99 protein-coding genes and 1 tRNA gene (2 of these 100 cut by a window edge) are annotated in these 114,923 nt (G+C 66.6%); 54 read left to right on the top strand and 46 right to left on the bottom strand.

Annotated features, from left to right (window positions below; genetic code table 11):
* The 10 genes from ACQR0U_RS04080 to ACQR0U_RS04035 all read right to left on the bottom strand — a co-directional run.
* Positions 1-206, bottom strand: partial view of an HlyD family type I secretion periplasmic adaptor subunit gene (locus ACQR0U_RS04080; RefSeq protein ID WP_315713718.1) — the 5' end (the start) only. Its footprint begins 1,135 nt before the window's first position; only the first 206 of its 1,341 coding nucleotides appear in the window; its start codon is at positions 204-206; its stop codon lies off the left edge, out of view.
* Entirely contained in the window at positions 203-1,945 is a 1,743-nt protein-coding gene (locus ACQR0U_RS04075; RefSeq protein WP_316172701.1) for a type I secretion system permease/ATPase, read from the bottom strand. The genes ACQR0U_RS04080 and ACQR0U_RS04075 overlap by 4 nt, the downstream gene beginning before the upstream one ends.
* A gap of 194 nt (positions 1,946-2,139) precedes the next feature.
* Entirely contained in the window at positions 2,140-2,409 is a 270-nt protein-coding gene (locus tag ACQR0U_RS04070; RefSeq protein ID WP_315713716.1) for a GlsB/YeaQ/YmgE family stress response membrane protein, read from the bottom strand.
* A 124-nt stretch (positions 2,410-2,533) separates the two neighbouring features.
* Positions 2,534-3,517 carry an ABC transporter ATP-binding protein gene (locus ACQR0U_RS04065; RefSeq protein WP_315825920.1) on the bottom strand — a complete coding sequence of 328 codons (984 nt, stop codon included), beginning with the start codon at positions 3,515-3,517 and terminating at the stop codon, positions 2,534-2,536.
* Positions 3,518-3,770: 253 nt separating this feature from the next.
* Positions 3,771-5,183, bottom strand: coding sequence for an amidase (locus ACQR0U_RS04060; RefSeq protein ID WP_434842647.1), 1,413 nt, complete (start codon positions 5,181-5,183; stop codon positions 3,771-3,773).
* Positions 5,180-5,377: a hypothetical protein gene (locus tag ACQR0U_RS04055; RefSeq protein ID WP_009026147.1), complete on the bottom strand. Its 198-nt coding sequence runs from the start codon at positions 5,375-5,377 to the stop codon at positions 5,180-5,182. Before ACQR0U_RS04055 ends, ACQR0U_RS04060 begins: the two co-directional genes overlap by 4 nt.
* Before the next feature lie 28 nt (positions 5,378-5,405).
* Complete coding sequence (locus tag ACQR0U_RS04050) at positions 5,406-6,455, bottom strand: ABC transporter ATP-binding protein (protein ID WP_434842646.1); 1,050 nt, start codon at positions 6,453-6,455, stop codon at positions 5,406-5,408.
* A gap of 5 nt (positions 6,456-6,460) precedes the next feature.
* Positions 6,461-7,363: an ABC transporter permease gene (locus ACQR0U_RS04045; protein WP_434842645.1), complete on the bottom strand. Its 903-nt coding sequence runs from the start codon at positions 7,361-7,363 to the stop codon at positions 6,461-6,463.
* A 2-nt stretch (positions 7,364-7,365) separates the two neighbouring features.
* Positions 7,366-8,319, bottom strand: a complete 954-nt coding sequence (locus ACQR0U_RS04040) for an ABC transporter permease (RefSeq protein ID WP_315713711.1) — start codon at positions 8,317-8,319, stop codon at positions 7,366-7,368.
* A gap of 230 nt (positions 8,320-8,549) precedes the next feature.
* Complete coding sequence (locus ACQR0U_RS04035; protein WP_409977920.1) at positions 8,550-10,196, bottom strand: ABC transporter substrate-binding protein; 1,647 nt, start codon at positions 10,194-10,196, stop codon at positions 8,550-8,552.
* 218 nt (positions 10,197-10,414) lie between these two features.
* Here ACQR0U_RS04035 and ACQR0U_RS04030 point away from each other — a divergent pair, with 218 nt between their 5' ends.
* Complete coding sequence (locus tag ACQR0U_RS04030) at positions 10,415-12,010, top strand: ABC transporter substrate-binding protein (protein ID WP_315713710.1); 1,596 nt, start codon at positions 10,415-10,417, stop codon at positions 12,008-12,010.
* 85 nt (positions 12,011-12,095) lie between these two features.
* On the opposite strand, the gene ACQR0U_RS04025 is transcribed toward ACQR0U_RS04030, so the two are convergent.
* The 3 genes from ACQR0U_RS04025 to ACQR0U_RS04015 form a co-directional block, all read right to left on the bottom strand.
* Complete coding sequence (locus ACQR0U_RS04025) at positions 12,096-13,127, bottom strand: hypothetical protein (RefSeq protein WP_316172706.1); 1,032 nt, start codon at positions 13,125-13,127, stop codon at positions 12,096-12,098.
* Positions 13,128-13,646: 519 nt separating this feature from the next.
* Positions 13,647-15,872, bottom strand: a complete 2,226-nt coding sequence (locus tag ACQR0U_RS04020; protein WP_434842644.1) for a CHASE2 domain-containing protein — start codon at positions 15,870-15,872, stop codon at positions 13,647-13,649.
* A 108-nt stretch (positions 15,873-15,980) separates the two neighbouring features.
* Positions 15,981-22,280: an Npun_F0296 family exosortase-dependent surface protein gene (locus ACQR0U_RS04015; protein ID WP_434872085.1), complete on the bottom strand. Its 6,300-nt coding sequence runs from the start codon at positions 22,278-22,280 to the stop codon at positions 15,981-15,983.
* Between the two features lie 606 nt (positions 22,281-22,886).
* On the opposite strand from ACQR0U_RS04015, the gene ACQR0U_RS04010 reads away from it, so the two are divergent.
* The 3 genes from ACQR0U_RS04010 (at position 22,887) to ACQR0U_RS04000 (ending at position 26,117) form a co-directional block, all read left to right on the top strand.
* Positions 22,887-23,648: a transglutaminase-like cysteine peptidase gene (locus tag ACQR0U_RS04010; RefSeq protein WP_434872084.1), complete on the top strand. Its 762-nt coding sequence runs from the start codon at positions 22,887-22,889 to the stop codon at positions 23,646-23,648.
* Between the two features lie 196 nt (positions 23,649-23,844).
* Positions 23,845-24,594, top strand: coding sequence for an ABC transporter ATP-binding protein (locus tag ACQR0U_RS04005; RefSeq protein ID WP_315825910.1), 750 nt, complete (start codon positions 23,845-23,847; stop codon positions 24,592-24,594).
* Positions 24,591-26,117 (top strand): permease, encoded by a 1,527-nt coding sequence (locus tag ACQR0U_RS04000; RefSeq protein ID WP_315825909.1) that lies wholly within the window; start codon positions 24,591-24,593, stop codon positions 26,115-26,117. The genes ACQR0U_RS04005 and ACQR0U_RS04000 overlap by 4 nt, the downstream gene beginning before the upstream one ends.
* A 5-nt stretch (positions 26,118-26,122) precedes the next feature.
* Here the strand turns inward: ACQR0U_RS04000 and ACQR0U_RS03995 are convergent, their stop codons facing one another.
* Positions 26,123-27,028 carry an alpha/beta fold hydrolase gene (locus ACQR0U_RS03995; protein WP_315825908.1) on the bottom strand — a complete coding sequence of 302 codons (906 nt, stop codon included), beginning with the start codon at positions 27,026-27,028 and terminating at the stop codon, positions 26,123-26,125.
* 110 nt (positions 27,029-27,138) lie between these two features.
* On the opposite strand from ACQR0U_RS03995, the gene ACQR0U_RS03990 reads away from it, so the two are divergent.
* Positions 27,139-27,957 carry an MBL fold metallo-hydrolase gene (locus ACQR0U_RS03990; protein ID WP_315825907.1) on the top strand — a complete coding sequence of 273 codons (819 nt, stop codon included), beginning with the start codon at positions 27,139-27,141 and terminating at the stop codon, positions 27,955-27,957.
* Here ACQR0U_RS03990 and ACQR0U_RS03985 read toward each other — a convergent pair.
* A complete protein-coding gene (locus ACQR0U_RS03985; RefSeq protein ID WP_316172711.1) occupies positions 27,954-28,406 on the bottom strand; it encodes a cupin domain-containing protein in 453 nt (150 codons plus the stop codon). The two genes, ACQR0U_RS03990 and ACQR0U_RS03985, sit on opposite strands and share 4 nt — an antisense overlap.
* A gap of 327 nt (positions 28,407-28,733) precedes the next feature.
* Here ACQR0U_RS03985 and ACQR0U_RS03980 point away from each other — a divergent pair, with 327 nt between their 5' ends.
* On the top strand, positions 28,734-29,198 hold the full coding sequence (locus ACQR0U_RS03980) for a DUF4399 domain-containing protein (protein ID WP_315754975.1): 465 nt from the start codon (positions 28,734-28,736) through the stop codon (positions 29,196-29,198).
* Between the two features lie 87 nt (positions 29,199-29,285).
* On the opposite strand, the gene ACQR0U_RS03975 is transcribed toward ACQR0U_RS03980, so the two are convergent.
* On the bottom strand, positions 29,286-30,542 hold the full coding sequence (locus tag ACQR0U_RS03975) for an aminopeptidase (protein WP_315825905.1): 1,257 nt from the start codon (positions 30,540-30,542) through the stop codon (positions 29,286-29,288).
* Between the two features lie 1,082 nt (positions 30,543-31,624).
* The gene (locus ACQR0U_RS03970) at positions 31,625-32,020 is read right to left on the bottom strand and encodes a GFA family protein (protein ID WP_316172713.1); all 396 of its coding nucleotides are present in this window, start codon (positions 32,018-32,020) and stop codon (positions 31,625-31,627) included.
* 346 nt (positions 32,021-32,366) lie between these two features.
* Here ACQR0U_RS03970 and ACQR0U_RS03965 point away from each other — a divergent pair, with 346 nt between their 5' ends.
* Complete coding sequence (locus ACQR0U_RS03965) at positions 32,367-32,933, top strand: hypothetical protein (protein ID WP_315825903.1); 567 nt, start codon at positions 32,367-32,369, stop codon at positions 32,931-32,933.
* A 59-nt stretch (positions 32,934-32,992) separates the two neighbouring features.
* Here ACQR0U_RS03965 and ACQR0U_RS03960 read toward each other — a convergent pair whose 3' ends face one another.
* From ACQR0U_RS03960 to ACQR0U_RS03940, 5 genes are read right to left on the bottom strand one after another with little or no spacing between them, the layout of a single operon-like run.
* Positions 32,993-36,166 (bottom strand): efflux RND transporter permease subunit, encoded by a 3,174-nt coding sequence (locus ACQR0U_RS03960; RefSeq protein WP_434842642.1) that lies wholly within the window; start codon positions 36,164-36,166, stop codon positions 32,993-32,995.
* The gene (gene ihpB / locus ACQR0U_RS03955; RefSeq protein ID WP_315713695.1) at positions 36,159-37,142 is read right to left on the bottom strand and encodes a divalent metal ion exporter adaptor subunit IhpB; all 984 of its coding nucleotides are present in this window, start codon (positions 37,140-37,142) and stop codon (positions 36,159-36,161) included. Before ihpB ends, ACQR0U_RS03960 begins: the two co-directional genes overlap by 8 nt.
* The gene (gene ihpA, locus ACQR0U_RS03950) at positions 37,139-38,407 is read right to left on the bottom strand and encodes a divalent metal ion exporter subunit IhpA (RefSeq protein WP_434842641.1); all 1,269 of its coding nucleotides are present in this window, start codon (positions 38,405-38,407) and stop codon (positions 37,139-37,141) included. The genes ihpB and ihpA overlap by 4 nt, the downstream gene beginning before the upstream one ends.
* 58 nt (positions 38,408-38,465) lie before the next feature.
* Complete coding sequence (locus tag ACQR0U_RS03945) at positions 38,466-38,885, bottom strand: hypothetical protein (RefSeq protein WP_315713694.1); 420 nt, start codon at positions 38,883-38,885, stop codon at positions 38,466-38,468.
* Positions 38,886-38,906: 21 nt separating this feature from the next.
* Positions 38,907-39,518: a LysE family transporter gene (locus ACQR0U_RS03940; RefSeq protein WP_315713693.1), complete on the bottom strand. Its 612-nt coding sequence runs from the start codon at positions 39,516-39,518 to the stop codon at positions 38,907-38,909.
* Between the two features lie 258 nt (positions 39,519-39,776).
* Here ACQR0U_RS03940 and ACQR0U_RS03935 point away from each other — a divergent pair, with 258 nt between their 5' ends.
* The 8 genes from ACQR0U_RS03935 to ACQR0U_RS03900 all read left to right on the top strand — a co-directional run bounded on the left by ACQR0U_RS03935 (position 39,777) and on the right by ACQR0U_RS03900 (position 46,967).
* Positions 39,777-41,252: an amidase gene (locus ACQR0U_RS03935; RefSeq protein ID WP_434842640.1), complete on the top strand. Its 1,476-nt coding sequence runs from the start codon at positions 39,777-39,779 to the stop codon at positions 41,250-41,252.
* 205 nt (positions 41,253-41,457) lie between these two features.
* A complete protein-coding gene (locus ACQR0U_RS03930) occupies positions 41,458-41,637 on the top strand; it encodes a DUF2256 domain-containing protein (RefSeq protein WP_315713691.1) in 180 nt (59 codons plus the stop codon).
* Between the two features lie 4 nt (positions 41,638-41,641).
* Entirely contained in the window at positions 41,642-42,094 is a 453-nt protein-coding gene (locus ACQR0U_RS03925) for a DUF3429 domain-containing protein (RefSeq protein ID WP_315825897.1), read from the top strand.
* Between the two features lie 65 nt (positions 42,095-42,159).
* Positions 42,160-42,909, top strand: a complete 750-nt coding sequence (locus tag ACQR0U_RS03920) for an aspartate/glutamate racemase family protein (protein WP_434842639.1) — start codon at positions 42,160-42,162, stop codon at positions 42,907-42,909.
* 214 nt (positions 42,910-43,123) lie between these two features.
* Positions 43,124-44,209 (top strand): ABC transporter ATP-binding protein, encoded by a 1,086-nt coding sequence (locus tag ACQR0U_RS03915; protein WP_434842638.1) that lies wholly within the window; start codon positions 43,124-43,126, stop codon positions 44,207-44,209.
* Between the two features lie 25 nt (positions 44,210-44,234).
* The gene (locus ACQR0U_RS03910; protein WP_006615317.1) at positions 44,235-45,281 is read left to right on the top strand and encodes an ABC transporter substrate-binding protein; all 1,047 of its coding nucleotides are present in this window, start codon (positions 44,235-44,237) and stop codon (positions 45,279-45,281) included.
* Between the two features lie 4 nt (positions 45,282-45,285).
* Positions 45,286-46,155 (top strand): ABC transporter permease, encoded by an 870-nt coding sequence (locus ACQR0U_RS03905; protein WP_315713686.1) that lies wholly within the window; start codon positions 45,286-45,288, stop codon positions 46,153-46,155.
* Positions 46,152-46,967, top strand: a complete 816-nt coding sequence (locus tag ACQR0U_RS03900; protein ID WP_315713685.1) for an ABC transporter permease — start codon at positions 46,152-46,154, stop codon at positions 46,965-46,967. The genes ACQR0U_RS03905 and ACQR0U_RS03900 overlap by 4 nt, the downstream gene beginning before the upstream one ends.
* Before the next feature lie 194 nt (positions 46,968-47,161).
* Here the strand turns inward: ACQR0U_RS03900 and uraH (ACQR0U_RS03895) are convergent, their stop codons facing one another.
* Entirely contained in the window at positions 47,162-47,503 is a 342-nt protein-coding gene (gene uraH, locus ACQR0U_RS03895) for a hydroxyisourate hydrolase (RefSeq protein WP_315713684.1), read from the bottom strand.
* Positions 47,504-47,532: 29 nt separating this feature from the next.
* Here uraH (ACQR0U_RS03895) and ACQR0U_RS03890 point away from each other — a divergent pair, with 29 nt between their 5' ends.
* On the top strand, positions 47,533-48,726 hold the full coding sequence (locus tag ACQR0U_RS03890; protein WP_316227074.1) for an MFS transporter: 1,194 nt from the start codon (positions 47,533-47,535) through the stop codon (positions 48,724-48,726).
* Positions 48,713-50,065: an amidase gene (locus ACQR0U_RS03885; protein WP_434842637.1), complete on the top strand. Its 1,353-nt coding sequence runs from the start codon at positions 48,713-48,715 to the stop codon at positions 50,063-50,065. Before ACQR0U_RS03890 ends, ACQR0U_RS03885 begins: the two co-directional genes overlap by 14 nt.
* On the opposite strand, the gene puuE is transcribed toward ACQR0U_RS03885, so the two are convergent.
* From puuE to ACQR0U_RS03870, 3 genes are all read right to left on the bottom strand, one after another.
* Positions 50,056-51,483, bottom strand: a complete 1,428-nt coding sequence (puuE, locus tag ACQR0U_RS03880; protein WP_434842636.1) for an allantoinase PuuE — start codon at positions 51,481-51,483, stop codon at positions 50,056-50,058. The genes ACQR0U_RS03885 and puuE overlap by 10 nt on opposite strands.
* Before the next feature lie 5 nt (positions 51,484-51,488).
* Entirely contained in the window at positions 51,489-51,845 is a 357-nt protein-coding gene (gene uraH, locus ACQR0U_RS03875; protein WP_434842635.1) for a hydroxyisourate hydrolase, read from the bottom strand.
* Between the two features lie 81 nt (positions 51,846-51,926).
* Positions 51,927-52,832: a LysR family transcriptional regulator gene (locus ACQR0U_RS03870; protein WP_315752165.1), complete on the bottom strand. Its 906-nt coding sequence runs from the start codon at positions 52,830-52,832 to the stop codon at positions 51,927-51,929.
* Between the two features lie 131 nt (positions 52,833-52,963).
* On the opposite strand from ACQR0U_RS03870, the gene ACQR0U_RS03865 reads away from it, so the two are divergent.
* From ACQR0U_RS03865 to ACQR0U_RS03855, 3 genes are all read left to right on the top strand, one after another.
* Positions 52,964-53,902, top strand: coding sequence for a ring-cleaving dioxygenase (locus ACQR0U_RS03865; RefSeq protein ID WP_316167301.1), 939 nt, complete (start codon positions 52,964-52,966; stop codon positions 53,900-53,902).
* The gene (locus ACQR0U_RS03860) at positions 53,899-54,531 is read left to right on the top strand and encodes an alpha/beta hydrolase (RefSeq protein ID WP_316172721.1); all 633 of its coding nucleotides are present in this window, start codon (positions 53,899-53,901) and stop codon (positions 54,529-54,531) included. The genes ACQR0U_RS03865 and ACQR0U_RS03860 overlap by 4 nt, the downstream gene beginning before the upstream one ends.
* Positions 54,532-54,643: 112 nt before the next feature.
* Positions 54,644-55,849 carry an amidohydrolase family protein gene (locus tag ACQR0U_RS03855; RefSeq protein WP_434842634.1) on the top strand — a complete coding sequence of 402 codons (1,206 nt, stop codon included), beginning with the start codon at positions 54,644-54,646 and terminating at the stop codon, positions 55,847-55,849.
* A 7-nt stretch (positions 55,850-55,856) separates the two neighbouring features.
* Here ACQR0U_RS03855 and ACQR0U_RS03850 read toward each other — a convergent pair whose 3' ends face one another.
* From ACQR0U_RS03850 to ACQR0U_RS03835, 4 genes are all read right to left on the bottom strand, one after another.
* Positions 55,857-57,089 carry a carboxylate-amine ligase gene (locus tag ACQR0U_RS03850; RefSeq protein ID WP_434842633.1) on the bottom strand — a complete coding sequence of 411 codons (1,233 nt, stop codon included), beginning with the start codon at positions 57,087-57,089 and terminating at the stop codon, positions 55,857-55,859.
* A 20-nt stretch (positions 57,090-57,109) separates the two neighbouring features.
* Positions 57,110-58,882 (bottom strand): N-acetylglutaminylglutamine amidotransferase, encoded by a 1,773-nt coding sequence (locus tag ACQR0U_RS03845; RefSeq protein ID WP_434842632.1) that lies wholly within the window; start codon positions 58,880-58,882, stop codon positions 57,110-57,112.
* A 26-nt stretch (positions 58,883-58,908) separates the two neighbouring features.
* Positions 58,909-59,736: a class II glutamine amidotransferase gene (locus ACQR0U_RS03840; protein ID WP_316169580.1), complete on the bottom strand. Its 828-nt coding sequence runs from the start codon at positions 59,734-59,736 to the stop codon at positions 58,909-58,911.
* Positions 59,737-60,095: 359 nt separating this feature from the next.
* Positions 60,096-60,977: a LysR family transcriptional regulator gene (locus tag ACQR0U_RS03835; RefSeq protein ID WP_315752172.1), complete on the bottom strand. Its 882-nt coding sequence runs from the start codon at positions 60,975-60,977 to the stop codon at positions 60,096-60,098.
* A gap of 110 nt (positions 60,978-61,087) precedes the next feature.
* Here ACQR0U_RS03835 and ACQR0U_RS03830 point away from each other — a divergent pair, with 110 nt between their 5' ends.
* Together ACQR0U_RS03830 and ACQR0U_RS03825 are read left to right on the top strand one after the other, a co-directional pair.
* The gene (locus ACQR0U_RS03830) at positions 61,088-61,507 is read left to right on the top strand and encodes a CidA/LrgA family protein (RefSeq protein WP_316183746.1); all 420 of its coding nucleotides are present in this window, start codon (positions 61,088-61,090) and stop codon (positions 61,505-61,507) included.
* On the top strand, positions 61,482-62,192 hold the full coding sequence (locus tag ACQR0U_RS03825; RefSeq protein WP_315825887.1) for an LrgB family protein: 711 nt from the start codon (positions 61,482-61,484) through the stop codon (positions 62,190-62,192). The genes ACQR0U_RS03830 and ACQR0U_RS03825 overlap by 26 nt, the downstream gene beginning before the upstream one ends.
* A gap of 5 nt (positions 62,193-62,197) precedes the next feature.
* Here the strand turns inward: ACQR0U_RS03825 and ACQR0U_RS03820 are convergent, their stop codons facing one another.
* The 4 genes from ACQR0U_RS03820 to ACQR0U_RS03805 all read right to left on the bottom strand — a co-directional run bounded on the left by ACQR0U_RS03820 (position 62,198) and on the right by ACQR0U_RS03805 (position 65,321).
* Positions 62,198-63,028: a type 1 glutamine amidotransferase gene (locus ACQR0U_RS03820; RefSeq protein ID WP_434842631.1), complete on the bottom strand. Its 831-nt coding sequence runs from the start codon at positions 63,026-63,028 to the stop codon at positions 62,198-62,200.
* 23 nt (positions 63,029-63,051) lie between these two features.
* Positions 63,052-63,882 (bottom strand): hypothetical protein, encoded by an 831-nt coding sequence (locus tag ACQR0U_RS03815; RefSeq protein WP_316227079.1) that lies wholly within the window; start codon positions 63,880-63,882, stop codon positions 63,052-63,054.
* A gap of 132 nt (positions 63,883-64,014) precedes the next feature.
* Positions 64,015-64,479 (bottom strand): hypothetical protein, encoded by a 465-nt coding sequence (locus tag ACQR0U_RS03810; RefSeq protein ID WP_315752176.1) that lies wholly within the window; start codon positions 64,477-64,479, stop codon positions 64,015-64,017.
* A 149-nt stretch (positions 64,480-64,628) separates the two neighbouring features.
* Positions 64,629-65,321, bottom strand: coding sequence for an HAD family hydrolase (locus tag ACQR0U_RS03805; RefSeq protein WP_434842630.1), 693 nt, complete (start codon positions 65,319-65,321; stop codon positions 64,629-64,631).
* Between the two features lie 106 nt (positions 65,322-65,427).
* Between ACQR0U_RS03805 and ACQR0U_RS03800 the strand changes: the two genes are divergently transcribed.
* The 5 genes from ACQR0U_RS03800 to ACQR0U_RS03780 all read left to right on the top strand — a co-directional run bounded on the left by ACQR0U_RS03800 (position 65,428) and on the right by ACQR0U_RS03780 (position 73,276).
* A complete protein-coding gene (locus ACQR0U_RS03800; RefSeq protein ID WP_316169583.1) occupies positions 65,428-66,114 on the top strand; it encodes a hypothetical protein in 687 nt (228 codons plus the stop codon).
* Positions 66,115-66,246: 132 nt separating this feature from the next.
* Positions 66,247-68,271: a YgiQ family radical SAM protein gene (locus tag ACQR0U_RS03795; protein WP_434842629.1), complete on the top strand. Its 2,025-nt coding sequence runs from the start codon at positions 66,247-66,249 to the stop codon at positions 68,269-68,271.
* A 1,039-nt stretch (positions 68,272-69,310) separates the two neighbouring features.
* Positions 69,311-71,380, top strand: coding sequence for an acyltransferase family protein (locus ACQR0U_RS03790; protein ID WP_434842628.1), 2,070 nt, complete (start codon positions 69,311-69,313; stop codon positions 71,378-71,380).
* Between the two features lie 454 nt (positions 71,381-71,834).
* Positions 71,835-73,022: a TCR/Tet family MFS transporter gene (locus ACQR0U_RS03785; RefSeq protein WP_434842627.1), complete on the top strand. Its 1,188-nt coding sequence runs from the start codon at positions 71,835-71,837 to the stop codon at positions 73,020-73,022.
* Between the two features lie 38 nt (positions 73,023-73,060).
* Positions 73,061-73,276 carry a hypothetical protein gene (locus ACQR0U_RS03780; protein WP_315769653.1) on the top strand — a complete coding sequence of 72 codons (216 nt, stop codon included), beginning with the start codon at positions 73,061-73,063 and terminating at the stop codon, positions 73,274-73,276.
* Positions 73,277-73,522: 246 nt separating this feature from the next.
* On the opposite strand, the gene ACQR0U_RS03775 is transcribed toward ACQR0U_RS03780, so the two are convergent.
* Complete coding sequence (locus tag ACQR0U_RS03775; protein WP_316186635.1) at positions 73,523-73,963, bottom strand: hypothetical protein; 441 nt, start codon at positions 73,961-73,963, stop codon at positions 73,523-73,525.
* A 365-nt stretch (positions 73,964-74,328) separates the two neighbouring features.
* On the opposite strand from ACQR0U_RS03775, the gene ACQR0U_RS03770 reads away from it, so the two are divergent.
* Entirely contained in the window at positions 74,329-74,505 is a 177-nt protein-coding gene (locus tag ACQR0U_RS03770) for a hypothetical protein (RefSeq protein WP_434842626.1), read from the top strand.
* Positions 74,506-74,721: 216 nt separating this feature from the next.
* Here ACQR0U_RS03770 and ACQR0U_RS03765 read toward each other — a convergent pair whose 3' ends face one another.
* Positions 74,722-75,960, bottom strand: coding sequence for an NF038122 family metalloprotease (locus ACQR0U_RS03765; protein ID WP_434842625.1), 1,239 nt, complete (start codon positions 75,958-75,960; stop codon positions 74,722-74,724).
* A gap of 252 nt (positions 75,961-76,212) precedes the next feature.
* On the opposite strand from ACQR0U_RS03765, the gene ACQR0U_RS03760 reads away from it, so the two are divergent.
* Together ACQR0U_RS03760 and ACQR0U_RS03755 are read left to right on the top strand one after the other, a co-directional pair.
* Positions 76,213-77,163: an aldo/keto reductase gene (locus ACQR0U_RS03760; protein WP_315715410.1), complete on the top strand. Its 951-nt coding sequence runs from the start codon at positions 76,213-76,215 to the stop codon at positions 77,161-77,163.
* Between the two features lie 340 nt (positions 77,164-77,503).
* Positions 77,504-78,616: a TAXI family TRAP transporter solute-binding subunit gene (locus ACQR0U_RS03755; RefSeq protein ID WP_434842709.1), complete on the top strand. Its 1,113-nt coding sequence runs from the start codon at positions 77,504-77,506 to the stop codon at positions 78,614-78,616.
* A gap of 30 nt (positions 78,617-78,646) precedes the next feature.
* On the opposite strand, the gene ACQR0U_RS03750 is transcribed toward ACQR0U_RS03755, so the two are convergent.
* Positions 78,647-80,095, bottom strand: a complete 1,449-nt coding sequence (locus tag ACQR0U_RS03750; RefSeq protein ID WP_434842624.1) for a sensor histidine kinase — start codon at positions 80,093-80,095, stop codon at positions 78,647-78,649.
* Positions 80,092-80,763: a response regulator transcription factor gene (locus ACQR0U_RS03745; protein ID WP_315715407.1), complete on the bottom strand. Its 672-nt coding sequence runs from the start codon at positions 80,761-80,763 to the stop codon at positions 80,092-80,094. Before ACQR0U_RS03745 ends, ACQR0U_RS03750 begins: the two co-directional genes overlap by 4 nt.
* Before the next feature lie 414 nt (positions 80,764-81,177).
* Between ACQR0U_RS03745 and ACQR0U_RS03740 the strand changes: the two genes are divergently transcribed.
* Entirely contained in the window at positions 81,178-82,734 is a 1,557-nt protein-coding gene (locus ACQR0U_RS03740; RefSeq protein ID WP_434842623.1) for a glycosyltransferase family 39 protein, read from the top strand.
* Positions 82,735-82,836: 102 nt separating this feature from the next.
* On the opposite strand, the gene ACQR0U_RS03735 is transcribed toward ACQR0U_RS03740, so the two are convergent.
* Positions 82,837-83,160 (bottom strand): hypothetical protein, encoded by a 324-nt coding sequence (locus ACQR0U_RS03735; RefSeq protein ID WP_315715405.1) that lies wholly within the window; start codon positions 83,158-83,160, stop codon positions 82,837-82,839.
* Positions 83,161-84,046: 886 nt separating this feature from the next.
* On the opposite strand from ACQR0U_RS03735, the gene ACQR0U_RS03730 reads away from it, so the two are divergent.
* The 10 genes from ACQR0U_RS03730 (at position 84,047) to draG (ending at position 95,921) form a co-directional block, all read left to right on the top strand.
* Positions 84,047-85,477: an SWIM zinc finger family protein gene (locus ACQR0U_RS03730; protein ID WP_434842622.1), complete on the top strand. Its 1,431-nt coding sequence runs from the start codon at positions 84,047-84,049 to the stop codon at positions 85,475-85,477.
* 2 nt (positions 85,478-85,479) lie between these two features.
* Entirely contained in the window at positions 85,480-86,874 is a 1,395-nt protein-coding gene (locus ACQR0U_RS03725) for a DUF5691 domain-containing protein (RefSeq protein WP_434842621.1), read from the top strand.
* A 29-nt stretch (positions 86,875-86,903) separates the two neighbouring features.
* Positions 86,904-88,007, top strand: a complete 1,104-nt coding sequence (locus ACQR0U_RS03720) for an ATP-binding protein (RefSeq protein ID WP_434842620.1) — start codon at positions 86,904-86,906, stop codon at positions 88,005-88,007.
* A gap of 1 nt (position 88,008) precedes the next feature.
* Positions 88,009-90,387, top strand: a complete 2,379-nt coding sequence (locus tag ACQR0U_RS03715) for a DUF5682 family protein (protein ID WP_316169589.1) — start codon at positions 88,009-88,011, stop codon at positions 90,385-90,387.
* Positions 90,384-91,574: a vWA domain-containing protein gene (locus ACQR0U_RS03710; protein ID WP_315715399.1), complete on the top strand. Its 1,191-nt coding sequence runs from the start codon at positions 90,384-90,386 to the stop codon at positions 91,572-91,574. The genes ACQR0U_RS03715 and ACQR0U_RS03710 overlap by 4 nt, the downstream gene beginning before the upstream one ends.
* Positions 91,575-92,657: a M48 family metalloprotease gene (locus ACQR0U_RS03705; RefSeq protein ID WP_434841775.1), complete on the top strand. Its 1,083-nt coding sequence runs from the start codon at positions 91,575-91,577 to the stop codon at positions 92,655-92,657. It begins immediately after the preceding gene.
* 93 nt (positions 92,658-92,750) lie between these two features.
* Positions 92,751-93,305, top strand: coding sequence for a glycine-rich domain-containing protein (locus ACQR0U_RS03700; protein WP_315752198.1), 555 nt, complete (start codon positions 92,751-92,753; stop codon positions 93,303-93,305).
* A 2-nt stretch (positions 93,306-93,307) separates the two neighbouring features.
* Positions 93,308-94,129 carry a TIGR04222 domain-containing membrane protein gene (locus ACQR0U_RS03695; RefSeq protein WP_316169591.1) on the top strand — a complete coding sequence of 274 codons (822 nt, stop codon included), beginning with the start codon at positions 93,308-93,310 and terminating at the stop codon, positions 94,127-94,129.
* Positions 94,130-94,193: 64 nt separating this feature from the next.
* Positions 94,194-95,018 (top strand): NAD(+)--dinitrogen-reductase ADP-D-ribosyltransferase, encoded by an 825-nt coding sequence (locus ACQR0U_RS03690; protein ID WP_316172746.1) that lies wholly within the window; start codon positions 94,194-94,196, stop codon positions 95,016-95,018.
* A gap of 12 nt (positions 95,019-95,030) precedes the next feature.
* Positions 95,031-95,921 (top strand): ADP-ribosyl-[dinitrogen reductase] hydrolase, encoded by an 891-nt coding sequence (gene draG / locus ACQR0U_RS03685; RefSeq protein ID WP_316201549.1) that lies wholly within the window; start codon positions 95,031-95,033, stop codon positions 95,919-95,921.
* An 87-nt stretch (positions 95,922-96,008) separates the two neighbouring features.
* On the opposite strand, the gene hisC is transcribed toward draG, so the two are convergent.
* The 3 genes from hisC to ACQR0U_RS03670 all read right to left on the bottom strand — a co-directional run bounded on the left by hisC (position 96,009) and on the right by ACQR0U_RS03670 (position 98,993).
* Positions 96,009-97,076, bottom strand: a complete 1,068-nt coding sequence (gene hisC, locus ACQR0U_RS03680; protein ID WP_316172748.1) for a histidinol-phosphate transaminase — start codon at positions 97,074-97,076, stop codon at positions 96,009-96,011.
* Between the two features lie 93 nt (positions 97,077-97,169).
* Positions 97,170-97,246 (bottom strand) — tRNA-Arg (locus ACQR0U_RS03675).
* A gap of 271 nt (positions 97,247-97,517) precedes the next feature.
* Positions 97,518-98,993 (bottom strand): sensor histidine kinase, encoded by a 1,476-nt coding sequence (locus ACQR0U_RS03670; protein ID WP_315715364.1) that lies wholly within the window; start codon positions 98,991-98,993, stop codon positions 97,518-97,520.
* Positions 98,994-99,506: 513 nt separating this feature from the next.
* On the opposite strand from ACQR0U_RS03670, the gene rpmH reads away from it, so the two are divergent.
* From rpmH to dapE, 11 genes are all read left to right on the top strand, one after another.
* Entirely contained in the window at positions 99,507-99,641 is a 135-nt protein-coding gene (rpmH, locus tag ACQR0U_RS03665) for a 50S ribosomal protein L34 (protein WP_006609582.1), read from the top strand.
* Positions 99,642-99,672: 31 nt separating this feature from the next.
* Complete coding sequence (gene rnpA, locus ACQR0U_RS03660) at positions 99,673-100,083, top strand: ribonuclease P protein component (protein ID WP_315715363.1); 411 nt, start codon at positions 99,673-99,675, stop codon at positions 100,081-100,083.
* 22 nt (positions 100,084-100,105) lie between these two features.
* The gene (gene yidC / locus ACQR0U_RS03655) at positions 100,106-101,971 is read left to right on the top strand and encodes a membrane protein insertase YidC (protein ID WP_315715362.1); all 1,866 of its coding nucleotides are present in this window, start codon (positions 100,106-100,108) and stop codon (positions 101,969-101,971) included.
* 145 nt (positions 101,972-102,116) lie between these two features.
* A complete protein-coding gene (yihA, locus tag ACQR0U_RS03650) occupies positions 102,117-102,776 on the top strand; it encodes a ribosome biogenesis GTP-binding protein YihA/YsxC (RefSeq protein ID WP_315715361.1) in 660 nt (219 codons plus the stop codon).
* Positions 102,773-103,144, top strand: coding sequence for a DUF423 domain-containing protein (locus tag ACQR0U_RS03645; RefSeq protein WP_434842614.1), 372 nt, complete (start codon positions 102,773-102,775; stop codon positions 103,142-103,144). Before yihA ends, ACQR0U_RS03645 begins: the two co-directional genes overlap by 4 nt.
* Before the next feature lie 75 nt (positions 103,145-103,219).
* Positions 103,220-104,116 (top strand): acetylglutamate kinase, encoded by an 897-nt coding sequence (argB, locus tag ACQR0U_RS03640; protein WP_012047096.1) that lies wholly within the window; start codon positions 103,220-103,222, stop codon positions 104,114-104,116.
* A 110-nt stretch (positions 104,117-104,226) separates the two neighbouring features.
* Positions 104,227-105,291, top strand: a complete 1,065-nt coding sequence (locus tag ACQR0U_RS03635) for a DUF1036 domain-containing protein (RefSeq protein ID WP_434842613.1) — start codon at positions 104,227-104,229, stop codon at positions 105,289-105,291.
* A gap of 220 nt (positions 105,292-105,511) precedes the next feature.
* Positions 105,512-106,204, top strand: coding sequence for a pyrimidine 5'-nucleotidase (locus ACQR0U_RS03630; protein WP_316193320.1), 693 nt, complete (start codon positions 105,512-105,514; stop codon positions 106,202-106,204).
* 215 nt (positions 106,205-106,419) lie between these two features.
* The gene (gene dapD / locus ACQR0U_RS03625; protein WP_015669883.1) at positions 106,420-107,265 is read left to right on the top strand and encodes a 2,3,4,5-tetrahydropyridine-2,6-dicarboxylate N-succinyltransferase; all 846 of its coding nucleotides are present in this window, start codon (positions 106,420-106,422) and stop codon (positions 107,263-107,265) included.
* 68 nt (positions 107,266-107,333) lie between these two features.
* Positions 107,334-107,984 carry a DUF805 domain-containing protein gene (locus tag ACQR0U_RS03620; protein WP_434842612.1) on the top strand — a complete coding sequence of 217 codons (651 nt, stop codon included), beginning with the start codon at positions 107,334-107,336 and terminating at the stop codon, positions 107,982-107,984.
* 17 nt (positions 107,985-108,001) lie between these two features.
* Positions 108,002-109,156, top strand: coding sequence for a succinyl-diaminopimelate desuccinylase (gene dapE / locus ACQR0U_RS03615; RefSeq protein ID WP_315825868.1), 1,155 nt, complete (start codon positions 108,002-108,004; stop codon positions 109,154-109,156).
* 83 nt (positions 109,157-109,239) lie between these two features.
* Here dapE and truA read toward each other — a convergent pair whose 3' ends face one another.
* From truA to def, 3 genes are all read right to left on the bottom strand, one after another.
* Positions 109,240-109,977: a tRNA pseudouridine(38-40) synthase TruA gene (gene truA / locus ACQR0U_RS03610; RefSeq protein WP_315752208.1), complete on the bottom strand. Its 738-nt coding sequence runs from the start codon at positions 109,975-109,977 to the stop codon at positions 109,240-109,242.
* A 120-nt stretch (positions 109,978-110,097) separates the two neighbouring features.
* Positions 110,098-111,033: a methionyl-tRNA formyltransferase gene (gene fmt / locus ACQR0U_RS03605; RefSeq protein WP_434872083.1), complete on the bottom strand. Its 936-nt coding sequence runs from the start codon at positions 111,031-111,033 to the stop codon at positions 110,098-110,100.
* 141 nt (positions 111,034-111,174) lie between these two features.
* Positions 111,175-111,702, bottom strand: a complete 528-nt coding sequence (gene def / locus ACQR0U_RS03600) for a peptide deformylase (RefSeq protein WP_315715353.1) — start codon at positions 111,700-111,702, stop codon at positions 111,175-111,177.
* A 169-nt stretch (positions 111,703-111,871) separates the two neighbouring features.
* Between def and ACQR0U_RS03595 the strand changes: the two genes are divergently transcribed.
* Together ACQR0U_RS03595 and ACQR0U_RS03590 are read left to right on the top strand one after the other, a co-directional pair.
* Positions 111,872-113,107, top strand: a complete 1,236-nt coding sequence (locus ACQR0U_RS03595; RefSeq protein ID WP_434872082.1) for a DNA recombination protein RmuC — start codon at positions 111,872-111,874, stop codon at positions 113,105-113,107.
* Between the two features lie 117 nt (positions 113,108-113,224).
* Complete coding sequence (locus ACQR0U_RS03590; protein WP_316167268.1) at positions 113,225-114,610, top strand: AmpG family muropeptide MFS transporter; 1,386 nt, start codon at positions 113,225-113,227, stop codon at positions 114,608-114,610.
* Between the two features lie 159 nt (positions 114,611-114,769).
* Here ACQR0U_RS03590 and ACQR0U_RS03585 read toward each other — a convergent pair whose 3' ends face one another.
* A protein-coding gene (locus ACQR0U_RS03585; RefSeq protein ID WP_315715350.1) for a hypothetical protein crosses the window boundary here: on the bottom strand, positions 114,770-114,923 show its 3' end. Its footprint extends 272 nt past the window's final position; the window shows 154 of its 426 coding nt (coding positions 273-426); the start codon falls outside the window, past its right edge; it ends in the stop codon at positions 114,770-114,772.

Here is a 114,923-nt window from a genome sequence, read left to right as displayed (position 1 = left end):
ACCTTCTTGACGTTGGATTCGACCACGATCTGGCCGGGCGCGATCAACGCGCCGGAAATCTGCTGCGTCGCGGCCCAGCCGCCAAGCCCGCCGGCGACCGCAACGACGACGCCCATGCCGATCAGCAGGTGGCGGCGGATCGACTCGCGCACGCTCTCCGTCTTGCGGCCGCCAGGAAGTGGACCGGCAACGACCTGACTGCTCATGGCTTTGCCACTCCGGCTTCCGAGACGATCTTGATCGGCGACGGCGCACGCGGCTGCAGCACCTGCGCCAGCACCGTCTCCTTCGGACCGAACGCCTGGGCGCGGCCGTCCTTCATGACCAGCACCTGGTCGACCGCCTCGATGCCGATCGGCCGGTGCGCGACGACGACCACGATCGCGCCGCGCGCCCGCGCTGAGCGCACCGCGCGTGACAGCGCCTCGTCGCCTTCGGTATCGAGATTGGAGTTGGGCTCGTCGAGCACGATCAGGAACGGATTGCCATAGAGCGCGCGCGCCAGCGCCACGCGCTGCGCCTGGCCTGCCGACAGCGCGGCCCCCTGCTCGCCGATCTCTGTGTCATAGCCGTCGCGCATCTTGATGATCATGTCGTGCACGCCGGCTTCCTTGGCGGCGGCGATGATGCCGTCGGCGGAGGCCTGCGGATCGAAACGGCAGATGTTCTGCGCGACGGAGCCTGCGAACAATTCGACATCCTGCGGCAGATAGCCGATGTGACGGCCGAGCTCGTCCGTCGACCATTGGTCGAGCGCCGCACCATCGAGCCGGACATGGCCGCGCACCGGACGCCAGACACCGACCAGCGCCCGCACCAGCGATGACTTGCCCGACGCGCTCGGACCGATGATGCCGAGGCCATTGCCGGCCGACAACGCGAAGCTCACGTCCTGCACGATCGCCTTCTGGTCCCCCGGCGCGACGATCGAGATGGCCTCGACCGAGAGCTTGCCGACCGGCGGCTGCAGCAGGGTCGGCGCCGGTCGCTGCGGCATCGTCTGCAACAGATGGCTGAGACGGCGCCAGCTCTGGCGCGCGGCAACGAAGCTCTTCCAATGTGCGATCGCGAGATCGACGGGCGCCAGCGCCCGCGCGCTCAGGATCGAGCCGGCGATGATGATGCCCGCGGTCGCCTCCTGATGGATCACGAGATAGGCGCCGACCGCGAGCACCGCGGACTGCAGCATCATGCGCAGCACCTTGGCGATGGCGCCGAGGCCGCCGGCGACGTCGCTGGCGCGCTGGTTGCCGGCGAGATATTTTTCGTTGGTCTCGCTCCAGCGCGACAGCATGCGCCCGGTCATGCCCATCGCGACCAGGACCTCGGCGTTGCGGCGACTTGAGGTGGCGAGATCGTTGCGGCGGGCGGCGAGCCCCATCGCCTCCTTGGCCGGCGTGCGGGTGAGGAATTCGGTGATCAGCGTCAGGGCGACGAGGATGATGGCGCCGGCCAGCGCGGTAACGCCGAGCATCACGTGAAAAGCGAAGCAGATCGCCAGATACAGCGGTAGCCACGGCAGATCGAAGAACGCGCCCGGCCCCTGGCTGCCGAGGAAGCTCCTGATGTTATCGAGGTCGCGCAGCGGCTGCAGGCCCTCGTTGCGGCCGCCGGCGGACAGCGGCAGCCGCACCACGGTGTCGAACACCCGCGCGTTCAGGCTCTCGTCCAGCGCGGTGCCGATCCGGCCGAGAATGCGGCTGCGGATCATGTCGAGCGCGCCCTGGGCGGCGTAAAGCCCCGCGGCGATGATGATCAGGCCGATCAGCGTCGGCACGGACCGGCTCGGCAGCACCCGATCGTAGACTTCGAGCATGAAGATCGAGCCGGTGAGATACAGCAGGTTGATGATGCAGCTCATCACCCCGACGCCGATGAAGGCGCTACGGCAACCGCGCAAGGCATCGCTGAGCTCGGATTGCCTCACGTGAGGTGCAGCCGCCATCACCACCATCTCTTCAATTGATCAAATGAGCTACGTGGCCGCCGACCAAAAGCACAAACTGGCGGCAAACAAGGCGAAATATACTGATTCCCGCGGTGAGCGTCCAACGATGCTCACTTTAGCGTAAATTAGCTATGTGCTGGGGTATGTCGCGTGGCGCGGTGCAAACGTTCAGCCACGCCGGATCGCAAGTCCTAGAGCCGCCCGCCGGTCCGCACCAGCCGCACCACCAGCAGGAGAATGATGGCGCCGAGCGCGGAATAGACGATTTCCGACACGAGGCCGGTGCCGATCCGGACGCCAAGCCGCGGGAAGATCAGGCTTGCGACCAAGGCGCCGAGCACGCCGATCACGATGTCGCCGACCAGCCCGAAGCCGGTGCCGCGGACGATCTTGCCGGCCAGCCAGCCTGCAACCAGGCCAACGAACAGAATGACCAGGATACCTTCGTTCGATACGTGCATGGCGTGTCCTCATCCAGCGCGGACGATCGGTCCCACGCGTGGCAGCACCTTAGCGAGGCCGTTGCGACGCTTCGACACGCGATGGACGGTTTCGGCCGGTGAGGAGCGCGTTTCGGGCGAACCGTTACGTTGCCGCCACACTTGCCGGCGCCTCGGCCAGGACGCAGCGCGCCAGCCGCTGTGGTCCGAGCGCAATGTTCGGCGGCATCGCCTCCGAGCAGCGCGGCTGCGCCAGGCCGCAGCGCGGTGCGAACGAGCAGCTCCGCGGCGCCCGGTCGAGCGAGGGTGGCGTGCCCGGAATGGTCTGCAGCCGCTCGCCGCGCCTGGCACCATGGATCGTCGAAGCCAGCAGGCCGCGCGCATAGGGGTGCACGGGTTGGCGCACGATCTCGCGCAAGCTGCCCTGCTCCACGATCTCTCCGGCATACATCACGGCGAGGCGGTCGCAGATCTCGATCGCGACGCCGATGTCGTGGGTGACGAAGATGACGGACATGCCGAACTCGCGCTGCAGTTCGCGCAACAGCAGCAGGATCTGGATCTGGACGGTGGCGTCGAGTGCGGTGGTCGGCTCGTCGGCCAGCAGCACTTTCGGCCGGCACGCCAGCGCCAGCGCGATCATCGCGCGCTGGCGCATGCCGCCGGACATCTCGTGCGGATAGGACTCCAGGCGACGCTTCGCCGAGGGAATCCTGACGACGTCGAGCATCTCCAGCGCCCGCGCCTGTGCTTCCGCAAAACTCCTGCCCTCGTGCCGCATCACGGTCTCGGCGATCTGCCGGCCGATGGTGTAGACCGGATCGAGCGCCAGCCCCGGCTCCTGGAAGATCATCGACACGGAGCGGCCGCGAAACCGCGACAGCTCCTCGTCGTTCATCGCCAGCACGTCGCGGCCCAGCACCTTGACACTGCCGGAGATCTGCGTCCGCTTGTTCGGCAACAGCCGCATCAGCGCCCGCATGGTCACGCTTTTGCCCGAGCCGGACTCGCCGAGCAGGCCGAGCACCTCGCCATCGCCGAGCGACAGGCTGACATCGTTCACCGCATGCACGGTGCGCTCGCCGGTGAAGCGGATGGTGAGATTGTCGATCTCGACGAGGTTGGTCATGGGAGGCTATCTCACCTTGCCGTCAGGAACACCGTGGCCAGTTGCGAAGTGAGCTGCGCCCCTCCCCTGGAGGGGGAGGGTCGGCTCGCATGAAGCGCAGCGGAATGCGAGACGGGGTGGGGTGACAGCCCCTCCATGGACTCGCTTCCAAGGGGAGAGACCGTCACCCCACCCCGATTGCGCATGAGATGCGCAATCGACCCTCCCCCTCCAGGGGAGGGTGAGACCATCGAGCGGGATACACAGGTCTCCCTCATGGCAGCGTCGGCACCCTGGCGTGGAAATCAGTCGCGCGCTGGAAGGCGGCGCCGATGGTCAGAATCGTAGCCTCATCGAAGGAGCGGCCGATCAGTTGCATGCCGACAGGAAGCCCCGTCGACGTGAAGCCGGTCGGGATCGCCAGCGATGGCAGGCCGAGATAGTTGACCGGCCGCGTGAAGCGGGTGATGCGCTGGATCACGGCTTCCGCGCCCGGCGCGCCGCCGACATCGCTCTCGGCGATCGAGGGCGTCACCAGCGGCGACACCGGCGCGATCACGGCATCGACGCCAGAGGTGGCCGCGACATGCGCCGCCAGCGCCGCACCGCGCCAACGCAGCGCTTCGAGATAGGCGACGCCGGAGACGGCCAGAGCGTTCTGCAGCCGCATCAGCACCTGCGGGCCATAGTCCTGCGGACGCTCGATCATCCAGCGCTTGTGGAAGGCGGCCGCCTCGACCGCTAGCACGAGCTGGCAGGCTGCGGTGAGCTGGCGCTGATCCGGCAGCTCGACCTGAACCACATCGGCGCCCTCGGTCTTCAGCACCGCGATCGCCGCATCGAGACAGCGCGCAACCTCAGGATCGAGGTCGTCGACATAGAACGCCTTGGGCACGCCGATCCTGAGACCCTTGATCGAGGCCTGGGTGGCGGCGACATAGTCCGGCACGGGCGCCGCGCTGGCGGTGGGATCCTCGGGATCGGGACCAGCCATCAGCCCAAGGATCAGCGCACAATCCTCCGCGGTCTGCGCCAGCGGCCCGACCGTGTCGAGCGACTGCGACAGCGGCATCGCACCGGCGCGGCTGACGCGGCCCCAGGTCACCTTCAGGCCGGTGACGCCGCAGAAATTCGCGGGCATGCGGATCGAGCCGCCGGTATCGGAGCCGAGTGCCGCGAAGGTCAGGCGCGCGCCGACCGCCGAGCCGGAGCCGGACGACGAGCCACCGGTGACGTAGCCGAGCTTCCAGGGATTGTGCACCGGACCGTAATGCGCGTTGTGTCCCGTCGGGCCATAGGCGAATTCGGCCATCTGCAGGGTGCCGAGCCGGATCGAACCGGCATCCTTCAGCCGCTGCAGCGCGGTCGAGGTCGTCGTTGCGACGAAGTCGCGCCGAATCAGCGAGCCGCAGGTCGAGATGTGGCCGGCCTCGTAATACATGTCCTTGTGCGCAAGCGGAACGCCGTGCAGCGGGCCCTTGGGGCCGTCCTTGGCGAGCGCTGCATCGGCTTCGGCGGCGGCCTTCAGCGCCGGCTCGGATTCGATCGCCATGAAGGCGTTCAGCTTCGGCTGCCACTGCGCGATGCGATGCAGGCAGGAGCGCGTCACCTCGACCGAAGAGAGCTTCCTGTCCGCAATCGCCTTCGCGACGTCGGTCAGGGTCATCAAGGCAGGTTCGGTGCTCATCGGCCCACCTTCAGCGTCTGCGCCAGGACGTAGCTCGCCGGCTCCAGGTCGAATGGGAGTGTACCGGCAACCGCGGCGAAGTTGTCGAAGGCCGGTCCGATCGAGTCGGCGATGCGGGTGGCAACCTCCTTGTCGACCGGCAGGCCGGAGGCCTCCGCGATGGCACTGACTTGCTGGGGCGTGGGTCTGGTCATTCCGCTTCTCACTGCTGGTGTCTGCCCGTCAGGCGGCCGGCGCCCGGCTGTGTCCCGAGCCTGGGATCGCCATGTGGCAGGCGGCCTGATGGCCCATTGTATCCAGCTCCGTCAATCTTGGCGCGACATTCGCGCATGGCGCCTCGGCAAATGGACAGCGGGTGTGGAAGCGGCAGCCGGCGGGCGGATCGATCGGGTTGGGTGGATCCCCAGACAGCGGCGGCTCCTCCGTGCGCCTGTCGGGATCGGAGGACGGCATCGCCGCCAGCAGCGCCCGTGTATAGGGATGCGCCGGCCTGGCCCAGACCTCCTCGACCGGACCGAGCTCGACGACCTCGCCGAGATACATCACCAGCACGCGGTCGGAGATGTAGTTGATGACGTTGAGGTCGTGGCTGATGAATAGATACGTCAGGCCGAACTCGCGCTTCAGGTCCATCAGCAGGTTCAGCACCTGCGCCTCGACCGACTTGTCGAGTGCCGACACCGCCTCGTCGAGGATCACCAGCCGCGGCGACAGCGCGAGCGCGCGGGCGATGTTGACGCGCTGGCGCTGGCCACCGGAGATCTCGTGCGGATAACGGTTGGCGAAGGTTTCGGGCCTCAGGCCGACCTTGCCGAGCAGCTCGCGCGCCAGCGCACGCGCCGCAGTGTCGGTCATGCCGTGCACCTTCGGCCCGAATGCAATCGACTCCTCGATCGTCAGCCGCGGATTGAGCGAGGCATAGGAGTCCTGGAACACCATCTGCATGCCGCGCCTGAGCTCGCGCAACGACATCTCGTGGCCGACCTGCCGGCCGTCGAAGATGATCTCGCCGGCATCGCGGTCCATCAGATGCATCAGGAGCCGCGCCGTGGTGGACTTGCCGCAGCCGGACTCGCCGACGATGCCGACCGTCTCGCCCTTGCCGATGACGAACGAGACGTCGTCGACGGCGCGCACCGTCTTGCGCACACCGAACAGGCCGCCACGGACCGGGAAGTGTTTCGTCAGGCCATCGACCCGCAGCAGCGGCTGCGCCTTGCCGCCGAGGTCCTCGATCGGCTGCAGTCCGGTGACTTCCGATGCTTCATTCATGCCTCTCAGCTCCGGATGTCCATCGCGCTACGCAGGCCGTCGCTGAGCAGGTTGAAGCAGATGGAGACAGCGAAGATCATCACGCCCGGCAGCGCCGCCACCCAGGGATTGACGTAGATCGCCGTACGCAAGGTGTTCAGCATCAAGCCCCATTCCGGCTCCGGCGGCTTGGTGCCGAGACCAAGGAACGAAAGACCGGCCGCGAGGATCATCGATACCGAGATCAGGCCGGTGGCGTAGACGAAGATCGGCCCCAGCACGTTGCCGAGCATGTGCGCGCGCATGATCGTGAACGCGTTCGCGCCCGAGGCGCGCGCGGCCTCGACGAAATCGCGATTGCGCACACCCGTGGTGACGCTCTCGGCGACGCGGGTGATCTGCGGCACGAACACGATGGTCAGCGACACGATGGAGTTGGTGATCCCGGCGCCGAGCGCGCCCGAGATCGCGATCGCCAGCAGCACCGAGGGGAAGGCGTAGAACACGTCGATGGTGCGCATGATCGCGGTGTTGACCCAGCCGCCGACATAGCCGGCGACGAGGCCGAGCATCGTGCCGATGCCGAAGGCGAGAATGACCGGCGAGATGCCGATCAGCAGCGACAGCCGGCCGCCATAGATCAGCCGCGCCAGCATGTCGCGTCCCAGCTCGTCGGTGCCGAGCGGATAGTTCGGCGTGCCGATGTGGCGCAGGCGCCGAATCATCGAGCCCTGATAGGGATCTGCGAGATGCAGATAGGGCGCGAGCAGCGCGGAGAGAAAGATCAGCAGCAGGATCGCGACGCAGACCATGCTGAGCTTGTCGCGGACGATCCGGCGACCGACGGTCGCCCAATAGCCGCGTGCGTTCGCGATCGGCGCGGCCTGCGGCGAGGCGTCGTTGAGGGCGCCGGGGGTACTGACGCTCATCGTTAGCCTCGCTTGATGCGCGGATCGATCGCGGCCTGCGCGATGTCGACCACGAGATTGAGGATGACGAAGAACATCGCCAGCACCAGGATCGTGCCCTGCAAGAGCGGCAGGTCACGCTGGAAGATCGCCGAGTTCAACAGCAGACCCGAGCCGGGCCACGAGAACACAGTCTCGATCAGGATCGATCCGCCCAGCATGTAGCCGAGCTGCAGGCCCATGACCGCCAGGGCGGTCGGCGCGGCATTCTTCAGCACGTGGCGGAACACCTGGGTTTCGCGCAGGCCCTTCGCGCGCAGCGCCTCGACGAAATCCTGGCTGAGGATGTCGCCGGTCAGCGCGCGCACGGTGCGCGTGATGATGCCCATCGGAATCACCGAGGTGGTGATCGCGGGCAGGACCAGGAAGCGGATATGGGCCCAGTCCCACGACCATGCGCCCGAGCCGGACGGACCGGCGCCAACCGCAGGCAGCCAGTTCAGCTCGACCGAGAAGATGATGACGAGCACCATGCCGAGCCAATAGTGCGGCAGCGATACGCCGGCGATCGCAATGGACGTCGCCACCTTGTCGATCCAGCTGTCGCGGAAATAGCCGGCGACGAGGCCGAAGAACAGGCCGAGCGAGAATCCGATGATGGCGGCTGCGATCGCCAGGGTCACGGTGTTGGAGACTGCGCGCAGCACCTCGGCGAGCACGGGACGGCCGGTGGCGATCGAGCTGCCGAGATCACCATTGACGGCGCGCCACAACCACAGCCCGAACTGCACCGGCAGCGGCTTGTCGAAGCCATAGGCCACGCGCAGCTGCTGTGCCAGCTCCTGCGACGCGTCGGCCGGCAGCACCGCAACGAGCGGATCACCCGGCGTGATGTGAACGAGCATGAAGCAGACGAGCGCGACGCCGATGATGATCGGGATCGCATAGACCATCCGCCTGGCAGCATAAGAGAGCACGAGTCACCTTCATAAGCCTCTCCTCATCGGCGGAGAGTCGCGAGATACAAGCGGCACCAAGAAAGCTCCCCTCCCCCTTGCGGGGAGGGGTGGGGGGTGGGGGTCCACACAAAAACTGCCGCCGGAGTACCCCCCTCCCCACCCCTCCCCCACAAGGGGGGAGGGAGCGCAGCGGGGCAAGCGGCGAGATCAGCCTGCGAACGTGGACAAATACTCCACCACGCGAACGGCTACTCCACCGAGATCGGCGAGAAGTCGATGAACCAGCTCTTCGGCTGCACCACGCCCTTCACCTTCGGGCTCATCGCGCGCGGGCCGACGTCGTGCGCCACGTAGAGGAACGCCGCGTCATCGACCGACGCCGCATGCAGCTCCGCCAGCGCCTTGTCGCGCTCGGCCGGATCGAAAGTCTGGCGCGCCTTCTTCACCAGCTCATCGAACTTCGGGTTGTTGATGAAACCCCAGTTGTTGGAGACCGGCGGCGCCATCGAGGACTGCAGGAAGCGCACCAGCGCAAAGAAGGGGTCCATCGCCGCGTAGGTGACGTTGGTGGCGTTGGCGCCGTTGGCGGACGGATCCTTGGCGCCGCGACGCCAGTTGGTGAACAGCGTGTTCCACTCGATGACGTCGAGCTTGACGTCGAAATAGCACTCGGCCAGTGCCTGCTGCAGATATTCGTTCATCGGCAGCGGCTGCATCTGGCCCGAGCCCGACGCCGACGTCTGCGTCTTGACCTCGAGCTTCTTGTTCGGGCCGTAGCCGGCCTCCTGCATCAGCTTCTGCGCGGCCGCCTTGTCGTACTTGATCTCGAAGGTGACGTTGCCGCGCCAGGGATGGCCCTTCTCGAAGGTTCCGGTCGCCGGCACCATCAGTCCGGCAAGCAGGCCGTCGCGCAGGCCCTCGCGATCGATGCAGAGGTTGGCAGCCTTGCGAACGCGGATGTCGTTCCACGGCGAGCCTTCGACGCGCGAGAACTGCCAGGGCCAGACATGCGGCTGCTCGTTGGCGTAGAGCTTGAAGCCGCGCTGCTTGATCTCCGGCAGCGCATCCGGCGCCGGCGCCTCGACCCAGTCGACCTGTCCGGACAGCAGCGCCGCGGTGCGCGCGTTCGCCTCGGGCATCGGCAGCAGGATCATCTTGTCGGCCTTGGGCACACGCGCCTTGTCCCAATAGGCATCGTTCTTGACCAGCTCCAGCCGCTCGCGCGGCGTGAACTTCGCCATCTTCCACGGACCGGTGCCCGAGGCATCCTTGGCGAAGGCGGCCCAGGCGGCTTGCGACTTCGCCTTGTCGTCGGCGCCGGTCGCGGACTCATAGAGTTTCTGCCACTTCGTCGGGCTCGCCATGAACAGATTGGTGAGGTTGATCGGCAGGAAGCTGTCCGGCTCCTTCGTCGTCAGTTCGACGGTGAGATCGTCGATCTTGCGCGCCGATGCCAGCGTCGGCATGCGCGAGGCGGTGACGCCGACCTGGCTCGGATCGAACTGCGGCGCGTCCTGCTTCAGCACCTTCTCGACGTTCCACACCACGGCGTCGGCATTGAACGGCGCGCCGTCATGGAAGGTGACGCCGGGACGCAGCTTGAACGTCCACTTGGTCTTGTCGGCATCGTCGACCTTCCACTCGGTGGCGAGGCCGGGAATGACGACGCTCGGCTTGTCCGCCGACGACAGGTCCCACATCGTCAGCGCGTCGTACATCGTGAGGCCGGTGAAGCGGTTGCCCTCGAAGCCCTGATCGGGCTGGCCGAGCGTGCGCGGAATGTCTGCGGCAGTCATGCCGATGCGCAATACGGTTTCCGCGCCCGCCTGCGCCGGCAGCACGAGGATGGCAGCGCTGGTCATCATGGCGGCCGCAACGGCCACGCGCGTCGTCATTGAGGTCGCAATACGCAAAAGCACGATCAAGGTCTCCGATCCGCTGGCTAAATTCTGGGCAGCATTATGCAACGCCTATGCCAGCGGTGCTCCCGATCTCGTGCCTGCGACGCGAGGTCACAACCGTTTGTGCTCGAACGATCCGGTCAGAGGCTTGGCACCCCGATTGCAGGTCTTGCGCGTCGAATTTGATCCGGTTTCAACGGAGCTTCATCTTCATGCGTATCCGATTCTCATTACTCGCCACTGCGCTCGCGCTCAGTCTTTCCGCGGTCGCGGCGCGGGCCGAAACGGTTCTGCGCTACGGCATCTCGATGGCGGACATTCCGCTGACGACGGGCCAGCCCGATCGCGGCGCCGGCGCCTATCAGTTTACCGGCTACACGATCTATGATCCGCTGGTGGCCTGGGACATGAGCATCGCCGACAGACCGGGCAAGCTCATTCCCGGCCTCGCCACCGAATGGAAGATCGACGAGGCCGACAAGACCAAATGGCGCTTCACCCTGCGCAAGGGGGTCAAGTTCCACGATGGCAGCGACTTCAATGCCGATGCGGTGATCTGGAATCTGGACAAGGTGCTCAACGATAAGGCACCGCAGTTCGACAAGCGGCAGAGCGCGCAGGTCAAAACACGCCTTCCCTCAGTCGCGAGCTACGCCAAGATCGACGACTCCACGATCGAGATCACCACCAAGACGGTCGACTCCTTCTTCCCCTATCAGATGCTGTGGTTCCTGATTTCGAGCCCGGCGCAGTACGAGAAGCTCGGCAAGGATTGGGACAAGTTCGCCAGTCAGCCCTCCGGCACGGGACCATTCAAGCTGACCAGACTGGTGCCGCGCGAGCTCGCGGAGCTCACCAAGAATTCCGAATATTGGAACAAGGACCGGCTGCCGAAGACGGACAAGCTCGTGCTCGTGCCGATGCCGGAAGCGCTGACCCGCACCAACGCGCTGCTCGCCGGCCAGGTCGATCTGATCGAGACGCCGGCGCCGGACGCCGTGCCGCAGCTCAAGGCGGCCGGCATGAAGCTCGTCGACAACGTCACACCGCATGTCTGGAACTATCATCTCAGCGTGCTGCCGGGCTCGCCCTGGACCGACATCCGCCTGCGCAAGGCGCTCAATCTCGCGATCAATCGCGACGAAGTGGTCGGGCTGATGAACGGCCTCGCCAAGCCCGCCAAGGGCCAGGTCGACCCGTCGAGCCCGTGGTTCGGCAAGCCGAGCTTCGAGCTGAAATACGATCTCGCCACCGCCAAGAAGCTGGTCGAGGAAGCCGGCTATTCGCCAGCCAAGCCGCTGAAGACGACCTTCATCATCGCGCAGGGCGGCACCGGCCAGATGCTGTCGCTGCCGATGAACGAATATCTGCAGCAGAGCTTCAAGGAGATCGGCATCGACATCGACTTCAAGGTCGTCGAGTTGGAGACGCTGTACACGCATTGGCGCAAGGGCGCCGCCGACGAGATGAACGCCGGCATCACCGCCAACAACATCGCCTATGTCACATCGGACCCGCTCTACGCGATCGTCCGCTTCTTCGCCTCCGACCAGATCGCGCCCGTTGGCGTCAACTGGGGCGGCTACAAGAATCCCAAGGTCGATGCGCTGATTGCTGAAGCCAAGCAGACGTTCGATCCGGCCAAGCAGGACGAGTTGATCGCGCAGGCGCATGCGGCTGTGGTCGACGATGCGGTGCTGGTCTGGGTCGTGCACGACACCAACCCGCACGCGCTATCGCCGAAGGTCAAGAAGTTCGTGCAGGCGCAACACTGGTTCCAGGACCTGACGACGATCGGGGCGGAATAACTGACCGGGCCGGCTGCCGTCGCGCTCGCAAAGAAAGAAGCCCGGCGTTTTGCCGGGCTTCCTCTTCAGCACGATAGCCAGTATTTCATTTCCCGAAGGCGCCCGAGTCAAACTTGTAGGAGGCCTGGAGAAAGCCGCCGTACCGCTCGTAGCTGAAGGTCGTGGGCGACCCCGGGACTCCAGGAAATTGGGTGGTCCCACTGGTCGTCCGGGCGTACCAATAGCGGCCACCGACGCCGACGCTGAAATTTCTCGTCACGTCGTATGACACAATGCCCTCGAGCTGGTAGCCCCAGCCATTTCCAGATTGCGGAAGCGGATTGATGTCGGGCCGCAGCCAGTGATTGTCGAATCCGCTCAGCCGGACATAGGGCAGAACGGCGCCATCGAGGGTGACGTTCCAGTTCTGGGCGAGCTTGAAGACACCGTTCAACCCCACGCGGAGCGAATCCCAGTTCTCGGTCTTGCTGAGCACCAGCACGCCCCCCGCAACAGGATCGAGACCACAGATAAACGGATTGGTCGCGACCTGGGTACATCCGTATGCGTTCACGGTTTCGTAGAAATGATTGTAGCCGACGAAGCCGCCGACCTTGAACGCCGTCCCCCTCCAGAAATTGTAGCCGGCGTCGATCGTGCCGTACCAAAGCCTGCCGCTGTTCACGCTGCTGTCCGTATTCGAGTACGGAATGACGGCCGGCGGGAAGTCTTCGTCGTTGAGCCTGCCGCTGAAGATGTTGCCACCGCCCGCAAAGCCCTTGGCGAAGAAACCCAGACTGTGATCGGCCCTGGCGAACCCCTCGCCGGCATGGCTGTTGAGATTCTTGTAGGTCAGCAGAGAATTGGTTTGGCCAGCGACGAAAGGATCGCCCAACGTGTAGCGGGTGCGGCCCGAACTGTAGAAATAGCGGGCGCCGACCTCGAACTCCCACAGCGAGACCGGCGGAGGCGGCGCCTTGACCGGGAGATCCGCGGCCGACACCGCGCCGGCCCCGAGCACACAAGCCACAGCAGCAATGAGGCTGCCCGCAACTGGTAGAGTGAAACGCTTGATCGCACCCCGTGCCGGCCTGCCCTGCGTCAAACCGGCCGCACTCCCGTCCTCAGAAGACTGCATCGATGCCCCCCATCTGCAGCACTTTCTATCTTGAGTAGAAACATGCTACAAGCACGCGCAGTTTCGTGCAATCGGCGTCACATGACACAAGTTGCTTCTTATCCCGCTGTTGCAACCTCGCAACAAACGCGATGCGCTCGACGCCTGCTCGATTGCGCTATCCTTGTACCCGTCCCGCAGACTGGAGCGCGCTATCGTTCGGTCAAGCTCGTCATCCTGTCGCTCGCATTCATCGGCAAGCTCGCGGCGGTGGACGCCCAGACATCATCCAATGGGCCTGGAACCCCCTTCATCCCATCGTCATCGAAGCACGATGCGGGCAAGCTGCCGCGTGCCAAGCGAAGCCTCCCGCCACGGCACTCCACCCGCCCCGTCCCCGGCACGGAAGAGCGCAGCAAGCGTTGCCCGCCCTATTCGGCTTATGTGGTCTGCAAATGATGAGCATACTCATCGCGCGGGCACCGGACCTTGCCAACGAGGCCGCCGCGACATGATGCGACCTCGGGAACGGAGCACCGGCTACTTCGTCAGCAGTGCGTACGCCCCGTTCCAATCCTCGGGCGGCGGATTGACCTGGTAGTTGCGGATGCGTGCGTCGTAGAGATCATAAAGCTTGGCCAAGTCTTGTCCCTGGTCGCTCTTGCGGCCGCGCTCGATCGCGGCCAGCGCCCCTTCCCAATCGCGGCTGCGATAGCTCGCCAGCATCTCGATGGTGAGGTTGCGGAGCAACTGGAAGCGCTCGGAAAACATCACGTCCTCGCGGCCGGCGATGGCGTAGATCACCTCCGGCTCGGTCTTACCCTTGACCATGATGAAGTCGAGCTCGAGAATCGCGAGCCGGTCCTTCACGGCCATCGCAGTCGCCGAGCCGACGATGATCGGAAAGCCGTACTCCTTGGTCTGGCCCTCCAGGCGCGACGCGAGGTTGACGCTGTCGCCAAGCGCCGAATAGTTGAACTTCAGGTCGGAGCCCATGTTGCCGACCACGCCGATGCCGGTGTTGAGGCCGATGCCGACCTTGAGCGGAATGTAGACGTGGCCGCCATGCTCGGCCTCCTGCTCGCGTTCGCCGTTCACCTGATCGATCCGCTCGAGCATGTCGAGCGCCGCCTCGCAGGCATTGATCTGATGATCCTTGTCGGCGAGCGGCGCGTTCCAGAACGCCATGATGGCGTCGCCCATGTATTTGTCGACATAGCCCTTGCGGGCGATGATGGCGTTGGTCAGCGGCGTGAGGAAGCGGTTCATCAGCTGCGTCAAGCCCTGCGGATCGTGCTTGTAGCTCTCCGAGATCGTGGTGAAGCCGCGCACGTCCGAGAACATCACCGTGATCTCGCGCTCCTCGCCGCCCAGCGTCGGCGGCGATTGGGCAAGCTGCTCGACCAGCACCGGCGACAGATATTGCCCGAACACCGAGCGCATCTGCCGGCGCTGATTCTGCTCGCGGACGAAATTGGCGAAGATCAGCGTCAGATAGATCGCCGTCGTCGACAGCATCGGATAGGTGAAGTCGATCAGGAGCCGGTGCTGGGTGTAGAAGTACCAAGACAGGCCAAGCAGCGCGCTCGCGAACACCGCTCCCACGATCACCAGCGTAATGGCGCCGAGCTGCGGAGCGAAGACGATGACGAGCAGCCCTAGCAGGAGCGCGCCAAAGAACTCGACCACGACGCCCCAATAAGGCCGCGCCAGGATCGACCCGGTGAGCACCGACTCCAGCACCTGGGCGTGCACCTCGACGCCCGGCATCGCCGAATAGACAGGTGTTGTCTTGATGTCATTCAGGCCAATCGCGGATGGCCCGATCAGGATCAGCTTCCTCGCGATCTTCTCCGGTGGTACGCGGCCCTCGAGCACGTCGATGGCGGAGACATAGATGGATGGGTCATGATTGGCGTAATGGACCCAGATCTTGCCGTTGCCGTCAGTCGGAATGTGAACGCTGCCCAGCCCGATGCTGGTGATACCGCCTGGATCGGCCTTGACCAGAACAGTGCCGGACCCGGTCAGGACCCGCAGCATTTCGAAGCTCAGCGCCAGCATCTTGATGTCCTGGGCTCGCATGACCATGGGCACCCGGCGGACGATGCCGTCACGCTCCGGCTCGATCGTGAACAGGCCCCGGCCGGCCGCCGCATGCTCGATCAGCGGCACGTTGCGCAACAGCCCCGGGAACGGCTCCATGAAGGGGATGGGCTCCCCTACCATCGCAAATCCGGTCTCCGGCAGCGTCTTGTCGGGTTCGGCCCGCACGTCGCGGCTCGCCGTCTCGCCGAGGACGACGCGCGACCGGCGCAGGGAATCGGCGAGCACCTGATCGTTCGACGGCAGCGCCCTCAGCTTTTCGCGCGTCGCTTCGTCGAGGCTGGGAAAGGTCTCAGCTGCAATCGCGGGATTCAGCCGGTCCGGCTCGGCGAACACGACGTCGAAGGCGATGACAAGCGCGCCGAGCTGCGTCAGTTTGTCGACGATCTCGGCGATCCGCGTCCGCGGCCATGGCCACTGACCGAGCTTGGGGTCGGCGACACTCTTCTCGTCGATGTCGACGATGGTGACCGGGCGCATCGTCTTGACCCGGGGGCTGAACGCCTGGAAGTTGTCGAAGGCGCGGAGGCGTAGCTCCTGCATCGGCGCGGGATCGGCAGCGCGCAGCGCCGCGAAGGCGACCAGCAGCACCAGGCACATCAGGCGCGCAAAGCCGAACTTGCGTGCGAACCATCGAGGAACTGCTCTCAATCGCTTCATGCAGCATCCGATATCACGCCGAGGCGAGCGATCCGAGGCGTCTGATCGTCTCCAAAGAGCGCTCGGCTTGGCAACGCCGGCGCCCGCATCGCAGACGGACGTGCGGGCTCAGACGAGGTGGAAACCGTCGTGATGCGCCTTGAATTGATCCAACGTCACCCCCTTGAGCGTGAGCGTATCATGCACCGCATCGGTGATGACGGTGTCGTGGCCGCCATTGGCCGACTGCGCGGCAGCGACCACCGCTTCGACGCTGGCAAACAGCGAACGATCGAGCTCGACGATGTCCTTGTTGAGATCGAAATCGCCGATCGTGGCGCTGCCGAAATGCGGGTTGAAGACGAAGGTGTCGTTGCCGTCCTTGCCGAAGATCGTCACGCCGCCGCCGACATTGACGAAATTGTCGTTCTGGTCCGTGCCGTTGATCGTCGATGCGCCGTTGCCGGCCAACGTGACGGTCAGCGCCTTGGTCGCAGTTCCGCCTCGGCCGTCGCTGACGTCCGCCTGATAGGTCACGGTCAGCGTGTCACCGGGATTGAGAAAATCCAGGTTCACATCGGCCGGATGATATGTCCAGTGCAGCACCTCGGAGTCGCCATCGGATATCGCGCTGTCGAAGGTGATCGCGTGGGCGTCGGCCAGCGCCTGGACATGGGCGTTCGAAGGCAGGCTCGGCAAGCCATTGTATTTGATCACGCCGTTCTGGACCACCGAAGCGGTCAGCGTGTCGCCGACATCCCTGTCGAGCACCGTCAAGGTGCCGGACATGCCGCTCGTCAATTTCACCGGCTGATCGGCGATGAAGCCGGCCGAAACATTGTCGAGCTCGAACGCATTCTGGCTGCTGGCGAGCACCACCTTGTTGAACGGCGACAGGCCGAGAAACTCGACATAGCCGTTCGAGGCCAGCGACGCCTGCCCGCCATTGGCGAGCAGCGGCGCGACGTCGCTGCCCGTGTAGGACGCCACCAGCTTGTTGCCGTTGTAGAAGGAGATGCTGTTGTAGCTGTCGACCGAGCCCCAATACAGCCCGAAGCTGTTCTTGACGCTGTCGAAGGTGATGGTCTCCTGCGCGTGGCTGCCGACGCTGAGATAGTTGGTCTTGTCGGCGCCGTCGGCCATGTAGGGCGCCGCCGACACCGGGGAGGAGCCGTGCACGATTCCCGCATTGCCGCTGGCCGTGAAGGTTGCGTGCAGCGCCTCGCTGTAGAAGCTGCCGTGACCGCGCCCGTTGTCGGAGATCGAGCCCTCCGACACGCGATCGAACGTCTCGGTCGGCATGCCCTCGGCATTGGTCTTGGCGGTGCTCGCCAGCACGGTCGCCCGCTCGGCCAGGACGACGGTCTGCACGGTCGGATTGGTCTCGCCGGCAATGACGGGCGCGTCCTCGGCGCCATTGACCGTGATGGTCACGGGCACGTTCTGAACGCCGCCGTGGCCGTCGGCGATCTCGATTGTGTAGGTCAGCGTCACGTGCTGGCCGGCTCCGAGATAGTCGAACGCCTTGTCCTGGGCGGAGAAGGTCCAGGGTTGCGATGCGGTAGCGCCTCCCACGGAATCGGTGAGAGCTCCGAGCGACAGCCAGCTCTTGAGCAGCGATGTGTCCGAGGGAAGACCGCTGTGGGCGCCATCGACTTCGACGTTGATCACCTTGACCGCATGCGTGTCGGCGACGTCGGCATCGGTGAAGGTGATCGTGCCGTGCGCGGTGTCGAGATCGCTCGATTCCGACTTGCCGGAGTGCTCGGCGATTACAACGGCCTGCGCCACCGACTTGACCACCGGCAGGTCGTTTGTCCCGGTGATGGTGACGACGATGGTCGAGGCCGCGGTGCCGCCGCGATGGTCGTCGAGCGTCACGGTCGTGGTCACCGTGACGGTCTGGTCGTCGCCGAGGAAATCCAGCGAGCCATCGGCGATGGCATAGGTCCAATCGACAGAGCCGTTGTTGGTGTTGTCGCTTTGAACCAGATGCAGCGCCTGCGCGAGCGCAGAGACCTGGTCCGGCGTCAGTTGACCGGACAGATCGGTGTTGTCGGCCGCGGTCCACTTCACCGTCTGCGCATTGGTGAGGATGGCAGCCGTCGGGCGGTCCGTCAGATCGACATCGGTGAAGTGAATGGTGCCGCCGACGCTGCGCGGATCTGACGATCCGGTCGTGCTGGGCGTCTCAGTGATGGCGCCGGCCTGGTCGGGATCGGCGACCACCGGCACGTCATCCTTCGCCATGAGCGTGATCAGCGTTCCGCCATGGCCATCATCGCTCCCGGCAAAATGCGCATCGCTATAGTTGCCGACGAGCGTCAGATCGATGCGGTGGCCCTGGCCGTCAATGACGCTGAGCACGCCCGCTTCCGAATCGTAGGTCGCCGTCGTCGCCGCGCTCCACTTGATCGTCTGCAGGTCGATCTTGTCGCCGACGCCGAGGCCGGCGAGTTTGGCGGAGAAGCTGGCGTCGTCGATGACGATCTCGCTGCTTCCCTTGCTGCTGAAGTCGATCGTCTGTTCGATATGGCCGTCGATCTTCAGGATGGAGTCGGCATCGACCTTGATCTGGCCGGAGCCTTGGACATCGCCAGTGATCTCGAACGTACCGCCCGTGATCTCGATCGTGCCGTCGTTGTAGATCGTTCCACTGAGGCCGCTCGTGCCGCTCGCCGTGATCGTGCCATGGACATGCAGCTCACCATCGCCGCTCACCTTGGTGTCGGCGAGATCGAGGTAGGCGCCGAGATCGACGGTGAAGACGTGGAGATTCTCGACGTCTACCCCGCTCAGCGTCACGTGACCGGCGATCTCCAGCGTGCCCGCGATCTGGATCTTCAAGGTGCCGCCGGTGAGCGTCGTGCTCCCGTCGAGCACCAGCGTCGACGGGACCGGCGTCTCACCATCCTCATCGATGATGATCTGACCGTCCGTGTTATCGATGGTGACATTGTCGAACGTGGTCGCCGCCGCAGTCTCGACATGCACGATGCCGTGGTTGACGAGATCGCCGCCGGTGATCGTGCTGCTCTCGATCACTAGCAGCGCGCCGTCGTCCACCTGGACTGTGCCGGAATTGTCGACGGTGACACCGGCCAGGGTCGCGGTCTCGTCTGCAGCAACCTCGAGCGTCGAGCCGTCGCCGATCGTGATGTCGACATCGGTCAACGACGCGCCGCCCTGAACGGTCAGGATCGCCGTCATTTCCGCAAGCGGACCGGTCTCGCCGATCAGCAGCTCTCCGCCAGCGACGGCGCTGCCGTCGATCGTGCTGTCGCCGTCGACGGAGATCGTCCCATCGCTGGTGATAGCGCCGCCGGCGATGCTCGTGCCGCTCAGAGAGAGAGCACCAGCCAGCGCAATGGTGATCGCGGCGGCGTTCGCATTCGTGATCGTCTCGTCCTCGAACGCATTGCCGCTGCCGGACACGGCGATCGTGTCGAAATTGTCGAGCGTCCCGCCGATCAGCGCGGCGTGGCCGATCAGGGCCACCGCTCCGCCGGACTCGTTGATCAGCGTGCCGCCGCTGACGCGCGCCTGTGACAGGGTCAGCGTTCCGGCGTCTTCGACCGTGATCGTACCGTCGGTATTGTCGATGCTGGTGTCGTTGGCGAGCGCAAGCGCGCCACCCGCCTTGATGTCGATCAGGCCGACGTTCGTGACGATCTCGTTCGAGATGGCATTTCCGGCGCCAGACACATCGACCGCGCCGAAATTGGTCAGCTGGCCATTGCTGATGTCGGCTCCGCCTTTCAGGACGAGCAGACCGTTGGCCTGCGGCGGCGTTTGCCCGTCGTTCTCCAGCGTGCCAAAATTCTGAACGATCGGCATTCCCTGGATCAGGATGGTGCCGCCATCGATGCTGCCACCCTCCAGGGTCAGCGTCGCGCCCAGGTCGACCTGGATGAGGCCGGAGCTGTCCTCATCGGCGTTCGCAACGTCACCATGCACGGTCAGCGTACCGCCGGACAGCTCGATCGTTCCGGTGTTGAAGATGCCGGCGTTCGCCCCGAACACGCCGCCGCCAGCCAGCAGCACCGTGCCGGCATTGTGAAACTCGCTTTGCTCGAGGATCTGCGCGGAGCCGCCGACGGTGATCGTCGCACCCGAGAAGTTGTAGATGAGCGAGTCGGCCTTGGCCGTCAGCGCGCCGCTGATCGTCAGCGTGCCGTTATTGTCGAGCTCCGGAACGGCGCCGCCGCCGAAATCATTCAGCGTGACCGATTTGGCGTAGGCGTAGGCGTTGTCGTCGACCGTCACCGGAAAGGCCGGCGTCAGGCCGTGCAGCTGATCGGTGATGATGATGACGTCATCATCGGCGGTCGGAGCCAGACCGGTTGCCCAGTTCGCGCCGTCGCTCCACAGATGAACCTGCCCCCCGCTGCTCTCGCCAGGCTGCGTCGTGGCGATCCAGACCACCGCCGGATCGTCGGTGCCGGTGATCGTCACCGTGACCGTCTGCGTCGATGTCGCGCCTTGCGAGTCCGTCACGGTCACGGTGTAGGTGAGCGTCAGCGTCTGGCCTGCGGGAATGAAATCCGCGACATAGACCGGCAGGTTGGCGAAGCTCCAATTGATCTTGCCGGTGCCGCTTCCGGTGCTGTCGGAGGCCAGAGACGCAGTCAGGGCCTGTTCGAACAGCGCGAACGGGGCCGGCGGAATGCTGCCGCCGCCCTCCAAAACCGCGCTGGTCAGCTTCGCCGAGACGGTATGGCTGTCCGTGAGATCAACGTCCGTGAAGGTCAGCGTGCCTGAGGTCGGATCGTCCGATGTCAGCGGGCCGCCGGGCACGCTGGTGCCGCCCTCGAACGCGATGGTCTGGACGCTCGCGACGATCTCGGGCTTGTCGTTGGTCCCCGTCACGGTGATCGTGATCGGGACCAGAGCGAATTCGTTGGACGGCGCAAAGTTGTTGTCGACGCGGACGATGTAAGTCAGCGTCAGCGTTTCACCTGCCGCCAAAAAATCGAAATACTTGTCGGGAACGCTGTAGGTCAGCGTCGCCGTGCCGAAATTCTTGTTGTTCGGATCGGGCGTGACCGTGATCTTCACCGCGGTCGCCAGGACGTCCTGCAATTGTAGGGCATTCAACGAGGCCGTGACGTCGGCCTGCTGCGCGCTCTTATAGGCGTAGGAACTGAAACTGACGGACACCGTCGGCCGGTCGATGCCATTGACGTCGACGAAATTGACGCGACTGAGCACGGCGTCGAGATCGGCGCCGTTCCCGGTCTGACCGGCGCGCTCCATAATTCCGAAAGCCGTCGTCAGCCGGCCGCCGGTATCGAGAATCCTGACTTCCGGCGGACCCGGGATGTGCGACAGCTGCTCGCCGGTCTGGCCAGTCCCGGTCGTCGCGCCGGTGTCGTCGACCACGCGGATGATCGGCGTCGCGCTGGTGCCATTGGGCAAGGTCAGCGGCGTCAGCGTCTGCGGCACCCCGATGTCGGTGAAATGGGTCGTCGACTTCGGATTGCTGTTGTCGGTGAACTTCAGCGTGAAGACGTCATTGATGAGCTTCTGGATGTCCGGCGTGAGCGGGACAGCGCTCTGATTCACGATTCCGTTGCTGATCTGGATCTGCTGTCCGGCCTGATTCACCACAGCGATCGGCTGCAGCGTCGTCTTGTCGAACAGAACGTAGGAGCCGGTGTGGCCATCGGGCTCGACCAGCACCTGGAACTTGGCATCGGGCAGACTGCCCTGCCCCGGCACCGTGAAGTCGATCTCGACCAGCACGGCCGTGCCGCGAATGCCCATGGTCGCCACGGGCGTGTCGACCTTCATGTCGCCATGCTTGGCGGTCTCGCCGGCCACGAACGAGATCGTGCCGGCGACGAGGCTGATCAGCGAGGAATTGTTCGACCCGTTGGGGTCGTACACCATTTCATTCAGCACCATCCGCGCATTCGACGACAGGCCGAACACGGTGCCGTCGATGAAGGTGATGCCGAGCGTCGAATCCGAGCCGGACTGGACGACGTCGCCCTTCTCGACGTTGTCGCCGTTGTGAAGGAGGATCGAAACGCCGTTGCGGATGACCGTCGCGGTGCCCTGCAGCTTGGTCACATGGCCGATGACCTTGCTCACGCTCGCGGCCGCCCCGGCCTGGCTGACCTGCACCGCGCCGGAGAGCGCGTTGACGAGGTCGCCGTTTAGATGCGCGCCGTCCGGCGAGGCCAGCGGCGCGCGTTTCTCGCCCTTGAAATAGTCCGGCAGCACCATCTCGCGTCCGTCGGACGACAGGATCAGGTCGAGACCAGACCGCTTGAAATCGGCATTGAACAGAAAATGCGCGTCCGGAACGACGATCGCGTCGGTCGGCGCATGGGCATGCGGCGTCTCCAGCCGCACGTGACCGTGCGAAGAGGCGCCCCGGCCTTCGGAGAAAAGCGCGGCGTCAAAATTGCCAGCGTAATTCAAGGGGCCACCGACTATGGTTAATGAATACATAAGAATGAGTGTTCAAGGCGTGCATATCACTGGCAAGTGTCTGGCGGAACCACCTTCAGCTTGTGCTTCAGGTGGCCAAAAACGGCGGCTTCCGCGGGATCGCTACGATGTTGTCGAGTTTCTGCCCTCTTTAAAGCTGACCCCGGCCGAGACCTGCCAAGTCAAAATTCACGTCGCTTCAGAAAATCAAAGTAATTCCAAGTATTCATAGGCCATCCAATACCTTTGCCGACATCAACATCCGCACCGGCTTACCCCTGACAACGGATTTCAAGTGGAGGACTGCGGGTGGGAGAACAAGAATCGACGAATTGCATCAATTTGGCAGGAGCTGCGGATGGGTTCGAAGCACAACTTCACCGCGAACCCTCCAGACCTTCGCGACCATCGTTCAGCTTTCGCTAGGATTTGTCGCATCGGAGCAACACAACGTTCAGCGTAAATCCTGCGATTTGGTCGCCGGATTGCCGGTTTTAAGCAGAGGCCAAGCCTTCGCACCCATGCTGACCCCCAACAAGCATCCGGTTCCGTCAGGCGCTGCGTCGCGCCGGCCGAGATCCGGGCACGGGGCGTCACATGAATTTTCTCGCGCTGATGCGCGCATCGCTGGCGGTCGCGGCCGCCAGCGCCGCCATATGGATCGGCAGCCCAGCGGGCGCCGGTCCTGTCGCGCAGCCATTGGGGTTCGCAACCGCCATCGAGGATACGGCCGAGCCATTCGGCCTGCCGCGGGTCGGCCTGGAAGCAGGCCCGTTGCGCGACAAATGGTTGGCGCTCGCGCGCAAGCTCGAAGACGAGCGCGTGCAGCTTGCGCTGTGCGATGGCGACCGCGAGCGCTGCGTCTCCCCTGCCGCCCTCAGCCTGCTGGCGATCATCGATCAGGGCCGTCTCCGGGCGGGACGGGCAAGGCTCGGCGAGATCAATCGGGCGGTCAATCTGGCCATCCGGCCGGCCAGTGATCTCGCTCAATATGGCCAGGTGGACGTGTGGGCCCCCCCTCTCGCTACCTTCGAACGCCGTGCCGGCGATTGTGAGGACTACGCGATCGCCAAGCTCGTCGCGCTTCGGATGGCCGGCGTTGCCATCGACGATCTGCGGATCGTGATCCTGCACGATGTCGTCCGGGACGAGGATCACGCCGTCGCGGCGGCGCGCCTCGACGGGCATTGGCTGATGCTCGACAATCAGCGCATGGCGATGATCCAGGACAGCGATGCGCGGCAGGTGCGGCCGTTGTTCGTGATCGACGAGACCGGCATCTCCCGGTATCAGGCTTTGCCCCTGATGGCGGAGGTCCGGGCGCTGTCGCCTGAGGGGACGGCTTCCGTGAACTATTGACGATCGCGCATCGTTGCCGCGTGCCCACAACTTGAGACGTGGCCGGGAGTTCACGGGACGAGGACGGAAGGAATGCGGCCAGTGCGCCGACGGAACCGGCCGGCACCGAAGGACACGATGCGGCGGCTCGTTCACCGCGCCGCAACGAGTTGCATCCACATTGCAGACGCGAACCGAACGAGGCGATAGTGCCGTCATGACCCCAGGCAGCCCCGCCCTCGCCGTGCGAGGACTGACGAAATGTTTCGAGCGGCCGGCGGTCGATGCGCTCGACCTCGTGGTGCGCTCGGGTGAATTCTATGCACTGGTCGGCCCGAACGGCGCCGGCAAGACGACGACGCTGCGCATGGTCGCGGGCCTGCTGCGGCCGGATGCCGGGCGGATCGAGATCTTCGGCATCGATGCACTGCGCGACCCGATCGCCGCCAAGCAGGTGATGGCCTGGGTCTCCGACGAGCCCATGATCTACGACAAGCTCACGCCGCTCGAATATCTCGAGTTCGTCGCCGGACTGTGGGGCATCGATCCGGCGGCCTCGAGTAACGCGGCAACCGAACTTCTGGTCTCGCTCGGGCTGGAGCCGCATCTGCACGAGCGCTGCGAAGGCTTTTCCAAGGGCATGCGCCAGAAGGTCGCGCTCGCCGGCGCGCTGATCCACGACCCGCGGCTGATCATCCTGGACGAGCCGCTGACGGGCCTGGACGCGGTGTCGGCGCGGCACGTCAAGGGCCTGCTCGCCGAGCGCGTCCGCCGCGGCGGCACGGTGATCATGACCACGCACATTCTCGAAGTCGCCGAGCGCATGGCCGACCGGATCGGCGTGATCGCCGCCGGGCGCGTCGTCGCCGAAGGCACTCTGGCCGAGCTGCGCCAGCAGAACGGACGCACCGACACCAGCCTGGAGGAGTTGTTCATCGCACTGGTCGACGTCGAGTCCGCGGCATGACGCGGGCGGCGACGCTCGCCTGGTTCGCCCGTCACGAGCTCCGGCTCGCCTGGCGGGAATGGCTCGGCATGATCACGGCCGGCAGGCGCCGCCGCACGCGGGCCGCCATCATCGGTCTCGTGCTGTTCGGCGCCCTCATGCATCTGCCGGCCTGGGTCGTGGTCGGTCGCTACGCCGATCTCGAGCTGCCGCTCGACAAGACCGCGCTGATCGTCATCACCGCGACCATCATGCTGTCCTGGGCGCTGATGCTGTCGCAGGCGATCGAATCCGTCACACGCGTGTTCTACGCCCGTGCCGACCTCGATCTCATCATGTCGTCGCCGGTGCGGCTGGCCGAGATCTTCTCCGTCCGGATCGCGGCGATCGCGCTCTCCGTGACCAGCATGGCGCTGCTGCTCGCGACCCCCTTCGTCGACGTGCTGCTGATCGAGGGTGGCACGCGCTGGCTCGCGGCGTTCGTCGTGGTCGCGGCCGTCGGCCTGTCGGCGGCCGCGGTCGCCATTGCCATCACGATCGTCCTGTTCCGCCTCATTGGTCCGGCGCGAACGCGGCTGGTCGCCCAGATCCTGGCGGCCGTGATCGGCGCCGGCTTCGTCATCGTGCTGCAGATCGCGGCGATCGTGTCCTATGGCACGCTGTCGCGCTTCGCCATCCTCACCTCGGATGCCGCGGCCGCCATCGCGCCCGATCCCGACAGTCTTGTTTGGCTGCCGGCTCGAGCGGCGCTCGGCGACGGCCAGGCGCTGCTGATTCTGCTGGCAGCCGGACTGTTGTTGCTCGGCGTCGTCATGATGGTGTTCTCGCCGCGCTTCGCCGACACCGCGATCAGCGCCGCGGCCCAGGGCATCTCCAGCCGCGCCGGCGCACGCCTCAGGTCGTTTCGGGGCGGCTCGCGGCAGCAGTCGCTGCGGCGCAAGGAGTTCATGCTGCTGCGGCGCGATCCCTGGCTGATCTCGCAGACGCTGATGCAATTGCTCTATCTGGTGCCTCCGGCGCTGCTGCTGTGGCGCAGCTACTCCGACAGCTCGCAGGCGGTGTTCCTGATCACGCCGGTCGTCGTGATGGCGGCGGGCCAGCTCGCGGGCGGCCTCGCCTGGCTCACCATCTCCGGCGAGGACGCGCCCGAGCTGGTGGCGACGGCGCCGCTGCCGGCGACGCGCATCGTGCGCGCCAAGGTCGAGGTCGTGCTGATCACGATCGCGATGATCTTCGCTCCGCTCGTGCTTGCGCTCGGTTGGGTCGCACCGGCGCAGGCGGTGGTCACGGCCGTTGCCGTTCTGGTCGCGACCGTCTCCTCGACGGCCATCCAGCTCTGGTTCCGGATCCAGGCGCGTCGCAGCCAGTTTCGCCGCCGCCAGACCTCGTCGCGGCTGGCGACCTTTGCCGAGGCGTTCTCCTCGATCGGCTGGGCGGCGACCGCGGCGCTGGCGCTCGCGCTGCCCGAGGCCGCCATCGTCTGCGGCCTGATGACCGCGGGCCTGTTGCTCGCGGCCTGGAAGCTGAGCCCGGCGCGGACCTGAAGCGTTCAGCGCAGCAGCTCCGTCACGGCGGCGGCGAACGCCGCCGGCTCTTCCTGCGGCAAATTGTGGCCGGCCCGCGCGATCACGCGATGGCCGATCCGGTTGCTGAACTTCGCAGCATGCGCCTGGCCGTCCGTTGCCGGGATCACGCCGTCGGCGTCGCCATCGAGCGTGATCGTGGGCACGATGATGACGGGCAGGGTCGCCAATCGCCGCTCCAGCTCCTGATAGCGCGGATCCCCATCGGCCAGCCCGTAGCGATGCCGATAGCTGTGGATCACGACATCGACGTGATCGGGATTGTCGAACGCCTCCGCCGCGCGCGCGAAGGTCGCATCGTCGAAGCGCCAGTGCGGCGACCATTGCCGCCACAGCAGCCGTGCGATTTCGGCGCGGTGGGCGGCGAGCCCGGCGCGGCCGCGCTCGGTCTGGAAGTACCACTGATACCAGAACGCGAACTCGCGCGGCACCGGCGCCGGCTCCAATGCCCGCGCGATGTCCTGGATCAGATAGCCGTTCACGGAGACCAGGCCCGCGCAGCGCTCGGGCCACAGCGCCGCGCCGACGCAGGCGGCCCTGCCACCCCAATCATAGCCGGCGAACACGGCGCGCGGGATCGCCAGCGCATCCATCAGCGCGACCAGATCGGCGCCGACCGCGGCCTGCTGGCCCGAGCGCGGCGTCGATGCGTCGCGGAAACGGGTGGGTCCATAGCCGCGCAGATAGGGCACGATGACGCGGCAGCCCTGCGCGGCGAGACGCGGCGCGACCTCGACATAGGAGTGGATATCGTAGGGATAGCCGTGCAGCAGGATGACGACGGGGCCATCGGCCGGACCGCTCTCGACATAGGCAATGCGGAGCACGCCTGCGTCGATCTCCCGCAACGGCTGCAACACCCGATCCGTCATGCCATCTCTCCACGTCGTCGCGCCGCGCTCTCGAGCCGGGCGTTGCGCCGAGGATAGTTCTGATCCGGATTCCCCGCTACACTCACACGCGCTGTCGAAGGGGAACTGCCATGCTGCGCTCGCTGGTCTCGCTGCTTGCCGTGCTTGTCGCGTTCGCATCGCCCGCTCTGGCGCAATCGGGGCCGCGCACCAGCGAGTGCCTGGCGATGGCCGGCAACCAACCGCGCGCGATGCCGGTCAGCCTGCGCCGGACGGCGGCTGCCGGCAACGAGGTGACGATCACCTATGCCGGCCACTCGACCTACTTCATCGACACGCCGATGGGCATCCGCATCGCGACCGACTACAGCGGCGCCTATCAGGTCGGACGGCTGCCCGACGTGATCACCATGAACCGCGCGCATTCGACGCACTACACGCTGGCCCCCGATCCGCGCATCCCGCATGTGCTGCGCGGCTGGGGCGACGACGGCAAGCCGGCCCAGATCTTCGAGCGAATCGGCGACGTGCTGATCCGCAACATCACCACCGACATCCGCCGCTATTTCGGAGATTCCATCGGCGTCGACATGATCAAGGACGGCAACTCGATCTTCATCTTCGAGGTCGCCGGCCTGTGCATCGGCCATCTCGGCCACCTGCACGTCAAGCTCGACGAGACTCATTTCGCCGCAATCGGCCGGCTCGACGTGGTGATGGTGCCGATCGACGGCACCTACACGATGTCGCTCGACGGCATCTCGGAGATCACCAAGCGTCTGCGCGCCTCGGTGGTGCTGCCGATGCACCGCTTCGCGACTCCGCTCGACGAGTTCATGCGCAAGATCGGCCAGCAGTTCGAGATCGACCGCCGCGCCGAGCGCACCTTGAAGATGTCGCGCGAGCTGCTGCCACAGGTCCCGACCGTGATCATCCTCGACGGCGTCTAGGCGCCCGCAAGGCTGGTGCCGCGGCGGCCTTCCGGCGTCAGGAACATGCGCTTGAGCTTGTTGATGATCCGCACCGCGAGGCCGAGCACGTAGGGCTGCGTCTTCAGGCAGAAAGCGAGCTTCTTGACGTGGCCTTCGACATGCCACTTGGCATGTGCGCCATCGCGGAAGAAGATCACGTCGCCCGGCCCGTAGCGTTTCGCCGGCATGCCCTCGCTCTCCAGCGTGATCGCGCCTTCGAGGATCAGGATGGTCTCGTCGAAATCGTAGTACCAGTTGAACTTGCCCTCGGTGCAATGCCAGACGATGGTCGAGCCCAGCCCGTCGCTGCTGCGCGCGATGGTGCAGGAGGTCGCGGTCGGATTGCCCTCGATGATCCAGGACGGCTCGATCGGAGCGGGCGCCAGGTCGACGGCGAGATTGGCGGTTTCGATCAAGGACGGAGACATCTTGGACCTCAAATGCATGGGACTGAAATGACCGGGCGAACGCCGGCATGAGCCTGCGACCGTAGCCGATTGCACCTAATGGCTGCTTTCCGCGATCGTTAAGATTTGAACAGACCACCGCGACCAGCCGTCGCATCACAAACACGCAAGCGCTATAAACTTCACGCGAACGCCGCAATTTGTTCGCGGCCTCGCCAAACCTGCTGATCTACTGTTTGCTCGCACTGCAAGATGCGGACAGGCGCCCCTCCGGTCGCCCTGCCCATCCTGCGCCGTGCCGTCACCTTTAAAGATTTGCCGCCTTCGCAGAGATAAGGATTTCCCAGGATGCGCCGACTGAGCCTCGCACTCGCCCTCACGCTGTCCGCCGCCGCCCTTGCAACCAGCAGTCTCGTCATGGCGGGCGAAACGCCCGCCCCCGAAAACGCCAAGGCCTACTTCATCAACCTGAAGGACGGCGACACCGTCTCCTCGCCGGTCCTGATCCGCTTCGGCCTGTCCGGCATGGGCGTCGCGCCATCCGGCACCGAGGCTCCCAACACCGGGCACCACCACCTGCTGATCGACGCGCCCGCGCTCGAGGGCGACGCACTCAACGAGGCGATCCCGGTCGATGCCGGCCACGTGCATTTCGGCAAGGGCCAGACTGAAGCCTCGGTCAACCTCACGCCGGGCAAGCACACCTTGCAGCTCGTGCTCGGCGACTGGAGCCACATCCCCCACAACAAGCCGGTGATGTCGGAGCGGATCACGATCGACGTGCAGGCCACCACCGGCAGCGCCAAGCAGTAGGCAGGTTCGATCGACGACGACACCGCCGCGAGCATTGCTCGCGGCTCGCTTCGGGCCGGTGCACGCGTGGCGCCGGCCCGTCATGCGTCAGGCCCACTCGCCCTTGCGGAACACCGGGACGCGGCGACCATCTTCATGGAGGCCGTCGATGTCGGTGTCGGCCGCGCCGATCATCCAGTCGATGTGGATCAGGCTCTGGTTGCCGCCCTGGGCTGCGATCTGCTGCGGCGACAGCGACGTGCCGTTGACGAAGCATTTGGAGTAGCACTGGCCGAGCGCGATGTGCGAGGCCGCGTTCTCGTCGAACAGCGTGTTGTAGAACAACAGGCCGCTCTTGGAGATCGGCGAGGAGTGCGGCACCAGCGCGACTTCGCCGAGCCGGCGCGCGCCCTCGTCGGTGTCGAGCACTTTGTTAAGCACCTCCTCGCCCTTCGAAGCCCTGGCCTCGACGATGCGACCCTCCTCGAATCTGACCTGGATGTTGTCGATCAGCGTGCCCTGATAGGACAGCGGCTTGGAACTGACGACGTGACCCGACACACGGCGGCAATGCGGCGTCGTGAACACTTCCTCGGTCGGAATGTTGGCGTTGCAGGTGATGCCGTTCTTGGCAGTCGAGGCGCCGCCCTCCCATTCATGGCCGTCGGCAAGACCGATCGTCAGGTCCATGCCGGGTCCGGTGTAATGCAGCGCGCTGAAACGCTGGCCGTTGAGCCACTCGGTGCGCTCGCGCAGCACCGCGTTGTGGCGCTCCCAGGCAGACACGGCATCCTCGCGGTCGACACGCGACGCTGCGAAGATCGCGTCCGCGAGCTTCGCCACCGCGACCTCCTCCGGCACGTCCGGGAAAACCAGCTTGGCCCAGGACGGACTCGGATAGGCAATGATGTTCCAGTTGGTCTCGAAATTGGTGATCTTTTCCAGCGCCGGCTGATAGGCCTTGGAGTTGGCCTTGCTGGCGCGCGCCACCTTGGCCGGATCCTGGCCGGACAGCAGCATCGGATTGTCGCCGACGATGGCGAGCCGCGCGGTGTTCTCCGAGAACGCCTTGGCCATGCCCTGATAGAGCCAGTCGGCGGCGCGATCGAAGCTGTTGTCACGGCCAAAACGGTAGCGCGCCAGCGTCAGTTCCTCGTCGGAGAAGAACGAGGTCACGATCCCAGCGCCGGCCTTATAGGCGTGTTCGGCGACCTTGCGCACCAGCGGCAGCGCCATCGAGGGCGCGGTCAGCAGCAGATCCTGACCCGGCTGCAATTGCAGGCCCACCTTCACCGCCACCTCGGCCAGGCGGTCGAGCTTCACGGGATCGATGGCGGTATCGAAGCTGCTGAAATGTGCGGTCATCAGGGGATCCAGTTCCGTTTCTTTGCGGTGTTGAAGAGATAGGCCAATCGATGGGGCGGTCAATGGTGAAGGGGAGACGGCTCCTGCATCGCCTCTCCGCCCTCGTCGCCGTGCAGGGCATGGCCCGGACAACTGCCGTGAAGGTGTTCGGAGACATAGCCGACACCTCGGAACGGGCCCTATGGATCCGCATCAGTCGCTCTCCAAAGCTAAGCCGCGAGCTCGGTGCCCACCCTCCCCTGGAGGGGGAGGGTCGCCTCGCGGTGAGCGAAGCGAAACGTGAGGCGGGGTGGGGTGATCTCTCCACGTGCACAAGCGCTCGCGGAGAGATCACCCCACCCCGCTCGCCCGCTTCGCGTGCGACCGACCCTCCCCCTCCAGGGGAGGGTGGGCACCGAGCCATTGGCGCCGTCGTGATCAACAATTTTGAGGCATATGGGATGTGCATATGGGGATGTGCGTCTGTAGCCTCGCGGCGCCCAGGCGTCCGAGTGATACAGTGGTCTCACCCTCTTCAAACGAGAGGGTGCAGGGAAGGCCGGACCTCGACTGAGGCCCGTGGCCCGCCTGCTCAAAAAATGCAGGCGGCAGGTACCACAGGTCCAGCCGGATGATCCGGCCCTCCCTGCGCGATGGCGCTACGGCTGCTTCGCGTTCTCCCCGGTGCGCCGGGCTTTTGGGTCACCGTCACCCACGCGGCGCCATTGGCGCCAGCGCAGGCTTGATACTGGCATCGGAGTATCAGGACCACGCGACTTGACCGTGCGAGCCGATGTTGTTCGTCCGCGCGAATGACCACGCTGCAAACCGGCCCGCCCATCACATCCCACCTCCACGCTTCGTGACGACCGCGCAGCGCCCCTCGTCGATGAGGCGGGACAGCGACACACAATCATGATTTTCCGAAATTGCCAAGCAGGATATTTTTCCTGCCGGGACTGGACAGCCCAAATCAGCCTGGACTTGCTCGTGAAATCGGATTCCGGACGCAGCGGCGATCGGGCGGATATGAAGCCTCGACAGGCTTGTCCGATCTCGGCGTGAGGGGCATGAGTCGCCCGACGAGCGGCATTCTGATTGCGTCAGTCCTCGACGCGCAGCCCGTCACCATCGACGTACCAGTCGGCACGTGACGCCCAATGCACATGGCGATCGGGAACGGCGCCGAGCGGCTCGTCGAAACTCCCGGCGGGAATGATCGCCTCGCGGCCGCTGCGCGTCAGATGCGGCATCGGGCTGCCGCAAGTGCTGCAGAAGGCGGTGGCGAAGCTGCGCGCCTGCGGCAGGTCGAACCGTGTGACGTTCGCCTTGCCCCGCATCCACCGCAGCGCCGACGCCTTGACGATGACCTCACAGGAGTGCGCCGTGCCGCTGGCCTTGCGACAGCGCGAGCAATGGCAATTGAGGAAGTTGTCGAACGGCCCATCGACCTCGAAGCCGACCCGGCCGCAGAGGCAACTGCCGCGGAACGTGGTCATGACGATCTCCTGTCGTGGTCTGGAACGGAATGCCCAAGAGCGCCGCACGCGTGGAGGATGTTATTTATCCTCATTGCATCTTTGTGGCTATTAGGACGACTGAAGGCCGGCCGCGGTCGCCGCGCTGTTAGTAGGTAGTCTGATCTTCCCAAGGCGGAACATTCATCTGTTGTGAGTCATTCTCGACGTCGAGAGTCAATCACTTCGAATGATTTGGAACCAGTCCGAGCGGGCAGCGCCGTCCCGCATTTGCATGGCTCAGGGGTGATTCGGTCACTTTGAGGACATGTTTGGACGTTGATTGGCGCGCGGCAGGGGGATTTCACAGTGTACAGGAGTCCTCCGAATGTACCGCGTTGTAATTGTCGTCGCCGCATTGCTGGCTCTCTCCGTTCAAGCCGAGGCGCGTCCTCGTCACCATCATCATCACTACTCGTACCGTCACCATCACTCCTTCATGAACGCCATGGCCTCGATCCCCGGCGAGGGCCGCGTTGTCGGTGGCCGGCCGTCGGGATGCCCGCATGCCTTCTGCGGCTGCGAAGCGTCGCTCTACACGTTCGGCCGGGTCATTCCCGAGTTGAATCTCGCATCCAACTGGCGTCGCTTTCCACGCGCGGCTCCCGCACCGGGCATGGCGGCGGTCCGCTCCGGCCACGTCATGATCCTGCAGCAGCAGGTCGCCGGCAATGTCTGGTATGTGCATGACGGCAATTCCGGCGGTCACGTCACCCGCGAGCATCCGCGGTCGATCGCCGGCTACGCGATCGTGAACCCGAACGGCGGTTCCACGATGTTCGGCGCAGCGGCTCGTGTCACGCGCGAGGCCCGTGCGCCGAGATATCAGCGGTTCGCCCGCAATGCACGCTCCGACGGCTGGATGGCCAGCGCGGCGCCGATGGCCTTCAACTAGGTCCCGACGCCGTCGCGGGCGGGCGGCATGCAGCTATCAAGTCGGGAACTGCATGCCGCTTATGCCGACGCGGACCGCGCCTCGCGTCTGAACAGCACGTAGAGCGCCGGCAGCACCAGCAGCGTCAGCATCGTCGACGAGATGATGCCGCCGATGACGACGGTGGCGAGCGGGCGCTGGACCTCGGCGCCGGCGCCGGTCGCGATCGCCATCGGCACGAAGCCGAGCGAGGCGACCAGCGCCGTCATCAGCACCGGCCGCAATCGCGCCAGCGCGCCCTCCTCCACCGCGGCCCGCACCGAGCGTCCCTCCCGGCGTAGCCGTTCGATGAAAGCGATGATGACCAGGCCGTTGAGCACGGCGACGCCTGACAGCGCGATGAAGCCGACGCCGGCCGAGATCGACAGCGGCAGGCCGCGCAGCAGCAGCGCCGCGATGCCGCCGGTCAGCGCCAATGGCACGCCGGAGAACACCAGCGCGGCATCGGCGAACGAACCCATGCTCATGAACAGCAGCAGGAACACCAGCGCGAGCGCGATCGGCACCACGATCGTGAGACGCTTGGTCGCCGACACCAATTGCTCGAACTGTCCGCCCCAGCCGATCCAATAGCCTGGCGGCAGCTTGACCTTCTCCGCGACGGCGGCCTGCGCCTCGGTCACGAACGAGCCGAGGTCGCGGGCGCGAACATTGGCTGACACGACGATCCGCCGCTTGCCGTTCTCGCGGCTGACCTGGTTCGGCCCCGGCGCCGAAGCCACGGCCGCGACCGACGACAGCGGCACGTAGCGCGGCTGTGCGGCCGAGGAGAAGGCGGTGCGCAGCGGCGCGGCATTCGCCTCCTCACCCGCCGGCAGTGGAATCGGGATCGCGCGGATCGCATCGAGATTGCCGCGCAGACGCTCGGGCAGGCGGACGACGATGTCGAAGCGGCGGTCGCCGTCGAACAGCTTTCCGGCCGCCTTGCCGCCGATCGCGATTTCGACCACGCTCTGCACCTCGGCAACGCTGAGGCCGTAGCGCGACAGCGCCTGGCGGTCGATCCTGACCGTCAGGATCGGCAGCCCCGCGACCTGCTCGGTCTTGACGTCGGTCGCGCCATTGACGCCACGGATCGCGGCTTCGACCTGGCGCGCCGCGCCCTGCAGGATGTCGAGATCGTCGCCGAAGATCTTGATACCGACGTCGCTGCGCACGCCGGAGATCAGCTCGTTGAAGCGCAACTGGATCGGCTGCGAGATCTCGTAGTTGCTGCCGGGGATCTCGTCGGCCGCCGCCTCGATCTCGGCGACGAGCTGCGCCTTCGGCTTCGCCGGGTCGGGCCACGCCTGGCGCGGCTTCAGCATGATGTAGCCGTCACCCTGCGACGGCGCCATCGGATCGGTCGCGACCTCGGCCGTGCCGATGCGGGTGAACACGTCCTTCACCTCCGGGATGCGTCGCAGCCGCGCGTCCAGCGCCTTCTGCAGGTCGACCGAGAGGGTGAGGCTCGTTCCGGGGATGCGCAGGGCCGCGAGCGCGACGTCGCCCTCGTCAAGGCTCGGAATAAACTCGCCGCCCATGCGCGTCGCGGCAACGCCGCTCGCCGCGACGATCACCACGGCCAGGGCTGCGACCATCAGGCGGTGCGCGATCACGCCGCGCAGCAGCGGCGCGTAGACCCGCCGCGCGCCGCGCATGATGAGGTTCTCCTGCTCGGATACCTTGCCGGTGACGAAGATCGCGACCGCTGCCGGCACGAAGGTGATCGAGAACAGCACGGCGGCACCGAGCGCCATCAGCACCGTCAGCGCCATCGGCGTGAACATCTTGCCCTCGACGCCGGTCAGCGTCAGCACCGGAAGATAGACCACGGCGATGATGCCGGTGCCGAACAGGCTCGGCCCGATCACCTCGCGCGCGCCGCTGACGATGGTCTGCAGCCGCTCGGCGGTCGTGAGCAGTCCGCCCTTGCGATGCTGCGCCTGGGCCAGCAGCCGCAGGCAGTTCTCGACGATGATGACGGCTCCGTCGACGATGATGCCGAAATCGATCGCGCCGAGGCTCATCAGGTTGGCGCTCACCCTGCTCTCGACCATGCCGGTGATGGTCATCGCCATCGACAGCGGGATGATGCAGGCTGTGACCAGTGCGGCCCGGATGTTGCCGAGCAGGAGGAACAGCACCACGACGACCAGCGCGGCGCCTTCGAGCAGGTTCTTCTCCACGGTGCGGATCGTCGCTTCGACCAGATGGGTGCGGTCATAGAGCGTGCGCGTGACCACGCCCTCGGGCAGCGACTTCGCGATGTCGTCGAGCCGGGCGGCGACGCGGCGCGCAACGGCGCGACTGTTCTCGCCGATCAGGAGCATCGCCGTGCCCAGGATTGTCTCCTCGCCGTTGAGCGTCGCCGCCCCCGTGCGCAGGTCGCGTCCTTCGGTCACCTCGGCGACGTCTCCGATGCGCACCGGCGTGCCGCCGCGGGCGCCGATCACGATGTCCTTCAACTCCGCGGCGCTGCCGACCTGGCCGGGCGCGCGCACCAGATATTGCTCGCCATTGCGCTCGATATAGCCGGCGCCGACATTGGCATTGTTGGACGCCAGCGCCGCGATCACGTCACGGAAACTGATGCGATAGGCCATCAGACGGCCGGGATCGGGCAGCACGTGGAATTGGCGCTCGAAGCCGCCGATCGTGTTCACCTCGATCACGCCCGGCACGCCGCGCAGTTGCGGTCGGATGATCCAGTCCTGGATGGTGCGCAGATCGGTCGGCGAGTAGTCGGTGCCATCAGGCGTCTTGGCGCCGGGCTTGGCTTCGACCGCATACATGAAGATCTCGCCGAGCCCGGTCGAGAGCGGTCCCATCGCGACCTCGACGCCCGGGGGCAGCTGATCCTTGATCTGCTGGATGCGCTCGTTGACGAGCTGGCGCGCGAAATAGATGTCGGTGCCGTCCTGGAACACGACGGTGACCTGGCTCAACCCATATCGCGACAGCGAGCGCGTGTAGTCCAGCTTCGGCAGGCCGCCCATCGCGGTCTCGACCGGGAAGGTGATGCGCTGTTCGGTCTCGAGCGGTGAGTAGCCGGGCGCCTTGGTGTTGATCTGCACCTGCACGTTGGTGATATCGGGCACGGCGTCGATCGGCAGCCGGGTGAAATTCCAGGCGCCGAATCCGGCGGCGGCGAGCGCAACGATCAGCACCAGCCAGCGCTGGCGCACGGCAAATCCGAGGACCGCGTCAATCATGCTCGGCCTCCCCCTTGCCCATCTCCGCCTTCACCACAAAGCTGTTCTCGGCAACGTAGTGTTCGCCGGCGGCGAGGCCATCGCGGATTTCGACATAGGTCGGGTCGGACTCGCCAGTGACCACGGGGCGCGCCTCGATCTTGTCGCCCTCCTCGCGCACGAACACGACGGTCTTGTTCTCCAGGGTCTGGATCGCGCTCGCGCGGACCGCCACGGCGACGCTGCGCTTGGCGAGAACCAGCCGCGCGGTGACGAACAGGCCCGGGCGCAGCCGGCCGTCGGGATTGGCCAGCACGACGCGGGCAAGCGCGGTCTGCGTCTCGCTGGCGCCGACGGGGGCGATGTAGGACACGTGGCCGCGGATCGCGCCGCGTCCGTCATCTGGATCGATCAGCACCTCGTCGTCGAGCCGGACGCGCCGGAGATCCTGGCGATAAATCGACAGGTCGACCCAGATCGTGGAGAGATCCGCGACCACGAAGGCCGGCTTCTGCTCGGAGGCGTATTCGCCGAGCGAGATCTGGCGGTCGATGATGGTGCCGCCGATCGGCGCCTTGAGATCATACGAGGTCAGGCTCTGATTGCTCTCGATCGCGGCGAGCAGTTCGTCCTTGGCGACGGTGTCGCCGATGCGCTTTTTGATGGCACGGACGATGCCCGGAAAGCGCGGCGTCACCTGCACCAGCGCTTCCTGATTGGCGCGCAGCACGCCGTTGAACGCCAGCGTATCGGACAAGGTCGCAGGGCCGGCTTCGGCGAGCGCGACGCCGGCCGCGGCGAGCTTCACGTCGCTGATGCGGATGCGGTCGGCGCCATGCTCGTCCTGCTCGACATGGTCCTTCGGTGCCTTCTCGGCATGATCGGCATGGCCGACGGTTGCCTGGGCCTGCGGCTCCGCCTCGACCAGCAGGCGCGATGCGCCGGCGCCGGCGGCGGCCGCCAGGATGACAATGAGGATGACGGTGGATGGTCTCATCGCGCAGTCTCCCGTGCCAGGGTGAAGGGACGGCCGACCAGGCCTTCGATCGTCGCCACGGCGACATGGATGTTCTGCAGCGCCTCCTGCTCGCGCAGCCGCGCCTGCGCCACGCTCGCCTGTGCGTCCAGCACCTCGAGCAACGAGAAGCGGCCGGCGCTGTAGCCCTGCGCGATCTCGTCGGCGGCCTCCTGCGCCTTCGGAATTGCGATCTCGCGCAGCACGGACAATTCCCGCAGCGAGCCCTGCAGCGAGTCGTAGGCGCGACCGGCGATCACCAGCAGCGCGTTGCGGTTGGCCTTGCGCTCGGCTTCGGTCTTGGCGAGGCTTTCCTGCGCCGAGAGGATGTTGCCCTGGTTCTGGTCGAACACCGGGATCGGCACGGAGACGCCGAGCCTGACGGCGTCGTCCTGCGTGTCGTTGAAATGCCGCCAGCCGGCACCGATGCGGACGTCGGGGTACCGCTTCAGCCGCGCCAGCAGCAGCTCGGCATTGCGCTGCGCGTAGACCGCGGTCCAGCGGACGAGCTGCGGATTGGCATCGATCGCCGCGATCACGGTCTGGAACGCCGGCGGCTGGCCGGTCGCATCGAACCGGCCGGTGACGGCCGAGAGCTTCGCCGAGCTGTCGCCGATCAGCACGGCGAGCTCGCGGCGTGCGCTCGAAAGCGTCGCCTTGACGCGCTCGCGATCGGCGCGCACCAGCGCCGAGGCGACCTCGGCGCGGCCGGTCTCCGCCGGCGACGACGCGCCCGCCTCGACGCGACGGCGCAGCAGCGGCGTCAGGCGATCGAGCGCTGCGACGTGATCGTCGAGGATCTGGATGCGCCGCTGCGTGGCGAGCACCGTCACGAAGGCGATCGCGGTCTCCGACAAAATCTCCAGCCGCACCGCCTGGCGCTGGATCTCGGCGGCGCGCACGCCGGCCTGGCCGGCGGCGATGCGGGCGTCGCGCTTGCCGAACCATTCGAACGCCTGGCTGATCTGCAAGGTCGTCTCGGCCGATCGCGTGCCGCGATATTGACCCGAGCCGAATGAATTGTCCTGCTCGTAGGACAGCTCGGGATTGAGCAGCGCGCCGGCCTGGAGCCGCTGGCCGGAGGCGATGCCGATGTCACGGTCGGCGGCGGATAGCCGTGGATTGGCGGCGAGGGCGCGCGACAGCGCCGCGCGGAGGGTCAGCGTCTGCGCCGCGGAGGCGTGCACGGACAGAGCGAGCAGGGCTGCGGCGCCGATGGCACGCGCAGCCATCCCGGGGAATGGCATGAGATGAACCTGTCTGGACGGGCAAGGATGGACGGCATCGGCCGTCCGGCACGTTGCGTCAGCTCAGGCGTTTTGGCGGCGGAGACTCGGACTCGGGGAGGACGCCTGCACTGAGCAGGGGAACGGCCCAGCCGGTTGCGGCCACGACCTCGGCCGGGACGGCGGCGAACTGCGGCTGCGGCACGGCCACCGAGAAGCAGCCATGGCAATGATGGTCGGCGATGCCGCGCTGATCGGTGTGGCCCGCTCGGTCGAGCAGCGACGCGATCTCCGGCTTGCCCGCGGAGGGATGGGCGACGTCGATGTCACAAGCGCCGTGCAGCGCGCCCGCGAGGACATAGGCGAGCATCAGGCAGGCGGCCACGATCCGGCGCAGCATGCGCGGACGGCTCGTGATGTCTCGTTTGCCAATGCTGCGCACCGCGCCCCCTGTTCGGCGAGCGGATAGCACGTGGCCGGCGCGGTTGTCGATCAGCAACAATGTAACAAGCGGAACCGCTCACGGCGCGCCAAGGGCGGGCGCCAGGATCACGCAGGCGAGCAGCGCCAGGGCCGCAGCGCTGCAGCGATAGCCGAGCCACGCCGGCACGACATGCCCGAGGCCGCAGCGCAGCGTCGCGCCGAGCGCGATCCAGGCTCCTCCGATCGTCGCGGTCGAAAGCCCGAGCACGACCAGGAACGGCCATAGGCTCGCCGCATCGCCTTCCGGCGGCAGCAAGGTGAAGGCGAAGATGATGGCCTTTGGATTGAACAGCGTCGTGATGAACACTCCGCGCAGGGTGACCGGCGCCGCATCGCTTGCGCCGCTGCTGCTGCCGTGGCGCCAGAGCGCGGCCGCGAGGTGCAGCAGATAGAGCACGACCACGACACGGAGAGCATGTCCGACCAGCGGCGCGGTCGCAACGAGCGGACCGAGCGTGATGCGCAGCGTCGCGATCGCGAGCAGATAGCCGGCAAGCTCGGCGAGCAGCAGATGAACGGATGCGCGCGCGCCACGGCTCGCACCGGCAGTGGCGAGCAGCGTGTTGGTTGGGCCGGGCGTGACGAGCAGCGCGGCGCCCGCCGCGCCGAAGGTCAGGATATCCATGACCGCATCAAGCACGCGCGCCATGCGCCGGCCTTGACGCGCGTCAACGTCCGGCGCCGCGGGCCGCAGTCCCGTTTTCCGGAACGGCCCGTATGTCGGCTTCATTGCGGACGATGGTCGGCCGCGCCGCATGATAGGATCGTATGGCAGCATGCAGGGCGATTGATTGACTTGGCTCTCGTGCAAACTAAGGTTCGCGGCGCCGGAAGTGGAACAGCGCCTGATCATCGCACCGTTCGGACGCGTAGCATCGATGGTCGGCGCGCAAGGATCGGAAGACAGATGACGTTGGCGATGAGCTGGGACGAGTGGGCCCGGCATGATGGCATGGCGCTGGCGGCGCGCGTTCGCAGCGGCGAGCTGACGGCGGCGGAGCTGGCAAGGCAGGCCGCCGAGGCAATCGCAAAAGTCGATCCCGCGCTGTCCGGCGTGGTCGAAGTCTTCGCCGACGCCGTCGAAGATCCCATCAAGGCGGGCGCCAATGCCGACGGCGCCTTCGCCGGCCTGCCGTTCCTGATGAAGGATCTCGGACCGACCATGGCCGGACGCCTGCAGGAGCAGGGCTCGCTGTTCATGCGTGGCAACCGCCCCGCCGCCGACACGCACCTGACGGCGAAGATGCGCAAGGCCGGCCTCAACCTGATGGGGCGCACCACCACGCCGGAGTTCGGCGTCTGCAGCTCGGCCGAGAACCCGGCCGTCTACGTCACGCGCAATCCGTGGAATACCGACTACACGACCTGCGGCTCGTCGGCCGGCAGTGCCGCGATGGTCGCCGCCGGCGTGGTGCCGATCGCGCATGCCACCGATGGCGGCGGCTCGATCCGGATTCCCGCGGGCGTCAACGGCAATATCGGGCTGAAGGTCTCGCGCGGCGTGTTCTCGATCGCACCGCATCTGTCGGATCTCTCCGGCCTCGTCTCGATCCAGGGCTGCCAGTCGCGCAGCGTGCGCGACACCGCGGCGTTCGTCGACCATTGCCGCGGCGGCGCGCCGGGCGAGTTCATGCCGTACTGGACCACGCCGGAGCCTTACGTCGAGCTGATCAAGCGCGATCCCGGCAAGCTCAGGATCGCGCTGTCGCATCAATGGGGCGACTATCGCGCCACGCCGCACATCGCTTCAGAGCTGGCGCGTGTCGGCAAGTTCCTCGAGGGCCTCGGCCACCACGTCGGCTACGCGCTGCCCGACGTGGACTATCGCGCCGCATTCGCGGCGCAGACCACCTGCTACATCTCCAACTTCGCGATCGTCATCAACAACCTGCTCGCGTCGCGCAAGCTCGAGCGGCCGCCGGCCGAGCTGATCGAGCCGATCAACATCCGCATCTGGGAGGCGGGCCGCGGCACCAGCTTCGCCGAGCGCGCGGCGATGCAGGCGGTGTTCAACACCACCTCGCGCGCCTTCGGCGCCTTCTTCGAGGACTGGGATATCATCCTGACGCCGATCACCGCGCTGCCGACCCCGAAGATCGGCACCACCGAATATCTGACAATCAGCGACAATCCGGACGTGCTCGACTGGTTCGAGAATCTCTGGCGCAACTTCGCGTTCACGCCGCTCGCCAACCTCTGCGGCATTCCGGCGATCTCGCTGCCGCTCGCGACCAACGAGCACGGCCTGCCGCTCGGCATCCAGGCGATCGGCAAGCAGGCCGACGACGGCCTGCTGCTGCAGTTGGCCGCCCAGATCGAGCGCGCGATCGAGGGCAAGTGGAACGGCGGTACCACGCCCGCCGTCCACGTGACCAAAGCCTGAGCCGCAACCACGAGCGCCCCGCGGGCCACTGATCCGGCGGCGCTCATCGATCGTTGTTCAGCGTGGACGGTGCCGGCCGGAGCCGGCGCGTCGCACTGATCGGCGAGGGCGAACGTGACGGACGAGCGGATTGCGACGCGTTCCGGCATGGAGGCGGCAGATGCCGCCCTGCCCCGGCGCGGCATTTGGGTCGCGTGGTGACGCGATGCCGAAGATGCGGCGCAAGGCCGACTTGCCGACCAGGATATGCGCTGCGTGCGGCCGCCCGTTTGCGTGGCGGCGCAAATGGGCACGCGACTGGAACGAGGTGAGATACTGCTCGGACCGCTGCCGATCCGACCGCGGCCGGACGCCCACTGCGATCGCCAGGAGCCGCGGAGGCTAGCGTCATGATGTCCGGCGTCCCCGCTCCGATGCGCATTCTCGGCCTCGCCGGGCTGATTCCGTTCGCGGGCCTCGCGGTCTTGGCGATCGCAGGTGACGATCCGATCCGGCTGGCCGCGCTGCGCGCGCAGATCGGCTATGGCGCGGTCATCGTGAGCTTTCTCGGCGCGATCCATTGGGGCGTCGCCGTGCAGACGCCGGCGCTGGCAGGCTGGCCGCGCATGAGCTGGGGGGTGATGCCGTCCCTGCTCGGCTGGGTCGCGCTGTTGCTGCCGGCGCTGCCCGCGTTGGTGCTGCTCGCAGCCGCGCTGCTGACCGCGTTGGTCTACGATGAGTTCAGCTTCGGCGGCGACGATCGACAGGCCTGGTTCCTGAAGCTGCGGCGGCTGCTCAGCCTTGGTGCAATACTGTCTCTGCTCGCCACGCTGATAGGCATCGTGGTCAAGGGCGCGCTCTGACGGCCACCGTTGTGGACAATGCGGCAATCCCTCGGGCAAGCTCGCATATCCACTCGCGAGGCGCCATGAACATCCTGCTGCTCAATCCCAACATCCGCACCGACATCACCGACCTGATGCTGCAGGTCGGCCGGGAGGCTGCTGCGCCCGGCACCACCCTGATCCCCTGCACCGCGCCGCGCGGCGTGCCCTACATCGCCACCCGCGCCGAGGCGCAGATCGGCGGCGCCGTCGCACTGGAGATGCTGGCGGAGCGTCACGGCACCTTCGACGCTGCGATCATCGCCGCGTTCGGCGATCCCGGCCTGTTCGCGGCGCGCGAGCTGTTCGACGTGCCGGTGATCGGGCTTGCGGAGGCCGCAATGCTGACGGCCTGCATGGCCGGACGGCGCTTCGCGATCGTCACCTTCGCGCAGGCGCTCGGCCCCTGGTACGAGGAGTGCGTGCGCATGCACGGGCTGATGGAGCGCTGCGCCGGCATCCGCATGCTCGACGGCAGCTTCAAGCAGATCTCCGACGTGCAGCATGAAAAGGAGGAGCTGCTGGTCGAGCTGGCGCTGCGCGCGGTCGAGGAGAATGACGCCGATGTCCTGATCTTCGCCGGCGCGCCACTGTCGGGGCTCGCCGCTCGGGTCGCGCATCGCATTCCCGTCCCCGTGGTCGATCAGGTGATCGCCGCGGTGAAGCAGGCCGAAGCACTGCTCGCCTTGAAGATGCGCAAAGCCACCGCCGGCACCTTCCGCCGCCCCGCCGCGAAGCCGACGACAGGCTTGCCCGCGGCGCTGGCCGCACGGCTGGAGCATCGCGACGGTTAGCTGGACGGCACTGTTAGTGGGCTTGCTCGATCCGTGCCTCTCCCCGCAAGCGGGGCGAGGGAGTGCATCGCCGTCGGCACGCCCGTGCCTCCTAGCTGGAATGGCATCTTAATACTGGCGTACCTGTCATATCCTCTTTTGTACACAAGCAGCCGCCACTGCCTGAAAAGGCGGCACGCTTCTTGCTTTTTCAAACGAATAGAGCAGGAAGCCCATGGCCAGCGTATCGGAAGCCAAGTCGCTCGTTCTGGATCGGATCACGCACCGCTTCGCCAGCGGCACGATGGCCGTCTCCGACATCAATCTCGATGTGAAAGGCGGCGAGATCATCGCCCTGCTTGGGCCCTCGGGCTGCGGCAAGACCACGCTTTTGCGCATCATCGCCGGCTTCATCGGCCAGAGCGAGGGGCGCGTCATCATCGGCAACGACGTCGTCGACGCGCTGCCGCCCAACCGCCGCGCCGTCGGAATCGTGTTCCAGAACTACGCCCTGTTTCCGCATCTCTCGATCACCGAGAATGTCGGCTACGGCCTCGCCGCGCGCGGCCTCGACAAGGCGACGCGCAACAAGGAAGCGCAGCGGCTGCTCGACATGGTGCAGCTCGGCCCGTTCGGCGAGCGGCTGCCGCGGCAGTTGTCCGGCGGACAGCAGCAGCGCGTGGCGCTGGCGCGCGCACTGGCGATCAAGCCGTCGATCCTGCTGCTCGACGAGCCGTTCGCTGCGCTCGACAAGAATTTGCGGCTCGACATGCAGATCGAGGTCAAGCGGCTGCAGCGCATGGCGGGCACCACAACCTTGATCGTGACGCACGACCAGGAGGAGGCGCTGTCGATGGCCGACCGCGTCGCCGTGCTCAGCCATGGTCATCTCGAGCAGTTCGGCACGCCGTCCGAGATCTACGACCAACCGCAGACGCTGTTCGTGAACAGCTTCGTCGGCACGGCGAACAAGATGAAGGGGACCGTGATCGCGACCGACGCGGGCAGTGTCAAGGTTGGTCTGGAGGCCGGCGGCGAGATCATCGCGCGCGCACCGCATCCGGTCAGTGCCTCAGACAAGGTCACCGTCTGCCTGCGTCCCGAGCACCTCACCTTCGTCAGCGACGACACCGGCTTTGCGGGCGAGATCGGCATGGCGTTGCCGCTCGGCGCCACCGTCGTCCACGAGATCAAGGCCAAGGACGGATCCAGCATCAAGATCTCGCAGGCCCGCACCGGCGGCACGCCGCTGCGCGAGGCCGGCGCCCCGGTGCGGGTCGCACCGATCGCACCCGGCCTCGCCACCGTCTTCCCGCAATAGACCAACAGACACATCGGAGTGGAACATGATGCTTGATCGCCGCCGGCTCCTGACCAGCGCCTTGACGCTGGGAGCCATGCACGCCTTCCCGGGCTTGAGCCTCGCGCAGGCGCGGCCGCTGGTGTTCGCGACCTTCACCGGCAGCTGGGAAGAAGCACATAAAGCCGTGCTCGTCCCTGCCTTCCGCAAGGCCAACGCCGATGCGGCGATCGTGCTCGATCCGATGCTGTCGGTCGACCAGATCGCCAAGGTCAACGCCGCCAAGGCCAATCCGCCGATCGACGTCATGCTGCACGACCCGGGTCCGGCGCTGGTCGCGATCGGCCAGGATCTCGTCGAGCCCTACCCAGCCGACAAGAGCACCTATTTCAAGGACCTGATTCCGGAAGCGCAGGACGCGATGGGCCCGGCGCCGTTCTTCCAGGTCGTCGGCCTCACCTACAATCCAGAGACGGTGAAGACGCCGCCGACCTCGTGGGCCGATCTGTGGAAGCCCGAGTTCAAGGGCAAGGTCGGCATCACCAATCTGAACTCCACGCTCGGCACCGGCTGGCTGGTCGAGATCGCGCGCATGCGCGGCGGCTCGGAAGCCAATGTCGACGAAGGCTTCAAGGCGCTGGAGGAGCTGAAGCCGAACCTCGCCGCCGTCGCCGCCAATCCCGGCGCGCTGGCGACCCTGTTCCAGCAGGGCCAGATCGACATCTCGCCCGGCAACTTCAACGCCATCCAGATCCTGAAAGCGCGCGGCGTGCCCGTCGAGTTCGTGGCGCCCAAGGAAGGCGCGATCGCCTTCAAGACCACGATCCACATCGTCAAGAACTCACCGAACAAGGAGCTTGCCTTCAAGCTGATCGAGGCGGCGCTGTCACCGGAGGTGCAGACCACGCTGATGAACTCACCGTATCTGATCGTGCCGACCAACACCAAGGTCGCGATGTCCGGCGAGATCGCAAAGGTGCTGGCCAAGGACACCGCGGAGCTGAAGAAGAAGTTCGTGTTCCAGGATTGGAAGAAGATCAACGAGCAGCGCGCGTCCTGGATCGAGAAGTTCAACCGCGACATCAAGATCTGACGCGATGAAGAGCGCCACGACCGCACCTGGAGACGTGACCAGCTTCAGCCTGGGGCTTGCTCTGCCCTTGGGCCTGGTGTTCGCGATCTTCTTCGTGCTGCCGCTGGCGCAACTTCTTTTTCTCTCGCTGCACAACGACACCGCGGCGACGGTGTGGGGGCTCGGCCAGTACGTCAAATTCCTGACCGACCCCTTCAGCCTCGCCGTGCTCGGCTCGACGCTTCTGCTCGGCGCCGAGGTGACGCTCGCCTGTCTCGTGCTCGGCTATCCCATCGCCTGGCTGTACCAGCGCTCCGGCAGCCGGGTGCAGACCCTGATCATCATGATCGTGCTGCTGCCGCTGCTCACCAGCGTCGTCGTCCGCACCTTCGCCTGGATCGTGATCCTGGGCCGGCAGGGCATCATCAACTCCGTGCTGCAATCGCTCGGGCTGATCGGCACGCCGCTGCGCATGATCTACACGCAAGGCGGACTGGTCGCGGCGCTCGCGCAGGTACAGATGCCGCTGATGGTGCTTCCCCTGATCACCGCGATCGGCCGCATCGATCCCAATCTCTCCGACGCCTCGGCCTCGCTGGGCGCCGGTAGCTGGCGCACCTTCGTCAAGGTGATGCTGCCGCTGTCGATGCCCGGCATCATCGCCGGCTGCACCCTGACTTATGCCGCCGCGATCACCGCCTTCATCACGCAGTCCCTGGTCGGCGGCGGGCAGATGCTGTTCATGCCGATGTATCTCTACCAGCAGGCCTCGACCCTGCAGAACTGGCCGTTCGCCGCGGCGATCTCGATCATCTTCCTGTTCGCAGTGCTCGCCATCGTCGCGCTGTTCTCGACCCTCGGGCGGCGTGCCCGCGGCTATGGAGACGCCAGATGAGCCAGCGCCAGCGCAACTGGGAAGCGCTGAGCTTCCAGATCGTGATGACGGTGGTTGCCGTGCTGGCGCTGATCCTGATCGTGTCGCCGTCGCTGGTCGTGGTGATCGTCTCCTTCACGTCCGGCTTCTCGCTGAAATTCCCGCCGCCGGGCTATTCGACCCGCTGGTACGTCGAATTGTGGAACGCCTGGCAGCTGCAGTTCGCCGCACGCAACAGCGTCGTCGTCGCGCTATGGTCGACGGGTCTGTCGATCATGCTCGGCGTCGCCGCGGCGCTGGCGATCTCGCGCTCGAAGACGCTCACGGCGAAGCTCCTGGACTCGTTGTTCATGTCGCCGCTGGTACTGCCGGCACTCGCCTTCGGCTTGGCGGCGCTGATGTTCTTCTCGCTGATCGGCCTACCGGTGTCGCTGCTGACCCTGGTGATCGGCCACACCATCGTCTGCGTGCCCTATGTCGTCCGCAACACCGTCGCGGCACTGGCCCAGCTCGAGCCGACCCTGCTGGAAAGCTCGGCGATCCTCGGCGCCTCCAGGCTCTACACGTTCCGCCGCATCGTCTTGCCGCTGATCCGCCCCGGCATCATCTCCGGTGCCTTCATCGCCTTCATGTCATCGTTCGACAACGTGCCGGTGTCGCTGTTCCTGCGCGACGCCGCCACCGACATGCTCCCGATCCGCATGTGGCAGGACCTCGAAGGCAAGCTCGACGTCACCATCGCCGCGCTGTCGAGCGTGCTGATCATTGCCACGATCGCGCTGATGACGATCATGGAGCGCACCACCGGACTGTCGAAGCGGCTGACGGGTTGAGGCTGAGTGCCCGTTCCTGAAATTGGGAGTTCGTGCCCGTCCAACTCCAAGCCGTCATGGCCGGGCTTGTCCCGGCCATCCACGTCGGCCGGCGATCGTGGATGGACGTGGATGCCCGGGACACGGGCATGACGAGTATTTCCTTGGCAGTCAGGATCGTCCAACCATCAGCGTACGACGGCGCGAGCTGTACCTCAGGCCCCACGGAAGATCGAATAGCCCCAGGGAGTGAATTTGAGCGGCAGATGAAAGTGCTCCTCGACCTTGTCGATCGCGAAGCGAAACGGCACTGTGGTGAGGAATTTCGTCTGAGCGCCAGTCCCGAAGAACTCGCCGACATGAAACAGCACCTCATACTCGCCGGCGGTCACGCCGTCGCCCTCGACGACCGGCGCCTGCAGAGTGCCATCGGCGCCGAGCTGTCCCTCCGCGAGCAGCGTGCGATCGGGCGTCACGCGCCAGATCGCGACGCGCAGGCCACGCGCGGGGCGCCCGTTCGCCACATCAACCGCATGAACCGAGATTCCACCGGCCATTTCGTGCTCCGCTATCAGGTTGTCGCGGCATGATAGCCGCGAAGCAAGCATCAACGCCAGCGCCGCCGCTGTGGCCTGCAGTCGCTGCGATGACCGCGCTGCAGGCCCTGGTGTCGCTGGCGCTGTTCGCGCCGGGCGTCGTGGCGCCGCGCGCTGGACTGAGCATCGAGCAACTGTCGCTGTTCTCCACCACAGCCTTCACCATCAGCCTCGTCTCCTCGTTCTGGGGCGGCACGCTGGTCCAGCGCGTCGGCTCGCTGCGCGTGGCGGCCCTGTGCGCGGTCGCCGTCTGCGCTGGCATGTCGCTGGCGCTGTTCGAGAGCGGATGGGCGCTGCTCGGGGCCGGGCTGATGCTCGGCCTTGCGGTCGGACCGGAGACACCGGCAAGCTCGGCGCTTCTCGGACGGCTCGTGCCGGCCGAGAAGCGCGCGATGGTGTTTTCGATCCGGCAGACCGGCAACCAGATCGGCGCCGTCGTCGGCTCGCTGCTGCTGCCGCCGATCGCCGTGCTGCTGGCGCCGAGCTCCGCCTATGCCGCCGTGATCGTCTGCGCCGCCATCGCCGTCGCCGGCTTCGAGCGTCTCAGACCGGCCTATGCCATGACGCCGCCAACCATGCCGCGGCTCGGCCTGTTCGATCGATTGCGACTGATCAGCGCCGACCGCCGCATGGCCGCGCTCGCCGTCGCCTCGATTCCGTTCAGTGGCCTGCAGGTCATCCTCAATACCTGCTTCGTCAGCTTCGGCACGTCAGAGCTCGCGCTGAGCCATGTCGAGGCCGGCTGGGTGCTGGCGTCGGCGCAAGGCGCCGGCCTGATGGGACGGCTGGGCTGGGGCGTGGTCGCGACGCGCCTGCGCTCGGCGCGCGCCGTGCTGGTGATGGCGGGCGTGGGCATGGCCGTCTGCGCGATGCTGCTCGGTCTCTGCGGGCCACTGCTGAGCCGATCGATCCTGATCCTGCTCACGATCGTGTTCGGGCTGACGGCGAGCGGCTGGAACGGCGTGTTCATCGCCGAGATCGCCAATCTCGCCAAGCCCGGACGCGTCGCCGAGGCGACAGGCGCAGTGCTCACCGCCTCGTTCCTGGGCCTTGTCGCCGCACCGCTGCTCGTCGCGCTGCTGACTCCCCGCGTGGGACTCGGCGGCAGCTTCGTCGCACTCGGATTGACGGCGGCCGCAGGCACAGCCGTACTGCTGATGGAGCGATCCCATGCGCGCAAGTGACATCGCACGCGCTGTCATGGCGCGGCAAAGCACCGCCAGAGAGATGGCCGAGCAGGCGCTGGCGCGGATCGCGGCGGCCCATGACCTCAACGCCGTCGTCACCACAGATCCGGCGCGAACGAGCGCCGAGGCCGTTGCCGTCGATGCGCGCGTGGCCGCCGGCGAAGCAATGCGGCTCGCCGGCGTGCCGATCGTGGTCAAGGACAACATCTGGGTCGAGGGCTGGCGCATCACGCAGGGCTCGCGGCTGTTCGCTGATTTCATCGCGCCCGAGGATGCGATCGCGATCGCGCGGTTGCGCCGCGCTGGCGCCGTGATCGTTGGCATCGGCGCAACTTCCGAGTTCGCCTGCAAGGGCGTGACGACCTCGCGGCTGTTCGGACCGACCGTTCATCCGCAGGACCGGCAGCTCACGCCCGGCGGCTCGTCGGGCGGTCCCGCCGTTGCGGTGGCGGCTGGGCTCGTGCCGCTCGCGATCGGCACCGATGCCGGCGGCTCGAGCCGCCGGCCGCCGGCCCATGTCGGCGTGGTCGGCTTCAAGCCGTCGTTCGGTGCCATTCCCTACGGCCCGGGATTCCCCGAGCCATTCTGGCGCATCTCGGTGATTGCGCCGATTGCGGCCGATGTCGGCGATGCCAGGCTTGCATTCGAGATCATGGCCGGCGCCGATCCGCGCGATCCTGATACGTTCGATGTGGCCGCGGCGGATCATGCAACGCCGCCGCGCGTGGCGTTCTCGCCGCGGCTCGGGCTGGACGTCGCGGTCGATGACGACATCAGCGCTGGCCTGCAGCGGGCGGTCGACCGCCTCCGCGCCGGTGGCATGCCGATCGTCCACAAGGATCCCGTCTGGCCGCCGGGCCTTGCCGAGGACGCGGTGATGCCGCTCCAGCATGCCGGGCTGGCCGCGCTCTACGGCGACGCCTTCCACAATGATCCGGCGCAATTCGATCCAGATATCGCCAAGCAGATCGAGCGCGGGCTCGGCCTGAGCGGCGCCGACGTCGCGCGTGCGCTCGAGGCAAGCGCGCAGATCGCGCGGGCCTTCGCAAGCTTCTTCACACAGGCCGACGTGCTGCTGGCGCCGACCGTGCCCTGCGTCGCCTGGCCATTCACGCAGCTCGGCCCATCCAAGATCGGCGGCAAGCCGGCGAGCCCGCGCGCGCATGCGGTGTTCACGCCTTACGCCAATCACGCCGGCGTGCCGGCGATCTCGATCCCCTGCGGCGCCAACGTTCACGGACTGCCATTCGGTCTGCAACTCATCGCGGCCCGCGGCCGCGACCGCCTGCTGCTCGATGTCGCTGCCGACGCCGAGCGGATCCTTGCTCAGTCCTGATCGAACTTCTTCGCCAGCCGGGCTCGGGTGATGTGGCCGATCTGGTCGATGGCGTTGGCGATCTCGCTATCCGGGTCGTTGCCGATGCGACGCTCCATCTCGGCGATGACCGAGGGGCGGTCGGCGTGCAGCGCCAGAGCGACGATCAGCGGCATGCCGAACTTGTCGCGATAGCGGCGGTTGATGTCGGCGACGCGCTCGAACTCGGCGCGCGACAGCGAGGTGAAGCCGAGCCGACCCTGCTCGCCGATCGAGTCGTTCGTCATCTCACCCGCCAGTGCCTCGCGGCCGGCGAGCTCCGGATGGGCGCGGATCAGCTTCAGCTTCTCGTCGCGGCTCATGGCGCGGACGACGTTCATGAGCGTCGTATGCAGCGCATCCGCGGCGTCGTCGAATGCGGACAGGCCGGCGCGGTAAGCGCGGTCGGCAATCTCCGGGGAGTGCTCGAAGATGTCGCCATAGCGCTCCACGAACAGCACGCGCGACATCTGCGAGGGCCGCCACGCGCCGGCCGGCGGATGGGTCCGGATCCAGTGCCGGGCGATGTCGAGCCGGGTCGCGACCCAGACCTTGTCATGACCCGTGATGTAGTCGAGGAAGCGCGCCAGCGCGGCCGCGCGCCCGGGGCGGCCGACCAGCCGGCAGTGCAACCCGACCGACATCATGCGCGGGCTCTCCGCGCCCTCCGCGTAGAGCGTATCAAAACTGTCCTTCAGATAGGCGAAGAACTGGTCGCCGGAATTGAAGCCCTGCGGGGTGGCGAAGCGCATGTCGTTGGCATCGAGCGTATAGGGCACGATCAGTTGCGGGCCGTGCGGCCCTGCGATCCAGTACGGCAATTCGTCGGCATAGGAATCGGCGCTGTAGACGAAGCCCTGCTCGTTCAACACGATGTCGAGCGTGCGCTCCGACGTGCGGCCCTGGTAGAAGCCGAGCGGCCGCTCGCCCGTCAGCTCGGTATGGAGCCGGATCGCCTCCTCGATATCGGCGCGCTCGTCGGCCTCGGGGACATCGCGGTAGTCGATCCATTTCAGGCCGTGGGAGGCGATCTCCCAGCCGGCTTCCTTCATCGCAGCAACAGCATCCGGATTGCGCGCCATCGCGCTCGCGATGGCGAACACAGTCACCGGCAGCTTGCGCGCGGTAAACATCCGCCACAGCCGCCAGAAGCCGGCGCGCGAGCCGAACTCGTAGATCGACTCCATGTTCATGTGGCGCTGGCCCGGCCACGGCTGGGCGCCCACGATCTCGGAGAGGAAGGCTTCGGAGGCAGCGTCACCGTGGAGGATGTTGTTCTCGCCGCCCTCCTCGTAGTTGATCACGAACTGCACCGCGATGCGGGCATCGCCGGGCCAGCGCGGATGCGGCGGCGTGCGGCCGTAGCCGACCATGTCGCGCGGATAGACGTCAGCACTCATCCGGATCAGCTCCCGCGATAGGTCTGGTAGCTCCAGGGCGTCGCGAGCAGCGGCACATGATAGTGCGCGCCGGCGTCGGCGACGGAAAAGCGGAGCGGGATCAAGTCCAGAAACAGCGGGTCTTCAGAGGCGAGGCCATGGGCCTTGAAATAAGCTCCCATATGGAAGGTCAGCATGTAGGTGCCGATGGCGAAGTCATCGTCCGCCAGCATCGGCTGGTCGGTGCGCCCGTCGGCATTGCTCCGGACCTGCTTGACGCGGCGCCAGGAGCCGTCCGGCTCGAGGACATCGAGATCGATCGCGACGCCGGCCGCGGGCTTGCCCCTGACCGTATCCAGAATATGCGTGCTCAGCCGCCCCATGCATCGTTCCCTCTGCTGCCGGTTCGGAACACTATCAGCGCCAGGTTAAAGGTTCGAGGCGATTTGCAGTTCAGTCTCAGCCTACGGGCTGGTCACGTCGCGCTCCTTGCCGAAGCGCTCGACCAGAAAGTCGATGAACAGCCGCACCTTCACCGAGAGGTGCCGCGTCGGCGGATAGATCGCATACAGCGCGAGCGGCGGCGCGGCGTAATCGGCGAGGATCGCGGTCAGCGCGCCGCTCTCGAGCGCGTCCGCCGCAATGAAGCGCGGGATCAGCGCAATGCCCTGTCCCCTGATGGCGACGTCGCGCAGCACCTCGGCATTGTTGACGCACAACGACCACGCCGGCTGGACCCAGTGGTCGCCGTCGCGGCCGGTGAGCTTCCACTGATTGCCGGTCAGCAGGAAACCGTAGGTGAGAGAGGTGTGACGACGCAGCTCCTCCGGGCTGCCAGGCGTGCCGTGCCGCGCGAGATAGGCCGGCGCGGCGCAGATCACGCGCTCCACCGGCATGATCCGCCGCGCCACCAGGCTCGACGATTCCAGCTCGGCGATCCGCAAGGTCACATCGAAACCGTCCTGGACCGGATCGAGCAGGTCGTCGCTCAGCACGATCTGCAACTGCAGCTCGGGATAGCGGGCCATGAAATCGGCGACGACGGGACCGAGCCGCATGGTGCCGAACGACATCGGCGCATTGACGCGCAAGAGCCCGCGCGGCGCGGCCTGCGACTGGCTGACGGCCTGATCGGCGGCGTCGAGCTCGGCGAGAATCGAGACTGCACGCTCGAAATAGAGCTGGCCGGTCTCGGTCGGGCTGGCATGGCGGGTGGTGCGGACGATCAACTGCACGCCGAGGCTCTGCTCAAGCTCGCCGATATATTTCGAGATCGCCGAGCGCGACAGCCGCAACTGCCGGCCGGCCTCGGCGAAGCTGCCGCTCTCGACCACCTTCACGAAGGCCCGCAGGCTGCTCAGCTTGTCCATAGGCCCGCCATTGTCGCCAAATCGTAGACAGAGACGTCACAAGAGCACGGATTGTCTCCAAATCAAAGCCGGCCAATATTGTGCCCAGGAAATCAACGGCCCTTTCGGCGGCCCATCGACAGGAGACCCACATGCCCGGACTGCACCACGTGACTGCGATTGCCGGCGATCCGATCCGCAATTTCGGCTTCTACACCCGCGACCTCGGGCTGCGCTTCGTCAAGAAGACGGTCAATTTCGACGATCCCGGCACCTATCATTTCTACTACGGCGATGAGACCGGCCGCCCCGGCACCATCCTGACCTTCTTCCCCTGGGCCGGCGTGCGGCCGGGCCGCCGCGGCGTCGGCGAGACCCACCAGACCGCGTTCCGGGTGCCGCAGCGCTCCCTTGGCTACTGGACGCAGCGCCTGACCGAGAAGGGCATCGCCTATGAGGCGCTGGAGAAGCGCTTCGGTGAATCCGTGCTGCCGTTCGCCGATCCGGACGGCATGGCGCTCGCGCTGGTCGGCGTCCCCGGCGCGGAGAACGAGCCCGGCTACAGCAATGGCGACATTCCGGCCGAGCACGCGATCCGCGGCTTCCACGGCGTGACCCTGCTGCTCGACTCCGCCGAGAAGACCGCCGCCGTGCTGACCGATGTGTTCGGCTTTGCAGAGCAAGGCCGCGAAGGCTCGGTCATCCGCTTCAAGGCGCCGGGCGACGCGCAGGGCAGCGTGGTCGACATCTACGAGGCCAAGGGCTTCCTGCGCGGCGCGCAGGGCGCCGGGTCGGTGCATCACATCGCCTTCCGCGCCGCCGATGACGCCGCACAGGGCGTGATGGCGCAGCGGCTGGTCGATCGCCACGGCCTGCATCCGACCGAGCAGAAGGACCGCAACTACTTCCGCTCGATCTACTTCCGTGAGCCTGGCGGGGTGCTGTTCGAGATCGCGACCGATATCCCGGGCTTCGCGGTCGACGAGCCGGTCGCCGAGCTCGGACGAAACCTGAAGCTGCCCGCTTTCCTCGAATCGCACCGCAAGCAGATCGAAGGCGTGCTGCCCAACCTCGAAGAGGCCGCATCATGACCGTGGCATTGTCCTTCACCCACCGCTTCCAGCCGGGACGCACACCGGGAGCAGCCCCACTGCTGCTCCTGCACGGCACCGGCGGCGACGAGAACGATCTGCTGCCGCTCGGCGCCACGCTGTCGCCCGGCGCCGCCCTGCTGTCGCCGCGCGGCCAGGTGCTCGAGCATGGCATGCCGCGCTTCTTCCGCCGGCTTGCCGAGGGCGTGTTCGACGAGGACGACGTCCGCCGACGCGCGCTGGAGCTCGGCGCCTTCATCGGCGAGGCGCGTCAGCACTACGGGATCGGAGCGCCGGTCGCGGTCGGCTATTCCAACGGCGCCAACATCGCCGCCGCGCTGCTGCTGCTGCAGCCGGAAGCGCTGACCGGTGCAGTGCTGTTCCGCGCCATGGTGCCGCTGGCGCATCCTCCGGCCGCCACGCTCGCGCGCCGGCCGGTGCTGATGCTGTCGGGGCTCGCTGATCCGATCGTGCCCGCCAGCAATTCGGCGAAGCTGTGCACGCAGCTCACCGAGGCCGGCGCCGACGTGACCCACACGACGCTTCCGGCGGGGCACCAATTGTCGCAGGCGGATGTGACGCTGGCGCGCGACTGGCTCGCCGGACTGCCGCAGGCGATCGCCGCCTGAAGACGCTTGCGGCTGTCGCGGCTCCTGGCCAAGAATGTGGTCTCATCGGCACCAGCATCGGACCGCCCCTCCGGCGGCTCCGATGCTGGCGGATGGATGGGAAGGATCGTGCATGGCCGTCGACAAGCTGTTCATCAATGCGCGGCTCGACCGCGGCGCGCGCCATGCGATCACGGTCGACGGCGGCCGCATCAGCGGTGTTCTCGCTGAGACCGAGCGCCCCGAGGCGCGCGAGGTGATCGATCTCGGCGGCGCGCTGGTCGTGCCCGGCTTCGTCGAGGGCCACATCCATCTCGACACCAGCTTCTACGGCGATGCCTGGAAGCCGCACAAGCCGTGCACCAACGGCTTCGACGTGCATGAGCGCGTCACGTTCCAGGCGCAGAGCATGGCCGCGGCGGCACCGATGGACGTGCGCGCCCGCAACCAGCTCGATCTCTGCATCGGCCACGGCACCACGCGGATGCGCAGCCATGTGATGGTCGACGGCTCCGTCGGCCTCACATCGCTGGAAACGATCCTGCGCGTCCGCGACGAGTATCGCGAGCTGATCGAGATCCAGCTCGTCGCCTTTCCGCAGAGCGGCATCCTCAAGAGCCCGGGCACGCCCGAGCTGCTCGACGAGGCCATCCGGCTCGGCGCCAACCTCGTCGGCGGGCTCGACCCCGCGAGCTTCGACCGCGACGTCGAAAGGCATCTCGACGTCGTGTTCGGCACAGCCCACAAGCACGGCGTCGATGTCGATATCCATCTGCACGATCCGGGCATGCTCGGCCTGTTCGAGCTGGAGCAGATCGCGGCGCGCACGCGCGCCCTCGGCATGCAAGGGCGCGTCGCGGTCAGCCACGCCTACGCGCTCGGCGACCTGCCTGCTGACCCGCTGAAGAAGATTGCCGACGTCCTGGCGGCGTCTGGCGTCGCCATCATGACCAACGCTCCGGGCGCGCGGCCCTTCCCGCCGGTGGCGGTGCTGCGCGCGGCGGGGGTCACCGTGTTCAGCGGCAACGACAACATCCGCGATTCCTGGTGGCCCTATGGCGACGGCGATCTGTTGAACCGCGCCATGATGGTCGGCTATCGCTCCGGCTTCTATGTCGATGACGAGTTGCGGATGGCCTTTGACCTCGTCACCGAGGCCGGCGCCAAGGCCTTGAGGCTTGCGGACTACGGCCTGCGCGTCGGCGCGCGGGCCGACTTCGTCACCCTCGATGCCGAGCACGTGCCGGAGGCCGTCGTCGCCGTGCCAAAGGGCCGCTCAGTCTACAAGGACGGCCGCCTCATTGCGCGCGACGGCCGTGTGATCAGGCAGCCGACCTAGGCCCGCGTCATTGTGCCGGCTCGACCGGTGCCTGTGAGCGGGGCGGCTCGGCGCGCGACACCGTCGCGGCCTCGATCCAGCGCGTCACGGCCGACAACTGTCCGCCGGACTCGCGATAGGCCTGCAGCTGATAGTCGGCCGAGCTGCCGAACTGCATGATGATGCGGCAGTGCTCGACCTCGGCGAGACATCCCAGAACCTCCGCATGCGGTGCGACATCCGCGATCATGCGGTTGAGGATCTCCTGGCCCGTCACGGGACCGTCCTCGGTCACGAACAGACAGTCGGTGCCATAGCGCTGCGCCCGCCACTTGTTCTCGACCGCGATCGCGCGCTCGACATTGCCGACGCTCTCCGCAAGATCGGGATTGAGATAGAGGTAGCGTGCCAAAGCGCGATAGAGCGAGGCAATCGCCACGGCGTCATCCACCGACGTGCAGACGTCGGGCGCACGCAACTCCAAGGTCGGATGCCGCAGCGACGGCCGCATCGCCCACCAGACATGGCTCTCGTCCGGCATCACGCCGGACTTCGTCAGCGCCGCGACATAGCGATCATATTGCTGCTTCGAGGTGAAAAGCTCGGGCAGGCCGCTGCGCGGCAGCTCGTCATAGGCGGCGAGCCGATAGCCCTTCAGGCCGGTCTCGCGGGAATTCCAGAACGGCGAGGACGCAGACAGCGCGACGAACACCGGGATGTAAGGGAGCATCGCCCGCATCACCGCGAAGCGCAGGTCCGGGTCCGGCAACTGGACATGCACGTGCATGCCGCACAGCATGTTGCGCTGGCCGACGATGCGGAGGTCCTCCATCATCTCCGCGTAGCGCGGCTTGGGGCTCGGCTGTGAGCTGCGCCACGTCGCGGTCGGATGCGTGGAGCAGGCCAGGATGGTCAGGCCATACTGACTCGCCACGCTGGCAACCTCACGCCGCAGGAATTTCAGCTCCTCGCGCGCATCGCCGACATCGACATGCACGTTGGTGGCGACCTCGAGCTGCGCCTGCAGCATCTCGCGCATGGCCTGTCCGCCGGTCGACCAGTTGGCGGCCTCGAACAGATCGTCCGGCGTGCGGATCGCGACATCGCGCGTCCGCGCATCGACGAGAAAGTACTCCTCCTCGATGCCGAACGAATATTCCGTGACTTCCTCGCTGCCGGTGGCCGAGCGGATCACCAGACGACGCTCGTCATCGCTCAGGCCGAGCCGCAGCTTCTCCAAGATGCGTGGATCCAATCCCATGTGATCAATCCTGTCAGACGTCAAATGCCGTGAGTCTGCAGCCATGCCTCGAGCAGGGCCGCCTGCCACAGCCGCGAATGTCCCTTCGGGCTCATCTCGGCTTCGGGGTTTTGCAACATGTGGTCGATAAGGTCGCGCTGGTAGAGGCCGCGTGCGCGCGCCTTCTCGTCGTTGAGAACGTCCCGGACATAGTCGAGGAACGGGCCGCGCAGATAGCGCAGCGACGGCACCGGGAAGTATCCCTTGGGACGGTCGATCACCTCCGCCGGCACGCAGCGGCGTGCCGCCTCCTTGAGAATGTGCTTGCCGCCGCTCTTCACCTTCAGCTCGGCGGGCATGCGCGCGGCGAGCTCCACCACGTCGTGATCGAGGAACGGCACGCGGGCCTCCAGCCCGAACGCCATCGTCATGTTGTCGACCCGCTTCACGGGATCGTCGACCAGCATGATCTCGGTGTCGATCTGCAGAGCCTTGTCCACCGCCGAAGCGCCAGCATGAGCTGCGAAGAAGCGCTCCACGAATGCCAGGCTCTCGTCGCCGCCGAGCCACTCCGGCGCCAACAGCCGCTGCAGATCCGAATGCGTCCAGTCGAAATAGGCATTTTGATATTGCTGAACGGGATCGTTGGCCGAGAGAAAGCCCGGATACCAGCTGTACCCGCCGAACACCTCGTCCGCACCCTGCCCGCTCTGCACCACCTTGACACGCTTGGCGACCTCGGAAGACAGGAGATAGAATGCGACCGCGTCGTGGCTGACCATCGGCTCGGACATGGCGGCGATGGCATGGGGCAAGGCGTCGAGCGCGCGGTTGCCGCCTATCCTGATCTGCTCGTGGTTGGTGCCGAACGTCCGTGCGATGATGTCGGAGTAGTGGAATTCATCGCCGGTGTGCTTGCCCACAGCGTCAAAGCCGATCGAGAAGGTGCGGATGTCCTCGTGTCCCAGCTTGGACAGCAGCGCGACCAGCAGCGACGAATCCAGCCCGCCCGACAACAGCACACCGACGGGCACGTCGGCGACGCGGCGACGGTCCACCGCCGATGTCATCGCGTCCAGTAATGCATCCGACCATTCTTCCTGGCTCATGGCGCGATCGGTAGAGCGCGACGCGCCGACGCTGAACTGCCAGTACCTTTCGCGGCGCTGCGTTCCATCGGGCTCGATCGTCAGCAACGTCGCCGGCTCGAGCTTCTTCACGCCATTGAGGATCGTACGCGGCGCCCGAACGGCGGCGTGAAAACTGAAGAAATGATGCAGCGCCGTTCGGTCGATCGAGGTGTCGACATCACCACCGGCGAGCAGCGCCGGCAGGGACGAGGCAAAGCGGAGGAAGCCTGGCCCCTCGGTGTAGTACAGCGGCTTGATGCCGAGACGGTCGCGCACGATCACGACGCGTCCGCTGTCGCGCTCCCACAGCGCGAAGGCGAACATGCCCTTGAAGCGCTGAACGCAGGTCTTGCCCCAGGCATGATAGGCCTTGAGGATCACCTCGGTATCGCCGTCGGAGAAGAAGCGATAGCCCTTCGCCTGCAGCTCGGCGCGCAGCTCGCGGAAATTATAGATGCACCCATTGAACACGATGCCGAGGCCGAGCGCGGCATCGATCATCGGCTGCTGCGCGGCGGCTGATAGATCGAGAATGCTGAGACGACGGTGGCCCAGCGCGATTCCGCCCTGCACGTAGAGGCCAGTGGCGTCGGGACCGCGCGCCTGCATCGCATCGTTGACGCGGCCGAGCGCCGCGAGCGCGGGCTGTCCGGAAATCCTGACTTCACCACAAATGCCGCACATCGCGGATCATCCAGTTCCTGTTGTTCTTAGGTGCCGCCGACAACCCTCTGTCTTCGTTTGTGTTCCGCGGCGAAACCGGCAGAGTCTGCGTCAAATAGCGGAACGATTTCAGCGCGTCTGGACGCGCGCGCGACCAGCACGTGATCGGGCGGAACCTCGATCCAGTCCGGCTCCTTGTCAAAAGGCTCGGAGACGGCGATGACCTGATCACCATCTTCCCGGTAGTAAAGCGAGTTGGCGCGATCATTCGCAGCGAAGCGAAATGCGTAGAGATCGTGGCCGTTCGACAGGGCGGACGTGAAGCGCAGGTGCTCACGCAGACCGTCCTCGTTGACCAGCTGGCGGAGCGCGCGCAGCACGTTCGATGTCGCACCGATCGGGTCCTGATCGATGCCGGCGCCGACGATGGCGAGGAACACGGCTTCCGAATCGGTGGTGCCGAGCCGCGACGGATACAGCGCGTCCGGGATCATTGCCTCGACCTTGCGGCGAAGCCTGTTCCAGCTACCGACGAAGCCGTTGTGCATGAATAGCCAGCGGCCGCAGGCAAACGGATGGCAGTTCTGACGGGTCACGGCCGTGCCGGTCGCGGCGCGCACATGCGCGAAGAACAGATGTGAACGCAGGTGTCGGCAGAGATAGCGGAGGTTCTCATCGGACCACGCCGGGCGCGTCTCGCGATACAGGCCGGGCTCAGGATGATCCCCATACCAACCCAGACCGAAGCCATCGCCATTTGTGCCTGCGGTGGATTCCAGCGCGCGGATGCTCTGCGTCACCAGGGAATGTTCCGGCTCGGTCACATAGTGCTCGAAGGCGGTCGTCTCACCGCGGTACGCGATCCAGCGGCACATCCTGCCCCTCCGGTTCAATCAATGGGCTCGCGGCACGCCTGCGCGTGTCACGTTCTTTCGGAGCAGGCGGAAACGCGTCAAAGCACCCCTGGTTCCCGCGCACTCAGTCACGCACGGGACGTCAGCCTGTGGGAGCGCAGCTCAGCGAGTCATGCGCGAAGGCAACCTTCGTCAGCTCCTGCCGTTCCCGTCCGCACGTCCGAGGTCGCCTCTCCGGGCTCGCGCTTTCGCGGCGTTGCGACAGGTGTTCGATCGTTGCGAGTTGTGCGTAGAGCTCAGGTCCTCTCCAATCGCCATGGCGACACCGACCGTCTCGCCGCACGTTCCTCACAGATGAAGCGACATCGTCGCACTCATGTTCACGCCTCGCCGCGCTCGCGCACCAGCCGTAGCCACGCCGCCGCGGCCGGCGAGAGATAGGCGCCACGACGCCAGGCCATCGCCAGCGTCCATTCGGTGCCGGGCTCGTCGAGCAGGACGAGACTGATCGGCACCTGCGTGCGCTGGGTCGCAATCATGCGCGGCAGAAAGGCAACCCCGAGACCGGCGCCGGCGAGTTCGGCAATGAAATCGATCTGCGTGCTGCGCGCGGCCACAACCGGCTCGAAGCCGTTGCGGCGGCAGGCCTCGCGGAGGATGCGGTTGAGCGCGAAGCCGGCCTCGAACAGCACGAACGGCGTGTCGCGCAGCTCGGCGAGCGTGATCGTCTCGCGGCGGGCCAGCGGATGCTCGACAGAAACGAGCGCCATCAGCGGCTCGCGGCGCACGATCTGCGCGGCAAACTCATCGGCGATCGGCGGCAGCAGGCCGGCAAAATCGATGTCGCCTGCAGCCAGCAATTCGCTGAGCCGGTCGCTGCCGTGCTCCACCAGCCGGATCTCGATCTCCGGATGAAGCTGGCGGTAGAGCGCGAACAACGGCGCGAACAGCGTGCTCGATCCGATCGGCGGCAGGCCAAGGCGCAGCACGCCGCGCGTCAAGCCGCGCAGCTCGGCGAGCTCCGCCTGCAGATCATCGCGCTCCGTCAGCAGCCGGATCGCACGGCGATAGACGATCTCGCCAGCCGCTGTCATGCGGCTCTTGTGGCCGAGCCGGTCCAAGAGCGGCAATCCAAGCTCGTCCTCGAGCTGCTTGACGGCCTTGCTCACGGTCGACTGGGTCGCAAACACCACCTTGGCGGCCTGGGAGAAGCCGCCTTGCCGGACGACCTCGACGAAGGTCCTGAGGGTACGGAGTTCCATAATCGTGCCTTAGTATTCCATTTTGGACTTATTATCATTCAATCAATTCGCTTTCTACATGCTGCGATGCGACATACCTTGAAGGCGCAATCACTTCTCGGACGCGTCGCATGATGCATCGCAGCATTTCCATCGGGGTTCATCGCCTGCTCCGCCGCAACCGGCTGGTGCAGATCGGCCTGCTCGGCCTGTTCTGGGCTGTCGGCGAGGCGCTGGCCCGGACGACCGGCCTGCCATTGCCCGGCGGCATCATCGGAATGGCACTCGCGCTCGCCCTGTTCCTGGCCGGCGGGCTGAAGGTCGCCAGCATGAAGCGCGGCGCGAACTGGATGCTCGCCGAGATGCTGCTGTTCTTCGTGCCGGCGGTGCTGGCGCTGCTCGACCATCGCGAGCTGTTCGGCCTGCTTGGCCTGAAGATCTTTGCCTTGATCGTCGTCAGCACCACCGCCGTGATGTGCGTGACCGCGCTCACGATCGACCTCTGCTACCGTTGGACCGAGCGTCATGACCCTCGCCGCGCTGTGGCGTGAGCCGCTGATCCAGGCGGCTGTCTGGTCGCTCGCGACGATCCTGCTCTATGTGCTCGCCAAGCGCATGCACCGGCGCTGGCCGCGCTGGTGGCTGATGCCGCTCGCGGTGGCGCCAGCACTGCTGATGATCGCAGCGCTCGCGCTCAACGTCTCCTATCGCGACTACATCCGCGGCACGCATTGGCTGGTGGCGCTGCTCGGCCCGGCCACCGTCGCCTTCGCCGTGCCGATCTACGAGCAGCGGGCGCTGATCCGCCGCCGCTGGCCGCTGCTGCTGGCCGGCATGGTCGCGGGGAGCCTCACCGCGGTGGCGACCAGTTGGGCACTCGCCTATGTCCTCGGCATCGATGGCGAGCTGCGTCTGAGCCTGTTGCCGCGCTCGATCAGCACGCCGTTCGCGATGGAAGTCTCCGGCGAGATCGGCGGCATCCCCGATCTCACCGCCGTGTTCGTCGTGCTCACCGGCATCATCGGAGCCGCCGTCGGTGACCTCGTGCTCGCGCGGCTGCCGCTGCGCTCGACGCTGGCCAAGGGCGCGCTGTTCGGAGTCGGCGCGCACGGCGCGGGCACCGCGCGCGCCAACCAGATCGGTCGCGAGGAGGGCGCGGTCGCCGGCCTCGTGATGGTGCTGGTCGGGCTGATGAACGTGGCGCTGGCGCCGCTCATCATTCAGTTCATGCGGTAGCGCGCTCAGCCCCGTGCGAGCGAGGCGATCCAGTTGCTGATCTCTGTCTGCCGCATCCCGTCATTCGCCACGTCCTGGTCGAGCCCCAGCCGCCACAGAATGTCGCGCCGGGCACGGTCGTGGTGCAGGATCGCGAGATCGGCGGCGTAGCGCTCGAGCTCCGCCGGAGCGGCGAAGAAGCCCTCCTCGACCAGCGGCTGGCCGATGCGGCGGAGCACCCAGGCGACGTCCTGCAGGCTGAATTCGGGATGATACTGCACGCCCCAGAACCGGCCGCGGCCGCTGCGGATCTCCGCGGCCTGCACCTCGCTCATCGCGTTGCGTGCGGTGACCGTCGCATCCGGCGGCAGCCGGGTGACGATGTCGCTATGGATCGCCGGGGCATCGAACACGGCGCCCCGCGCCGCATGCATCGGATGATCGCGGCCCGCCTCCGTCAGCGCGATCTTGCGCGCGAAGCCGACCTCGCGGCCGGCCGGATTGAGTGACACCTCGCCGCCGGCCGCGACGCAGGCGAGCTGAAGCCCCCAGCATGAGCCGAACATCGGCACGCCCTGCGTGAAGATCGCGCGCACCAGCTCGATCTGACGCAGGGATTCCGGCTCGCGCTGATAGATATTGAGCGTCGATCCCGTGATGACGATGCCCTGATAGGCCTCGATCGGCTGCGGCAGGCGCGCATCGGCATCGGCGGGCGTGGCGATGTCGATCGCCGCGTCCGGCGCGAGTGCGCGCAGCACGGCCGCGTAGCTCTCCGACGGCGTGGCGCCTGCGACCTCGGCCCAGCGGCGTCGGCCGTCCAGCGAGTTGCCTTCGAGCACGAGCAATCTCAGCACTCGTCAAACCTCCGCCCGCCCGATCACGGATCCAACACGCCGCGCAGGAATCGCGCGCTCCGCTCGTGCACCTCCGGCCGGTTCAGGATCGTATGGACGTCGGCATCGATCACCATCACCTCCGCCTTCGCATCGTCCTTGAGCGCGGCGGCGCAGGAGCCGGTGACGGCGCGGTCCTTGTTCCAGGGATTGGCGGCCGAGAAATAGGGATCGCGCGCCGAAATCGCGTTCAGCACCGGCTCGGTCGGGCCGATGCCGAGCCCGGGCGCGGTGACGAAGTAGTTGTCCTCGCACGACCACGAATAGATCAGCCGCGCCGCCACGTCCTTGCCGGCGTAGCGGCCGACCGCCACCGCGCCCTCGCTGGTGCCCGCCAGCACGATCCGCAGCCGGTCGACCCAGCTCCAGTCGCGCGACGCCTTCAGCGCGTTCTCCAGCTCGGCCAGCCGCAAGGCGTGGACGTGCTCATAGGTCGCGACGTCGACCGGCGAGGTGTAGGTCAGCCGGTCGGGAATCGCGAGGCTGTCGGGCGCCACCGATGCCACTCCGAGCTCGTCGGCGAGCCAGGCCTGGAACTCCTTCACCGCCGGCGCGACGCCGCTCGACCCGTGCATCACGATCACGAGCGGCGCGATCCCGATCACGTCGGGCGCGTCCTCCGCACGGCCCTCCCAGCGCCGCCCGCCGGCGAGTGTCGCCGGCAACACCAGGTTGGCCCGGCTCCAGGTCAGCGCAAGATTGGCCGGCGACGGCTCCAGCACCGTCCCCCTGGTCTCGCCGGGCTTGTCGGCCGCGAGGGCGGCGGTCGCGCAGAGAAAGGCGGCGGCCATCGGCAGGACACGCGCCACGAACATGATCGATCCGTCCTTCTGCGAGGCGAGCACAGCGAGCCTGGCGCGCACCGTCCGTTTCAATCACGGCATCGGGCTGCGGACAAGCAAGTTGCGACGGACGGTGCATGCAGGGGCACCCATGCGGTGATGCGATCAGCAGGCGCGCAGCCGCCGGCGCTGGGCACGCGGCGTCTCCATCGACCGGACGTGATGGCGCGGCGTGGCCGCAGCGCAGACCATCGCATTGAGCGCGCCGGCCGGCACGGCGGCGGCCTCGCGCGTTCCTCCGCAGCCGCCGACGGCGCGGAGCCGCGGCACAACCGGCGACATGTCCCGCAAGGCCTCCTGGCGTACGCTCACATCGCTCCGGATCTCCACGGGAGAGAACGCCAGCAGCGTCGCCCGCAAGCCGCGAAGGATGGCGGCCATTGCGCGCGACGGCTGCGCCCAGCGAAACGGCCGGGCCGAACGCTTGGCGCGGCCATCGGCGCGCTTGGCTCGCCCTGCTCCACTGGGGCGACGGCCGCGCTGATTGGATGCTGATCCCTCGTCATCGACCTGCAACATCAGCCGGAACGGCTGTTCCGAGGGGCCGGCCGCGATCAACAACTTGCGCATGCGTCTCACCTTGATCTCGTCACGGCCAACCCGGCGGCCGCGTTCATCGACACCATGGCGCAAGCGCGGTGACCGCAAGCTGTTGCCGGATGTCAGCGACATGTCAGCTCCGCCGCAGGCGGCATTATCGCCGGATGGCGACGCGTCGCTCACAATCTCCCTCCCAGCCGCGCCATCACCAGATCCAGCACGCCGGCGTCGTCGAACGCAGCCGCGGTCAGCGCCGCGCCGGCCGCGATCAGCTCGTCGTGACCGAGATTGGTGCGCATGCCGACGGTGGCGATGCCGGCCGCCGTCGCCGCCGCGATGCCGGCGCGGGAATCCTCGAAGGCGACCGACCGTTCCGGCACGGCATCGATCGCGCGCAGGCCTTCCAGATAGGGCAGCGGGTGCGGCTTGCCGTGCGGCAGCTCGTCGCCGATGACCACGGCGCGAAACCGGTCCATCAGGCCGAGCCCGTGCAGGATCAGCTCGGCATTGGCCCGCGGCGCGTTGGTCACGGCCACCACTGGAATCGCCGCCGCCGCGGCCCGATCGAGCAGCGCCATCAGGCCCGGCAGCGGCTGCACCGCGCCGGCGGCGAGGCTGCGAAACACCTCCTCCTTCTGCGCCATGACCGCCGCGCGCCGCTCGGGCGGCTCATCGGGCAGAAATTGGGCGGAGATCGACAAATTGGATCGGCCGAGCAGTTCGCGTGCCGCCCGCGCGCGGTCGAACACATGACCATATGGCCCGAACACCGCGTTGAAGGCCTGCAGATGCAGCGCATCGGTATCAGCGAGCGTGCCGTCGATGTCGAACAGCAAAGCCCGCCCCTTATTGATAACGCCTCGCATCAGCAAATTGACCTCAACTCATCCGGATGTTGACGCGATCTGATCCAACTCTCGACCAGACCAGCTGTCGTTATTCCTCAAACGGCGTGAAACCGCGACGGGGGAAATTGCGATGATCGGCCAGTTGAGCGCATTGCCTGTTTTGACATCGTCGAGGCTCGGAGCGGCCGCCGCGCTGGTCTCCGTCATCTGCATTGCCGCGCCCGGCGCCGCGCAGGCCGGCCCCGCCAACGGCGACATGGTCAACGGCCAGTACTGCAACGATCTCTGCAAGGCCTATATGGCCTGGTCCGACCGCATGCTGGCCGTCACCCAGCCGGCGTCCTATTCGCGGCCGCAGGTGCGGGTCGCGGTGCCGCAGAGCATGACGCCGAAGAAGATGGACAAGGCCGAGAAGCCGGACCGGATGGCGCAGCACGGACCGAAGCCGCATCGGCCGGCGAACCTGAACTCCTTTGCGCAGCTGCCCTCCGGCACCCAGGCCGCGCAGTCTTCGATGGAGCCGCCGCCGAGCGACCTCGCCGCGTCCGACGCGCCGGCGACAGGTCGGCTGTTCGCCGCCGACCCGCTGCCCCACTCCGCCATCGCCGACATGCGGCGCGCGACCGACGCCGCCGGCCTGCGGCTGGTGTCGATGACCGAGCCCGGCATGGCCCCCGTCACGGTCGGCGAGGCCGGCGGCAGCCCGCGCTCGAAGATGCCCTCGATGTGGATCATGCTTGCCGCAGCCGCGCTGCTGGCCTATTTCGGCCATGGCTGGCTCAAGCGCCGCAACGGCGCGTCGCATCACCTCAACTGAGACGGCAGGAACCGCGACGTCAGGTCGCCCGCGCAACGCCGCGGGAACCATTCCGGACAAATTGACCACCTGCCCTCGCCTGCGACCGGGGCTTCGGTTGAACTCGCAGCGCTGCGGCTCTATGCGTGGGCGATGAACATCGCCCTCACCGCCCCACCGCTGAGTTCCTGGCCGCGCCATCGCGCGGACCTGAAGCCTGCGCCGTTCCTTCCGATGAGCCGCAAGGAGATGGACGCGCTCGGCTGGGACGCCTGCGACATCGTGCTGGTGACCGGCGACGCCTATGTCGACCATCCTTCCTTCGGCATGGCGATCATCGGCCGGCTGCTCGAGGCCCAGGGCTTTCGCGTCGGCATCATCTCGCAGCCCGACTGGCACTCCGCCGAGCCGTTCAAGGCGCTCGGCAAACCGCGCGTGTTCTTCGGCGTCACCGGCGGCAACATGGATTCCATGGTCAACCGCTACACCGCCGATCGCCGCATCCGCAGCGACGACGCCTATACGCCCAATGGCGAAGGCGGCAGGCGGCCGGACCGCTGCACGCTGGTCTATGCGCAGCGCTGCCGCGAGGCGTTCAAGGACGTGCCGGTCGTACTCGGCGGCATCGAGGCGTCGCTGCGCCGCATCGCGCATTACGACTACTGGTCCGACAAGGTGCGCCGCTCGGTGCTGGCCGACGCCAAGGCCGACATCCTGATCTACGGCAATGCCGAGCGTGCGGTGATCGAGGTCGCGCATCGGATCGCCGGCGGCGAAGCGCCGAAGGACATCCAGTCGGTGCGCGGCACCGCGCTGTTCCGCAAAGTCCCTGAGGGCTACGTCGAGCTTCACGCCGACGATCTCGACTCCGCCGACGAAGGCGCTGCGCGCGAGAAGGGCGACGTGGTTATCCGGCTGCCGTCCTGCGAGCAGGTCGAGGCCGACAAGGAAGCCTATGCCCGCGCCTCGCGCGTGCTGCACCGGGAGAGCAATCCGGGCAATGCGCGTCCCCTGGTGCAGCGTCATGGCGACCGCGACCTCTGGCTCAACCCGCCGCCGATCCCGCTGACCATGGCGGAGATGGATAGCGTCTACGATCTGCCCTATGCCCGCGCGCCGCATCCGTCCTATGGCGACGCCAAGATCCCGGCCTGGGACATGATCAAGTTCTCGGTGACGATCATGCGCGGCTGCTTCGGCGGCTGCACCTTCTGCTCGATCACCGAGCATGAGGGCCGCATCATCCAGAGCCGCTCGGAAGGCTCGATTTTGCAGGAGATCGAGCGCATCCGCGACAAGACGCCGGGCTTCACCGGCGTGATCTCCGACATCGGCGGCCCGACCGCCAACATGTACCGGATGGCCTGCAAGGATCCGAAGGTCGAGGCTGCGTGCCGCCGGCCAAGCTGCGTGTTTCCGGAGATCTGCCCGAACCTCAACACCTCGCATGACGATCTCATCCGCCTCTATCGCAAGGTGCGCGAGGTCAAGGGCGTCAAGCGCGTGATGGTGGCCTCCGGCGTGCGCTACGACCTCGCGGTCGAGAGCCCGGCCTACATCAAGGAGCTCGTCACGCATCACGTCGGCGGCTATCTCAAGATCGCGCCGGAACATACCGAGCGCGGCCCGCTCGACAAGATGATGAAGCCGGGCATCGGCAGCTATGACCGCTTCAAGCAGATGTTCGACGCCGCCGCCAAGGAGGCCGGCAAGAAGTACTACCTGATCCCGTATTTCATCGCCGCCCATCCCGGCACGTCAGACGAGGACATGATGAACCTCGCGCTGTGGCTGAAGAAGAACCGCTACCGCGCCGATCAGGTCCAGACCTTCCTGCCCTCGCCGATGGCGACCGCAACGGCGATGTACCACACCGGTGTCAATCCGTTGCGCGGCGTGCGTCACGGCGGCAGTGACAAGGTCGAAGCCATCAAGGGCCTGCGGCAGCGAAGGCTGCACAAGGCATTCCTGCGCTATCACGATCCGGACAACTGGCCGGTGCTGCGCGACGCGCTGCGCGCGATGGGCCGCGCCGACCTGATCGGCTCTCGTCCGGACCAACTGGTGCCGGCCCATCAGCCGCCCGGCACCGGCAAGGCCGCAACGACACGGCGGCCGGTGCGCCCGGAGCAGCGACCGCAGCGTTTCACGACGAAGGGTGTGCGGATCAGGAAGTAGTCCGCGCTGGACGACCTCCGATCTCGGCGTCAAGGGCAAGCCCGCACCCCACACTCTCCCGTCGTCCCGGACGAGCGCGCATCGCGCGCGAAGATCCGGGATCCATAACCACAGGGAGACGTGTTGGGTACATCCTGAGCCACCAGCGTGCCTCACACATCCGCCGGTGGTGATGGGTCCCGGCTCAAGGCCGGGACGACACTCAGTGTGTCGCATGGCCGTTCCACCTCACAGGCGTGATGAGCATCGCGAGCGCGACGTATCCGCGCCCACGCACCACATCCACTGCACGATTTCTCCAAACAGCCCACCGCAGCCCCGCGACGCCATTCGCGCCCAGGTCATGCTGCCGACAACGCCCTCGACAAACGAGAGGGCGCGGGGAAGACCGGACCTCGACTGAGGCCCGTGGCCCGCCTGCAGAAAAAAATGCAGGCGGCAGGTACCACGAGTCCAGCCGGACGACCCGGCCTTCCCCGCGCGCTGGTTTTAACGGCTGCTTCGCGATCTCCCTGGGGACCGGGCTGTCTTGCCCCCATCACCGGCGAGACGCGTCTGACGCATCATCGACCGGCTTGACCTCAGCATCGGGAGGCCAGGACCACGCGACTTGACCGTACGCACCAGGCTCATTCGTCGGCCCGCTTGCGCGAAAGCCCCGAACCCGACACGTCCATCGCTCCCCGCTTGCTACGCTCCGTGACGATCGGCCGAAACGTCCCTCTTCATCGCGAGCGGGATGGCCGGAAACATCGTTCTGATTTGCCCGACGATGCAAGCCGAACAGCGTGCGACAAACTGGCTCGACGGGCAATCTGCGCATGACGGGGATGCGGGAATTGCCCGTCGGGCCGACAGAGAACTGATGAGCACGGACGGGCCGACGTTCGCCACCGATGGCGACCACCTCCTCACGACGCTCATTCATGATTGCGTTTGCCCCGCACTGTCCGCCATAATTGTACAACAGACATTTTCGCGGGTTTGATTGCAGCCAAGACGATTAGAAGCCGAACGTTCTTTTGGGGAGAGAGCGCACATGCACGCGCCAGTGGCCGGCTCGAAACCGGTTCCCGTGGTCGGCACGGCCTACAGGCCGGATATCGACGGACTGAGAGCTGTCGCAGTCATGTCCGTCGTCGTGTTCCACGCCTTTCCGCATGTGCTTCGCGGCGGCTTCATAGGAGTCGACATCTTCTTCGTCATATCCGGGTTCTTGATCACCTCGATCATCGTTGCGGATCTGGCGAACGGATCATTTCGTGTTCGGACCTTCTACGCTCGTCGCGTCAAGCGCATCTTCCCCGCCCTCATCGTGGTTCTTCTCGCCGCCCTCCTGCTCGGATGCTTTCTTCTGTACACCGACGAATACAAGGAGCTCGGCAAGCAAGTTGCGGCGAGCGCCGGATTTGCCGCGAACCTGCTGTTCTGGAAGGAGGCCAACTATTTCGACCTGGCCGCGGAAACGAAGCCGCTGCTTCACCTATGGTCGCTGGGCATCGAAGAGCAATATTACATCCTCTGGCCGCTGCTGCTGTGGCTGTGCTGGCGGACAAGGAAGCGCGCCCTGCCGTACCTCGTGGGGCTGCTGCTCGTCGGGTCATTTCTGCTGAACATCAAAGCCATGGGCACCAGCCCGACCGAGGCCTTCTACTCCCCGCTCACGCGCGCATGGGAGCTGTTTGCAGGCGGCCTGCTGGCGATCGCGTCGTCCCCATACACCAGGCCGCTCTTCGGCGCTGTCCCTGACGCGGGGCATCGATCACCCATTTCCGATCGGCTCGCGGCGTCGGGAATAGTCCTGTTGGCGGCGAGCCTGATCCTGATTTCGAGAAATACGCCATTTCCCGGGTGGGCAGCACTGCTGCCTGTCGCAGCGACCTGCATGCTCGTCGGCGCCGGGCCGTATAGCTGGGTCGCTCGACGCATTCTCTCGCATCCTTTCCTGGTTGGAATCGGGCTGATCAGCTACCCGCTCTATCTCTGGCATTGGCCTCTGCTCGTCCTGACTCGCGCCTGGATGGGCGAGGCAGGCTCCGCACCGCTTCGATCCGGCGTCATCGCGCTGAGCGCCGGTTTGGCCTGGATCACCTATCGATTTCTGGAACGTCCGATCCGGTTTGGGCAATCGCCCTTGCGGTCGGTCCCACTGCTCTGCGGTGCCTCGGCGACGCTCGCGGGAATCGGCGCCCTGACCATGACCTACGGCTGGACCTTCAAGCCGGGCGATCTGAACAGCTACGCAGCCTATTTCGATTCCTTCCGCACGGGCGTGTCGCCAGCTCGGGAAGAGCTGGTGGAAATCAATCAGAACCAATGCAACTTCTACAACTTCGAGAGTGCGCTTCCCACGCGCGTCCCTCGGGACGGCATCAGCCCGGACTGCTACACCAGCCACTCTCGCAGAGCGGTGCTGCTCTGGGGCGACTCTCATTCGGCGCATCTCTTCCATGGCTTACGGAAGACGCTTCCGTCCGATACGTCCCTGCTGCTCGTTTATGCGTCGGGGTGCCGTCCACACCCGATCGATCTGACCAGACTGACGACCGACTACTGCGAGATGTCCAACTCCTTTGCGCTGTCGACAATCAAAGAGGTCGTTCCTGATGTCGTGGTCATCTCATTCAACAATTCCTTCGATACGGAGTACCTGCGCGAGGTGTCTCGGGACATCAAACGGATCGGCGTGAAACGGGTGATCGTGCTCGGACTGGCGCCTCATTGGGAACCGTTCCTCTTCAAGGTGGTCATGCAGCACTATTGGCAGTTCACACCGGCACGAATCTCGACGCACCTCGACCAGCATGCGCTTGGCATCGACAAGGCATTTCGAGACGAGCTCCAGGCCAACGAACCATTCGAGTACCAGAGCCTTTATGATTTCTTCTGCAATCGAGAAGGCTGCCTCATCTATCTCGATCGCAACCGGCGCGAGGGTCTCGTGAGCTTCGATAATGCGCACCTGCGACCGCTTGCGTCCCTCTACCTCGCCGAGCACCTGCTCACCCCGTTGATCCAACGCGACGTCCAGCCGCCGACGACGCGTGACGACGCGCAGCCGCATGGTGGCAGGACGGGGACTCTCGATGACCGGCCAGGAGTGCAGTGAAGATACGGCGCATTGCTGGGCGAATCGCGAGACGTCCCGCGCAGCCCATCCACGTCCGCCTGCCATCGCCCGACCTGTCCGCTCAAACCGCCCGTGGCTTGTTCACCGTCTCGATGCGATCGAGAATCTTGCCGAGATCGCGCCTCGCGATCTGGCGTCGTAGTCGGCCTGCAGATTGCAGCCAGAGCTCCGGCGATGTATCGATGAATATGCATTGAATGCACCGATCGTCGTTCGGAAAAAGCGGCTTGCGCCGCCCGATCTCGGCGTGTAGATGGCGCCTGTCGCGAAAAGCGGTCGTTGCCTGCGGCCGAGTACAAGCCGTCCATCTGCCTTTTGGCATGGACCGGCCCAGCGTCTCCCACACATCACATCGATCGCCTGACAGATCGTCAGGCTCCAGCGAGCGGTCGCGCGTGTTTGCGCCATCGGCTCGCGTGAACCGGAGCGCGCCATGACCAGGGCTGTTGCCGTCATCTATCTCACCATCGTGCTCGATGCCGTCGGCATCGGGCTGGTCTTTCCGATCCTGCCGGCGCTGCTGCACGACGTGACCCACACCGACGACGTGCCGTTCCTTCTCGGCGTCATGACGGCGCTCTACGCCGCGATGCAGTTCATCTGCGCCCCGGTGCTGGGCTCGCTGAGCGATCGGCTCGGCCGGCGCCCGCTGCTGCTGGTCTCGCTGGCCGGCGCCATCGTCAACTACCTGTTCCTGGCCGCTGCGCCCGATCTCTGGATGCTCCTGCTCGGCCGCGCCATCGCCGGCGTCACCAGTGCCAACGTCTCGGTGGCCACGGCCTACATCACCGACGTCTCGCGCGAGGACCAGCGGGCCCGCCGCTTCGGCCTCCTCAATGCGATGTTCGGCATGGGATTCATCATCGGGCCCGTGCTCGGCGGCGCGCTCGGCGACCATTGGCTGCGGCTGCCGTTCGTCGTGGCGGCGGCATTGAACGGATGCAACGTCCTGCTGGCGTTGCTGATGCTGCCGGAATCGCGACCGCCGGACCCTGGCAAGATCGAGATCGCAGTTCTGAACCCGCTGCGGCCACTGCGCTGGGTGTTCGCCGTCAAGAGCCTGCTGCCGGTCGTTCTCCTCTTCTTCCTGTTCAGCGCGACCGGCGAGGCCTATGGCGTCTGCTGGGCGCTGTGGGGCGGCGACACCTTCCACTGGAGCGGTCTTTGGATCGGCCTGTCGCTCGGCACCTTCGGGGTGTGCCAGATGCTGGCCCAAATATTCCTTCCCGGTCCGGCCGTGAGATTGCTGACCGAGCGCGGCGCCATCCTGACCGGAGTGACCTGTGTCTGCACGGCCCTCACCGCCATGGCGTTCGCCAACCAGAGCTGGATGGTGTTTGGCGCGATGCCGCTGTTCGCGCTCGGCGGCATGGGCATGCCGGCCCTGCAGTCGATCGCCACCCGGCAGGTGGACGCACATTTGCAGGGCCAGTTCCAGGGCGTGCTCGCCGCCACGGTCAGCCTCGCCTCGATCGTTGCGCCGCTCGGCTTCTCGAGCCTGTACTTCGCCGTCAGGGACGAATGGCCCGGGGCGATCTGGCTGTCGGTCGTCGCCATCTACGCGATCGCCATTCCCGTCGTCGTCACGCTGCGCCCGGCCAAGCCGGCGCCTGCGCCCTGATGCGTCGGAACCATCGCCGTCGCCGCCCGTTGGCCCGGATGCCTGAGATCGAACTCGCAAAGCCGCTCGTTCGAGCGATGCAGATCTATCGTCGCGTGGCCAGACACGATCTGGACCAGGGAGCGCGGCGCGCCCTGGCGCGGCATATCCGCGGACTGGCCGAACAAGGCGTGCATGATCCCGGCCGGCTGACCGTGTGCGGCCTCAGCTATCTGCGCAAGCTCGACCGACAACGCGGCTCCGACCAATCCTGATCTGCCGTGCCGGGACGCGGCGGGCGATCGGCCAGCTCGCCGCCCCGCGGTCACGGTGACAGTGCACGAAGCTTGAGATCCCCCTGCCCGCGGACACGCCAAGCCTCCGGTCCTCAAGCCGCCCGGAATCTTGGCGAGAGCGCCCGCTCACATCTCGAGCGTAACCAGGAACTCCTCGCGCAGAACCTCTCCGGGATGCATCGGCTCGAGCTTCTTGGTCATTACGGCAGCTCTTGAAGCTCGGAGCTAGCAGCTCGAGTCCCCACCGGCCCAGCGGTAGATACGGTCGCTCAGGGGGCCCGCTCCCATCGGGTTGCTGACCTTGATGGTCACGCGCGATCCGGAGCCGGACTTTTCGATGCGCGCTGAGACGAAGTAGTTCATCCGGACCCCATAGCTGCCTGCGACCAGGCGAAACTCCGCAAAGCCGCGGTCGCGGTGTAGCTCGCCTTCAGATTCGATCTGTCCCCCGCCCGGGTTGCCCGGATTGCCAAAGACCCGCACGGGCGGATAACAGCGCTTGCCGGTCTCGCTCAAGCGGCGGTAGATCTCCTCGTAACTTTCGGAGAAGCTTTTGCTGTCGGCAACGTCGCGCGAATTCAGGCCCTCCGGCGACATCGCACATCCACCGAGCAGCGCAATGGCAGCCCCCGTCAGCGCCGCACGCAAAGCGAACTTCATTTCCATGAACGATCCCCCAGCGCCCAACGATCGCCTCGCCCCCGAGTAATCACCGTCGTATTCGCGCTACCTGAAAGATACGCGAGTTCCCGTGAACCGTGCAATATGCGACGCGTCGAGACTTGGTGCTTTTGCCCCGGAGATGTCTTGACATGGCGGTCGAAGACCGAGGTTGAGGTCAACCCGCCTGCAGCGATCGTCGTCTATCGGTAGGAGCCGAACGCGAGGACCATCCGCATCGTTTGCGCGTGGGCGAAAATCGGCGGCGCACCAGTTGGCTCCGATGATGGGCCGGCATTCGGAACGATCGCCGCCAGCTTCCGTTGACTTCGATGCCTCGGATCGAACTTGCCAAGCCGCTCTCGCGAGCGATGCAGATCTATCGCCGCATGGCCAGACACGATCTGGACCAGGGGACGCGGCGCGCGCTGGCGCGGCACATGCGCGGGATGACCGATCAGGGCGTGCATGATCCCGGCCGGCTGACCGTCTGCGGCTTGAGCGATTTGCGTCAACTCGACCGACAACGCGACCGCGAGCGATCCTGACCTGTCGCGTCGGACACATGGCGATCGATCGTGAGCGGACCGCACCTCCGATCCGCCCGATCGCTTGGCTACATCACGCCTTTCAGTTCAGGCGACTGCGACGGAGATGGCCGGGGCAAGCCCGGCCATGACGACGATGAAATGGCGGGCATGACTTAGATCGACTACGCGATGGCCTTCTCGCGCCCAATCAATCCTCTGCTGGTAGCGACCGCCTCAGTTCGCACTGATCGCGTGCAGATGCATCGCGAGCATCATCGGATCGTGGTGCGGCTCGGCGGAATAGGACGCATGGGCCGTTGCGTGGTCATGGTTCGCGCCGGCATCGGCGCCATTCAGCGCAGCAGCGTCGGCCCGGGCATTCGCCAGCACCTGCGCGGCGCCGGCGGCATCACCCAGCTTGGTGAGGCTGGCGGCCGTCTCGGCGGCCACCGCGGAGGCGATCGCGACGGCCTGCTGCGGCGTCTGCACCGGTGCGGCGACCCCGGCGGCGTGCGGGATCTGGGCGAGCAGGGCCTGCGTGTCGGGGGTCGAGATATTGTAGCCGAGCGTCTCCAGCACCACGAGATCGATCGGCGACAGCGTCTGCGACGTGGTCGGATTGTAGAATTCGTTCAAGGGATCGCGGGCGCCCTGGATGCCGGTGTTGAGGAAGTCGGCCGGGTCCGACATCTGGCCGTAGTCGGCGATCTTGGTGAGCCCGCCGTCGAGCGAGAAATACGCGGGAGGCGCCGAGCTGATGCTGTTGTTGATCAGATGCTGCCCCGGCTTGGTGAAGTCGAACAGGTCGAAGATGTCGAGATTGCCCGGCGACGGCACCCGTCCCAGCGCATGCGACAGTTCGTGCAGCGCGACGCCGACCAGCGACTGCGTCGGGATGTCGGTGTTGAAGACGGCGAAGCCGTCCTCAGTCGTCGTGCTGTTTGGATCGATGAGCCCGAGCACCTTGGCCTGAGCATTGGCGACGAACACCTGGGAATGGCCCTGCACTGCCCGCCCCGTCGGCAGGTTGTCGAACACCGTGTCGCCGGCCGCCGCGTGGTCCTGCAGATCGGTTCGGAGCTGCGCGTAGCTGGCGAACACGCCATTGGAGACATTGGCGCCGGCCCCGCCGCCGGTGCCGGCGAAATCGATCGCGAGGTTGACCGTGGCCTGATCGGTGATCGCCGAGGACAGGATCGCCGCCGCCTGCTCGACGCCGGCGCGGAAGCTTTCGGGCGCGGCCGCGGCGGCGGCATCGAAGGTGAGGTTGAAGGTGAGCCCGCCGGTGTGAACCGAGACGGTCTCGGAGCCGTCGGCGTGTACCACCGGATCCGACACCGCGCCGGGCGGCAGCACGACAGGCGAGGCAGCCGCAGCCATATTGGTCGTCGTGTTCTTCGCCGCCGCGGCCGGATCGGGCATCATGAGGCCATCTGAGCTCAGCCCGAGCTGGTCATGGGTCAGCGTGTTCATCAGACGGACTCCTTGATCATGGCCCCCCGCGTCTCCAGCTGCGAGGCGTTCGCAGGCTGCGACCATCATCGGCAAGTGAGTGAAAAGTCTGACGCTGCCGGATCCACTTCGGGGCAGCCGTGCCACGGTTTGGATGCGGCCGGGCGGGCCCGCCATGCTCCTGCCGCGCTGGTCTCGCGCGACGAATGACGGCAATCTGCGGCAGGCGTCCGCGACGGATGCAGCCAACATCATTCAGATCGAGAGCCTCCCATGAAGATGCGCCCGCTCGGCCGTTCCGGCCTCAACGTTCCGCCCCTCTGCTTCGGCTGCAACGTGTTCGGCTGGACGGTGGACGAGGCGGCCTCGTTCCGCCTGCTCGACAAGGTGCTGGAGTCCGGCATCAACTTCCTCGACACGGCGGACGTCTATTCGCGCTGGGTGCCCGGCCACAGCGGCGGCGAGTCCGAGACCATCATCGGCAAGTGGATGAAGCTGCGCGGCAATCGCGATCGTGTCATCCTCGCCACCAAGGTCGGCATGGACATGGGCGACGGCAAGGTCGGGCTGAAGGCCGACTACATCGCGCGCGCGGTGGAGGACAGCCTGCGCCGGCTGCAGACCGACGTGATCGATCTCTATCAATCGCACAAGGACGACGAGACGACGCCGCAGGAGGAGACGCTGGCGGCCTATGACAGGCTGATCAAGGCCGGCAAGGTGCGGGTCATCGGCGCCTCGAACTTCTCGGCGGAGCGGCTGCAGGCCGCGCTCGAGCTGTCGGCGAAGAGCGGCTTGCCGCGCTATGAGAGCCTGCAGCCGGAATACAGCCTCGCCGAGCGCGCATCCTACGAAGGCGCGCTGCAACGCGTCTGCGAGAACTACGGCGTCGGCGTCATCACCTTCTTCTCGCTGGCCGCCGGCTTCCTCACCGGCAAGTATCGCTCGGAGGCCGATTTCGGCAAGAGCCCGCGCGGACAGCGCGGCATCCCGAAATACATGAACGAACGCGGCATGCGCATCCTCGCCGCGCTGGACGCGGTCGCAAGGGAGACCGGAGCGCAGCAGGCCTCGATCGCGCTGGCGTGGCTGCTGGCCAAGCCCTCGGTGACGGCGCCGATCGCCAGCGCCACCAGGCCCGAGCACGTCGACACGCTGGTGGCGGCGACGGAGCTCGCGCTGACCGCGGACCAGGTCGCGCGGCTCGACGCGGCGAGCGCGTGAGCGCCGGCGCGCGGCGCCACCATTCAGCGCCAGGCGTGCGACGTTTCGACACGCACGCAGGACGGTCGTTCTCCACCGAACACGGCCTGTGATCGAGGATTCGGCGCGCTCAGCGCCGGTCCCCGATCGCAACACTCGATCACGCTCCTGCACCGCATTTTCAGCACAGCGGTGAAGCGGGCCGGGCGACTTTGCAGCATCTCGCGGATCGCCACCTCACGGCCAAACTTCGGCCGGGATCGAACTGCTAAGTCCACTGTCCATTTAGAATGTATCGAGGAAGCGTTCGGTGAATCGTGTCGCGCGCGTAACTGTTGGCGCATTCCTATTTGCATGTGTTCTGTCATCCCTCGTGGCGCTGTCTGGCAGCGCCCGAGCGCAGCAATTGCCGCAGCGCCCGCCCACCGGCGGCGCCGTCGGTACGCTGCCGGACCGCGAGGCGCTGAACTCCGGCACCGTCACCGTGATCACCGCGCCGATCGGCGGGCCGATGTCGGTCATGGGCTCCGACATGGCCGCGGTGCTCGACGAGGGCGAGAGCCTGCGCGTGCTGCCGATCCTCGGCAGGGGCTCGGCGCAGAACCTCATCGACATCATCATGTTGAAGAACATCGACATGGGCTTCGTCACCACCGACGCGCTGGAATTCGTGAAGACGGAATACAACATTCCAGACATCGCCCAGCGCGTGCGCTACATCGCGCAGCTCTTCCACAACGACGTCCACATCATCGCGCGGCGCGAGATCCGCTCGCTGGAGGATCTCAATGGACGGCGGGTGTTCGCCGAGCGCTCGATCGGCCTGCCGGCGGCGCGCACGATCTTCCGCCGGCTCGGCATTCGCGCCGACATCGACTCCCAGACCGATCCGACCGGCGGGCTGCAGAAGCTGATCGACGGCCAGGGCGATGCCTGGATCGCATCGGTGTCGAAGGACGCGCCGATCATCAAGGGCATCAAGAACGAGGGCGGCCGGCTGCACCTCTTGACGGTCCCCTATGACCACGCGCTGCAGGACATCTATCTGCCGTCGTCGTTCTCGTCCGAGGAATATCCGAACCTGGTGCCGCCGGGCACCAAGGTCGAGACCGTCGCCGCCTCGACCGTGCTGATGGTCTACAATTGGCCGGAGAACAGCGAGCGCTATCGCCGTACGGCGCGGTTCGTCGACGCGCTGTTCGGCAAGATCCAGGTGCTGCAATCGCCGCCGCGGCATCCGAAATGGCGCGATACCGTGCTGTCGGCGCCGGTGCAGGGCCTGGTCCGCTTCAAGGCGGCGCAGGAATGGCTCGATGGCGCTCGCGCCATGCAGTCGCCGGGCCAGGATGCCAACCCGGCCGAATTCCGCAAGTTTCTCGACGAGCGCAAGGCGCAGGCGAGGATGTCGCCGGACGAGGCCGCGCGACTCTACAGCGACTTCCTGAAGTGGCAGCGGAGCAGGGAGCCGCGCTGAGCGCGGGCCGCCGGAAACGACGTCCCGGCATCAAGCGCGCGGCGGCGATCCCGCCTGCTCGGCCGTGCGCCGGACGGCCGGCAATGTCGCATCCGCAGCGTCGCCTTGCGAAGGCGCGGCGCGCGCGAAGCTGAGCTCGACCGTGGTGCCGCCGCCCGGCGTCTCGCGCAGCGCGACGCGGCCCTGATGCGTCGCCATGACCTGCGACACGATCGAAAGCCCGAGCCCCATGCCTTCGCCGCGGGCGTGGCCGCGCTCGAACGGCTGCAGCAGGCGTTCGGGCTGATCGGATTGCAGGCCGGGCCCCGAATCGATCACGCGCAGGCGCGCCGCGGCGTCGACCTCGACGAGGATCGGACCGCCCGCGCCGGCATGCGCGACCGCATTCCTGATCAGGTTGGAGAGCGCGACCGCGATCGCCGGCTCCGAGCCGCGGATCCGGACCGGCGCATCGCAGCCGGCGAAGCCGATCTCGAGCCCGGAGTGCAGCGCCATCGGCACATGCTCGGCGGTGACGCGCCGCGCCAACGCGACCAGGTCGATCTCGCCCAGCTCGTCCGGCTCCAGCGAAATCCGCGCCAGTTGCAGCAGCATGGTGACGATCGACGACAGCTTCTGGTTCTCGCCGACCAGTTTCGCGCGCAGGCCGGCATCCGGCACCGCCTCCAGCATGGTGCGGGCGTTGGTCAGCGGGGTCCGCAGCTCGTGGGCGGCATTGGACAGGAAGTTGCGCTGCGCCTCGGCGGCGTGGTCGATGCGCGACAAGGCGCGGTTGAAGGCGGTGACCAGCGGCAGCAATTCGGCCGGCGCGTCCCGCTCGGGCAGCCTTCGGCCGTCGGGCACGCCGTCGATCATCTCGGCCGCGCGTGCGACCGCACGCACCGGGCGGGCGATCAGCGTCGGCACGAACAACAGCGCGGCCAGCACGGTCGCGACCAGGACCAGGATGATCGGAAGCGCGACGATGGTCGCGTCGGTCAAGGTGCCCGTCATCAGCTGCGTCGACGTGTAGGCGACGCCGCCGGTCTCGATCAAGACCTCGCCGACCGGCGTATTGCGGACCGCCATCATCCGTTTCAGGCGCCGGGTCTCGCCGTCGATCGCATAGGCCAGGAAGCTGGTGCCGTTCTGCGACGACGGACCCTTGTGCGGCCGCCATTTCGGAATCGGCCCGTAGCTCACCTCGCCGCTCTTGTCGGAGACGACGTACCAGAACGTCGGGAAGTCCTGCATGATCGTGTCGAGGCGGGGCGTCTGCTTCACGAGCAATTGGCCGCCAGCATCGCGAGCCACGGCCTCCTTCAGCGCGTCGGCAACGTCGGCCGCACCCCACGTGCCGTCATCGTCGCCGCCGAAGCGGATCAGCAAGGCAGCGGCGCAGATCAGCATGATGGTGGTGACGACCGCAATCAGCGTCGCGGAGAGCAGCGTGATGGAGCGGCGGACACGGCTGAGCTTCTGCCACCTCACCTGCGTCACTCGCCGCTCAGGAGATAGCCGAGGCCGCGCACCGGCCTGATCGTCGCCCTGCAATTGGCTTCGCGCAGGCGGCGGCGCAGCCGCGACACATGGGCCTCGATCGCGTTCGACTGGATCTCGTCCTCGAAGCCGTAGGCCGCGGTCTCCAACGTCTCGCGCAGCACCACCCGCCCGCTGCGGCGAACCAGCGCCTCGAGGATCGCCAGTTCGCGCCTGGGCACCACGATCGGCGCCTGGTCGACGCAGACCGCGCGATTGACGATGTCGAAGCCCAGATTGGCGATCGAGACCATCGCGCCGCGGTCGAGAAACAGCCGGCGCAGCACCGCCCTCGCTCGTGCCACCAGCTCGATCGGCTCGAACGGCTTGGCGACGTAGTCGTCCGCGCCCTCGTCGAGCGCACGCGCGATGTCGGCGGGATCGTCGAGCGCCGTCAGCACCACGGTCGCGGGGCTCGGCTTCTGCTGCCGCAGGTCCGGCAATAGCGCCAGCCCGTCGCCGTCCGGTAGTCCGCGGTCAATCACCACGAGCTCGAAATTGCGCACCGCGATCGCCGCCCGCGCCTCGTCGAGCGTCGTGACGATGTCCGACGAGCCGAACGCCGTCGCGAGTGCATCCCGCAGCCAGAGCCCGAGCTGGGGATCGTCCTCAACGACCAGAACGCGCACGCCATCCTCCCGCAACATCGACAATCGGCTGTTCCTATCATTACAGACGGATTACAATAGGATTACGTCGACGGCATTTTGATACCGTTGTTTTTTTCAGCGCTCAATCGAAGTCGACCCGATCTGCCAGGGCTGATCGAGCCTCCATCGCGATATCTCAGTTGCAAGCTGAACGACTTCTCGGCCGGCGCGATTGCAGTGGTATGACGTGCCATGCCGCGATGATCCGATTTTCGACGTCAGCCTTTCGTAATCGTCTCGGCCTAGACTGGCATTCAAATACGCGCCGAGGATTCGCCCGCATGAAGCCTGCCGCATGATCGACCGGACATACCGGGCGATCCGCCATTCTTTGTCGGCCGCGGCTGCCGATCGCGCGTCACATCCGTCGCCTCATCATTGATCAACATCGACATGTTCCATGGCTTTGCGTTCTCGACCGTCGCCGAACGGTCGGACTGTCATCCGGCGGCCTGGCGCCGTCCGTTCCTGCGCTGGCTCGACGGCATCGAGGCCGGCTGGGCCGTGCCGCTGCTGCTGGTGTGCTTCGTGGCCGTGTGGACGGCCTATCTCTCGATCGCCTATGCCGGCGCGGGCCTGCATCCCGACGTGATCGAGACCTGGACATTCGGACGGCAGTTCGCCTGGGGCTACGACAAGCATCCGCCGCTGATGGGCTGGATCGCCGGTGCCTGGACCGCCGTCTTCCCTCTTTCCGACTGGTCGTTCCACCTGATGGCGATGACCAATGCGGCGCTGGCGCTGTGGTTCGTCGACCTGATTTCGCGCCGCTTCGTCGTCGGGGACAAGCGGGTGATCGTGCTGCTGCTGCTGATGCTGACGCCAGCCTATCAGTTTCACGCCCAGCGCTTCAACGCGAACTCGGTGCAATTGGCGACGTGGCCGCTCGCCACCTACTGCTTCCTGCGCGCGTTCGAAACGCGAACGCTGCCCTGGGCGGCCGCCGCCGGCCTGACGGCCGCGCTCGCGCTGCTCGGCAAGTACTACTCGATCTTTCTGGTGGTGAGCTTCGCATTCGCCGCCATGGCGCATCCGCAGCGACGCGCCTATTTCACCTCGGCGTCGCCATGGATCTCCACGGCCGCAGGCCTCGCCGCGCTGTCGATGCATCTCGACTGGCTCGTCGGACATGACGCGGCGCCCATCCAGCATGCGCTGATGCACGCGCGCTCCACCCTGGCGACGTCGTCGCGGGATGCCCTGTTCTTCCTGCTGGGGCTCGCGGCCGCGATGGCCGTGCCCGCCGTGACCTGGCTGATCGTCGCCGGCGCCAGGATCAGGTCTTTCACCACGGAGATGGCCGCGCTGGACGGCGGCCTCCGGCTGTTGTCCTATATCGCCATCGGCACGGTCGGCCTGCCCGTCATCAACGCGCTGATCATGGGCACCGACCTGCCCTCGCTATGGGCGCTGCAGGGGCTGTTCCTGTTCGTCGTGGTGATCGTCTGCGGCGCAGGCTATCCGATCGCGCGCTTCCACACCGTCAACATCGCGGTGCTGACGGCCGGGATCGCCGTCCTGGCTGCGATCGTCGCGGCGCCGCTCCACGCCTTCTACCGCAACAGGCACGGCTATGAGGAAGGCCGCACCTTCTACCAGCAGACCGCGCGGGAAGCGACGCGCCAATGGCGGGAGTTGACGGGGAAGCCGCTCGAGCATGTCGGCGGCACCGAGAGCCTCGCGCTCGCAACCGCCTTTTACAGCGCTGATCATCCCGCTTACGGTCTGCCCGTCTCGATCCACAAGACCGGTGCGGACTCTGGCAGCGAAGGCTGGATTTCGCTGTGCTTCCGCGACCAGGCGGATTGCATCGGCGCCGCGGAAGCGGCGGCCGCCCGATCCGGCACCTACGTCAAGCGCGAGTTCGCGGTGCAGGCGCGGCTGCTCGGCTGGACAGGATGCACACGAACGGTGGTGGCATTCCTGGTGACACGGCGGAAGGAACCATAGGGTTGAGGCAACGCCGGACGCGGCCGCCTCGTCAGCGGATCCGAACATTCGGACCAAGGACAAGGTCCCGCGTCGGCGGGACCTTGTCCTCGGGCGGCGGTCTCAGTCGTTGTCCCAGGATCCGTCGGAATAGCCGTCCCGGTAGCCGGACAAATAGCCGTCGCCATAGTTGCCGTATTCCGCGTCGTACTCATAGACGCGGTGACGACGATAGACGACCCGCGGCGGCGGATAGTCGTCGTAGCTGTAGACATAGGTGGGCGCGGAACGGGCGGTTGCCGCCGAACCGATCAGGGCTCCGATCGCCAGACCTCCGACGACGCCGGCGGCGACCGCCGCTCCGCGATTCCCGCCAGCGTTGGCCGGCGTGGCGATCGTGCCTGCGATGGTCGAGGCCATGATCATAAGCGCGCAAATTCGTTTCATTGGGTTCTCCTTGCGATCGGCTCGGCCGTCGCTGCGGGAGACTCGTGTCTGCGGCTTACCGCATCATTACAGACGGCGGATGGCAGATGCACAACGAACATGTGAGCGCGAGCACCGCCGCGAGGTCCATCATGGCAGGCCGTTCGGACGTGTGGGGCTGGGACACAAACCGAACGGCCTGCTCACTGGACTCCGACGACGTTCGAAGCCATGCGGCGCCAGATCATGATGGAAGGTGCCGCAGGTGGGACGGAGCCGACCTGATCAGGCCGGGCTTTCGGGTCTGCGGCGGCGCTCCAATGTCCTTCCGATCGAACGCCACATCGAGAGACGGCGAGCAATGGCTCATCATGACACGCTGCCGATGGCAAACCGATGTGACCTCGATCAAGGACGCGTTGAAGCTAGCGTCACGGCCTTACCGCAGGATTACAGTACGACGCGGATGATCCGGGCATCTCACCAGTGCATGGCCGGGAAAAATTCCAAGGGCGGCCGTGCTGATGACCTCCGTGCTGAACACAGCGCGCGCGAGCAGCGGGATTCGATGTGATGGAAGACAACAGGCCCTACAGCGCGCTGCGGTGCTTCACGTTCCGACGGCGCAACGGCGATGTAGTTCCGTATGAGCGGCGGCGATTTCAGAGCGTCCGGTGCGCGAGCTCACCGCGGCGTCGGAGATATCGCGCCCGCCTCATGCCCGCCCAGGAAACTCCGCAGTTCCGCCGGCGTGCGCGTGACGCGACGAGCGTTGCGCAGATCGCTCAGTTTCTTTCCCGTGCGACGCGAAGCGAAATCAGCAGGCATCGCGCTGGAATTGTTGTGCGGCTCCGCCGCCATCTGCTAGGGAGTGCGGCATCGCGCGATCAGCCGGTTGGGAGAGTGGGTGTCTCTGACACGCGAACGAATCGAAGGGCTCGCGCCTGATCAGGCCTCACTCGCCGCAGCGCTGAAGCTCGTGAAGCCTGCCAACTGGCCAATGCTGGCCGCGAGCAGCGATGCCGAGGTGCTGTGGGGCGAATGCCAGGGCTCCGGCGCGACGCCGTATCGCGTGGTCGCCGCGGCCGACGGCAGCGGCTACAAATGCACCTGCCCGAGCCGCAAGTTTCCCTGCAAGCACGTGCTGGCGGTGCTGTGGCAGCGGGTCGACAAGCCCGAGCGGTTCGAGACCACCAGCCCGCCGCAATGGGTCGAGGATTGGAGCGCGCGGAGGCGCGGCGCGAGCGGCCGCGCGCCGGGCAAGCCCAAGCCGGAGGGCGATGATGCGGGCGCGCCACCGTCGCTCGATGCCGCCCTGGCAGAGGCCGCGACGATTGCTCCCGCCGACCCAAAGGCTGCCGCGCGCGCCGAGGCGCAGCGCGAGCGGATCAGGGCCGAGCGCGAGGCGGCGATCCTCGCCGGACTCGACGAGCTGGAGCGCTGGATCGCGGATCAGCTCAACCAGGGGCTTGCCGATTTCGCCGCCCGCGCCGCGTCCGCCGCGCGCACGCTGTCGACGCGACTGGTCGACGCCAAGGCCGGCGGCCTCGCTGCGCGGCTCGACCAGCTCTCATCCGAACTGTTTCGCGTCGGAGAGGATCGCCGCGCCGATCTCGCCATCGAGCAGCTCGGCACCATGTCCCTGATCGCCTCGGCCTACCGGCATCAGGACCGGCTGCCGGCACCGCTGCGCGAGGATGTCCGACGCGCGGTCGGCTGGTCGCTGCGCCGCGAGGAGCTGCTGGCGGACGCCACGGCCCCGCGCGCGAGCAGCGTGTGGATCGTTGCCGCCAACCTGTCCGAAGTGCAGCCGGACAAGCTGCGCAGGCTGGAGACGTGGCTCGTCAACACGGGCGATGACCCCGGCCAGCCGCGCGCCGCGGTGCTGATCGATTTCGTGCCGGTGTCCGGCGGCGGCGCCGGATTTCCGTTCGCGCCGGGGGAGATCATCGACGGCGAGGTCGTGTTCTATCCGTCGGCCGCGCCGTTGCGCGGGCTGCTGGCGAGCCGCAAGACCGCGGCGACCGCGACCTGGCCGCGGCCATCGCCGGGGCTCGCCCCAGCGCTGCAGGACTACACGGCGCGGCTCGCCGCGCTGCCGTGGCTCGATCGCTGGCCGCTGCTGCTCGCGGGCGTCACGCTTCACACCGCGGGAAAGGGTGCGCTCGTCATCGCCGACGAGGCCGGAGCTGCGATCGCGGTGGAGCGCGGCCAGTTCGACCAACTGACGCCGCTGCTCGGCCTCGAGGACCTGTCGCTGCTGTGCCTGTGGGACGGCCGCATTGCGCAGGTGCTGGCCGCCGAAACGGCGCTCGGCCGCTGGCATCACGAGGGCTGACGATGGCGAGCGCGATCGATCCCCAGAGCCATGCCCGCCTGCGCCAATCCTTCCTGCTTGGCCTGGCGCGGCAGCCCTTGACGACGCCGCCGGCGCTGGCCGAACTGTTGCCACACGGACGCGAGCCCGCGCTGCCACTCCTTGCGCTGGCCGCGCAATGGCAGCGCTTCGCCGGCGCGACGGCGCCTGTCGCCGATCCCATGGCGGATGCCGCCCTGCGGCTGCACCAGGACGCGCGGCCCATCCTGCCCGAGGCGGCGCGGCGCGCGCTCAAGGCATTGGCGCGCAGCGTCGAGAAGTCGCTGGCGTCGAGCGCCTTGCCGCTCGCGCTGCGCCGTATCCAGGCCGCCGGCTGCCGGCTGCATCCATTCGATCTGCCGGATTTCGTGCCGCACATCAAAGCCAATGCCGAGGACCAAGGCCTCGCCGAGCGCGCCTATCTGGCGCTGATCGCCTCCGACGCCGATGACGATGCCACCAAGGGCCTGTTCTTCGAACGCATCACCATGGAGAACTGGACCACCTTCCCGAAGACGCAGCGCCGCGCCTTCGTGGCGGAGCAGCGCCGCAACAATCCCGCCGACGGCCGCGCGCTGATCGAATCGGTCTGGAAGAGCGAGCCCGCGCCGGTCCGCGCTGCGCTGCTCGATGCACTGATGGTCGGCCTCGGCCCCGATGATCGGCCGTTTCTGGAGAGCCTGAGCGCCGATCGCGCCGACAGCGTCAAGCAGCTCGCCGCACAGCTCCTGACCCGGATCGCCGAACGCACCGAGCACGGCGCCCGGCTGACCGAGGCCGCGCGGTGCTTCCAGCGCGCGGGCTCGTTGCTGGCCAAGATCGGCCTCGGCGCGGCGTCGACAGTGACCTTCAAGCTGCCGGCCGACGGCCTGAAATGGCAGGAGGCCGAGGCGTTGCGCGAGCGGCTGTTCGGCGGGCTGCGGCTCACCGCGCTCGCCACGGCGGTCGGCGCGCCGCCCGAGGCGCTGATCGCTTCACTGCCGCCGTCCGAGCACCGCGTGCTCACGCTGCTGATGGATGCCGCCGCGGCCGAGGGCGATGACGACACCGTGCTGCGCATCATCGGCGCGCGCCTCTGCGGCGGTGACGCACTGCACGGATATGCGCTGATGTCCTTGGCGGCGAAGGCCCGCCAGCCGCTCGCGCCGCAGGTCGCCGAACGCGTGCTCGCATCGCCGGCCTGGCAGAAGGCGATTCAGGACCTCGCCGACGCGACGACACCGGCGGCGCAGAAGGACGACGGCCGGCTGGTGCTCATGGCTGCGCTGATGCCGCGCGCGACGATGCCCGCCTTCGTCGCCACGCTCACCCCGCTGCCCCCCGCGACCGCGCGCGCGGCCAAGGATTTCGCCGACCTCGTTCTCGCGTTGCCGACGTAACGCACCATCAAACAGTCCGGAGCACGCCCATGACAAACGCTGATGCGAGCCCAAGCGACGGCCAGTTGCGCCGCTCCGCGGAAGCATTGCATGCCCACGAGCTCGAGGCGTTGGCGCAGGAGGACACGCGGGCGCGGCCGGCGCAATGGCGGCTGTCGCCGCAGGCGGTCGTCACCTATCTGATGGGCGGCCGCACCAAATCGGGTGTCGAGATCACGCCGAAATATATCGGCAACCGCCGGCTGATCGAGACCGCGGTGGCGACGCTCGCGACCGACCGCGCGCTGCTGATCCTCGGCGTGCCCGGCACGGCGAAGTCGTGGGTCTCCGAACATCTCGCCGCCGCGATCTCCGGCTCGTCCGAGCTGATCGTGCAATGCACGGCCGGCACCGACGAGAACCAGATCCGCTACGGCTGGAACTACGCGCTGCTGCTCGCCAAGGGCCCCTCGCGCGAGGCCATGGTGGCGACGCCCTTGATGCGCGCGATGGAAGCGGGGCGGATCGTACGCTTCGAGGAGCTGACCCGCATGCCGTCGGACGTGCAGGACACGCTGATCACGGTGCTGTCGGAGAAGCTGATGCCGATCGCGGAGATCAACGACGCCGTTCACGCCCGGCGCGGCTTCAACATGATCGCGACGGCGAATGCGCGCGACAAGGGCGTCAACGAATTGTCCTCGGCGCTGAAGCGGCGCTTCAACGTCGTGGTGCTGCCGCTGCCGGCCGACCTCGATGAGGAGGTGAGGATCGTCACCAAGCGCGTCGGCGAAATCGGCGGCGGTCTCGAGCTGCCGAAGATCGCGCCGGCCGACCAGGAGATCATGCGCATCGTCACGGTGTTCCGCGAGCTGCGCGACGGCCAGACGCTCGACGGCCGGCTCAAGCTGAAGTCGCCGTCGGGCTCGCTGTCGACGGCGGAAGCCATCGCGGTGACCATCGGCGCCTGGGCGGAAGCCGGCCATTTCGGCTCCGGCGTGATCGATGCGCAGAGCATGGCGGCGAACCTCGTCGGCGCCATCGTCAAGGATCCGGTGCAGGACACGGTCGTGCTGCAGGAATATCTCGAAACGGTGGTGCGCGAGCGCAAGCCGTGGGCCGATCTGTACGGCGCGATCCGCGACGTGATCTGACATGGCCGCGCCGCAACCCGATCGCCTGCATCTGCTCGGCATCCGGCATCACGGGCCGGGATCGGCGCGCGCCGTGCTATCAGCGCTCGACGCGGCCGATCCGGCCGTGGTGCTGATCGAAGGGCCGCCGGATGCCGATGAGCTGATCGCGTTCGCCGCCTCGCCCGCGATGGCGCCGCCGATCGCGCTGCTGGTCCACGCCCAGGACGATGCCGCCAATGCGAGCTTCTTTCCGTTCGCGCTGTTCTCGCCCGAATGGCAGGCGATCCGCTGGGCGCTGGCGAGGGGACGGCCGGTCCGCTTCATCGACCTGCCGGCGTCCTACCGCCTCGCCGAACGGGCCAAGCCGAAGCAGCCGGAGGGCAATGAAAGCGAGGCCGCGCCGGAGGACGCCGATGCGCCTGCGCCAGATGAGCCGGACACGGTCGATCCTGAGCTGGCGCAGATCCGGCGCGACCCGCTGGCCTATCTCGCCACCCTTGCCGGCTATGACGACAGCGAGTCCTGGTGGAATGCGATCGTCGAACAGGGGGCGCATGGTCCGGAGATTTTTGCCGCGCTGGAAGCCGCGATCGCGGCGTTGCGCGACAAGATCGATCCGCTGCGCTACCAGCCTGCCGATGAAGCCCGGCGCGAGCTGCGCCGCGAAGCGCATATGCGCTTGGAAATCGCGGCGGCGCTCGGCGAGCAGGACGGGGCCGTCGCCGTCATCTGCGGCGCCTGGCACGTGCCGGCACTGCGGCGGAAAGTGGCGCTGAAGGATGATCGCGCGCTGCTGAAGGGGCTGCCGCAGGTCAAGGTCACCGCCACCTGGGTGCCGTGGACGGAGACGCGCCTCGCGGCCGCGTCGGGCTACGGCGCCGGCGTAATTTCGCCGGGCTGGTACGCGCATCTGTGGCAGGGACTGCAGCACGGAGGGGCCGCCGCGCTCGACGCCACCGGCTTCACGACCCGCTGGCAGGCCCGTGTCGCGGAGCTGCTGCGGCGGAACGGGCGGCCGGCATCGACGGCATCTGTCATCGAGGCGTCCCGGCTCGCGATCACGCTGGCCGCGTTGCGCGACGTCGCTTTGCCGGGATTGGCCGAGATGCGCGAGGCGAGCCTTGCGACGCTCTGCGAGGGCGAGACGGCGCCGTTCCGCCTGATCGAGCAGCAGCTCATCATCGGGCAACGTGTCGGCGAGATCGACGACAGCGTGCCGCAGATGCCGCTCGCCGCCGATCTCGCGCGCTGGCAGCGCAAGCTGAAGCTGAAGCCCGAGGCGCTCGACACCGACATCGCGCTCGACCTGCGCAGCGAGGCCGGGCTTGCCAAGTCGCAGCTCCTGCACCGGCTGGGCCTGATCCAGGTGCCGTGGGGACGGTTGCAGGGATCGGGACAGAGCCGCGGCACCTTTCGCGAGAACTGGCGCCTGCGCTGGGAGCCGGAATTCTCGGTGCGTCTCGTCGAGGCGCTGGTGCACGGCACCACCGTCGCGCAGGCTGCGGGCAATGCCGCCGTCACCAACGCACAGGCGGCGACCTCGTTGAACACCGTCGCGGCCATCGTGCGCGGCTGTCTCGAAGCGGGTCTGAGCGAGGCGGCCGAGACGACGATCGCGCTGCTGCAGCAGCGCTCGGCCGCGACAAGCGATGTTGCCGATCTCACCGAGGCCGTGCCGCCGCTCGCCGAAATCCTGCGTTACGGCACCGCACGGGCGCTGCCGACCGAGGCGCTGCGGCTGCTGGTGACCAGCCTCGTCGAGGCGATCTGTGCCGGCCTCGTCTATGCCTGCCGCAGCCTGCAGGCCGACGTCGCCGCCGATCTCCGCGGCAGGCTGGCGCGGCTCGACGTCGCGATCGGACTGATCGAGGATCGCGGCCTGCGCGACGGCTGGAGCCGCGCGCTGCTGCACGTCGCCGCCGATGCGGCGGCGCATCCGCTGTTGAAGGGCCTGGCGAACCGCGTGCTGTACGATCAGGGCATCGTGTCACCGGAGCAGACCGCGCTGGCACTGTCGCGCGCGCTGTCCCACAGCGTGCCGACGCTGGAGGCCGGCGACTGGCTCGACGGGTTTCTCGGCCAGAGCGGCCAGGTGCTGCTGCACGACCAGATGCTGCGCCGGATCATCGACGGCTGGCTGGCTGCGATCGACGACGAGGCGTTCAACAACCTGCTGCCGGTGATGCGCCGTGCCTTCGCGAGCTTCGACCGCAACGAGCGGCGGCGCCTGCTGGACGAACTGGCCAGGCAGCGGCCGCTGGCCGTCGGCTCCACCTCCGACGCCAGCCCGCTGCTGCCCGCGCCGCTGCCGGCCACCGCCGCCGGCTTCGACGCGGCCCTGCCCTTGCTGCTGACCATCCTCGGCGCCGACCGGCCGATCAAGGAAGCCAATCGATGAGCGACGACGCTGATGCCGAGCGCAACCGCCGCTGGCGCCTCGTGCTTGGCGGCGACGACCAGGCCGGCCTGTCCGATCGCGATCGGCGCCTCGATGCGGCACTGGCCGGACTCTATGACGCCGGCTCCGGCGGCAAGCGCGGCGGCGGCCGACGCGGCGGTCTCGGCGGCTCGGCGCCGCGCGTCGCGAGCTGGCTCGGCGACATCAGGGAGTTCTTTCCGGCACCGGTCGTGCAGGTGATCCAGAAGGACGCGTTCGAGCGGCTCGGCCTGAAGGAGATGCTGCTGCAGCCTGAGTTTCTCGCAGCCCTCGAAGCCGACGTGCATCTCGTCGCCGACCTCATGGCGCTGCGCTCGGTGATGCCGGAGAAGACCAAGTCGACGGCGCGCCAAGTCGTCGCCAAGGTCGTCAAGGAGCTGATGGAAAAGCTCGATGCCCGCACCACCGAGACGATCCGCGGTGCGGTCGACCGCCGCCGCCGCACCCGCCGACCGCGCGCCGGCGACATCGACTGGCCGCGCACGATCGGCAAGAACCTGCGCCACTGGCAGGCCGAGCATCGCACCATCGTGCCGGAGACGTTGATCGGGCACGCGCGCGCCGCGCGCCGGACCAATCTGGAGGAGGTGATCCTGTGCGTCGACCAGTCGGGCTCGATGGGCACCTCCGTCGTCTACTCCTCGATCTTCGCCGCGGTGCTGGCCTCGATCCCGGCGATCGCGATGAAGCTCGTGGTGTTCGACACCAACATCATCGACCTCACCGAGGAGCTGGCCGATCCGGTCGAGGTGCTGTTCTCGGTGCAGCTCGGCGGCGGCACCGACATCAACCAGGCGCTGGCCTATTGCGAGCGCCTGGTGCGCGAGCCGGCGCGCACGCACATGGTGCTGATCAGCGACCTCATCGAGGGCGGCATCGCCGAGCAGATGCTGGCCCGCGCCAGGGCGCTGGTCTCGTCGGGCGTCAACCTGATCGTGCTGCTCGCGCTCAACGACGACGGCCGCCCGGCCTACGACGCCAAGCACGCCGCGATCCTGGCCGCGCTCGGCTGTCCGGTGTTCGCCTGCACGCCGCATCAGTTTCCGGAGTTGATGGCAACCGCGCTGAAGCGCCAGGACATCTGGTCGTGGGCCGCAGCACAGGACATCAAGCTGGTGCGGCCCGAGGACGGCGTACCTGGCGTGTAAATGAAGCGTCTCGTTCTGTCATGCATCCTGCTGCTCGGGCGCTACGCTGTTCTGCCGGTCGTCGCGCTGGCCGCCGGATTGCTGTTCATCTGGCTGATCGCGCTGGACGACTACACGAGAGTTGCGCTCATCACCGCCCCCATCATGTTCTGCGTGGTCGCGGCCGCCGTCGCGCTGGCGCTCGGAATTCTTTTCGTGCCGGCCCGGCGCGAGCGGAGCAACGTCCTGGACGAAGCAATGGCGCCCGCGCTCTGGCGGATCTGGCAGGAGCTCGATCCAGCCTTCGCCAAGCCGACGCGCACGCTGCGGTTCGACGCCGAGTTCAATGCGTCGATCAGCGAAGCGCGCGGCTATGCCGGCATCTTCCGCCAGCACGTCACGATGACCGTCGGACTGCCGCTGCTGATGATCCTCGACGAGCGGGCAATCCGCGCCACCATCGCCCACGAGGTTGCCCATGCCGAGCTGCGTCACATCACCGGGGCCGGCAATCTGTTCGACTTTCTGCGCGCCTGCGAGAACGTTCTGCATTATGCGAACCCCGATCGCACCATCACCGGCCGGATTGCAGCACGGCTGCTGCGTGCCGTGCTTGGATGGGTCAACAGGGAGTATCTCGCACTCTCACGTCAGAATGAGCTGGCCGCCGACCGGCGCGCGGCCGCGCTTATGGGACCATCCGAGATGGCGCGATCGCTCGTGCTGATCGCCGGTGGCGTGGCACGACTGCGCGAGCTGGTGTTCTCTCCCTTGGAGACCGACATGCTCGGCGCCATCAGCCTGCCGGCGACGCCGCTGCAGCGCATGTCGACCCATCTCGTCGACATCCGCGACCATGATGCGCTCACCGCTGCTGCGGCCAAGACGATCGAGGAGGAGTCCATGGAGGACCCGAACTCGACCCACCCGCCGCTCCGTGCGAGCCTTGCCAATCTGGGCTGTGCCACGCTCCCCGCGGTCGATCCGATCGAGGCCCCGGCCATCGCGCGACTGCTCTCACCGGATGCGGCGCGCGACCTTTCGGCCCAACTCGACGCCGAGTGGCGCAAATTGGCACAGACCAGGGTCCGTCTTGGAGGCTGATATTCAGCATACCTGCCGGCGACGCCTGCCCCCGTGGAACTCGGCGCGCATCTATGCTAAGGTGCTGCCGTGCACGATCTCCGGGAGCCTTCGGTGCGACGCGCGCAGGTCAAGGTCGATGTCCAGGCCGACGAGCCGGACTGGGCACCTGCGCGACAGGACTTATGGCAGCGCATTGCCGCGCATGATTTCGAGCCGGATACGCCGTTCAACTTCACCCAGCGGTTGGCGCGCGACCATGGCTGGAGCCTCGATGAGGCCCGGGCCGCGATCGAGGCCTATCGCCGCTTCTGCTTTCTCGCGATGGTTTCGCCGACGCCGGTGACGCCCAGCGAGGTGGTTGACGAGGTCTGGCACCAGCATCTGATCTATTCGCGCGACTATTGGGTGATCTGGTGCGGCGAACGGCTCCAGGCCCCGCTGCATCATGATCCGACGCCCGGCGGACCGCAGGCGCAGATGACCTACCGCCGGCAATATGCCGAGACGCTGGCACTGCATGAACGCTTCTTCGGTCCGCCCAGCCCCGATCTGTGGCCTGCGACACACATCCGCTTCGCCGGACCGCGCTATCACGTCACCGACCTCACCCATTGGCTCATTCTGCCCCGGCCCCGCGCATGGCTGCGGCGGCTGTTCAGGAGATGAATATGGCGCTCAATCCGTTCGACTGGACGGCCGGCCCATTCCTACTCGTCTACATCGTTCTCGGCGCCATCATTTTCCTCAAGGCCTTCGCTCTACGCGGCACGATCGGCCCGGCCGCGGCCAAGCCCCAGCCGCCTTTGAACGAGCTCGAGCTGGCCTATCTCGCCGGCGGCGCGCCACGTTTCGGCGATACCGTGCTGCTCGGCTTCGCTGCGAACGGCGCAGCAACCTTCACCGCCCGCGATCACAAGATAACAGTGACTGATCAGACGTCGCTGGCGGCGCTGATGGACCGTCCGCCGCGGCTTGCATTCCGCCCGGAGATGACACGGCAGGAATTCCAGCAGGCGCTTGCGCCGCTTGCGGCGCGCATTCAGGCGCGGCTGGAGGCTCTCGGCTATGCACCGACCGACAGCCAGATGGTGGCATTCCGCAAGACCGTGTTGCCATTCGTCGGCGCGCTCATCCTGTTCGGACTGATCAAGGTCCTCGTCGGCGCTTCGCGGCAACACGACGTAGGCTTTCTAATACTACTACTCGGTCTTACGGCGCTGGGCGCGGCGATGATCGCAAAGGCGCCCTCCCGCACATACGCCGGCAACGAGGTGCTGCGGAGCTATCAGGCGACGCATGCGCGCGCAGCCCGCGCCCCGCGCGAGCATGAATTGCTACTGGCCGTCGCACTGACCGGCGCGGCGGTGCTGTCCGGCACCGCCTACGCTTCGGTGCTGGCAACATCCAAGGCGCTGAGCAGCAGTGGCGGTGGTTGCGGCGGTGGCGGTTGCGGAGGTGGTGGTGGAGGCGGCTGCGGCGGTTGCAGCTGACAATCAATCGCTCTTCGCCGGTGTCACCGCCGTAGACTTTCCTGTTCGCATCCGACGCGGCATCATGCGCGTCATGAACGACGAAGCACGGCGCGGCATCGGCCATTCGACCAATCTCGTGGGACGTCCCTCGGAATGGCTGGCGAGCTGCGCCTTCAACGACAGCGCGGCGCCGCTGCACATCTGGGGCGTCACCGAGATGAACCCCAGCCTGTTCACGATGCTCGCGCAGGCGGAGCATCTCAACGAGGCCGGCCAGGCCTTCTCGGCCTACATGATGGCGATGTTCGGCCTCGATCCCGAGCAACGCGCCGCGACGTCCGGCGGCCAGCGGCGTTTCCGCTCGTCCTTCCTGCGGCTGATCCAGGGCTGGGGCTTCGACAGCAACGGCCCGGAAGGCGCCGTGCTCAAGGGCTGGGTCGAGAGCCGGTTCGGCCTCGGTCCGTCCTACCACAAGGAGATCATCGAACGCGTGGCAAGCCGGGCCTGGACGACCTATGTCCAGGAGAAGATGTCGAGCCGCTTCCACAACAATGCGATCTGGGTGCAGCTCGATCTGCTGTTCGAATTCTGCCAATGGGCGATCCGCCGCTTCGCCTTTCCAGGCGAGACGCATCTGACGCTGCATCGCGGCGTCAATTCGTTCGACGAGCATTGGATCGTGGCGCGAACAACGCGGCGCGAGGCGGTGGTCCGGCTCAACAACCTCGTCTCGTTCTCCTCCGACCGCGACACTGCGGGCTGCTTCGGCGACATGATCCTCACCGCGCGGATTCCCGTCAGCAAGATCGTGTTCTTCAACGGCCTGCTGTCGTCACATGCGCTGAAGGGCGAAGGCGAATACCTCGTGATCGGCGGCGACTACCGCGTGAGCGTCGACTATGTGTGAGCGGATCGCAGCATGACCGCACCCGACGTCGAGGAACGCGCGCTCGCGGCCTATCTCGGCTTTGCCATCGGCGACGCGCTCGGCGCCACCGTCGAGTTCATGACCCGAGGCGAGATCGTCGCGCAATACGCCATGCATCGCGACATCATCGGCGGCGGCTGGCTCAAGCTCAGGCCGGGGGAGGTCACCGACGACACCGAGATGTCGCTGGCGCTGGGACGCTCGCTGATCCGCAAGCGCGGCTTCGACGCGCGCGACGTCTGCGAGGAGTTTGCCGCCTGGCTCCGGACCGGGCCGGCCGATGTCGGCAACACCTGCCGCCGCGGCATCCGCCGCTACGTCATGCACGGCACGGTCGAAGGCGTCTACGCCGAAGGCGACGCCGGCAATGGCGCGGCGATGCGCGTGCTGCCGGTGGCGCTCGCGACGCTCGAGGCACCGGACAACGCCGAGACCTGGACGCTGGCGCAGGCACGCGCCACGCACCATCATCCGCTGTCGGACGACGCCTGCATCGCGCTGGTGCGCATGACTCACGCCTTGCTGCTGGGGGAGGGCCAGGACGCCGTCCGCCGCGAAGCCGATGCTCTGATCGGCAAGCACCGCGCCTTCAGCTTCGTCCCCTATCCGGGGCGGAGCTCGGCCTTCGTCGTCGACACCATGCAGACCGTGCTGCACCACTATCTTGCCGCCGACTCGTTCACCGAATGCCTTGTGCAGACCGTCAACCAGGGCGGCGATGCCGACACGACGGGTGCGCTCGCGGGCATGCTGGCCGGCGCCACCCATGGGCTGGCGGCGATTCCTGCGCGCTGGCGCGACAGGCTCGACCGCGAGGTGACGGCGGACATTGAGGTGCAGGTGCCGCGGCTACTGGCGATTGCGCGCGCGACTCGGGCCTGATGTCTTGGAGCAATGGCATCCAGACGTCGCAAAGTGTGCCGGCCGTGGCGGATCGGCTCCGACCGATCGTCGTCTCAGCCACGGCCCTCAACCATTCTGCGCCAACACCTCGCGCAGCGCGTCCGTCAGCCGCGCGAGCTCCGTCTCCGAGCCGATGGTGATACGCAGATAGTCCGCGATCCGCGGGGCGGTGAAATGGCGGACGAGCACGGCGCGCTGGCGCAACGCTGCGGACAGCGCCTGGCCGGAATGGTCCGGATGCCGGGCGAAGACGAAATTGGCGCTGGACGGCAGCACCTCGAAGCCGAAAAGAACCAGCGCGGCGGTGAGGTCCGCGCGGTTCTTCATGATGACCGAGCGCGCCTGCTGGAAATGGGCGTCGTCCTCGATCGAGGCGATCGCGCCGGCCTGGGCGGGGCGGCCGAGCGGGTAGGAGTTGAAGCTGTCCTTGACCCGCGTCAGGCCTTCGATCAGCGCGGCGTCGCCGATCGCGTAGCCGACGCGGAGTCCTGCGAGCGCGCGCGATTTCGACATCGTCTGCACCACCAGCAGGTTGGGATGCTCGGAGATCAAGGGGATCGCGGTCTCGGCGCCGAAATCGACATAGGCCTCGTCGATGACGACGGCCGCGTCGCTGCGGGCAGCAACCAGCCGTGCGATCTCGGCACGCGACAGCGCAATTCCGGTCGGTGCGTTCGGATTGGCGATGATCACCGGGCCGGGACGGCCGACATAATCGTCGATACGCACGCGCATCTCGGCATCGAGCGGAACGGTCGCGTAGTCGATTCCGAGCAGCCGGCAGTAGACCGGATAGAAGCTGTAGGTCACGTCAGGGAACAGAAGCGGCGCCGGCTGCTTCAGGAGCGCCGCGAAGGCATGCGCCAGCACCTCATCCGAACCGTTGCCGACGAACACCTGCTCGGGTGAGACCTTGTGATAGACCGCGAGGGCCTCGCGCAGCCGCGTTGCCTGGGGATCGGGATAGAGGCGCAAGGTGTCGGCCGCGGCGGCCCGTATGGCCCCGATCGCCTTCGGCGAGGGCCCGAACGGACTCTCATTGGTGTTGAGCTTGACCAGGCCCGGGATCTGCGGCTGCTCGCCGGGCACATAGGGCGACAGCCGATGAACGAGCTCGGACCAGAAGCGACTCAAGATTGTTCTCCTGCGCACCCGAGATCCGCCGATCGACGCATCGATCGGAAGCGATGGACGTGCGAACTGAACGTGGTGTGGATCATCGGCAAATGGCGCGCCCGGAACGATTCGAACGTCCGACCCTCAGATTCGTAGTCTGATGCTCTATCCAGCTGAGCTACGGGCGCGTTTTTCGCATTTGACAGGCTCCGGGCCAGGGGCCGGATCCCGGAAGGCCGGAGCGGCAAACGCCGGCAGGCCTCGCGAAGGGCCCCTGACTAACGGCTCGGAGACCGCTTGGCAAGGCTGGAGCGGGACATTTTGCGACCATTTTTCCGCAGACGCGCCGGTGCGGTTCGGCATGGCCGGAGCGGACGGGCTTCGTTCCGACACGCCAGGAGTTCCGCGCTCGACGCCTGCGGCATCGCCCGCCGGAATGGCAGGTGAGGCCGATCGGGTTCAGGCGCTGGCGCGCTCGGTCCAGAAGGTCTGCAACTCGACAGGACGGTCGGGGATCGTGATTCGGAAGGTCGCCCCCAGGGTCCCTTCGACCAGTTGGATGTCGCCATCATGGGCCCGGACCAATTCGGCCGCAATCGCAAGGCCCAGCCCCGAGCCGCCCGGACGACCGGCACCGCGGAAGGCCTCGAACAGGTGCTCCCGCACCTTCGCCGGGACACCGGGACCCGTGTCCGAGACCTCCAGGATCGCCACCCCGCCTTCGCGGCGGCCGGTGATGCGGATCTGGCGCACGCCGGCGTCCGCCGCGAGGCTGTCCAGGGCCTGGGCGGCATTGCGCACCAGGTTGAGCAGCACGCGGAACAGCTGGTCGGGATCGGCATCGATCTTCAGCCCGCGCTCGATCGCCGCGATCCAGGTGATCGAGGCATCCGGCGACAGGCCGGCGGTCTCTCGCACCTCGGCGACGACGGGCTCGACCACCACCATGCGGCGGTCCGGCGCCGGCTCCTGGACCTTGCCGTAGGACAGCGTCGACTGGCAGAACGCGATGGCGCGCTCCAGCGAGCGCATCAGCTTCGGCGCGAAGCGCTGCACCCGCGGATCCGGCACGCTGGCGAGCTGATCCGACAGCAGCTGCGACGAGGCCAAGAGGTTGCGCAGATCGTGGTTGATCTTGGACACGGCGAGGCCGAGCGCGGCGAGCCGGCTCTTCTGATGCAGCATCGAGACGAGGTCGCGCTGCATGTCGGCGAGCTCGCGCTCGGCGACGCCGATCTCGTCGGAACGCTGGCTCGGCACGATGATTCGCGCCACGCTCTCCGGATTTTCGTGGAAGCCGACGAGGCTCGCGGTGAGACGCCGCATCGGCCGCACGAACAGGAAATGCAGGGCAAGATAGACCAGCGCCGCGGTCAGCACCGCCAGCAGCAGCGACACGCCGAGCAGGTTGCGCGAGAACCGGTACATCGCCTTGCGCAGCGGCTTCTCGTCGGTGACGACCTCGATGAACTGGGCTCGGCCGGGCGCCGGTCCGATCACCCGCATGGTGTGGTCGCCGGTCTCCGTCATCATCGTCAGCGAGTTCACGATCGACGACCACGCCGTCATGTCGCGCATGTCGAAGTCGTGGTCGATCGAGGCGGGCAGGTCGGCGCTCGCGAGCAGACGGCGCTGCTGGCCCATCTTGATGGCGACGCCGCGCGCGTTGATGGAGGTGAGGATCTGCCGCGCCAGCGAATCCGGCACCATGCCGGACGGCGCGGCGTCGAGCACCAGGGCAGCGGTATTTGCGGCCGCCAGGCGGTCGTTGAGCCGGTTGGTCCAGAAATTGGCGATCGCCGGCACGTAGATCAGCACCTCCGCGATCATCACCAGCGGAATGGTCAACAGCAGCAGCTTTCCAGACAAGCCGAGCCGCCGCGACCGTTTCGGTCGCAGGCGCTCCAGGATTGGCTGGTTGTCGCTCTCGGTCACGTATCGCCCTTGTAAGAGACACCCCACCCTTACGGGACCGCAAGATGGGACTGCACCGGAGTCCGGTCAAATTACGGATCGCTCATGTTCCGGTTTCCAAATCGTTCATAATGGAACCCGAAACTGCACGACCTCTGACGTCTTCAACCCCGCCGCGCCGAAGCCATTCTTGCCTTCGTCGTGTGCGCAGGGTCTTGTGCGCAGGGTCTTGCGTTCTCGTCCTGCCTCGTGTCGTTCGCGACGCTGACCCACGGCTGGTGACGAAGGTCTTGACGAGATCTCGGCGTCGTCGATCCCTGCACCGCCTATGACGTCTTGCCGCGATTGACGAAGGCAGGACGCTCCCTTATAAGCCGCGCCAACCGTCCGCGATGACCCGGCTCGCCCGGGAGCGGCTCGATTTCAGGGCCGGCAGCGGTCCATTTCGGGCCCGTAAACATCACCGGACATCAATCGACATTTCAAGCAGGCAAGTTGTCAACTGGCAAATTGCCCGTCAGCGGAGAACGACCCGTGAAGCGGACTTATCAACCCAGCAAACTGGTGCGCAAGCGCCGTCACGGCTTCCGCGCCCGTCTCGCCACCACCGGCGGCCGCAAGGTCCTTGCCGCGCGTCGCGCCCGGGGCCGCAAGCGTCTCAGCGCCTGAAGCCAGGGCGTCTGTCCCGGAGATTTCCATCATGGATCGGCTACGGCAGCGGGCGGACTTCCTCGCCGTTGCCGATGGCGTGCGGGCGAACAGCCCTGCCTTCGTCGTCCAGCGCCGGGAACGGCCGGACCGGGGCCCGGTCCGGATCGGCTTTACCGTCACCAAGAAGAATGGCACCGCCACGGAGCGTAATCGCATCCGTCGGCGGCTGCGCGAGCTTGTGAAACGGCTCGATCCCCTGTCGATGCGGCCGCACACTGACTACGTGCTGGTCGGCCGGCGGGATGCCCTGTCACGCGACTTCCAGACCATGCTCGCCGATCTCCAGGCGACGCTCCGCCGCCTCGACCGGCCGCAGGCCAAGCCGCAGCCGCGCAAGCCGTCGGATGCGGACAAGCCAAACGCTCCCGCACCGGACGCGCATTCCCGCAAACCGGATTGAACGACGAGACGATAAGAAAACGATGACCGACAATCGCAACACCATCCTCGCCGTCATTCTGTCCGGCCTCGTGCTGATCCTTTGGCAGGTCTTCTACAACGGACCGCAGATGGAGAAGCAGCGCGCGCAGGCCCAGATGCAGGCCGAGCTCGCCAAGAAGCAGGCGCCGGCAACGCAGCCTGACAGCGCCGCGCCGTCGGCCACCCCGCAGCCGGGCGCGGCCGCGACCGGCAGCCCGAGCGCGCCGGGCGGCGCCGTGACCAGCACCGGCGTGATGCCGCGCGACACCGCCATCGCCGCCACGCCGCGCGTCAAGATCGACACACCGCGGCTGACCGGCAGCATCTCACTCAAGGGCGCACGCATCGACGACCTGGCCTTCGTGCAGTACCGCGAGACGGTCGATCCGAAATCGCCGGCGATCGTGCTGTTCTCCCCGTCCAACACCGCCGAGCCCTATTACGCCGAGTTCGGCTGGGTGAACGCCGCCGGCGCCAAGGTGCAGGTGCCCGACCAGAACACCGTCTGGCAGCAGGACGGCTCGAATGCGCTGACGCCGTCGACCCCGGTGAAGCTGACCACCACCAACGGCGACGGCCTGACTTTCCAGCGCACCATCAGCGTCGACGATCACTATCTCTTCACCATCAAGGACGACGTCACCAACGCCGGCAACGCACCGGTGACGCTGTATCCCTACGGCCTGATCTCCCGCCACGGCACGCCGCACGTGTCGGGCTATTACATCCTGCACGAAGGCCTGATCGGCTATCTCGGCGAGAAGGGCCTGCAGGAGTTCACCTACAAGAAGATGGACGACGAGAAGGCGGCGAAGTTCGACGTCACCAATGGCTGGCTCGGCATCACCGACAAATATTGGGCGGCGGCGCTGTTGCCGATGACCGATGCGCGGCTGCAGGCAAACTATTCGTCGAAGCTGGTCGACAACCAGCATCGCTACCAGACCGACTATGTCGAGACCCCGCAGACAGTGCCGGCCGGCGGCTCGGCCAGCGTCTCCACCCGGCTGTTCGCCGGCGCCAAGGAGGCCGGCGTGGTCGGCATCAACTTCCCGATCGGCGGCCTCGGCGGCTACAATCAGAAGCTCGCGCTGAACCATTTCGATCTCCTGATCGACTGGGGCTGGTTCTACTTCCTGACCAAGCCGATGTTCCTGGCGCTCGACTTCTTCTTCCGCTTCTTCGGCAATTTCGGCGTCTCGATCCTGCTGGTGACGGTGCTGGTGAAGGCCCTGTTCTTCCCGCTCGCCAACAAGTCCTATGCCTCGATGGCCAAGATGAAGGCGATCCAGCCGCAGCTCCAGGCGCTGAAAGAACGCTATCCGGACGACCGGATGAAGCAGCAGCAGGAGATGATGGAGATCTACAAGAAGGAGAAGATCAACCCGGTCGCCGGCTGTCTCCCGGTCGTGCTGCAGATCCCGGTGTTCTTCTCGCTCTACAAGGTTCTCTTCGTCACGATCGAGATGCGGCACGCGCCGTTCATCAGCTGGATCAAGGATCTCTCGGCTCCGGATCCGACCAATCTGTTCACGCTGTTCGGCCTGATCCCGTTCGATCCGACGCAGCTGCCGCTGTTCGGCCATTACCTGGCGCTCGGCATCTGGCCGATCATCATGGGCATCACGATGTGGTTCCAGATGAAGCTGAACCCGACGCCGCCCGATCCGACCCAGGCGATGATCTTCAACTGGATGCCGCTGATCTTCACCTTCATGCTCGCGGGCTTCCCGGCCGGCCTCGTGATCTACTGGGCCTGGAACAACACGCTCTCGGTGCTGCAGCAGGGCTTCATCATGCGCCGCAATGGCGTGAAGGTGGAGCTGTTCGACAACATCCGCGGCACGTTCAAAAAAAAAGCGGCGTGACGAGTAAGGCGGCGTGAGCCGCTGAAGCAACCAACCATCTACCGTCATGGCCGGGCTTGTCCCGGCCATCCACGTTTTGATATCCCGCGCAATGGGCGTGGATGCCCGGGTCAAGCCCGGGCATGACGAAGAGCGAGGCCTTGTCATGACCACCAGCCACGACACCGACGAGCGCCTGATCGAAAAAGGCCGCAAGCTGTTCGCCCAATCGTGGCGCTTCACCCATGCATCTCCCTCGATCGAAAGCCTGCCGCCGATGGGGGCGATCGAGGTCGCCTTCGCCGGCCGCTCCAATGTCGGCAAGTCCAGCCTGATCAACGCGCTGACCGGCCAGAACGCGCTGGCGCGCACCTCGCATACGCCGGGCCGCACCCAGGAGCTGATCTTCTTCGAGGGGCCCGAGCATGCGCCGCTGCGGCTGGTCGACATGCCCGGCTATGGATATGCCGCCGCGGCGAAGACCAAGGTCGCGTCCTGGACCGAGCTGATCCACAAATTCCTGCTCGGCCGCGCCTCTCTCGCCCGCGTCTATGTGCTGATCGATGCCCGTCATGGGCTGAAGGAAGTCGATCAGGAGATCCTCAAGACGCTGGACCGGTCCGCCGTCAGCTATCAGCTCGTCTTGACCAAGGCCGACCAGATCAAGCCGGCTGAGCTCGCAAGCCGGATCGCCGAGACCGAGGCCGCGCTCGCCAAGCATCCGGCGGCGTTTCCTCACGTGCTGGCGACGTCGTCACGATCCGGCACCGGCATGCCGGAGCTGCGTGCCGCCATGGTGCGGCTGCTGGAAGAGCGCAGCACATGATGACGCCGTGGCGAATCCTGGTCGCAATGGCCGGGCTGATGGGCGCGGCCGGCGTCGCGCTGGCGGCCAAGGCCGCGCACGAGCCCGACGCATCGCGGCTCGCGACCGCCTCCACCATGCTGCTGTTCCACGCCTGCGCCCTGCTCGGCACCATCGCGCTGGCAGAGCGCGGCGTGGTTCATCGGCGCATCGGCCTGGTCACGGCGATCGGCTTCGTGCTCGGCCCGGCCCTATTCGCCGGCGACCTCCTGATGCGGCAGTTCACCGGCGACCGGCTGTTTCCGTTCGCGGCGCCGATCGGCGGTAGCTTGCAGATCGCGAGCTGGCTCGCACTCGCGGTCTGCGCGCTGTGGCCGCGGCGGGCGTGATCCGGCGCTTTGCGCCGCGGGCGGCAATCGGCTAGAACGCGGCGCGACGCCCCCGACAGCCGAGACCTCCCAGACATGACCGACGCGACCACCATCAGCCCGCTCGATCAGGCCCGCATCCTGTCCGAAGCGCTCCCGCACATGCAGGAGTACGACGACGAAACCATCGTCATCAAATATGGCGGCCACGCCATGGGCGACGAGGACACCGCAAAAGCGTTCGCGCGCGACATCGTGCTGCTGGAGCAGACCGCGATCAATCCTGTGGTGGTGCATGGCGGCGGCCCGCAGATCGCGACCATGCTCAAGCGCCTCGGCATCGTCTCCGAATTCGCCGCCGGCCTGCGCATCACGGACGCGGCGACGATCGAGATCGTCGAGATGGTGCTGGCGGGCTCGATCAACAAGCAGCTGGTCGGCTACATCAACGAGGCCGGCGGCAAGGCCGTCGGGCTGTGCGGCAAGGACGGCAACATGGTGCGCGCGGTCAAGGCGACCCGCACCATGGTCGATCCCGACAGTCACATCGAGAAGGTGGTCGATCTCGGCTTCGTCGGCGAGCCGGACAAGGTCGATCTGACGCTGCTGAATCAGCTGATCGGCTACGAGCTGATCCCGATCCTCGCACCGCTGGCGACCTCGAAGGAAGGCCAGACCTTCAACGTGAACGCCGATACGTTCGCCGGCGCCGTGGCCGGTGCGCTGAAGGCCAAGCGCCTCCTGCTGCTCACCGACGTACCCGGCGTGCTCGACAAGTCGAAGAAGCTGATTCCGGAATTGTCGGTGAAGGACGCACGCAAGCTGATCGCCGACGGCACCATCTCCGGCGGCATGATCCCGAAGGTCGAGACCTGCATCTACGCACTCGAGCAGGGCGTGCAGGGCGTCGTCATCCTGGACGGCAAGGTGCAGCATGCCGTGCTGCTCGAGCTGTTCACCAACCAGGGCACGGGCACGCTGATCCACAAGTGAGCACTTCCCGCCAACTCTCTCCGTCATGGCCGGGCGAAAGCGCGGAGCGCGTCTTCGCAATGCAGACAGCCCGGCCATCCACGTTGTTCGGCGAGTTCGGAGCGAGAAACATGGATGCCCGGGTCAAGCCCGGGCATGACGATGGGGAGAGAGCGGGGCGTATCAAACCCTTCCGGACTCGCGCTCCGCTCAGCCTCACTGTGATCCTTCTGGCCTTGTTCGCCTCCCTCACCCCCGCCCGCGCCGACCTCAAGCTCTGCAACCGAATGAGCTACGTCGTCGAGGCCGCAATCGGCATCGACGAGAAGGCGGCAACCGCGACCCGCGGCTGGTTCCGGCTCGATCCGGCGACCTGCCGCGTGGTGCTGCAGGGGACGATGACCGCCGACCGCATTCTCCTGCATGCACGCGCGCTCAGCCTCTACGGCGCGTCGCCGCTCGCCGAGAACGGCAACGATCAGCTGTGCGTGGCGGCGGACAATTTCGTCATCGCCGCCGCCCGCCAGTGCCGCACCGGTCAGACGCCGGCGGCGTTCACGCAGGTGACGCCGAGCAAGGCCGACGACGGCACCCTGATCGCCTATCTCGCCGAGAGCGCCGAATATGACGACGAGCAGGCGCGGCTCGCCGGCATCCAGCGGCTGCTCGGCATCGCCGGCTATGACGCCTCGCCGATCGACGGCGTCGACGGGCCGAAGACGCAAGCCGCGCTCGCGGCGTTCCTGAAAAGCCGCGGGCTGTCATCCGACGTCGTGTCGCAGCCGAATTTCTTCGCGACCATGGTGGACGCGGTGCAGACGCCCTCACCCACCGGGCTGACCTGGTGCAACGACACCCCGCACAAGGTCATGGCGGCGGTCGGCACCGACGACGGCCGCACCGTGGTCAGCCGCGGCTGGTACCGGATCGATGCCGGCAAATGCCTGCATCCGGACATCACCGGACAGCCGAAGAAGGTCTACAGCTTCGCCGAGGCGGTCGACGATGAGAACCGCACCATCAAACTGAAGAACAAGCCGCTGAACTGGGGCGGGCTGGTGCAACTCTGCACCCGCGAGAACAAGTTCGAGACATCAGAGCAGGGCGACTGCCCGAGCCGCGGCTTCACCGCCACCGGATTCACCGCCGTCGACATCACCCGCGGCGGCAAGACGCTGCGCTTCGCGCTGCCGTGATGGGCATAGCGATGTTGCCCACGTTGCCACCACACCCACAGCTGTCATCCCGGCGAACGCCGGGATCCATAACCACCGGCCGAGGTTTGGGCCATCGGCATCAGCCATCATGCCGCAAGATAGCTTCCGCGGTATGGGTCCCGGCGTTCGCCGGGACGACAGCGGAATATGCCGCCCTAGCCGGGCATGATGACCGAAGGCAGGATGGACCGACGCCCACATGACAAAATCCCCTCGCGCCTTCGATCACGTCGACACCTGGGTGTTCGACCTCGACAACACGCTGTATCCGCATCACGTCAATCTGTGGCAGCAGGTCGATGCCAGGATCGGCGAGTTCGTCTCCAACTGGCTCAAGGTCGATGCGGAGGAGGCGCGCCGCATCCAGAAGGACTACTACCGCCGCTACGGCACCACGATGCGCGGCATGATGACCGAGCATGGCGTGCACGCCGACGACTTCCTCGCCTACGTGCACAAGATCGACCACTCGCCGCTGGAGCCGAACCCGGCGATGGGCGCGGCGATCGAGAAGCTGCCGGGGCGCAAGCTGATCCTGACCAACGGCTCGGTCGGCCACGTCGACGCGGTGCTGGCGCGGCTCGGCATTGCCGCGCATTTCCACGGCGTATTCGACATCATCGCCGCCGAGTTGACGCCGAAGCCGGCGCGCGAGACCTATGACAAATTCCTCAAGCTCCATGACGTCGATCCTGCCAGGGCCACGATGTTCGAGGATCTCGCCCGCAATCTCGTCGTCCCGCACGACCTCGGCATGACGACCGTGCTGGTAGTGCCCGACGGCACCAAGGAGGTGGTGCGCGAGGACTGGGAGCTGGCGGGGCGCGACGATCCGCATGTCGATCATGTCACGGACGATCTGACCGGGTTCTTGCAGCGGCTGGTGGGGTGAAACCCGCCACGCATTGAGCTGTCATTCCGGGACGATGCGAAGCATCGAACCCGGAATGACGGAGCATGATAAGCCGCACCTCCCGCGCGGACGGCCCCCGCCACCGATGCGTCCTTGACTCTCCGGGTCCAAATCCCGAAAAAGCCGCCCTGCCCACCATGCTCGTACACGGCCGTCCCCGGCTTTCTGCCCAGGGACCAAGCGAGGATCGACCGATGTCACTGTCCGCCCTGGAATCCACCATCAACAGCGCCTTCGATGCCCGTGATGGCGTCTCGACCACGACCAAGGGCGAGGTCCGCGACGCCGTGGAGAGCGCGCTCGAGCTGCTCGACAAGGGCGAGGCCCGGGTCGCTGAGCGCGGCACTGACGGCAAGTGGAGCGTCAACCAGTGGCTCAAGAAGGCCGTGCTGCTGTCGTTCCGCCTCAACGACATGAGCGTGATCCCCGGCGGCCCCGGCCAGGCGTCGTGGTGGGACAAGGTGCCGTCGAAGTTCGAGGGCTGGGGCGAGAACCGCTTTCGCGACGCCGGCTTCCGCGCCGTGCCCGGCGCGATCGTGCGCCGCTCGGCCTTCATCGCCAGGAACGTCGTGCTGATGCCGTCCTTCGTCAATCTCGGCGCCTATGTCGACGAGGCGACCATGGTCGACACCTGGTCGACGGTCGGCTCCTGCGCCCAGATCGGCAAGCGCGTGCACATCTCCGGCGGCGTCGGCATCGGCGGCGTGCTGGAGCCGCTGCAGGCCGGCCCCGTGATCATCGAGGATGACTGCTTCATCGGCGCGCGCTCGGAGGTTGCCGAGGGCGTGGTCGTCCGCAAGGGGGCGGTGCTGTCGATGGGCGTTTTCCTGGGCGCGTCGACCAAGATCGTCGACCGAGAGACGGGCGAGGTTTTCGTCGGCGAGGTGCCGGAATATGCCGTCGTGGTGCCGGGCGCGCTGCCGGGCAAGCCGATGAAGAACGGCCAGATCGGCCCGTCCACCGCCTGCGCCGTCATCGTCAAGCGCGTCGACGAGCGCACCCGCTCCAAGACCTCGATCAACGAGCTGTTGCGCGACTGATTGAACCGCGGCTGCGGCCGCAGCAACGAATCTCCGGGCCGGCCAAGCCATCGGTCCGGAGGACGTCCATGGACTGGACCTGGTTTCTGTTTCGCTTCCACGGCCGGATCAACCGCGCCAAGCTCTGGCTGTCGTTGCTGGTGGTGCTCTGCTGGATGGTCTTTGCCGCCGCGCTGGTGGCGGGCGCGAGCAGGCTGCTGGGCGGCCCGACGGCCTTCAGCTTCAATCTGACCGACATCTTCGCGGTCCTCGACCCGGACACCTTTCGCGGCCTGACCCGCGCCGATATCGTCCCCGCCACCTTCCACGTCATCCTCACCCCCGTGTTCGTCTGGGTGTTTGCCGCAGGCGCCATCAAGCGGCTGCATGACCGCGACAGGAGCGGCTGGTGGACGGTTCCGTTCTTCGTCGTGCCCGGGCTGGTCAACCAGTACGCGGAGCGCATTCCCGGGACGGTCATTCCAGCGATCGTGGGCGGCGCTGGTGCGCTGCTCTCGCTGTGGGCCTTCATCGAATTGTACTGCCTTGCCGGCGATCCCTGGACCAATCGCTTCGGGCCCAACCCGTTGCCGAAGGTCCGATCCAGCGAACGCTCCCGCCAGCCAAGACCGCCCGCGCCCGCCTGGAACCAGCACAAGGAGCTGGAGTTCACCCCGCACGTTGCGAGCCCGCCGCGAGGGGAAGCGGCAATCGGCAGCACTAGCCCGCCGGCAAAATAGCATGTTAAGCGAAAGGCATGACCGATGCCCTCGCCATCACCCGCGACCTGATCCGCTGCCCCTCCGTGACCCCGGCCGATGCCGGCGCGCTTGGCGTGCTCGAGGCCCTGCTGAAGGACGCGGGCTTTACCACGCATCGCGTGACGTTCTCCGAAGCAGGCACCGCCGACATCGACAACCTCTATGCCCGCATCGGCACCGACGGGCCGCACATCACGTTCGCCGGCCACACCGATGTGGTGCCGCCCGGCGATGAAGCGGCGTGGAGCCTGCCGGCGTTCTCGGGCGAGGTGAAGGACGGCTACATCTATGGCCGTGGCGCCGTCGACATGAAGGGCGGCATCGCCTGCAGCGTCGCGGCTGCGCTCGACTATCTGCGCGATCACAGCGGACAGCCGAAGGGCTCGATCTCGTTCCTGATCACCGGCGACGAGGAGGACGTCTCGATCAACGGCACCATCAAGCTGTTGAAGTGGGCGGCCGAGCGCGGCGAGCGGTTCGACCATTGCGTGCTCGGCGAGCCGTCCAATCAAGAGGTCATGGGCGACTGCATCAAGATCGGCCGCCGCGGCTCGCAGTCCGGCACCTTGATCGTCGAGGGCAAGCAGGGCCACGTCGCCTACCCGCACCGCGCCTCCAACCCGGTGCCGGACATCTCGCGCCTGATCGTGGCCTTGTCGGACGAACCGCTCGACAACGGCAGCGCGCAGTTCCAGCCGTCGAATCTCGAATTCACCACCGTCGATGTCGGCAACACCGCCAGCAACGTCATTCCCGGACTGGCGCGGGCGAAGTTCAACATCCGCTACAATGACTGCCATACGCAGGAGACGCTGCGCGCGCTGGTCGAGGAGCGGCTGACGAAGGCCTGCGGCAATCGCATCCGCGCCCGCATCGACTGGCTGCCGTCGAACTCGAACGTGTTCCTGACCAAGCCCGGACCGTTCACCGACCTCGCGGTTGCTGCGATCGAGAGCGTGACGGGCCGCAAGCCGGAGCTCTCGACCACCGGCGGCACGTCGGACGCGCGCTTCATCTCGAGCTATTGCCCGGTGATCGAGTTCGGCCTGGTCGGCCAGACCATGCACCAGATCGACGAGCGCGCCTCGGTCGCCGACATCGCCACCCTGACGAAGATCTATCGCGGCATTCTCGATCGCTACTTCGCGTGACCCCCTCTCTGCGCATCATTGCGAACGCAGCGAAGGAATCCAGGACGTCTCCGCGGCAGCGATATCGAGTGGAGCGGCCGCAATTAGTAGTCGACCTTCACGAGGTAAAGCCCTTCCGGCGGCGCGACGACGCCGCAGGCGGCGCGGTTGCGCGCGGCGAGCGCGGCGGCGAGATCATCGGCGGTCCAGCGACCCTGCCCGACCCACACCAGTGAGCCGACCATCGAGCGGACCTGGCTATGCAGATAGGAGCGGGCGGAGGTGAGGATGGTGATCGCATCGCCGTCCCTCACGACGTCGAGCTGATCCAGCGTCTTCTCCGGCGATTTCGCCTGGCATTCGGTATCGCGGAACGTCGTGAAGTCGTGCTTGCCGATCAGCCGCTGCGCGGCTGCATGCATTGCATCGGAATCGAGCCGCTGCGGCACCCGCCAGACGCGGCCGACCTCCAGCGCGAGGTTGGAGCGGCGATTGACGATCCGGTAACGGTAGTGCCGCCTGCGCGCGGAGAACCGCGCTTCGAAGGTGTCGGGCATGATCTCGGCGGCGAGCACCGCGACCGGGTTCGGCCGCAGATGCGCGTTGAGCGCGTCGCGCAGCTTGTCCGGGCGGAACTCCTTGGCGATGTCGCAATGCGCAACCTGGCCGGTAGCGTGGACGCCGGCGTCGGTGCGGCCTGAGCCGTGCACACGCGTGGGCACGCCGCAGGTCGCCTGCACCGCCGCTTCGAGCGCGCCCTGCACCGACGGCAAGGTCTCCTGCAGCTGCCAGCCGCAGAACGGCGCGCCGTCATATTCGATGGTGAGCTTGTAGCGGGGCATTCGGTCTATTGCTGCCGTCATCGCCCGCGCAGGCGGGCGATCCAGTATTCGCCGACGTCTCGGCGCGACAATGCACGTCTCGGCGTACTGGATACCCCGCTTTCGCGGGGTATGACAGCGTTACGAAAAACGAGCACCGCGATTCAATGGGGTGCCGCGCAGGAAATCCGCGGCCTTCATCGGGCCCTTGCCGGCGCGCTGCAGCTCGGTGATGCGGATCGCGCCGTCGGCGCAGGCGATGGTGAGCTGGTCATCCAGAACAGTGCCGGGCGCGCCCGCGCCGCCGGCCTGCTCACAGCGCAGCATCTTCAGCCGTACCGCCTCGCCATCGAGCACGACCTCGCTCCAGGCGCCGGGAAATGGCGACAGGCCGTGGATGTGCCGCAGCACCGCATGCGCCGGCTTCGTCCAATCGATCCGCGCCTCCGCCTTCTCGATCTTGGCGGCGTAGGTGACGCCCTCCTCGGCCTGCTTCGTCAACGTCAGCCCGCCGCGCTCCAGCGCCGCCATCGCGCGCACCATCAGGTCGGCACCGATCCGCGAGAGGCGATCGTGCAGATCGGACGCCGTCATCGCGTCGGTGATGGGCAGACGCTCGGCCATCGCAACGTCGCCAGTGTCGAGACCGACATCCATCTTCATGACCATCACGCCGCTTTCAGCGTCCCCTGCCATGATGGCACGGTTGATCGGCGCGGCGCCGCGCCAGCGTGGCAGCAACGAGGCGTGGAGGTTGTAGCAGCCGAGTTTCGGTGCATCGAGAATCGCCTGCGGCAGGATCATGCCATAGGCGACGACAACGGCGACATCGGCCTCATGGGCGCGGAACGCAGCCAGCGCGTCCTCGGTCTTCAGCGTCTTCGGCGTGAGCACGGGAATGCCGAGCCGGCGCGCCTCGGTCTCGATCGGCGTCGGCACCAGCGCCAGGCCGCGGCGGCCGCCGGGCTTCGGCGCGCGCGTATAGACCGCCGCGATCTCGTGGCCGTGGCCGGCAAGTTCGAGCAGGGTCGGCACGGCGAAATCCGGCGTGCCCATGAAGATCAGGCGAAGCGGCATCTGGTGGAAGATCCTGCATTGCCGAATCCTCCGCGTCATGGCCGGGCTTGTCCCGGTCATCCACGTCGAGCTGCCTGTAACGCGCGGCTCGACGTAGATGCCCGGGTCAAGCCCGGGCATGACGGAGGAGAGAGTTGATCGTTACTCGCTGGCGCGCTTGGCGGCCTTGGCGAACTTCTTCATCACGCGGTCGCGCTTGAGCTTCGACAGATAGTCGATGAACAGCACGCCGTTGAGATGGTCGATCTCGTGCTGGATGCAGGTGGCGTAGAGCCCCTCGGCATCCTCCTCGCGAACCAGCCCGTCGAGATCGGTGAAGCGCACGCGCACGCGCGCCGGCCGCTCGACCTCCTCGTAATATTCGGGGATCGACAGGCAGCCTTCCTCGTAGACCGACAGCTCGTCCGACTTGGCAACGATCTCCGGATTGATGAAGACGCGCGGCTCGCGCTTGCCTTCGCCGTTCGCGTCGGGCTTGGCCAGATCCATGGTGATGACGCGCAGCGGCTGCGCGACCTGAATCGCTGCGAGCCCGATGCCCGGCGCGTCGTACATGGTCTGAAACATGTCGTCGACCAGCTGCCGGATCTCCGGCGTGACCTTCTCGACCGGCTTGGACACCAGCCGCAACTGCCGGTCCGGCAGAATGATGATTTCTCTTAGGGACATGGCGCGCGATTTAAGCCGCGGAACCGGCGCGGTCAATGTGATGGCTCGCAGTTAAGACTTCGCTAACCATGAATTTCAATGCCTCGTTAACCATGATTCTTAACCTGGCCTTAACCATAAATGTTCTCTCTTCGTTCGCGAGCTTGTGCGAATCGGATAGACGGGCGTGATGACCGCCGCCAGCCAGTCCCTCAATCCTGTCGTCATCATGATCGGCGACCTTCCGGTCCGCGCCAGCGATGCGCTGATCGGATTTGGCGTGCTGGTGGTGCTGCTGCTCGTGATGATCGTGGCGGCCGTGGTGCGTTCCGGCCGGCGCGGCGCCGAGCTCGCGGCCCAGCAGGCGATGCGCAGCGATGAGATCGAACAACGGTTCAGCGAGATGATCCGCGTCCAGAGCGAGGCCTCCGGCCGGGTCGACGCGATGGCGCAGCTGCTCGCCGGCCGGCAGGTTGATCTTGCCCGCAGCGTCAACGAGCGGCTCGATGCGGTGACTCATCGCGTCGGACAGTCGATGGAGCAGAGTACGCGCCACACCATGGATAGTCTGCGCGTGCTGCACGAGCGGCTCGGCATCATCGACAATGCCCACCGTGATCTCAGCGAGCTGACGACCCAGGTCACGACCCTGCGCGACGTCCTCGCCAACAAGCAGTCGCGCGGCGCGTTCGGCCAGGCGCGGATGGAGGCGATCGTGCAGGACGGACTGCCGAAAGGCAGTTACGCGTTCCAGTACACGCTCGCCAGCGGCAAGCGGCCGGACTGCGTCGTGTTCCTGCCCGACGCGCGACCGCTGTGCATCGACGCCAAGTTTCCGTTGGAAGCCGTGACCGCGCTGCATGATGCGGAGACGGACGAGGAGAAGCGCACCGCGGCACAGCGCCTGCGTACCGACGTGCTGCGTCACGTCAACGACATCGCGGAGAAATATCTGGTGGTCGGCGAGACGCAGGACACCGCGCTGATGTTCGTGCCGTCGGAATCGGTCTATGCCGAGATCCATGATGGCTTCGACGACGTCATCCAGAAAGCGTATCGCGCGCGCGTCGTGCTGGTGTCGCCGTCGCTGCTGATGCTCGCGATCCAGGTCATGCAGCAGATCATGAAGGACGCACGCATCCGCGACGCCGCCGACCAGATCCGCAACGAGGTGATCCATCTCGGGGACGATCTCGGCCGCCTGCGCGAGCGCGTGCTCAAGCTGCAGAAGCATTTCGGCGATGTCGGCGAGGACATCCGCCAGATCCTCATCTCGGCCGACAAGATCGAGAAGCGCGCCGCGCGGATCGAGGAGCTCGACTTCAGCAAACAGGACACGCCGGTGGAGTCGCCACGCATCGCGCCAGCTACGGGCACCGCGCCGGATTTGTTTCCGCTGGCGGGACGCGTGCAGGCGGGGGAGTGATTGGGCAGCTCGCCCTTGTCGCAGCTTGAATTTTGCCAAGACTGTCATCGCCCGGCTCGCGGACGATGACAGCTGAGATGGGGAGCGTTTCTTGCGCAAATCTGCTACCACCCATCCATGACCGTACCTGAGGCTTCTTCCGACATCACCGCGACCGGCGCAAAGCCCGAGGCTGCGCCAAAAGCCCCCACCTGGCGCGAGAGCATGGCCGTCTATCTGCAGCCGCGCGTGCTCGTGGTGCTGTTCCTCGGATTTTCGTCGGGGCTGCCGCTGGCGCTGTCCGGCTCGACCTTGCAGATCTGGATGCGCGAGCTCGGCGTCGACCTCGGGACCATCGGGCTATTCGCGCTCGTCGGCACGCCCTACACGCTGAAATTCCTCTGGGCGCCGCTGGTCGACGCGCTGCACGTGCCGCTGCTGACGCGCGCCTTCGGGCGGCGACGCGGCTGGCTGGTGTTCGCGCAACTGCTGCTGATCGCCGCCATCCTGCTGCTGGCGTTGACCGATCCGGCGCACGCGCCGTTCATGGTGGCGCTGGCCGCGCTGCTGGTCGCCGCGATGTCGGCGACCCAGGACATCGTGGTCGACGCCTTCCGCGTCGAGAGCCTGCCGGAGAGTGAGCAGGCCGCGGGCATGGCGGCGTATGTCGCCGCCTACCGCATCGGCATGCTGGTCTCGACCGCCGGCGCACTGGTGGTGGTCAGTGCATTCGAGAACTCGGGGCTGACGCGTCCGTCGTCCTGGATGTGGGGCTATGTTGCGATGGCCGGACTGGTGCTGATCGGCACGATCACGGCCCTCGCGGCGACCGAGCCGGCCCAGTCGCAGCAGGCGGAGGCCGCGATGGGGGCGGACACCGCGCTCACCCGCGTGATGCATGCGGCTGCCGGGGCCTTCGTCGAGTTCCTCGGCCGACGTGATGCGCTCACGGCGCTCGCCTTCGTCGTGCTGTTCAAGTTCACCGACGCCTTCTCCGGCACGATGACCGCGCCGTTCGTGATCGATCTCGGCTTCAGCAAGGTCGACTACGCCGCGATCGTGAAAGGCGTCGGCCTCGCCGCCACGCTCGCCGGCGGCTTTGCCGGCGGTTTCGTCGCGCGGCGCTATTCGCTCGCCATCAGCCTGTGGATCGGCGGCATCGTGCAGGCGCTGGCCAACCTGTCGTTCTCATGGCTCGCCATCGTCGGCGTCAATCAGTGGGCGCTGGCGCTGGCGATCTCTGCGGAGAACCTCACCAGCGCGATCGGCACCGTGATCTTTGTCGCCTATCTCTCTGCGCTGTGCCAGAACCCGCTGCACACCGCGACCCAATATGCGCTGCTCACCGCGCTCGCCGCGGTTGGACGAACCTATCTGTCATCGGGCGCGGGCTATGTGGCGAAAGCGACCGGCTGGCCTGCATTCTTCGTCATCTGCGTGCTCGTCGCGATCCCGAGCCTCGTGCTGCTCGCTTGGCTGCAACGGCGTGGGCATTTCGATGATTTGGGGCCGGTGAAGTTGTAGCTGCCGCCTCACCGTCAACTGTCGTCACTCGCGAAGGCGGATGACCCAGTATTCCAGAGACGTCAGCTATCAACCGAGGGCCGCGGCGTACTGGATCGCCCGGTCGAGCCGGGCGATGACTGCAGAAGTCAGGAGGCGGCGCTCGCAGCGTCCCAAGTGTCACCGCTTCACCAAGCTCCACTTGGTCACGACCGCCTCGCTCATCTGCCCCGCATCCTGGGCGCAGGCGATCTCGTCGACCTTGACCGCGATCTGCTTGCCGAGCAGGCCCTTGAGCTGCGAGGCCTGCGCCGTGTTCGCGGTGACGAGCTGG

It is taken from the genome of Bradyrhizobium sp. HKCCYLRH3097 (genome assembly GCF_051167875.1).
Lineage (GTDB): Bacteria > Pseudomonadota > Alphaproteobacteria > Rhizobiales > Xanthobacteraceae > Bradyrhizobium.
This window is presented reverse-complemented; position numbering and strand designations above follow the sequence as displayed.

Excerpts from the sequence above, each read along its gene's own strand:
- ACQR0U_RS03630 (WP_316193320.1), top strand. The coding sequence starts at position 105,512 with ATGACAAAATCCCCTCGCGCCTTCGATCACGTCGACACCTGGGTGTTC.
- ACQR0U_RS03915 (WP_434842638.1), top strand. The coding sequence starts at position 43,124 with ATGGCCAGCGTATCGGAAGCCAAGTCGCTCGTTCTGGATCGGATCACG.
- ACQR0U_RS03845 (WP_434842632.1), bottom strand. The coding sequence starts at position 58,882 with ATGTGCGGCATTTGTGGTGAAGTCAGGATTTCCGGACAGCCCGCGCTC.
- ihpB (WP_315713695.1), bottom strand. The coding sequence starts at position 37,142 with ATGAGACCATCCACCGTCATCCTCATTGTCATCCTGGCGGCCGCCGCC.
- fmt (WP_434872083.1), bottom strand. The coding sequence starts at position 111,033 with ATGCCGCTTCGCCTGATCTTCATGGGCACGCCGGATTTCGCCGTGCCG.
- ACQR0U_RS03590 (WP_316167268.1), top strand. The coding sequence starts at position 113,225 with ATGACCGTACCTGAGGCTTCTTCCGACATCACCGCGACCGGCGCAAAG.
- ihpA (WP_434842641.1), bottom strand. The coding sequence starts at position 38,407 with ATGCCATTCCCCGGGATGGCTGCGCGTGCCATCGGCGCCGCAGCCCTG.
- ACQR0U_RS03710 (WP_315715399.1), top strand. The coding sequence starts at position 90,384 with ATGAGCGACGACGCTGATGCCGAGCGCAACCGCCGCTGGCGCCTCGTG.
- ACQR0U_RS04035 (WP_409977920.1), bottom strand. The coding sequence starts at position 10,196 with ATGACGACGCGCGTGGCCGTTGCGGCCGCCATGATGACCAGCGCTGCC.
- puuE (WP_434842636.1), bottom strand. The coding sequence starts at position 51,483 with ATGAGTGCTGACGTCTATCCGCGCGACATGGTCGGCTACGGCCGCACG.
- ACQR0U_RS03760 (WP_315715410.1), top strand. The coding sequence starts at position 76,213 with ATGAAGATGCGCCCGCTCGGCCGTTCCGGCCTCAACGTTCCGCCCCTC.
- ACQR0U_RS03985 (WP_316172711.1), bottom strand. The coding sequence starts at position 28,406 with ATGTCTCCGTCCTTGATCGAAACCGCCAATCTCGCCGTCGACCTGGCG.
- ACQR0U_RS03715 (WP_316169589.1), top strand. The coding sequence starts at position 88,009 with ATGGCCGCGCCGCAACCCGATCGCCTGCATCTGCTCGGCATCCGGCAT.
- ACQR0U_RS03795 (WP_434842629.1), top strand. The coding sequence starts at position 66,247 with ATGAACATCGCCCTCACCGCCCCACCGCTGAGTTCCTGGCCGCGCCAT.
- ACQR0U_RS04070 (WP_315713716.1), bottom strand. The coding sequence starts at position 2,409 with ATGCACGTATCGAACGAAGGTATCCTGGTCATTCTGTTCGTTGGCCTG.
- ACQR0U_RS04060 (WP_434842647.1), bottom strand. The coding sequence starts at position 5,183 with ATGAGCACCGAACCTGCCTTGATGACCCTGACCGACGTCGCGAAGGCG.
- ACQR0U_RS03780 (WP_315769653.1), top strand. The coding sequence starts at position 73,061 with ATGCCTGAGATCGAACTCGCAAAGCCGCTCGTTCGAGCGATGCAGATC.
- ACQR0U_RS03935 (WP_434842640.1), top strand. The coding sequence starts at position 39,777 with ATGACGTTGGCGATGAGCTGGGACGAGTGGGCCCGGCATGATGGCATG.
- ACQR0U_RS04045 (WP_434842645.1), bottom strand. The coding sequence starts at position 7,363 with ATGAGCGTCAGTACCCCCGGCGCCCTCAACGACGCCTCGCCGCAGGCC.
- def (WP_315715353.1), bottom strand. The coding sequence starts at position 111,702 with ATGTCCCTAAGAGAAATCATCATTCTGCCGGACCGGCAGTTGCGGCTG.
- dapE (WP_315825868.1), top strand. The coding sequence starts at position 108,002 with ATGACCGATGCCCTCGCCATCACCCGCGACCTGATCCGCTGCCCCTCC.
- ACQR0U_RS03815 (WP_316227079.1), bottom strand. The coding sequence starts at position 63,882 with ATGTTCGTGGCGCGTGTCCTGCCGATGGCCGCCGCCTTTCTCTGCGCG.
- ACQR0U_RS03765 (WP_434842625.1), bottom strand. The coding sequence starts at position 75,960 with ATGAACACGCTGACCCATGACCAGCTCGGGCTGAGCTCAGATGGCCTC.
- ACQR0U_RS04005 (WP_315825910.1), top strand. The coding sequence starts at position 23,845 with ATGACCCCAGGCAGCCCCGCCCTCGCCGTGCGAGGACTGACGAAATGT.
- ACQR0U_RS03855 (WP_434842634.1), top strand. The coding sequence starts at position 54,644 with ATGGCCGTCGACAAGCTGTTCATCAATGCGCGGCTCGACCGCGGCGCG.
- ACQR0U_RS03970 (WP_316172713.1), bottom strand. The coding sequence starts at position 32,020 with ATGACCACGTTCCGCGGCAGTTGCCTCTGCGGCCGGGTCGGCTTCGAG.
- ACQR0U_RS03695 (WP_316169591.1), top strand. The coding sequence starts at position 93,308 with ATGGCGCTCAATCCGTTCGACTGGACGGCCGGCCCATTCCTACTCGTC.
- ACQR0U_RS04055 (WP_009026147.1), bottom strand. The coding sequence starts at position 5,377 with ATGACCAGACCCACGCCCCAGCAAGTCAGTGCCATCGCGGAGGCCTCC.
- ACQR0U_RS03595 (WP_434872082.1), top strand. The coding sequence starts at position 111,872 with ATGACCGCCGCCAGCCAGTCCCTCAATCCTGTCGTCATCATGATCGGC.
- ACQR0U_RS03705 (WP_434841775.1), top strand. The coding sequence starts at position 91,575 with ATGAAGCGTCTCGTTCTGTCATGCATCCTGCTGCTCGGGCGCTACGCT.
- ACQR0U_RS03635 (WP_434842613.1), top strand. The coding sequence starts at position 104,227 with ATGGATGCCCGGGTCAAGCCCGGGCATGACGATGGGGAGAGAGCGGGG.
- argB (WP_012047096.1), top strand. The coding sequence starts at position 103,220 with ATGACCGACGCGACCACCATCAGCCCGCTCGATCAGGCCCGCATCCTG.
- ACQR0U_RS03690 (WP_316172746.1), top strand. The coding sequence starts at position 94,194 with ATGCGCGTCATGAACGACGAAGCACGGCGCGGCATCGGCCATTCGACC.
- ACQR0U_RS03960 (WP_434842642.1), bottom strand. The coding sequence starts at position 36,166 with ATGATTGACGCGGTCCTCGGATTTGCCGTGCGCCAGCGCTGGCTGGTG.
- uraH (WP_434842635.1), bottom strand. The coding sequence starts at position 51,845 with ATGGGGCGGCTGAGCACGCATATTCTGGATACGGTCAGGGGCAAGCCC.
- ACQR0U_RS03645 (WP_434842614.1), top strand. The coding sequence starts at position 102,773 with ATGATGACGCCGTGGCGAATCCTGGTCGCAATGGCCGGGCTGATGGGC.
- ACQR0U_RS04075 (WP_316172701.1), bottom strand. The coding sequence starts at position 1,945 with ATGGCGGCTGCACCTCACGTGAGGCAATCCGAGCTCAGCGATGCCTTG.
- dapD (WP_015669883.1), top strand. The coding sequence starts at position 106,420 with ATGTCACTGTCCGCCCTGGAATCCACCATCAACAGCGCCTTCGATGCC.
- ACQR0U_RS03900 (WP_315713685.1), top strand. The coding sequence starts at position 46,152 with ATGAGCCAGCGCCAGCGCAACTGGGAAGCGCTGAGCTTCCAGATCGTG.
- ACQR0U_RS04000 (WP_315825909.1), top strand. The coding sequence starts at position 24,591 with ATGACGCGGGCGGCGACGCTCGCCTGGTTCGCCCGTCACGAGCTCCGG.
- ACQR0U_RS03790 (WP_434842628.1), top strand. The coding sequence starts at position 69,311 with ATGCACGCGCCAGTGGCCGGCTCGAAACCGGTTCCCGTGGTCGGCACG.
- ACQR0U_RS03920 (WP_434842639.1), top strand. The coding sequence starts at position 42,160 with ATGAACATCCTGCTGCTCAATCCCAACATCCGCACCGACATCACCGAC.
- ACQR0U_RS04025 (WP_316172706.1), bottom strand. The coding sequence starts at position 13,127 with ATGCAGTCTTCTGAGGACGGGAGTGCGGCCGGTTTGACGCAGGGCAGG.
- ACQR0U_RS03620 (WP_434842612.1), top strand. The coding sequence starts at position 107,334 with ATGGACTGGACCTGGTTTCTGTTTCGCTTCCACGGCCGGATCAACCGC.
- ACQR0U_RS03925 (WP_315825897.1), top strand. The coding sequence starts at position 41,642 with ATGATGTCCGGCGTCCCCGCTCCGATGCGCATTCTCGGCCTCGCCGGG.
- ACQR0U_RS03735 (WP_315715405.1), bottom strand. The coding sequence starts at position 83,160 with ATGAAACGAATTTGCGCGCTTATGATCATGGCCTCGACCATCGCAGGC.
- ACQR0U_RS03865 (WP_316167301.1), top strand. The coding sequence starts at position 52,964 with ATGCCCGGACTGCACCACGTGACTGCGATTGCCGGCGATCCGATCCGC.
- truA (WP_315752208.1), bottom strand. The coding sequence starts at position 109,977 with ATGCCCCGCTACAAGCTCACCATCGAATATGACGGCGCGCCGTTCTGC.
- ACQR0U_RS03905 (WP_315713686.1), top strand. The coding sequence starts at position 45,286 with ATGAAGAGCGCCACGACCGCACCTGGAGACGTGACCAGCTTCAGCCTG.
- uraH (WP_315713684.1), bottom strand. The coding sequence starts at position 47,503 with ATGGCCGGTGGAATCTCGGTTCATGCGGTTGATGTGGCGAACGGGCGC.
- ACQR0U_RS03980 (WP_315754975.1), top strand. The coding sequence starts at position 28,734 with ATGCGCCGACTGAGCCTCGCACTCGCCCTCACGCTGTCCGCCGCCGCC.
- ACQR0U_RS03785 (WP_434842627.1), top strand. The coding sequence starts at position 71,835 with ATGACCAGGGCTGTTGCCGTCATCTATCTCACCATCGTGCTCGATGCC.
- ACQR0U_RS03995 (WP_315825908.1), bottom strand. The coding sequence starts at position 27,028 with ATGACGGATCGGGTGTTGCAGCCGTTGCGGGAGATCGACGCAGGCGTG.
- ACQR0U_RS03825 (WP_315825887.1), top strand. The coding sequence starts at position 61,482 with ATGACCCTCGCCGCGCTGTGGCGTGAGCCGCTGATCCAGGCGGCTGTC.
- ACQR0U_RS03800 (WP_316169583.1), top strand. The coding sequence starts at position 65,428 with ATGATCGGCCAGTTGAGCGCATTGCCTGTTTTGACATCGTCGAGGCTC.
- ACQR0U_RS03830 (WP_316183746.1), top strand. The coding sequence starts at position 61,088 with ATGATGCATCGCAGCATTTCCATCGGGGTTCATCGCCTGCTCCGCCGC.
- ACQR0U_RS03775 (WP_316186635.1), bottom strand. The coding sequence starts at position 73,963 with ATGGAAATGAAGTTCGCTTTGCGTGCGGCGCTGACGGGGGCTGCCATT.
- ACQR0U_RS03740 (WP_434842623.1), top strand. The coding sequence starts at position 81,178 with ATGTTCCATGGCTTTGCGTTCTCGACCGTCGCCGAACGGTCGGACTGT.
- ACQR0U_RS04030 (WP_315713710.1), top strand. The coding sequence starts at position 10,415 with ATGCGTATCCGATTCTCATTACTCGCCACTGCGCTCGCGCTCAGTCTT.
- draG (WP_316201549.1), top strand. The coding sequence starts at position 95,031 with ATGACCGCACCCGACGTCGAGGAACGCGCGCTCGCGGCCTATCTCGGC.
- ACQR0U_RS03725 (WP_434842621.1), top strand. The coding sequence starts at position 85,480 with ATGGCGAGCGCGATCGATCCCCAGAGCCATGCCCGCCTGCGCCAATCC.
- ACQR0U_RS03910 (WP_006615317.1), top strand. The coding sequence starts at position 44,235 with ATGATGCTTGATCGCCGCCGGCTCCTGACCAGCGCCTTGACGCTGGGA.
- ACQR0U_RS03965 (WP_315825903.1), top strand. The coding sequence starts at position 32,367 with ATGTACCGCGTTGTAATTGTCGTCGCCGCATTGCTGGCTCTCTCCGTT.
- ACQR0U_RS04065 (WP_315825920.1), bottom strand. The coding sequence starts at position 3,517 with ATGACCAACCTCGTCGAGATCGACAATCTCACCATCCGCTTCACCGGC.
- ACQR0U_RS03885 (WP_434842637.1), top strand. The coding sequence starts at position 48,713 with ATGCGCGCAAGTGACATCGCACGCGCTGTCATGGCGCGGCAAAGCACC.
- ACQR0U_RS04020 (WP_434842644.1), bottom strand. The coding sequence starts at position 15,872 with ATGAAGCGATTGAGAGCAGTTCCTCGATGGTTCGCACGCAAGTTCGGC.
- ACQR0U_RS03870 (WP_315752165.1), bottom strand. The coding sequence starts at position 52,832 with ATGGACAAGCTGAGCAGCCTGCGGGCCTTCGTGAAGGTGGTCGAGAGC.
- ACQR0U_RS03810 (WP_315752176.1), bottom strand. The coding sequence starts at position 64,479 with ATGCGCAAGTTGTTGATCGCGGCCGGCCCCTCGGAACAGCCGTTCCGG.
- ACQR0U_RS03990 (WP_315825907.1), top strand. The coding sequence starts at position 27,139 with ATGCTGCGCTCGCTGGTCTCGCTGCTTGCCGTGCTTGTCGCGTTCGCA.
- ACQR0U_RS04010 (WP_434872084.1), top strand. The coding sequence starts at position 22,887 with ATGAATTTTCTCGCGCTGATGCGCGCATCGCTGGCGGTCGCGGCCGCC.
- ACQR0U_RS03860 (WP_316172721.1), top strand. The coding sequence starts at position 53,899 with ATGACCGTGGCATTGTCCTTCACCCACCGCTTCCAGCCGGGACGCACA.
- ACQR0U_RS03835 (WP_315752172.1), bottom strand. The coding sequence starts at position 60,977 with ATGGAACTCCGTACCCTCAGGACCTTCGTCGAGGTCGTCCGGCAAGGC.
- ACQR0U_RS03940 (WP_315713693.1), bottom strand. The coding sequence starts at position 39,518 with ATGGCGCGCGTGCTTGATGCGGTCATGGATATCCTGACCTTCGGCGCG.
- ACQR0U_RS03890 (WP_316227074.1), top strand. The coding sequence starts at position 47,533 with ATGATAGCCGCGAAGCAAGCATCAACGCCAGCGCCGCCGCTGTGGCCT.
- ACQR0U_RS03720 (WP_434842620.1), top strand. The coding sequence starts at position 86,904 with ATGACAAACGCTGATGCGAGCCCAAGCGACGGCCAGTTGCGCCGCTCC.
- ACQR0U_RS03975 (WP_315825905.1), bottom strand. The coding sequence starts at position 30,542 with ATGACCGCACATTTCAGCAGCTTCGATACCGCCATCGATCCCGTGAAG.
- ACQR0U_RS04050 (WP_434842646.1), bottom strand. The coding sequence starts at position 6,455 with ATGAATGAAGCATCGGAAGTCACCGGACTGCAGCCGATCGAGGACCTC.
- ACQR0U_RS03930 (WP_315713691.1), top strand. The coding sequence starts at position 41,458 with ATGCCGAAGATGCGGCGCAAGGCCGACTTGCCGACCAGGATATGCGCT.
- yihA (WP_315715361.1), top strand. The coding sequence starts at position 102,117 with ATGACCACCAGCCACGACACCGACGAGCGCCTGATCGAAAAAGGCCGC.
- rnpA (WP_315715363.1), top strand. The coding sequence starts at position 99,673 with ATGGATCGGCTACGGCAGCGGGCGGACTTCCTCGCCGTTGCCGATGGC.
- ACQR0U_RS03850 (WP_434842633.1), bottom strand. The coding sequence starts at position 57,089 with ATGGGATTGGATCCACGCATCTTGGAGAAGCTGCGGCTCGGCCTGAGC.
- ACQR0U_RS03840 (WP_316169580.1), bottom strand. The coding sequence starts at position 59,736 with ATGTGCCGCTGGATCGCGTACCGCGGTGAGACGACCGCCTTCGAGCAC.
- yidC (WP_315715362.1), top strand. The coding sequence starts at position 100,106 with ATGACCGACAATCGCAACACCATCCTCGCCGTCATTCTGTCCGGCCTC.
- ACQR0U_RS03770 (WP_434842626.1), top strand. The coding sequence starts at position 74,329 with ATGCAGATCTATCGCCGCATGGCCAGACACGATCTGGACCAGGGGACG.